Annotated in this window: 94 protein-coding genes; 47 read left to right on the forward strand and 47 right to left on the reverse strand. The window is 59.9% G+C overall.

Annotated features, from left to right (window positions below; genetic code table 11):
* The 4 genes from H096_RS05505 to H096_RS05520 form a co-directional block, all read right to left on the reverse strand.
* Window positions 1-1,113 (reverse strand): YHS domain-containing protein (locus tag H096_RS05505; RefSeq protein ID WP_033897205.1); only part of this gene is annotated, 1,113 nt, incomplete at its 3' end.
* 2 nt (window positions 1,114-1,115) lie between these two features.
* Complete coding sequence (locus H096_RS05510; RefSeq protein WP_050587200.1) at window positions 1,116-1,361, reverse strand: DUF2933 domain-containing protein; 246 nt, start codon at window positions 1,359-1,361, stop codon at window positions 1,116-1,118.
* Window positions 1,362-1,456: 95 nt separating this feature from the next.
* Window positions 1,457-1,993, reverse strand: coding sequence for a plastocyanin/azurin family copper-binding protein (locus H096_RS05515; protein WP_033897206.1), 537 nt, complete (start codon window positions 1,991-1,993; stop codon window positions 1,457-1,459).
* 163 nt (window positions 1,994-2,156) lie between these two features.
* The gene (locus H096_RS05520; RefSeq protein ID WP_019334912.1) at window positions 2,157-2,510 is read right to left on the reverse strand and encodes a co-regulatory protein PtrA N-terminal domain-containing protein; all 354 of its coding nucleotides are present in this window, start codon (window positions 2,508-2,510) and stop codon (window positions 2,157-2,159) included.
* A gap of 206 nt (window positions 2,511-2,716) precedes the next feature.
* On the opposite strand from H096_RS05520, the gene H096_RS05525 reads away from it, so the two are divergent.
* The 12 genes from H096_RS05525 (at window position 2,717) to H096_RS05570 (ending at window position 17,875) form a co-directional block, all read left to right on the forward strand.
* A complete protein-coding gene (locus H096_RS05525) occupies window positions 2,717-3,412 on the forward strand; it encodes a heavy metal response regulator transcription factor (RefSeq protein ID WP_032856637.1) in 696 nt (231 codons plus the stop codon).
* Entirely contained in the window at window positions 3,409-4,797 is a 1,389-nt protein-coding gene (gene copS, locus H096_RS05530) for a copper resistance membrane spanning protein CopS (protein ID WP_032856638.1), read from the forward strand. The genes H096_RS05525 and copS overlap by 4 nt, the downstream gene beginning before the upstream one ends.
* Before the next feature lie 339 nt (window positions 4,798-5,136).
* Window positions 5,137-5,520: a copper homeostasis periplasmic binding protein CopC gene (copC, locus tag H096_RS32925; RefSeq protein ID WP_017341635.1), complete on the forward strand. Its 384-nt coding sequence runs from the start codon at window positions 5,137-5,139 to the stop codon at window positions 5,518-5,520.
* 3 nt (window positions 5,521-5,523) lie between these two features.
* Complete coding sequence (gene copD / locus H096_RS05535; RefSeq protein WP_019334915.1) at window positions 5,524-6,462, forward strand: copper homeostasis membrane protein CopD; 939 nt, start codon at window positions 5,524-5,526, stop codon at window positions 6,460-6,462.
* A gap of 74 nt (window positions 6,463-6,536) precedes the next feature.
* A complete protein-coding gene (locus tag H096_RS34475; protein ID WP_080761980.1) occupies window positions 6,537-6,878 on the forward strand; it encodes a hypothetical protein in 342 nt (113 codons plus the stop codon).
* A 99-nt stretch (window positions 6,879-6,977) separates the two neighbouring features.
* Entirely contained in the window at window positions 6,978-8,234 is a 1,257-nt protein-coding gene (locus tag H096_RS05540; protein ID WP_032856639.1) for a TolC family protein, read from the forward strand.
* A complete protein-coding gene (locus H096_RS05545) occupies window positions 8,231-9,715 on the forward strand; it encodes an efflux RND transporter periplasmic adaptor subunit (RefSeq protein WP_032856640.1) in 1,485 nt (494 codons plus the stop codon). The genes H096_RS05540 and H096_RS05545 overlap by 4 nt, the downstream gene beginning before the upstream one ends.
* On the forward strand, window positions 9,712-12,855 hold the full coding sequence (locus H096_RS05550) for an efflux RND transporter permease subunit (RefSeq protein WP_033897207.1): 3,144 nt from the start codon (window positions 9,712-9,714) through the stop codon (window positions 12,853-12,855). The genes H096_RS05545 and H096_RS05550 overlap by 4 nt, the downstream gene beginning before the upstream one ends.
* Before the next feature lie 355 nt (window positions 12,856-13,210).
* Window positions 13,211-14,377 carry an SAVED domain-containing protein gene (locus tag H096_RS05555; protein WP_033897208.1) on the forward strand — a complete coding sequence of 389 codons (1,167 nt, stop codon included), beginning with the start codon at window positions 13,211-13,213 and terminating at the stop codon, window positions 14,375-14,377.
* Window positions 14,378-15,628 carry a nucleotidyltransferase gene (locus H096_RS05560; protein ID WP_033897209.1) on the forward strand — a complete coding sequence of 417 codons (1,251 nt, stop codon included), beginning with the start codon at window positions 14,378-14,380 and terminating at the stop codon, window positions 15,626-15,628. It begins immediately after the preceding gene.
* Complete coding sequence (locus tag H096_RS05565) at window positions 15,612-17,396, forward strand: ThiF family adenylyltransferase (protein WP_033897210.1); 1,785 nt, start codon at window positions 15,612-15,614, stop codon at window positions 17,394-17,396. Before H096_RS05560 ends, H096_RS05565 begins: the two co-directional genes overlap by 17 nt.
* Entirely contained in the window at window positions 17,393-17,875 is a 483-nt protein-coding gene (locus H096_RS05570) for a Mov34/MPN/PAD-1 family protein (RefSeq protein WP_019334922.1), read from the forward strand. Before H096_RS05565 ends, H096_RS05570 begins: the two co-directional genes overlap by 4 nt.
* 28 nt (window positions 17,876-17,903) lie before the next feature.
* Here H096_RS05570 and H096_RS05575 read toward each other — a convergent pair whose 3' ends face one another.
* Window positions 17,904-18,452 carry a 3'-5' exonuclease gene (locus H096_RS05575; RefSeq protein ID WP_033897211.1) on the reverse strand — a complete coding sequence of 183 codons (549 nt, stop codon included), beginning with the start codon at window positions 18,450-18,452 and terminating at the stop codon, window positions 17,904-17,906.
* Between the two features lie 227 nt (window positions 18,453-18,679).
* Between H096_RS05575 and H096_RS05580 the strand changes: the two genes are divergently transcribed.
* The 5 genes from H096_RS05580 (at window position 18,680) to H096_RS05595 (ending at window position 22,558) form a co-directional block, all read left to right on the forward strand.
* Window positions 18,680-19,318, forward strand: a complete 639-nt coding sequence (locus H096_RS05580; RefSeq protein WP_224793261.1) for an antitoxin Xre/MbcA/ParS toxin-binding domain-containing protein — start codon at window positions 18,680-18,682, stop codon at window positions 19,316-19,318.
* Between the two features lie 321 nt (window positions 19,319-19,639).
* Window positions 19,640-20,080: a hypothetical protein gene (locus tag H096_RS33830; RefSeq protein ID WP_150793904.1), complete on the forward strand. Its 441-nt coding sequence runs from the start codon at window positions 19,640-19,642 to the stop codon at window positions 20,078-20,080.
* Between the two features lie 267 nt (window positions 20,081-20,347).
* Window positions 20,348-20,713, forward strand: coding sequence for a hypothetical protein (locus H096_RS05585; protein ID WP_033897212.1), 366 nt, complete (start codon window positions 20,348-20,350; stop codon window positions 20,711-20,713).
* 100 nt (window positions 20,714-20,813) lie between these two features.
* Window positions 20,814-21,395 carry a LemA family protein gene (locus H096_RS05590; RefSeq protein ID WP_033897213.1) on the forward strand — a complete coding sequence of 194 codons (582 nt, stop codon included), beginning with the start codon at window positions 20,814-20,816 and terminating at the stop codon, window positions 21,393-21,395.
* The gene (locus H096_RS05595) at window positions 21,392-22,558 is read left to right on the forward strand and encodes a hypothetical protein (protein ID WP_033897214.1); all 1,167 of its coding nucleotides are present in this window, start codon (window positions 21,392-21,394) and stop codon (window positions 22,556-22,558) included. Before H096_RS05590 ends, H096_RS05595 begins: the two co-directional genes overlap by 4 nt.
* On the opposite strand, the gene pbpC is transcribed toward H096_RS05595, so the two are convergent.
* From pbpC to H096_RS05610, 3 genes are all read right to left on the reverse strand, one after another.
* Window positions 22,559-24,859 carry a penicillin-binding protein 1C gene (gene pbpC / locus H096_RS05600; RefSeq protein ID WP_033897215.1) on the reverse strand — a complete coding sequence of 767 codons (2,301 nt, stop codon included), beginning with the start codon at window positions 24,857-24,859 and terminating at the stop codon, window positions 22,559-22,561.
* Window positions 24,840-30,638, reverse strand: coding sequence for an alpha-2-macroglobulin (locus tag H096_RS05605; protein ID WP_033897216.1), 5,799 nt, complete (start codon window positions 30,636-30,638; stop codon window positions 24,840-24,842). Before H096_RS05605 ends, pbpC begins: the two co-directional genes overlap by 20 nt.
* A gap of 77 nt (window positions 30,639-30,715) precedes the next feature.
* Window positions 30,716-31,345, reverse strand: coding sequence for a LysE family translocator (locus H096_RS05610; protein ID WP_033897217.1), 630 nt, complete (start codon window positions 31,343-31,345; stop codon window positions 30,716-30,718).
* Between the two features lie 136 nt (window positions 31,346-31,481).
* Between H096_RS05610 and H096_RS05615 the strand changes: the two genes are divergently transcribed.
* Window positions 31,482-31,955: an Lrp/AsnC family transcriptional regulator gene (locus H096_RS05615; RefSeq protein ID WP_025854407.1), complete on the forward strand. Its 474-nt coding sequence runs from the start codon at window positions 31,482-31,484 to the stop codon at window positions 31,953-31,955.
* Between the two features lie 211 nt (window positions 31,956-32,166).
* Here the strand turns inward: H096_RS05615 and H096_RS05620 are convergent, their stop codons facing one another.
* The 8 genes from H096_RS05620 to H096_RS05655 all read right to left on the reverse strand — a co-directional run bounded on the left by H096_RS05620 (window position 32,167) and on the right by H096_RS05655 (window position 39,054).
* On the reverse strand, window positions 32,167-32,754 hold the full coding sequence (locus tag H096_RS05620; RefSeq protein WP_033897218.1) for a mobile mystery protein B: 588 nt from the start codon (window positions 32,752-32,754) through the stop codon (window positions 32,167-32,169).
* Window positions 32,745-33,209 (reverse strand): helix-turn-helix domain-containing protein, encoded by a 465-nt coding sequence (locus H096_RS05625; protein ID WP_033897219.1) that lies wholly within the window; start codon window positions 33,207-33,209, stop codon window positions 32,745-32,747. The genes H096_RS05620 and H096_RS05625 overlap by 10 nt, the downstream gene beginning before the upstream one ends.
* Window positions 33,210-33,372: 163 nt before the next feature.
* Window positions 33,373-34,305 (reverse strand): phosphatidate cytidylyltransferase, encoded by a 933-nt coding sequence (locus H096_RS05630; RefSeq protein ID WP_033897220.1) that lies wholly within the window; start codon window positions 34,303-34,305, stop codon window positions 33,373-33,375.
* A gap of 1 nt (window position 34,306) precedes the next feature.
* Entirely contained in the window at window positions 34,307-34,927 is a 621-nt protein-coding gene (locus H096_RS05635; RefSeq protein ID WP_033897221.1) for a lysophospholipid acyltransferase family protein, read from the reverse strand.
* Between the two features lie 9 nt (window positions 34,928-34,936).
* Window positions 34,937-35,380: a hypothetical protein gene (locus H096_RS05640; protein WP_033897222.1), complete on the reverse strand. Its 444-nt coding sequence runs from the start codon at window positions 35,378-35,380 to the stop codon at window positions 34,937-34,939.
* Window positions 35,370-36,668: a phosphatase PAP2/dual specificity phosphatase family protein gene (locus H096_RS05645; protein WP_033897223.1), complete on the reverse strand. Its 1,299-nt coding sequence runs from the start codon at window positions 36,666-36,668 to the stop codon at window positions 35,370-35,372. The genes H096_RS05640 and H096_RS05645 overlap by 11 nt, the downstream gene beginning before the upstream one ends.
* Before the next feature lie 2 nt (window positions 36,669-36,670).
* Complete coding sequence (locus H096_RS05650; protein WP_033897224.1) at window positions 36,671-38,419, reverse strand: bifunctional alpha/beta hydrolase/class I SAM-dependent methyltransferase; 1,749 nt, start codon at window positions 38,417-38,419, stop codon at window positions 36,671-36,673.
* Between the two features lie 11 nt (window positions 38,420-38,430).
* Complete coding sequence (locus H096_RS05655; RefSeq protein ID WP_033897225.1) at window positions 38,431-39,054, reverse strand: CDP-alcohol phosphatidyltransferase family protein; 624 nt, start codon at window positions 39,052-39,054, stop codon at window positions 38,431-38,433.
* Between the two features lie 186 nt (window positions 39,055-39,240).
* Between H096_RS05655 and H096_RS05660 the strand changes: the two genes are divergently transcribed.
* From H096_RS05660 to cfaB, 8 genes are all read left to right on the forward strand, one after another.
* Window positions 39,241-41,145, forward strand: a complete 1,905-nt coding sequence (locus H096_RS05660) for a protease modulator HflK (RefSeq protein WP_033897226.1) — start codon at window positions 39,241-39,243, stop codon at window positions 41,143-41,145.
* 12 nt (window positions 41,146-41,157) lie between these two features.
* Window positions 41,158-42,147, forward strand: coding sequence for a protease modulator HflC (locus tag H096_RS05665; protein ID WP_033897227.1), 990 nt, complete (start codon window positions 41,158-41,160; stop codon window positions 42,145-42,147).
* The gene (locus tag H096_RS05670; RefSeq protein ID WP_033897228.1) at window positions 42,144-43,178 is read left to right on the forward strand and encodes a protease modulator HflK; all 1,035 of its coding nucleotides are present in this window, start codon (window positions 42,144-42,146) and stop codon (window positions 43,176-43,178) included. The genes H096_RS05665 and H096_RS05670 overlap by 4 nt, the downstream gene beginning before the upstream one ends.
* Window positions 43,175-45,061: a cation-translocating P-type ATPase gene (locus H096_RS05675; RefSeq protein WP_033897229.1), complete on the forward strand. Its 1,887-nt coding sequence runs from the start codon at window positions 43,175-43,177 to the stop codon at window positions 45,059-45,061. The genes H096_RS05670 and H096_RS05675 overlap by 4 nt, the downstream gene beginning before the upstream one ends.
* Before the next feature lie 116 nt (window positions 45,062-45,177).
* Window positions 45,178-45,432, forward strand: a complete 255-nt coding sequence (locus H096_RS05680; RefSeq protein ID WP_016978693.1) for a membrane protein — start codon at window positions 45,178-45,180, stop codon at window positions 45,430-45,432.
* 65 nt (window positions 45,433-45,497) lie between these two features.
* Entirely contained in the window at window positions 45,498-46,343 is an 846-nt protein-coding gene (locus tag H096_RS05685) for a DUF692 domain-containing protein (RefSeq protein WP_033897230.1), read from the forward strand.
* Window positions 46,334-47,122 carry a DNA-binding domain-containing protein gene (locus H096_RS05690; protein WP_033897231.1) on the forward strand — a complete coding sequence of 263 codons (789 nt, stop codon included), beginning with the start codon at window positions 46,334-46,336 and terminating at the stop codon, window positions 47,120-47,122. Before H096_RS05685 ends, H096_RS05690 begins: the two co-directional genes overlap by 10 nt.
* Before the next feature lie 87 nt (window positions 47,123-47,209).
* Window positions 47,210-48,394, forward strand: a complete 1,185-nt coding sequence (gene cfaB / locus H096_RS05695; protein ID WP_033897232.1) for a C17 cyclopropane fatty acid synthase CfaB — start codon at window positions 47,210-47,212, stop codon at window positions 48,392-48,394.
* 5 nt (window positions 48,395-48,399) lie between these two features.
* On the opposite strand, the gene cls is transcribed toward cfaB, so the two are convergent.
* Window positions 48,400-49,839 (reverse strand): cardiolipin synthase, encoded by a 1,440-nt coding sequence (cls, locus tag H096_RS05700; RefSeq protein ID WP_033897233.1) that lies wholly within the window; start codon window positions 49,837-49,839, stop codon window positions 48,400-48,402.
* Window positions 49,840-49,969: 130 nt separating this feature from the next.
* On the opposite strand from cls, the gene H096_RS05705 reads away from it, so the two are divergent.
* The gene (locus tag H096_RS05705; protein ID WP_016978689.1) at window positions 49,970-50,491 is read left to right on the forward strand and encodes a DUF3617 domain-containing protein; all 522 of its coding nucleotides are present in this window, start codon (window positions 49,970-49,972) and stop codon (window positions 50,489-50,491) included.
* On the opposite strand, the gene H096_RS05710 is transcribed toward H096_RS05705, so the two are convergent.
* Genes H096_RS05710 through folE2 form a run of 8 tightly spaced genes read right to left on the reverse strand, consistent with a single transcriptional unit; the run spans window position 50,475 to window position 56,924 of the window.
* A complete protein-coding gene (locus H096_RS05710) occupies window positions 50,475-51,293 on the reverse strand; it encodes a His/Gly/Thr/Pro-type tRNA ligase C-terminal domain-containing protein (RefSeq protein WP_033897234.1) in 819 nt (272 codons plus the stop codon). The two genes, H096_RS05705 and H096_RS05710, sit on opposite strands and share 17 nt — an antisense overlap.
* An 11-nt stretch (window positions 51,294-51,304) precedes the next feature.
* Window positions 51,305-52,642, reverse strand: coding sequence for a dihydroorotase (locus tag H096_RS05715; RefSeq protein ID WP_033897235.1), 1,338 nt, complete (start codon window positions 52,640-52,642; stop codon window positions 51,305-51,307).
* Between the two features lie 3 nt (window positions 52,643-52,645).
* Complete coding sequence (locus H096_RS05720; RefSeq protein ID WP_028618554.1) at window positions 52,646-53,206, reverse strand: DapH/DapD/GlmU-related protein; 561 nt, start codon at window positions 53,204-53,206, stop codon at window positions 52,646-52,648.
* Window positions 53,203-53,616, reverse strand: coding sequence for a phosphoribosyl-AMP cyclohydrolase (gene hisI, locus H096_RS05725; RefSeq protein ID WP_033897236.1), 414 nt, complete (start codon window positions 53,614-53,616; stop codon window positions 53,203-53,205). The genes H096_RS05720 and hisI overlap by 4 nt, the downstream gene beginning before the upstream one ends.
* Complete coding sequence (locus tag H096_RS05730; protein WP_033897237.1) at window positions 53,613-54,491, reverse strand: metal ABC transporter substrate-binding protein; 879 nt, start codon at window positions 54,489-54,491, stop codon at window positions 53,613-53,615. Before H096_RS05730 ends, hisI begins: the two co-directional genes overlap by 4 nt.
* 11 nt (window positions 54,492-54,502) lie before the next feature.
* Window positions 54,503-55,369 carry a metal ABC transporter permease gene (locus H096_RS05735; protein ID WP_016978683.1) on the reverse strand — a complete coding sequence of 289 codons (867 nt, stop codon included), beginning with the start codon at window positions 55,367-55,369 and terminating at the stop codon, window positions 54,503-54,505.
* Window positions 55,369-56,037: an ATP-binding cassette domain-containing protein gene (locus H096_RS05740; protein ID WP_033897238.1), complete on the reverse strand. Its 669-nt coding sequence runs from the start codon at window positions 56,035-56,037 to the stop codon at window positions 55,369-55,371. Before H096_RS05740 ends, H096_RS05735 begins: the two co-directional genes overlap by 1 nt.
* The gene (gene folE2 / locus H096_RS05745; protein WP_033897239.1) at window positions 56,034-56,924 is read right to left on the reverse strand and encodes a GTP cyclohydrolase FolE2; all 891 of its coding nucleotides are present in this window, start codon (window positions 56,922-56,924) and stop codon (window positions 56,034-56,036) included. Before folE2 ends, H096_RS05740 begins: the two co-directional genes overlap by 4 nt.
* Window positions 56,925-57,052: 128 nt before the next feature.
* Between folE2 and H096_RS05750 the strand changes: the two genes are divergently transcribed.
* A complete protein-coding gene (locus H096_RS05750; protein ID WP_033897240.1) occupies window positions 57,053-58,255 on the forward strand; it encodes an N-acetylmuramoyl-L-alanine amidase in 1,203 nt (400 codons plus the stop codon).
* Here the strand turns inward: H096_RS05750 and H096_RS05755 are convergent.
* Entirely contained in the window at window positions 58,252-58,620 is a 369-nt protein-coding gene (locus H096_RS05755; protein ID WP_016978679.1) for a hypothetical protein, read from the reverse strand. The genes H096_RS05750 and H096_RS05755 overlap by 4 nt on opposite strands.
* A 126-nt stretch (window positions 58,621-58,746) precedes the next feature.
* Here H096_RS05755 and dksA point away from each other — a divergent pair, with 126 nt between their 5' ends.
* From dksA to H096_RS05775, 4 genes are read left to right on the forward strand one after another with little or no spacing between them, the layout of a single operon-like run.
* A complete protein-coding gene (dksA, locus tag H096_RS05760; RefSeq protein ID WP_033897241.1) occupies window positions 58,747-59,151 on the forward strand; it encodes an RNA polymerase-binding protein DksA in 405 nt (134 codons plus the stop codon).
* A gap of 27 nt (window positions 59,152-59,178) precedes the next feature.
* Window positions 59,179-60,387, forward strand: a complete 1,209-nt coding sequence (gene zigA, locus H096_RS05765) for a zinc metallochaperone GTPase ZigA (RefSeq protein ID WP_033897242.1) — start codon at window positions 59,179-59,181, stop codon at window positions 60,385-60,387.
* Complete coding sequence (locus tag H096_RS05770) at window positions 60,387-61,031, forward strand: DUF1826 domain-containing protein (RefSeq protein ID WP_033897243.1); 645 nt, start codon at window positions 60,387-60,389, stop codon at window positions 61,029-61,031. Before zigA ends, H096_RS05770 begins: the two co-directional genes overlap by 1 nt.
* Before the next feature lie 44 nt (window positions 61,032-61,075).
* A complete protein-coding gene (locus H096_RS05775; protein ID WP_033897244.1) occupies window positions 61,076-62,038 on the forward strand; it encodes a CobW-like GTP-binding protein in 963 nt (320 codons plus the stop codon).
* Here the strand turns inward: H096_RS05775 and H096_RS05780 are convergent.
* Window positions 62,032-62,424: a DUF3301 domain-containing protein gene (locus H096_RS05780; RefSeq protein ID WP_016978674.1), complete on the reverse strand. Its 393-nt coding sequence runs from the start codon at window positions 62,422-62,424 to the stop codon at window positions 62,032-62,034. The two genes, H096_RS05775 and H096_RS05780, sit on opposite strands and share 7 nt — an antisense overlap.
* Before the next feature lie 117 nt (window positions 62,425-62,541).
* Between H096_RS05780 and pdxY the strand changes: the two genes are divergently transcribed.
* Window positions 62,542-63,414, forward strand: coding sequence for a pyridoxal kinase PdxY (gene pdxY / locus H096_RS05785; RefSeq protein ID WP_033897245.1), 873 nt, complete (start codon window positions 62,542-62,544; stop codon window positions 63,412-63,414).
* Between the two features lie 81 nt (window positions 63,415-63,495).
* Window positions 63,496-64,524 (forward strand): hypothetical protein, encoded by a 1,029-nt coding sequence (locus tag H096_RS05790; protein ID WP_033897246.1) that lies wholly within the window; start codon window positions 63,496-63,498, stop codon window positions 64,522-64,524.
* A 3-nt stretch (window positions 64,525-64,527) separates the two neighbouring features.
* Here H096_RS05790 and H096_RS05795 read toward each other — a convergent pair whose 3' ends face one another.
* On the reverse strand, window positions 64,528-65,013 hold the full coding sequence (locus H096_RS05795) for an acyl-CoA thioesterase (protein WP_033897247.1): 486 nt from the start codon (window positions 65,011-65,013) through the stop codon (window positions 64,528-64,530).
* Window positions 65,014-65,304: 291 nt separating this feature from the next.
* Here H096_RS05795 and H096_RS05800 point away from each other — a divergent pair, with 291 nt between their 5' ends.
* Window positions 65,305-67,068, forward strand: a complete 1,764-nt coding sequence (locus H096_RS05800; protein ID WP_033897248.1) for a cation:proton antiporter — start codon at window positions 65,305-65,307, stop codon at window positions 67,066-67,068.
* Window positions 67,069-67,084: 16 nt separating this feature from the next.
* On the opposite strand, the gene H096_RS05805 is transcribed toward H096_RS05800, so the two are convergent.
* The 3 genes from H096_RS05805 to uvrD all read right to left on the reverse strand — a co-directional run bounded on the left by H096_RS05805 (window position 67,085) and on the right by uvrD (window position 70,873).
* Window positions 67,085-67,492, reverse strand: coding sequence for an SMI1/KNR4 family protein (locus H096_RS05805; protein ID WP_017739032.1), 408 nt, complete (start codon window positions 67,490-67,492; stop codon window positions 67,085-67,087).
* A gap of 135 nt (window positions 67,493-67,627) precedes the next feature.
* Window positions 67,628-68,500 carry a Tim44 domain-containing protein gene (locus tag H096_RS05810; RefSeq protein ID WP_033897249.1) on the reverse strand — a complete coding sequence of 291 codons (873 nt, stop codon included), beginning with the start codon at window positions 68,498-68,500 and terminating at the stop codon, window positions 67,628-67,630.
* A 189-nt stretch (window positions 68,501-68,689) separates the two neighbouring features.
* Window positions 68,690-70,873: a DNA helicase II gene (gene uvrD / locus H096_RS05815; protein WP_033897250.1), complete on the reverse strand. Its 2,184-nt coding sequence runs from the start codon at window positions 70,871-70,873 to the stop codon at window positions 68,690-68,692.
* Between the two features lie 247 nt (window positions 70,874-71,120).
* On the opposite strand from uvrD, the gene H096_RS05820 reads away from it, so the two are divergent.
* From H096_RS05820 to H096_RS34480, 3 genes are all read left to right on the forward strand, one after another.
* Window positions 71,121-73,994 (forward strand): GGDEF domain-containing phosphodiesterase, encoded by a 2,874-nt coding sequence (locus H096_RS05820; protein WP_033897251.1) that lies wholly within the window; start codon window positions 71,121-71,123, stop codon window positions 73,992-73,994.
* A 161-nt stretch (window positions 73,995-74,155) separates the two neighbouring features.
* On the forward strand, window positions 74,156-75,022 hold the full coding sequence (hexR, locus tag H096_RS05825) for a transcriptional regulator HexR (RefSeq protein ID WP_003177007.1): 867 nt from the start codon (window positions 74,156-74,158) through the stop codon (window positions 75,020-75,022).
* Between the two features lie 93 nt (window positions 75,023-75,115).
* Window positions 75,116-75,313, forward strand: coding sequence for a hypothetical protein (locus H096_RS34480; RefSeq protein WP_073860054.1), 198 nt, complete (start codon window positions 75,116-75,118; stop codon window positions 75,311-75,313).
* Here the strand turns inward: H096_RS34480 and H096_RS05830 are convergent.
* Complete coding sequence (locus H096_RS05830) at window positions 75,243-76,217, reverse strand: LysR family transcriptional regulator (RefSeq protein ID WP_033897252.1); 975 nt, start codon at window positions 76,215-76,217, stop codon at window positions 75,243-75,245. The genes H096_RS34480 and H096_RS05830 overlap by 71 nt on opposite strands.
* Window positions 76,218-76,413: 196 nt before the next feature.
* Between H096_RS05830 and H096_RS05835 the strand changes: the two genes are divergently transcribed.
* Together H096_RS05835 and oadA are read left to right on the forward strand one after the other, a co-directional pair.
* Window positions 76,414-77,829 carry an acetyl-CoA carboxylase biotin carboxylase subunit gene (locus H096_RS05835; RefSeq protein ID WP_016978663.1) on the forward strand — a complete coding sequence of 472 codons (1,416 nt, stop codon included), beginning with the start codon at window positions 76,414-76,416 and terminating at the stop codon, window positions 77,827-77,829.
* An 11-nt stretch (window positions 77,830-77,840) separates the two neighbouring features.
* Window positions 77,841-79,649 (forward strand): sodium-extruding oxaloacetate decarboxylase subunit alpha, encoded by a 1,809-nt coding sequence (oadA, locus tag H096_RS05840; RefSeq protein ID WP_016978661.1) that lies wholly within the window; start codon window positions 77,841-77,843, stop codon window positions 79,647-79,649.
* 71 nt (window positions 79,650-79,720) lie between these two features.
* Here the strand turns inward: oadA and H096_RS05845 are convergent, their stop codons facing one another.
* The 5 genes from H096_RS05845 to H096_RS05865 form a co-directional block, all read right to left on the reverse strand.
* Entirely contained in the window at window positions 79,721-81,004 is a 1,284-nt protein-coding gene (locus H096_RS05845; protein WP_033897253.1) for an autotransporter outer membrane beta-barrel domain-containing protein, read from the reverse strand.
* Between the two features lie 234 nt (window positions 81,005-81,238).
* Window positions 81,239-85,729 carry a DUF6543 domain-containing protein gene (locus H096_RS05850; RefSeq protein WP_033897254.1) on the reverse strand — a complete coding sequence of 1,497 codons (4,491 nt, stop codon included), beginning with the start codon at window positions 85,727-85,729 and terminating at the stop codon, window positions 81,239-81,241.
* Window positions 85,730-85,809: 80 nt separating this feature from the next.
* Entirely contained in the window at window positions 85,810-86,490 is a 681-nt protein-coding gene (locus tag H096_RS05855; protein WP_033897255.1) for a GNAT family protein, read from the reverse strand.
* 10 nt (window positions 86,491-86,500) lie between these two features.
* Entirely contained in the window at window positions 86,501-86,947 is a 447-nt protein-coding gene (locus H096_RS05860; RefSeq protein ID WP_033897256.1) for a GNAT family N-acetyltransferase, read from the reverse strand.
* The gene (locus H096_RS05865) at window positions 86,944-87,582 is read right to left on the reverse strand and encodes an FMN-binding negative transcriptional regulator (RefSeq protein ID WP_033897257.1); all 639 of its coding nucleotides are present in this window, start codon (window positions 87,580-87,582) and stop codon (window positions 86,944-86,946) included. The genes H096_RS05860 and H096_RS05865 overlap by 4 nt, the downstream gene beginning before the upstream one ends.
* 87 nt (window positions 87,583-87,669) lie before the next feature.
* Between H096_RS05865 and H096_RS05870 the strand changes: the two genes are divergently transcribed.
* Both H096_RS05870 and H096_RS05875 read left to right on the forward strand, forming a co-directional pair.
* Complete coding sequence (locus H096_RS05870) at window positions 87,670-89,214, forward strand: PLP-dependent aminotransferase family protein (protein ID WP_033897258.1); 1,545 nt, start codon at window positions 87,670-87,672, stop codon at window positions 89,212-89,214.
* A gap of 129 nt (window positions 89,215-89,343) precedes the next feature.
* Window positions 89,344-91,611 (forward strand): hypothetical protein, encoded by a 2,268-nt coding sequence (locus H096_RS05875; RefSeq protein ID WP_162240108.1) that lies wholly within the window; start codon window positions 89,344-89,346, stop codon window positions 91,609-91,611.
* On the opposite strand, the gene H096_RS05880 is transcribed toward H096_RS05875, so the two are convergent.
* The 7 genes from H096_RS05880 to aspA all read right to left on the reverse strand — a co-directional run bounded on the left by H096_RS05880 (window position 91,595) and on the right by aspA (window position 103,935).
* Entirely contained in the window at window positions 91,595-92,686 is a 1,092-nt protein-coding gene (locus H096_RS05880; protein WP_033897260.1) for a polyamine ABC transporter substrate-binding protein, read from the reverse strand. The genes H096_RS05875 and H096_RS05880 overlap by 17 nt on opposite strands.
* Entirely contained in the window at window positions 92,683-93,723 is a 1,041-nt protein-coding gene (locus H096_RS05885) for a histone deacetylase family protein (RefSeq protein WP_033897261.1), read from the reverse strand. The genes H096_RS05880 and H096_RS05885 overlap by 4 nt, the downstream gene beginning before the upstream one ends.
* Window positions 93,724-93,844: 121 nt before the next feature.
* The gene (locus H096_RS05890; protein WP_033897262.1) at window positions 93,845-94,837 is read right to left on the reverse strand and encodes an AraC family transcriptional regulator; all 993 of its coding nucleotides are present in this window, start codon (window positions 94,835-94,837) and stop codon (window positions 93,845-93,847) included.
* A gap of 62 nt (window positions 94,838-94,899) precedes the next feature.
* Window positions 94,900-99,519, reverse strand: coding sequence for a DUF6543 domain-containing protein (locus tag H096_RS05895; RefSeq protein WP_033897263.1), 4,620 nt, complete (start codon window positions 99,517-99,519; stop codon window positions 94,900-94,902).
* A gap of 110 nt (window positions 99,520-99,629) precedes the next feature.
* On the reverse strand, window positions 99,630-100,607 hold the full coding sequence (locus H096_RS05900) for an asparaginase (RefSeq protein ID WP_033897264.1): 978 nt from the start codon (window positions 100,605-100,607) through the stop codon (window positions 99,630-99,632).
* Between the two features lie 77 nt (window positions 100,608-100,684).
* A complete protein-coding gene (locus H096_RS05905) occupies window positions 100,685-102,130 on the reverse strand; it encodes an alanine/glycine:cation symporter family protein (protein ID WP_033897265.1) in 1,446 nt (481 codons plus the stop codon).
* A gap of 380 nt (window positions 102,131-102,510) precedes the next feature.
* Window positions 102,511-103,935 (reverse strand): aspartate ammonia-lyase, encoded by a 1,425-nt coding sequence (gene aspA, locus H096_RS05910; RefSeq protein WP_028618519.1) that lies wholly within the window; start codon window positions 103,933-103,935, stop codon window positions 102,511-102,513.
* Between the two features lie 182 nt (window positions 103,936-104,117).
* Here aspA and H096_RS05915 point away from each other — a divergent pair, with 182 nt between their 5' ends.
* From H096_RS05915 to H096_RS05935, 5 genes are all read left to right on the forward strand, one after another.
* Window positions 104,118-105,038 carry a LysR substrate-binding domain-containing protein gene (locus H096_RS05915; protein WP_033897266.1) on the forward strand — a complete coding sequence of 307 codons (921 nt, stop codon included), beginning with the start codon at window positions 104,118-104,120 and terminating at the stop codon, window positions 105,036-105,038.
* A 203-nt stretch (window positions 105,039-105,241) separates the two neighbouring features.
* Complete coding sequence (gene purE / locus H096_RS05920) at window positions 105,242-105,733, forward strand: 5-(carboxyamino)imidazole ribonucleotide mutase (RefSeq protein WP_003176980.1); 492 nt, start codon at window positions 105,242-105,244, stop codon at window positions 105,731-105,733.
* Between the two features lie 11 nt (window positions 105,734-105,744).
* Window positions 105,745-106,830, forward strand: a complete 1,086-nt coding sequence (locus H096_RS05925) for a 5-(carboxyamino)imidazole ribonucleotide synthase (RefSeq protein ID WP_028618517.1) — start codon at window positions 105,745-105,747, stop codon at window positions 106,828-106,830.
* 104 nt (window positions 106,831-106,934) lie between these two features.
* Entirely contained in the window at window positions 106,935-107,180 is a 246-nt protein-coding gene (locus H096_RS05930) for a GlsB/YeaQ/YmgE family stress response membrane protein (protein ID WP_016978642.1), read from the forward strand.
* A gap of 77 nt (window positions 107,181-107,257) precedes the next feature.
* Entirely contained in the window at window positions 107,258-107,794 is a 537-nt protein-coding gene (locus tag H096_RS05935; protein WP_033897267.1) for a DUF3299 domain-containing protein, read from the forward strand.
* On the opposite strand, the gene H096_RS05940 is transcribed toward H096_RS05935, so the two are convergent.
* The 3 genes from H096_RS05940 to H096_RS05950 all read right to left on the reverse strand — a co-directional run bounded on the left by H096_RS05940 (window position 107,791) and on the right by H096_RS05950 (window position 114,922).
* Window positions 107,791-113,415 carry a hypothetical protein gene (locus H096_RS05940; RefSeq protein WP_156717470.1) on the reverse strand — a complete coding sequence of 1,875 codons (5,625 nt, stop codon included), beginning with the start codon at window positions 113,413-113,415 and terminating at the stop codon, window positions 107,791-107,793. The genes H096_RS05935 and H096_RS05940 overlap by 4 nt on opposite strands.
* Before the next feature lie 144 nt (window positions 113,416-113,559).
* Window positions 113,560-114,459, reverse strand: coding sequence for a D-hexose-6-phosphate mutarotase (locus H096_RS05945; protein WP_033897269.1), 900 nt, complete (start codon window positions 114,457-114,459; stop codon window positions 113,560-113,562).
* Window positions 114,460-114,517: 58 nt separating this feature from the next.
* Complete coding sequence (locus H096_RS05950) at window positions 114,518-114,922, reverse strand: acyl-CoA thioesterase (protein ID WP_003176975.1); 405 nt, start codon at window positions 114,920-114,922, stop codon at window positions 114,518-114,520.
* Window positions 114,923-115,343: the final 421 nt, after the last annotated feature.

Below are 115,343 nucleotides of genomic sequence, written 5' to 3' on the forward strand. Positions count from 1 at the left end.
TAGAGCAACCATTTGCACTATCTGCGATAGCATGGTGTCGGCGCCGACCTTTTGCGCCTCCATCACCAAGCTCCCGTGAGTATTAAGCGTGGCGCCGATCAAACTATCCCCTGGTCTTTTCATTACCGGCACAGGTTCACCAGTGAGCATGGACTCATCCACCGCACTTTCTCCCTCGAGCACAGAGCCATCAACTGGCACCTTTTCACCAGGTCTGACCCGCAAATGGTCGCCCAAGTGAACATGGGTAAGAGGAATGTCTTCCTCCTGACCATCGGCGTTGATCTTGCGTGCAGTTTTGGGAGATAGGCCTAGAAGGGACTTAATGGCGGCGGAGGTTTGTGACCGTGCTTTTAGCTCAAGAATCTGCCCAAGCAAGGTGAGCGAGATGATGACTGCAGCGGCTTCGAAGTAAACGCCGATGCGTCCATCTTGCATGAAGGTGGTGGGAAAACTTTGGGGAAAGAGGGTTGCTGCGACGCTGTAAAGATAAGCTGCGGAAGTACCCAAACCTATCAGAGTCCACATATTTGGACTGCGATTTCTAACAGATGCTATGCCCCTTACAAAAAAGGGCCACCCTGCCCATAAGGTGACCGGTGTCGCAAGAGCAAACTCGATCCAGTTTTGAACCGAGCCATGGAAGAGTTGTAATGAATGGCCCGCCATGGCTAGAACGGTCACTATCACGGTTAAAGGCAGAGACCACCAAAAGCGGCGCGCGAAATCACGGAGCTCGGTTTTGTCATCGTCATCTAGCGCCGGAATGACAGGTTCTAATGTCATGCCACATTTTGGGCAATTGCCGGGCCCTGGCTGTTTTATTTCCGGGTGCATCGGGCAGGTAAATTCAGTGGCTACTTGGAGCGCGGGCTCTGTAGCCGCGATGCTGGGTTCAGTGCTGGGATGAATACCGCTGTAGTGCTCTGGAGCTGCCCGAAATTTCTCTTGGCATTTCTGGCTGCAAAACTGATAAATCTGTCCCTGATAAGACTCGCCAAATTTACTTGGAGGCGTAATCGTCATGCCGCACACCGGGTCACGTAGATCAGCGTCAGGGGGCGAGGCTGCGTGGGTAGGACCGTGATCGTGGTGGCTCGGTTTATTGGGCATAGCTATTTCTCTTCCTTGTTGGCTTGCGCCTGATTGCCATGGTCATGTGCGCCATGTCCATGCCCAAAAAAATGCATCAATGGACAGATCAACAGAATGAGATAGGGCAAGTATGGATAGACGTGGCTGAAATGCTCCCGCACCACGTAGAAGGCGCCGATCACAATGAACATAATCAGCACAACGCCTGTTTTGCGCGTCCAAAATGGGGTGGTGATGCTTCCAGCCGGATGCTGATGGTTATTCATGATCTAGACCCCAGCGTGTGAGCGAATTGCTCTGATGTCTGCCTCAGAGCGTAGCCAACTCTTGAGGAGACGCGGGTTTAGCGGTCAGTTCAGGCTCACTTCAGGTCAAATTGACCGACCATCCCCGACTGGTAATGACCTGGCACGTTGCAGGCAAATTGAAGTCCAGTTGTATTGTTGAAGGTCCAGATCAATTCCTTTGTTGCTCCTGGCTCGATCAGCATGCTGTTCGGGTCGTTGTGTTCCATTCCAACCATCTTCATCCCTCCCATGCTGTGACCCATGCTGCCCGTCATTTTCCCTGACCCGGTGGGTGTAAGCGTTCCATTCTGGAACATGCTCGCCATTTCTTTTTGGTGCGCCGCATGAGCGGCGGCTTGGCCGATATTGAATTCGTGCAGCAGTGCGCCCTTATTACGAAGGACAAAACGAATAGTCTCACCAGGCTTTACGTCGACGCTTTTAGTTTTGAAGAAAATATCACCCATCTCCACATCTACCGTACGGGTCACCGCAGAAGCGACGCCAGGCTGGCCGATGTCCTCTTTGCCATGACCTACGTCTGCCATGGCCGTCGCACCGAAGAATAAGGTGATCGCCGCAATAACTGGGGTAACGAGCTTAGCTTTCATGATGACCTCAAGAGCAAATGGAAAACACTAGCTATGCTAAACGGATAGAGCTGCCAGCTAACTGACGTGAACACTACATTTCTGTCAGTTTCCAAGAGTAGTACGGCGCGCATATGACGCCGTACCAACCGAGCGGATCAAACAGCCCATCGGAGGTACCCGGTTACTGATGGTTCTCAGAAAGCATCAGTTTGTGTTCGCGCTGCATTTGGTTCAAAACGTCATCAACCATAGCGTCGTGCTTTTCCATCCAGGAAAGATGTTCCTGAGGCGACATTGATGCTTTTGGGTGATCCTGATGGAGTTGGTTCATGATTTCGCCCAGCAGTTTCATATGCTCGGCCATGTGTACATGGCGCTCTCCCTCTGGGGCTTTTTCAGCTTGCACCAAGGTCGCTTCTGCTTTGTCGCGTAGGCTTTCCATACGCTCCGCAATCCGATCTGCGCCACCTTCAGCCAAAGCAGACGCTGAGATGAGTATCGAACCCACAAAGAAAAGGATTTTTAGATGATTCATGAGGAAGCTCCTTTTTGATCTGTTTTCCGGCTCCCCCAAGGTTTCATGCGGAGGCGTCGGTCGAGTACTAGGGAGTACCCATGCTCGAACCCTAGACAGCACTCGCTGACATCTACCTGAAGCCAATATTACTTTTCTGTCAGTTGCTGGTTGGCAGAAGCATTTCCTTGCAGACTCATCATCACAATCATTCGAGAGCCACCCCCATGAGACTTCTGGTTGCGGAAGACGAACCCAAAATAGGCATTTATTTGCAGCAAGGTCTTGCTGAGGCAGGGTTCAATGTTGATCGCTTTACCAATGGTAAGGAGGCGCTTCAACACGCGTTGAGCGAGGCTTATGACCTGCTGATTCTCGATGTGATGATGCCTGGGCTGGACGGATGGGAAGTACTTCAGAAGGTGCGGGCATCCGGAAAAAATGTCCCCGTGCTTTTTCTCACGGCGCGAGACCGCGTCGAGGATCGCGTCAAAGGACTTGAGCTGGGGGCAGACGATTACCTCATAAAACCCTTCGCTTTTTCTGAATTGCTTGCCCGCGTCAGAACGCTGCTGCGAAGAGGGAGTACAGCCCCCTCCCAAACTCATATGAAATTGGCTGATCTTGAGGTTGACCTGCTCAAGCGCAGGGTTGTCCGTGGAGGCAAACGTATATATCTCACGGCCAAAGAGTTTGCGTTACTCGAATTGCTGCTCCGTCGTCGAGGTGAGGTGCTGCCTAAGTCGCTTATCGCTTCCCAGGTGTGGGACATGAACTTCGACAGCGATACGAACGTCATCGAGGTCGCCGTAAGGCGGCTCAGAGCAAAGATTGATGATGATTTTGAGGTCAAGCTTATCCACACCTCCCGAGGCATGGGCTACATGCTAGATGCGCCGGATTCTGGGACGGGGCTGGAATGAAGCGAATGTCTCTGACTACCCGCATGAGCCTGATGTTCATGCTAGCTGTAACGGCGGTGCTCACCGTCGCTGGACTCAGTTTTAACAGCCTTAGCCGGCATCATTTCAAAATGCTAGATCAGCAGGCGCTAAACGAGAAGCTACACTCGACCCAAAGAATTTTGACGGGATTGAGTAGCATTGACCAGTTCAGTGATGTTAAGCCTGAGTTGGAGGCGCTGCTGGGTGCTCACCGAGATTTGATAGCCCTGATCTTCGATGGTCACGGCAAGACCCTTTTTGCTGATCCAGGTCCAATCGATATTCCTGAAGACTTTCGCACGACCTCAAACAACAACGTTTGGGAGTGGCGTGATGATGAGCAAACGTTCCGGGGAATAACGGCGCAGGCGATTGTGACTGGACAAGAAAAACCGCTGACCGTTATGTTGATCTTTGACGTTACGCAACATATGGCGTTCTTTGAGACGCTTGAACGCTGGTTTTTGATAGGGTTGTTTATAAGCGCGCTGGTCAGTGCGGCGCTGGGCTGGATGGTCGCGAGCAGTGGACTAAGACCTATTCGCCAGGTTACTCAAGTCGCTGCGTCAATGTCTGCTAAATCGCTCAAAGAACGGATTCCTTTAGCGGCCGTGCCTAAAGAGCTTCAGCAGATGGTGCTTTCTTTCAATGCAATGTTATCTAGACTTGACGATGCATTTGTTCGCTTATCAAACTTCTCTGCGGACATTGCTCACGAACTACGAACACCAGTCAGCAATTTGATGACACACACCGAAGTGGTGCTTTCTCGAAAAAGGAATATTGAAGATTACGAAGACAACTTGTATTCGAATCTTGATGACCTGAAGCGTATGGGGCGGATGATCGATGACATGCTTTTTCTAGCGAAATCAGATAATGGTCTGATTACTCATGAAAACAAACCGATAGACTTGGTAGCGCTAGTAGAAAAATTACTCGAGTACTACCGCTTGTTGGCTGATGAGCAAGGCATCGACCTTAAGGTGACAGGGAGGGGCAGCGTCCGAGGTGACGTTCTTATGCTCGACAGGGCTATCTCTAATCTGCTCTCGAATGCCCTCCGGTACACCCCCGCAGGGAAATGTATCAGCGTCGATATAAGGCAGGAAGGGACGTCAATCTCTGTCTCCGTGGAAAACCCTGGAGAACCTATCGCTCCTGAGCACCTTGAAAAACTGTTTGATCGATTTTATCGAGTGGACCCCGCTCGTAGAGAAGGAAACCCAAGTAATGCGGGGCTAGGCTTATCAATCACTCGATCCATTATCGAGTCGCATGGCGGCAAGATATGGTGCACGTCGTCAGATGGAAAAACAGCCTTTCATATACAGCTCCCATGTGCGAGTGCAGAAAATGCCTAATCAACGACACCATATACACCCGAGCAGCTATGTGGTCTTGCGAACGGTTTTCACGGTGTGAACGTCGCAAAACGGAAGCCCGTTTTAACCATTTTTTCAAGAAATTCAGCGTCCCAAAGCAGGTCCAAGCTGACTGAAATGTAATCGAATAGTTTGCGTTCGTGTGGCATCGTGTACTTGCGCTGTGACGTTGGAATTCTTGTGATTATTCCTGTCCAGCCCGCCCTAGAACACGGAATTTGCTAGGTAGCTCGCCAGTGTTTTTAATAAGCGTAAAAGTAATAACTAGATACTCATCAAAAACCTAGAATCAACAGCTTTTGCTGTGAGGAGTCTTGCATGTCATTCCTTAAAACCACCACCGTAGCTGTAGCACTGACAGCGGGTTTGCTTTTGAGTGCAGTTGCTCAAGCACATCCAAAGCTGCTTTCTTCTACTCCAGCAGAAGGGTCGGATGTTGCTGCTCCTGCGAAAATTGAACTGCAATTTTCTGAGAATCTAACGACTCAGTTTTCCGGTGCTAAGCTGATCATGACCGATATGCCTGGCATGCCTAACTCCCCAATGGGCGTTAAAGCAGCCGTTGCAGGCGGTGGAGATCCTAAGACGATGGTTATTACGCCTGCATCGCCATTGACCACAGGTACTTATAAAGTTGAGTGGCGTGCCGTCTCGTCTGACACTCATCCAATCACCGGCAATTTTTCTTTCAAAGTGAAATGATTCATGAGCGACTCAATAAATATAGCTGTTCGCTTTGCTCTATATTTTGATCTGATGCTGTTATTTGGACTGGCAATATTTGGTCTTTATAGCCTGAGGGGAAAAGAGAGAGTATCGGGAGCGGTTTTAAATTTTGAGTCGCTTCTTTACAGTACATCTGTTTTAGGTGTAGCTCTGTCTCTAGCAGCCATGTTGTTGCTTGCGAAAGCTATGAGTGGTGTGTCGGGCTTCATGGAGCTACATCACCATATTTTTCAAATGGTTCTCATGGGGACTGACGTCGGTTTGACCTGGATGGTCCGGATAGTGGCGTTGCTGACGGCTGTTCTCGGCGTTGCTCTGAGCAAGCGCTTTCCGACACTCAGTCTTTGGATTGTCACTGTATGTGGCGCCATTGCGCTAGCGACGCTGGCATGGACAGGGCATGGTGCGATGGACGAAGGGAGCCGTCGTTACTGGCATTTTACTAGCGACATCTTCCATCTCTTGGCCGCAGGCGGTTGGTTGGGTGCGTTGGCAGCATTTGCACTGCTGCTGCGTTTAAAATCGCTGAAAGGTGATCAGGAAGTACGAGTTCTTGCTCGGGTACTGACAGGGTTTGAATCGGCCGGCGCGGTGATTGTAGTGATCATCAGTATAACGGGCGTGGTGAATTATCTATTTATCGTAGGACCGAGCCTCGATGAGGTGATGCTCAGCACTTATGGCCAGTTGCTATTTTTGAAAATCCTGCTATTTGCAGGGATGATCGTATTAGCCACGCTTAACCGTTTTCATCTAAGCCCCTTATTGGAGCGATCAGTTCGCAATGGCGAATACGCTGTCGCGGTGAATGCCTTGCGCCGTAGCATGAAACTTGAGTTTTCAATGGCGGTCATCATTATCTGTCTTGTCGCATGGTTAGGTACTTTAAGCCCTGTCATGGAAATGAGCGCAGCATAGACGTTGGTAACAGCCAATACAGGAGTCTTAAGGGTGAATTGTAAGGGCCATTTGCACCGTCTACACTTTAGCCCATGAAACGCTATGTGCGGTGTTGCCTGATTTTCCTAATTAGCTTGGCGCTTCCCCTTAGCGGGATGGCGGGTGTTCAGGCATCGACTGAACCATGCCCGATGAAAACCATGGGTATAGCGATGATGGATGGTATGGGTCAAGACTGCTGCCACGACATGAAAAGTACCGCTGAGCATGGCAAACCTTGTAAGTCGGGCCAGGAATGCAAAACGGGCGGCATGCTGCAAGTCTCGATCATCAAGCCTCCTATTACCTTGTCCAGTCCAATCGTTCTGCCCTTCTCCAGCCATTTCCCACTCGTACAAACCCCTTCTGGGTTATGGCGACCTCCCCGTACTTGATTCCTGTACCACACTGAGCCTCATTCCGCGTTAGCGGGATGGCATATCTGCGCGCATGTCTTATGAAGCGCGCGGTGGATCATCACAGGAATCGTGAACATGAACTCCAACTGCTTTTGCACAGGTTGGTCCCTCGTGGCCGGCCTGGCGGCAAGCGTACTGGCATTGCCGAGCCTTGCTGGTGCATTGACACTCGATGAAGCGCTGCGGCTGGCCGAAAACAATGCACCGTCGTTGACCGCACAAGACGCCAAAATTCAAGCAGCCACCAGTGCGGCCATTCCCGCCGGCGAACTACCCGATCCCAAGCTACTGCTGGGCTTGCAGAACTACCCCATTGGTGGTGCCGACAGATGGAGCATCGACCAGGACTTCATGACCATGCAAGTGGTCGGGATCAGACAGGAGATGCCCAACAGCGATAAGCGCAAAGCACGTATCGAGGTCGCGGATGCGGCTGTTGATCGAGCGTCCGCTGAGCGTCGAGTGGCGCGTCTGAACGTCCGACAGTCCACGGCATTGGCCTGGATCAGTAGCTACTCGGTTGAGCGTAAAGATGCGATGTTCCAGGACTTCTACAAAGAAAACCGTCTTCTGACCGATACCGTCAGATCTCAGATTGCGGGTGGCCGCGCCCAACCCGCCGATGCGGTGACACCTAAACAGGAAGCTGCCCAACTGGCGGAGCAGCAGGATGATTTAGTTCGCCAACGTGCACAGGCCCGGGCGGCCCTCAAGCGCTGGATTGGCCCAGCTGCCAATGACAAACCGGCGGGCAGCTTGCCTGATTGGCCCATTGAAACCTCTGGATACTCCCATAAGCTGCAACATCACCCTGAATTGGCGGCGTATGTGCCGATGACCCGTGAAGCACAAGCCAAGATCCGTGAAGCTGAGGCGGAAAAGCAATCTGACTGGAGCTGGGAATTCGACTATCAGCATCGAGGCAAACAATTCGGTGACATGGTTAGCGTCCAGTTTTCATGGGATCTCCCGCTGTTTCCTGACTCTCGGCAAAACCCCAAAATTGCGGCAAAGCACGCCGAACTCAACCAACTTGAAGCTGAGCGGGAAGCTCTGTCGCGCGAGCATACCCAGCAACTGGAGGATGAGTTGGCCGACTACGAGCGACTCAATCGTGCAGTCACCCGTAATCAGGAAAGCTTGTTGCCGCTGGCTAAAGAAAAGGTTGAACTCACCATGGCTAGCTACCGTTCCGGCAAAGGTGATTTGAACTCGGTTGTGGCCGCCCGACGCGAACTCATCGAAGCCCGTCTCAAGCAGATTGACGTTGAAGAGCAACGTGCTCTCACCAGCGCTCGCTTGTATTTCTCTTACGGGGAGCCCGCTCAATGAATTTCAAAGTATGGAAAGGGACTTTAGTTGTCGGCATCTCGATTGCCTTGGGTGTTGCCGGAGGTTACTGGTTAGCCCAACCGCGAATGAGCGAAGTAGCTGGTGTCGAGCCGGATCAGGAAGCCAAAGCCTCTCCCGATCGAAAGGTTCTGTATTGGTATGACCCCATGTACCCACAACAGAAATTCGATAAACCGGGTAAGTCACCCTTCATGGACATGCAGATGATCCCCCAATACGCAGATACCAAGGGGGACAGCGGCGGCATTCGAATTGATCCAAGCCTGACTCAGAACCTTGGTGTGCGACTGGCTAGTGTCAGTCGAGGGGTATTTGCCTCGACACTGAACGTGGTAGGTGTTCTGGCCTTCAACGAACGGGACGTTGCAGTCATTCAGGCCCGTACGGCGGGTTTTGTCGAGCGCGTGTACGCCCATGCACCTGGTGATGTGCTGAAAGTGAATGCAGCCTTGGCAGATATCTTGGTGCCGGATTGGGCAGCTGCTCAAGAGGAATTTCTCGCCCTCAAGCGTAGTGGCGATGCTGACTTGCTGACAGCGGCCCGCCAGCGATTGAGGCTCACCGGAATGCCAACTAAGTTAATTGCTCAAGTTGAGCGCAGTGGCAAAGTTCAACCGAACCTGACTCTGACCAGCCCTATTGGTGGTGTGCTTCAAGAGCTGAGTGTGCGTGAAGGTATGACGGTGGCCGCAGGCGAGACGCTCGCGCGTGTTAATGGTTTGAGCAGTGTCTGGCTGGCCGTGGCGGTACCAGAGTCGGAGGCTGGGTCAATCGTCGTAGGGCAAGCAGCCGAAGCGCGTTTGTCCGCGCTCCCTGGAGTTGTGCTCAAGGGCGTCGTCAGTGCGATTCTTCCGGAAACCAGTTCGGACAGTCGCACACTTCGCGTTCGAGTTGAGTTACCCAATCCGGATGGCCGACTCAGGCCAGGTTTGACCGCGCAGGTAAGTCTCAATCGTTCGACGGAGCAAAGTGTTTTGTGGGTGCCGAGCGAGGCCGTCATTCGTACCGGTCGACGTACGTTGGTCATGCTCTCTGAAGACGCTGGTCGATATCGCCCGGTGGAGGTGCAGTTAGGCCAAGATAACGATGGCAAAACGCTGATATTGAAAGGCTTGGAAGAGGGGCAAAAAGTGGTGACTTCTGGCCAGTTCCTTCTCGACTCGGAGGCCAGTCTCAAGGGCGTTGTCGCAAGCTCACTGGACGTTTCGCCATCTACTGTAACCGCAGGCGCTTTGCATGAGGCCGATGGTCAGATCGTTGAGATCAACGACAAAGAAGTCACGCTCGCCCACGGTCCCTTCAGAACATTGGGTATGTCAGGCATGACGATGACTTTCCCTCTCGCCGCTCCAGCTCTGATGAAGGGTCTTAAAACGGGCGACAAGGTTCGGATCGCTGTCAGCCAGACGGAAGATGGTCTGCGAGTTGAGCGTCTGGAACGCTTTGGGAGCCAGCCATGATCGCGGCCCTTATTCGCTGGTCGGTGGCTAACCGCTTTCTTGTGTTGCTGGCGACGCTGTTTGTCACGGCATGGGGGATCTGGGCGGTTCAAAGTACGCCCATTGACGCATTGCCAGACCTGTCGGATGTTCAGGTAATTATCCGTACACCATATCCAGGCCAAGCCCCACAGATCGTAGAAAACCAGGTCACCTATCCATTGGCAACCACTATGCTCTCTGTGCCTGGTGCCAAGACTGTGCGCGGTTATTCCTTCTTTGGCGACAGTTTCGTTTACGTACTATTCGAAGACGGAACTGACTTGTACTGGGCCCGCTCGCGCGTATTGGAATATCTGAGCCAGATACAAAGCCGGCTTCCGGCCAGTGCCAAGCCCGCATTAGGACCTGATGCCACTGGGGTTGGCTGGATTTTCCAGTACGCCCTGGTAGACCGAAGCGGCGGGCATGACTTGGCGCAGTTACGTGCCTTGCAGGACTGGTTCCTCAAATTCGAGCTTAAGACCCTACCGAACGTTGCGGAAGTGGCCACGGTGGGTGGCATGGTAAAGCAGTACCAGGTGCAGCTTGATCCGGTGAAGTTGGCCAGCTTGGGGATCACGCAGTCTGAAGTGACCGAGGCGATCGGCAAGGCCAATCAGGAAACCGGTGGAGCCGTGCTGGAAATGGCGGAGACAGAGTTCATCGTACGAGCTTCCGGCTACCTAAAGACCCTCAATGACTTTCGTGCTATCCCACTCAAACTGGGCACGGGTGGTGTGCCGGTCACTCTGGGCGATGTTGCCACGATTCAGATGGGGCCTGAGATGCGTCGAGGCATCACCGAACTCGATGGCGAAGGTGAGACCGTCGGCGGCGTGGTAATTCTGCGCAGCGGTAAGAATGCTCGAGAAACCATTGCGGCGGTCAAGACCAAACTCGACGAGCTGAAAAGCAGTCTGCCGGCGGGGGTAGAAATCGTCACCACCTACGACCGCAGCAAGTTGATTGATCGTGCCGTGGAAAACCTCAGCCACAAGCTGATCGAAGAGTTCATCGTCGTCGCGTTGGTCTGCGGAATCTTTCTCTGGCACCTGCGTTCATCTCTGGTGGCAATCATCTCCCTGCCGGTTGGGGTGCTGATCGCCTTCATCGTAATGCGCTATCAGGGTATCAACGCCAACATCATGTCCCTTGGCGGGATTGCCATCGCCATCGGCGCCATGGTCGACGCTGCCGTGGTGATGATTGAAAACGCCCACAAGAAGGTCGAGGCTTGGCACGTGGCTAATCCTGGGGAGGAACTGAAAGGTGAACGTCATTGGCACGTGATGACTGAAGCGGCTGCCGAGGTAGGACCCGCATTGTTCTTCTGTCTGCTGATCATCACCCTGTCGTTCATTCCGGTGTTCACGCTGGAGGCTCAGGAAGGACGTCTATTCGGTCCATTGGCGTTCACCAAAACCTACGCTATGGCCGCAGCGGCTGGACTGTCGGTAACTCTAGTTCCGGTGTTGATGGGGTATTGGATTCGCGGACGAATTCCTAATGAGCAACAGAATCCGCTAAATCGCTGGTTGATCCGGATCTACGAGCCCGCTCTGGACGCCGTATTACGTCGACCTAAAGTAACGCTGCTGGTTGCATTGCTAGTCTTTGTCAGCGCGTTGTGGCCGATCTCTCGTCTGGGTGGTGAGTTTCTTCCCCCGTTGGACGAAGGGGACCTGCTCTATATGCCGTCAGCTCTGCCTGGATTATCGGCGCAGAAGGCCGCGCAACTGCTTCAGCAGACTGACCGTCTAATAAAGACAGTTCCAGAGGTCGAACACGTTTTCGGAAAAGCCGGCCGCGCTGAAACCGCGACTGACCCGGCACCGTTGGAAATGTTCGAGACCACCATTCAATTCAAACCACGCGAGCAGTGGCGCCCAGGCATGACCCAGGAAAAGCTCGTTGAGGAGCTAGAACAAGTGGTGCGTGTCCCAGGATTAACCAACATCTGGATACCGCCTATTCGTAACCGTATCGACATGCTGGCCACCGGCATAAAAAGCCCGATTGGCGTGAAGGTTGCCGGTACCAACCTGACGGAGATCGATGCCGTCACCCAAGCCATCGAGCGTGTTGCCAAGGACGTCTCAGGTGTCAGTTCAGCGTTAGCCGAACGACTGACCGGTGGCCGCTATATTGATGTAGATATCGATCGCAAAGCCGCCGCCCGCTACGGACTGAATATCGCCGATGTGCAATCCATCGTGGCCGGTGCTATCGGCGGTGAGAACGTCGGGGAGACCATTGAAGGGCTCGCACGTTTCCCGATCAACGTGCGTTACCCTCGGGAGTGGCGTGACTCGCTCGGCGCCCTGGAGCAGTTGCCGATCTACACCCCGCTAGGGAGCCAGATCACCCTCGGCACTGTGGCGAAGGTCAAGGTCAGCGACGGCCCACCGATGCTCAAGAGCGAGAATGCACGGCCCTCCGGTTGGGTATACATCGACGTGCGTGGCCGGGACATTGCCTCGGTAGTCGCCGACCTGCGTCGGGTCGTCAGTGAACAGGTCAAGTTGCAGCCCGGCATGAGCCTGAGTTACTCAGGGCAGTTCGAGTTTCTCGAAAGGGCCAACGCACGACTCAAATTGGTGGTGCCTGCCACGCTGTTGATCATCTTCGTGCTGCTCTACCTGACTTTTGCCCGCTTCGATGAGGCCCTGCTGATCATGGCCACTCTGCCATTCGCCCTGACTGGCGGGGCATGGTTCCTCTATCTGTTGGGGTTCAACCTGTCGGTCGCCACCGGGGTCGGCTTCATCGCCTTGGCCGGTGTTTCTGCCGAATTTGGCGTGATCATGCTGCTCTACCTGAAAAATGCCTGGGCCGAGCGTCAAGACCTCGGTGACAACACAGAACGCGGGTTGATGGCCGCGATTCGTGAAGGCGCTGTGCAGCGCGTTCGACCCAAGGCCATGACCGTTGCGGTGGTTATCGCTGGTTTGTTACCAATACTTTTGGGAAGCGGTACCGGCAGCGAGGTGATGAGCCGCATTGCCGCCCCGATGATTGGAGGTATGGTTACGGCGCCCTTGCTATCGCTGTTTGTGATCCCGGCGGCCTATCACCTCATGCGTCGTCGACACTTGTCCGTTGAGTCTGGCAAGCACTGACGCGTAAAAATGCATACAAAAGGGGCTGCGCTTGCAGCCTCGTTTGAGCTGCACAGCCCGTTTTCATCGGTCCTACGCGCGGTATGTATCGAAATTAGCAAGTTTATGTCTTTTGCATAAACTCGCTAATTTCGATACATACGCTGTGGTCAGTGCCGTTACCCACCTGCACTTGCCAGAAAAACGAACGCTGCCGCCACTGCGTTTCGATGAGCCAAAAACAGCATCCTGCTCAAAGCCGACTCAGCATTCGTCACCCTCAGATCACTCTTGAAATCGAGGCGAATGACCTTAATATGATTTTATCTTGCCATCATCATTTTCAATCATGGATGTTTCTCTGGGGTCGGTCGGAATGGCAGAACAAGAAGACGCTAAACCCGCAAGCGGGCGTTTCAACACAAATGATGAGACGAAGCGGATCGTATGGACACAGACCGCTGGTCATTGTGAACTGTGCGGCACGGATCTGACGTTCGATTATCGTGCCGGCAAGCCAATGAAATGGGGCGAAGTGGCGCATATCCTGCCCGCCAGTCCCAAAGGCCCTCGGGGACGCGCGGATCATGATGCTGAGGCGCACACGAACGATACTGCTAACCTGATGCTCCTGTGCCCAGGCTGTCATGACAAAATTGATCGTGACGCAGACGGTTATCCTGAAAATGATTTGAGTGGTTTACACCAAGCATACCTAGAGCGCATCCGAATCGCCGCAACGACCCCTGATGGTGGCAGAGCGATTCCTCTCATTGTCCAGAGTCAGCATTTCCAGACGATCAACGATATTCCCGTTCGCGATCTGTTGACTGCGATGTCCGCCGAGGGATTAACCGCCTTCGATCAAGGCATCAAAATCACTTTCCCTGCGCCCGGACCACGCGGCCGCGACACTACCTATTGGCAGAACGTCAAAGACAGCATCCAGTATGAGCTGGAACAGCAACTCAAGCGTCGCGGCGGCACCTACGGCGATTCGCCTGCGCTGGCAGTAGTCGGCTTGGCCGACATCCCGGCTTTGATGATGCTGGGCCAGAGTATCGGCGACCGTTCCAAGCGCTTGATCTTCTCCTTTCACCGCGAACATCGTTTGCGCTGGCCCGATCAGTCCGCAGAGCCGCCCGCTTTTTTGTTTACACCTCCCCCCGAAGGCGACGGGCCACTGGCGCTGGTGCTGTCTATTTCTGCGCAAGTCCCAGTTCGCGACGTGACTGACGCTCTGCCCGGTGCACGTATTGCAGAGCTGGCGATCCCAGAACCAAGCTATGCGATGGTACAGAACCGTCGAGTGATTCATGCCTTTCGCGACACACTTCAAATACGACTGAGCCAGCTTGAAGCTCTGACTCCTGACCCTATCCACGTCTTCGCCGCTATTCCTGCGGCATTGGCCATCGAGTTTGGCGCGTTGCTCACAACGCAGCATCAACATACGTACCTGATCTTCGATCGGGACAAAGAAAACCATGATCGGTTTACGCAAACACTGCAATTGGGCTCGGTGGCCCAGGAGGCTAGGTAAATGCTATTGAGCAACGAACAGACCAAGCGCAGCAGTTGGGAATATTTTCTGCTTCGCGCCGCGCGGGAGATCTCGCTGTCGGAAGCGCAGTACGAAAAAATCAATGACCGCTACTCCCAACTGGAAAAAATCCTCTCGGCTTCCGACAACCCACTGCTCGCTGAGGCCCATATCTTCGTTCAAGGCTCGATGCGGCTGAAAACGACTATCAAGCCAATCCCCGGCGCGCCTGCGGATCTGGACACCATTGATGCGGACGCGATTATCTGGCTCCCTCACGCTCAAGGCGCTAGTGCGAAGGAAGTTCTAGAGGCGATTGAGCAGCGTTTTAGGGAAGGCTCCCGCGTTCAGGAAGAAGTTAAGCAGTTACGTCGGGGCATCCGCATCGTTTATGCCGACGAAAATCCAGGCTTCCACATCGATGTCACGCCTGCCCGCGCGATCAACGGAAATGGCGAAGCAAACGGCGAGGGAAAGCTGGAGGTTCCAGATCGGGTCACAGGGTGGAAAGCAAGCAGCCCTATCCCGTACTCGAATTGGTTACAGGTTGCCTCCGCCCAGGAAATCTCTCTGGAAAGCTTGGTAGTCGCCAAAAGCCAGCGAATGCTCGATGCCGCGACACAAGATCCTTTGCCGCATTATCAGGATTACATCGATCAAGATCCCCTGCGTGCGACCATAAAGCTGCTCAAGCGGCATCGCGATGAATGGGCCATCAACACAAGGAGCGCTGATACTCGCCCCATATCTGCGGTCATCACCACCCTGGCCACTCACGCATATCTGGATGTCGTGAAGGAATCGCAGTCGAAGCCTTTGGCTCCGCTCGATGCAATTTTGGAAATCGTCCGCAGAATGCCGCAGCACATCGCGCATAGAGGAAACGATTGCTTTGTCTGCAACCCTGCCGATAACGGCGAAAACTTTGCAGAAAAGTGGAATCGACCAGGCGAAGGGCAAGGCTATCGCCAAGCATTTGCCAAGTGGCATGCGGACGCCAGTGCATCCGTATCACTGGGTTTGGAAAGTTTTGAATCCAATGATTCCTTTGCCGAAGCAGTGAAAAAGAATTTCGGTATTGCACCGGCACTCATTACGGCAGTGAACAATGAGATCCCTGCGAATTGGACCATGCCCGGCCGACCGGATGGCACTACTCGAAACTCTGCTTCGATGGGTTCGCTCTTCGGAGGGGCCAGCGGTGGCGCAACCTCTCAGTCGAGCGTAAAGCCAGTTGGACGCCTTGGTTGATCCTATTACGACGCCATTGCAGCGCGGAATCGCCGCACTGCGAAATACCCTAGGTCAGGACGCTGCCGATGCATTGCTCCAGCCCGCACCCATGCGGGCTGACGAAGCGGCGTCCTTTTACTTTCCCTTGCCCATCGATTACACGGGGCAGGAGCGGCGACTGCGTATTGGTTTCCCCTCCAATTTTCCCCGTGGGCTTTTGCGGCTGAACGTCGAACCCTCTCCATGGCTGGTTTGGCCGCATGCCACCAGGTCGGGGCTTTGCCTTCATGGCTTTCAGGAACGCCCCATCATGGGCTCCCCGGAGGTTGTGGTAGAGGACAGCCTTGCTCGCTTGGCACAGATCGTTTCGTTGTCCAAGCTGGGATCAAGCCAGGCAACGCGCGATATCGAATTTCAGAATGAGATCACTACCTACTGGTCTTTTCAGCACGGTCAGTCATTCCAGAACCTCTTACTGTTGGATCGACCTCAGGCTGCCTCGCAGTTGTTTGCGCTCAGCGATCCGCGCCGAGCTGTGCCATCCGGTCAGGAAACGGTTTGGTTAGCATCGAATGTAGCTGCACTCAAAGGGCATTACCGACGGGTCGTCGGGCGCTCTGCTGTCATTCGTGCGGCCGAAACTCCCGGTTTTTACGTCAAGCTTCAGACTTATCCGGATATCCGCACCCCGGATCCAGAAGATTTATTGCTGTGGCTAAAGCCACACCTTCAACCAGACGATGCCGAGCAATTGCTGGCATGGTTTGAGCTGCATGGAACGTTGGCGAGTCGATGGATTGTTCTGGAGCTTCCAGGAGGCGCAGATGCTCCAACATATTGTCTCAATGTGCGTTCGCTCGGTGTACAGCAGGAGCGGGGGGCAAAGTTTGGCTTGCGTACAGCTCGCCGGCGGCCAGCTATCGCAAATGCTCATCCTCCGGCGCTCGTCCGAGCAACTGCCCTGGATGTGCTTGATCGAGCGTCTATCCTGTCCCGCGATATAAGCGGCACTGCACAGCACCTTGAAAATGCTCGAGTCGTTTGTGTTGGCGTTGGCTCATTAGGCAGTACGGTGGCAATACAATTGGCACGATCCGGTGTCGGCCACCTTACCCTCATCGATCCTGACACTTTGGTGTCAGCCAATCTGGGGAGGCACGTTCTGGGAGCGGATAGCCTAGGGAGGCTGAAAGCCTCAGCGTTGAGGGACAAGATTCTGTTAGATCTTCCGACGACAGAATGCACCGCTTATTCGACTTTTGCCGAAGTAGTAATGAGCAGCAAACCAGAAGTGTTCGATAACGCAGATCTGGTGGTGATCACGACAGCAGACTGGCAGTCGGAAGTCACTGTATGGCGAGTCAAATCCAGCGGTGCTCCTTGGGGGCTTGTACAAGCCTGGAGCGAACCGCATACCCAAGTAGGTCATGCGCTATTTGCACCAGCCGGCACCTTTGATGGCCGTCATCTATTCACGGACGTCGGCGATTTCGTGCATAGATTCACAGAATGGCCGGGAGGAGGTGTTGTTCCGCTGCCCGCGTGTGGCGAGAGCTTTATCCCAGGCGGCTCGCTGGGAATGACCAATATCGCCTCTATGGTGTCGCACACGGCCTTACGCGCATTGACCGGCAAGATCGCCACTGCATCTTGGGTCAGCAGCATTTATAGGCCTGAAGATGTGCTGAGCCTAGGAGGCCAATACCATGGGCCCAAACTGCCAGAGGGGACGCAGCAAATCCTACTCGAACGCGGATGGCCGGAAGATAAGGACGAAATGGTATGACGGATATCGCATGGCGCTGGCGATGGCCGGAGGTGGACTCCGAGCTATTGGTGTCCCAGGCGGTCGCGGACATCTTGGATAGTCATCGGCAGGGCCTTTTTGGCGTGGAGCGAGGTGGACAGTTATTCGTCAACCCTGTTGATCCGAAAGGTTTGCTGCTGGCCTTGGCCACGTTGCCTCATCGCGCCGATCGGTCAGGCTGGTCTTGGCTAGAGTTGGATGCGGCGCGGTGCCGTCAGGAGATCCAGGCTGCCAACGAACAAGGGTTACGCCTGGTGGGCTATTGGCATACGCATCCCCAATCCGTTCCGGTGATCTCTCCGGCAGACATCGGTAGTTTCTCCAAATTTGCTGCACGTTACACGCAGGATCTGCCGCACCCAATAGCCATTATTGTCGGCAAGTCCGAAAAACCAGAAGGTATCAAGGCGTGGTCGTTCAGGGACGGCAGATATGTTGAGGCAACCTGGGTCAGATGAACTTCAAGTCAGTGCGGTGGAAGGCAGGTCAGCGTTTATAGTTACCCGCTAGCATTAGGGCGAAGAGCTCTGCCTGAAAGCGGGCATCATCCAATGCGTTATGGTTCGGTTCGCTGAGTGGCTTCAGCGCAGCGGTCATTTTGGATGATTTTGTTTCCTTCCAGCTGCAACCTACAGCGCCCATAAAGTAGGCCTTCATGTCGATAGCGGTAAAACCAAAGGGGTTGGTTTCCAGGTATTTGTGGAAGTAGTAATTGACGAATGACCAGTCAAACGGTGCATTGAGTCCTACGAAAATGACCTTTTGCCCCGTTTGGCAGGACGATCTCAGCCACTGATCAAATGTCAGCATCGCCTGTTGCGGAGCGAGGCCATCGCGCTCCAGCTTCTCCAAACTCAGCCCCGATACTGCCAGCGCTTCGGGGTCGTGTTTCGGACTGTCAGGTCGTAGTTCAAGATAGATGGACGTTTCAGGTTGGGCTACAAGACAAGCTCCAATGGAAAGCAGACTGTATTCGCCTGGTATAGGTCCAGAAGTCTCGACGTCGACGGAAACATAAAGCTCATTAGGGTGCATGTCATATCCTTTCGTGTAGTTAACTGATCACGCTCAGGCTCTTAGCCATGTGAAGGTGGAAAGGCAGGTATATCCATTGCCCCATTTTTTGCTGTTTCACTCGCTATCCGGCGTTCGAGCAGCGGCAGTGCCTGTCTACCAGCGGATTGCGCGTTCCTTTGGTCAGCTCTGGGCCCAACCATGATGATGTGTGTCATTCTCTGATGGCGGATGAGGGCCGGACGATCATGAGTGAAACTGAGCGTTGGATAGTAAAATCCCAGAAAACTGAGGACGGAACTGGCGACATCATCATTGATCTGCCTCAAGAGTTGCTTGACCAAATGAGGTTAGGTGTTGGGGACGACTTGGAGCTAACGGTATTGAATGGCACATTAGTCCTGACGCCCGTCCGCAACGCAACATCAGTGCGGCCCATGTTTGCTGGCGTCCTGCGTCAGGATGCCAGTCATGCTTACCGCATGCGTCTGGAGACGCTTCTTCATATTTCTGTCAATGCTTCGGATCTGGACATTCACGACATGATAGTAGCTGGCTTCTCGGCCAGCCTGATCAAAATGCTTTGTGATGATGGAACCCTCAGCGACGAAGAACGCGACAGAATCATTCAACCCAAAACGCTCAAAACAAAACTGTCAGCCAATCAGCTTTTAACGTCGCATGAGAGCGATCGCCTGTTCCGTTTTGCACATATTACCGCTATGGCCGAGGTGGTCTTCGGTGACAAAGGGAAGGCCAAACATTGGCTTTCCAAACCCAAAGCCCGTTTTTTAGGAGAAAGCCCATTGGCGATGGTCACTACAACCTTTGGCACACATCTAGTCGAAGAAATGCTGATTCAAGTGTCTGAGGGCATGTCATTTTGATTCAGTCGCAGCCAAACGGACTCTACCGCTCCTTGAGTAACATGGATTTCATGCACCAATACCGGCGTCGCATAGCCGAATACGGCATGCACGGGCATCCATGAAGCACTAGGTTTCACCCGCATCGGCACCTACCGCTAGGTAGGGTTCACGCACGGCAATGGTATAGCTGTGTACTGGCGCAAACCACTTTATCCGGTGACAACTCGATAGAAATCATCCCGTTCAGTGAGATGAAGGGAGAAGACGGAACAGCCATGAGATCACCCTGCTGCTATCCGTCGGCATCGGAACCTGGTGATCCGCTGGGAGCTAAGCTGAATGATGCTTCTCGTTCGAATCGGTTTTTTGGATCGGCAGGAGGTACAAATGAATTTGGCAGATTATGTTTCAGTGCTTTCTGCAGGCGAGAAAATAGACGGATGCCAACTCGCCCCCTCAGATGCAGTGGCTTTCGCCAGTCTGCATTTTCCTTCCCGTGCCTATTGTCTTGTTGCTGATTGGGCAATATTGGATCTCGACATTACAACACGTCAGCGAAAAGCCATTACGGATAGACAGCTAATTCCTGCTCTCGTTTACGCTTTGACCGTTATCCAAGACAGTAAAGGCCGCTTCCCGCCTGGTGATTGGGTCCGATCAACGCTGGGTGTTTCCTTCACCAATGACTGCTTATTTCGAACAAAAAACACAGTGTATGTGCTGATGGGGACCGGTCGAAGGTTGCGCACGGATTTAGACATCGCACTGAGCCTGTGTTGAAAAAAGACTATTTCCGCACAGGTGATTGACCGGTCGCGCTCACATGGTGTTTCGGCATAAATGATTGCTCTCGCTGTTGTGTCAAACTATGTTGTTACCAATCGAGCCCCGTATTTGAAGTGCGACCCGTCTGTGTCAGTCTATGTTGCTGTTGTGTGGCCCCCGGATCATCCTACAGGCCCCGATTTACGAGAGGGGCTGTGTCAAACTATGTTGTTGGTAACCACCGCCCGGGTCTCCAGGCTCCCGCGAAAGGACGCGCCCTCGATGCAAACCCCCTCCCGGCTCCACCAGCGCTTGAACAACCGCCGCTTCATCGTCGCCAACAACGCCCAAGGGCTTTCCGGCTCGGGCACGGTGTTTCATTACCTTGTCGAGGGTGATGCCATCTCCGGCACTTACCAGGGCGGACGCATTCGCCTGGGCACGCAAGTGGGCCGAGTGACAGGCCCAGACACTATCGAATTGCTGTTTCAGTGCCTGACATTGGACGGTGAGCTGCTGTCGGGTTGGTCGTGTGGCAAAGTAGGCATTGATCACGCTGGTCGGACGACGCTGGCCTTCGAGTGGGGCTGGTTGTCGGGCGCCATGGGCGGTGGCGAGTCCAATTACGTGGAGTTACTCTCCCGTTAACCACCTCTTGTCGGTTCTGTGGGCCAGTACCCGGCGCGCCCTCTTGTTTTACCCCTAAAATGCGACCCTGTGGATAACTCAGCCAGGGAATGCCTTCACCATGAACATCGAACTCCTAATCGCCGGCATCGTCGTGCTGATCATTGTTGTCGGCCTCGTCGGCTGGATGGTGGGCGTCTACAACGGCCTGGTGATGCGGCGTAACGATGTGGACAAGGCTTTCGCCAATATCGATGTGCTGCTCAAGCAACGGGCGGATCAGATCCCGGATCTGATGCGTGTGGTGCAGACCGCGATGAACCATGAGCACGCGCTGTTTACCCGCCTCAGTGATGCGCGCCAGCAATACCTCAACGCCAGCAGCCTGAATGACAAGGTCGAGGCGTCCAACCAGTTGAATGCGGCGCTCAAGTCGGTGATTGCGGTGGCGGAGGGTTACCCGACGCTGATTTCCGGTCCCAACATGGTCGAGCTTCAGCAGGCGATCTCGGCTGTCGAAGAGCGCATCGCTGACCGTCGTGAATTCTTCAATGAGTCGGTCAATCTCTACAACATCGCTATCGCGGTGTTCCCCGACCTGTTTTTCGCGCGGATGCTCAGCTATCAACGCATTCCGCTGCTGGCCATCAGTGCCGAAGAAACCCGTTACGAAGGCGTGAAGCTTGAGGTGCCGGGGGCATGAAAACCACGCAGGCGGGCGAAGATAAAAAGAAGTCGCGTTGGAAAACCCTGTTGGCACTGTTGTGCCTGGCAGGGTTTGCCTGCTTGTTGGTCTACGCGCCGATGACCGTGGTGGCGATGTTTTTCCCGGTATTCGCCCTGGTGTGCCTGCTGGCCAGCTTCGGCCCCAACTTCTACAAGACTGAACAACGACTGGCCACCAGCCAGGTGCGTTCGCTGGCCATGGGACTGGTGGAAATCCGTGGCAAGGTGATTGTGGATAAATCGCTGGTGTCCCCGGTGCACGGCAAGCCCTGCGCGGGCTACGTGTGGATCATCGAAGACGGCGAAAAGGACGACGACGGGCGCTGGAGTTGGAGCCGGGCCAAGAGCGAGGCGCGCTGCAACGACTTCCGTGTACAGGACGCCACGGGAGAAATCCGCGTCATCGCCGAAGGCATCGACCTGTTCGGCAACAAATCACCGGACGACTATGAATCGATCGGCAGCTCGCGCCGCCAAGGCGAAATCCTGCTGGTCCAGGACTTGGACGTGATGCTGATCGGCGAAGCCTGCGAGCGCGATGGCCAGACCGTGATCGCCCAGGGCAAACAGTCCAAGGCTGTATTCGGCGTGGCACTGACCGAGGACGTGGAAAACCGCCGGGTACTGGCGCCGTTATGGCGTGTCGGTAGCTTCTACGGCGCGGTGGTGGCGATGCTCGGGGTTGGCGTGATGGCCATGACCCCTGCGCATTTTGCCCAATTGCAGTTGCCGGGCCCGGATACTTATCAACAGATGGAATCAGTTGGCCCTGTGTATAAGCTGCTGGCCTGGCTGTACCGCGAGGGCGGTTTTCCGATCCCCTTCATGGCCGCGTTCGGCTTCATGCTGACGATTTTCGTGGTGTTGATATGGACCCGGCTGTTGCTGCCCAAAGGCATGCGCCTGGCAGTAGGCCGTGTGCTCGGCGCTTGGATGGCGTTGGGCATGGTGATTGGTGGCGTGGTCACCCTGCTGCTGTTCGTCGCCCATGTGGATGCGTTGAAACAGTTTCTGGTGTGGATGCTGATCCTGCTGGGCACCCTGGTGTTCTCGTTGTTTGAGCAGCGCAAAATGGGGGTTGCGTACAGGCATTTTGCCAAACGGGTGAGCAAGGGTAGTTTCAGCGATGAAGATGCCTGATCAGGGCACAAACTCCACCTTCAACCCTCGACTCGTACTGCGCCCCTGATCATCACTGACCCGCAACCGATACTCCCCCGACTTGCCCGGTCGCCAGTTCAGCGTGCTTTGCGGCGGGCCCTGGCCGATCAAGGTTTGATCGGCAAACCAGTACAACGTCGCTGCGTCGCTAGCGGCGTTGGCATTCAGCGGGATGCTTTCCTGGGCCTGGGACAGGCGCAATTGATAGCTCACCTGGGTCAGCGGCGAGCGGATCTGCGGGGCTTCGCTCTGGTCACTGAGACGGTTGGGCTGGCAGTTTTTCATCACGTTGGGCGGCGTACGTCGCGGCAGACCGGCGGCGCGGTACAGGCGTTGCACGTCGCTGGGCCAGAATTCGAAGACCTCTTCACGGGTGTATTGCGCCTCGAATGGCGGGCAGGCGGCCTTGCCGGTGCGGGTGTCGATCAGCACCGGGCGGTGCAGGTTGGACACCCGAATCGGCGACACGCCGGGGATGTACCAGGTCTTGCGGGTTTGCGGGCACCAGCGATTGGGCAACTCGCCGGACGCGGCGCAGACATCGATGCGCACCAGCCCGGCGGGCGGTTTGTCGGCCTTGATAACCACGTTGGGCAACGCCAGGGGCAGGGCGTCTGCGATGCGAAAGAATAAGGGCGCGGCAGTCTTGGCACCGATAAATGCTGGGTTCGGCCGGCCATCGAAATTACCCACCCACACCACCAGCACGTAGGGGCCCACCAGTCCTGCACTCCAGGCATCATGAAACCCCCAGGAAGTGCCGGTTTTCCAGGCGGTACGCCAGTGGCGTCCAGGCAGACCATCCGGGCGAGGGTTTCGGCGCAGCATATCGCGCACCATGAACGCCGCCTGGGGCGTCAGCAGTGGGGCGCCGGTGGACTGGGGCTGTTCCTGCAAGTAGCGCAAAGGCCGCAGACGCCCATCGCCGGCCAGCATCACATACAGACGCGCCAATTCTTCCGGGGTCATTTCACCGCCACCGAGGGCCAGGGCCAGGCCGTAATGGCTTTCGTCACGCAGGCCTTTGATCCCGGCGCGTTGCAACAGCACATACAAAGAGGGCGACTTGACTTGGCTGGCGAGCCACACCGCCGGGATGTTGCGACTACGGATCAGGGCGTCCCGCGCGGTCAGTGGGCCGACAAAACTACCGTCGAAATTTTCCGGCTGGAAGTAGCCGAAGTTACTCGGCAGGTCCTTGAGGATGCTCATGGGGTGAATCACCCCCTGGTCCAGCGCCAGCCCGTACAGGAACGGCTTGAGTGTCGACCCTGGCGAGCGCCGCGACAGCACGCCATTGACCTGGCCGTGAAGGCTTGTGGATAAGTAATCCGCCGACCCGACCAGTGCCTTGACGCTCTGGTCGCGGCTGTCGATCAAGATCGCCGTGGCGTTTTCCACACCGGTGCTGCGCCGTTCGGCGATGAAGCCGGTGATCAGGCGTTCGAGCAATTGTTGCAGCGGCAGGTTGAGGGTGCTGTTCAGCTCATTGCCGGGCTGGGACGCCAGCAGTTGTTCACTCAAATGCGGCGCCAGGAACGGAATCTGCTGGCGGTTGCGTGCTTCCAGGGGCAAGTCCAACAAGCTGTCATTGCGCGGGTCTTGTGGATAAGTCTCGCGCCAGTCAGCCATCAAACGCTGCCGCGCCTGTTGCAGCGGCGGGCCGAAGCGCGCGCGTCGCCCCGGTTGCTGCGGAATCACCGCCAGCGCCAACGCCTCGGAAAGCGACAACTGCGTCGCCGACTTGCCGAAGTAGATACGGCTGGCCGCCTCGGCACCTTCGATATTGCCGCCCATCGGCGCCAGGTTCAGATAGGCCTCAAGGATGTCGTGCTTGCTGTAGCGCGCCTCCAGCCACAGCGCCAAGGCCATCTGCTGCAACTTGCCCGGCACTTGGCGGGTGTTCAAGTCCCATAGGCGCCGTGCCAATTGCATGCTCAAGGTCGAGCCACCCTGGCGCTGGCCACCGCTGTAGGTGGCCATGGCCGCGCGCAGTAATGCCGGGGGATTGATCCCCGGGTGCCAGTAGAAATTGCGGTCTTCCTTGAGCAGCAAGGCCTCGACCAATGAAGGAGAAATCCGCTCCAACGGTAGCCAAAGACGGTATTGCCCGTCATCCGCCAAGGTCATGCGCAGCAGCGAGCCATCATCGGCCAACACCACCCGCGATGAGGTCACCGTCTGTTCCAGCGGAGCATGGGGCCACAATCGCAGCCCCACCAGGACCACCGCCGCTGCGAACAGCGGCAGTGTCAGGCGCTTAAGGCTTGGTAATTTCAAGCTGGCCTACTTTGCCGCGCCCTTGCAGGGTGGTTTCGTACATGCCTTCGGCATAGGCCGGTGGCGTATTGAAAGTGCCCGCGTTGGTAGCGCGCACGCGGTAGACGAAAGTGCCTACATCACGCAGCGCGGTGCCGTACAACACCACTCGATCATCACGTACGTCCACGTACTCCGGCTGCCAGTTGCTCAGCTCGGTTTCGCCGATGGGGGCTTGCCAGCTTTCTTCTTCCTGGCTGTCCTCTTCCACGTACTCGGACTCTTCGCCTTCCTCGCTGCTGGCGGCTTCCGGCTCCGGCGGCAAGTTATACACAGGCTCGACGCCACCCGGCAGCAGGTCGACCACGGCCACTTGCTGCACCTGGTCACGGTCGGTCGCGCGCAGACGCAGGCGCACCAGGAACTCATCACCTACCGCGACCTTGCTCACCGGCTCGCCCTTGAGGTCGAGGTATTCGTGGATGATCTCCAGGCCATTGGTGATCGGCTTGAGCTTGGCGCCCTTGTCGAAACCGGCTTCGCTGAGCATGAAGAACGCCGCCGGGCCGTCGGATTTTTCCATCACCAGCTTCTGCGTTGCACCCGGCACGGCGGCGCGGGGTGGCTGACCGGCCATCTCCAGCAATTGCTGCTGCTTGTCCCCCAGCCAGGCCGTGGCCTTGAGGGTCATGTCGCTTTGCGCACGCTGGCCGTAGTTGTCCAGGGCGCGCAGCAGCAGGGCCGCCGACAGCGAGTTGTAACGCTGCTCGTTGAGGCGCTTACCGAGTTTATCCAGCAGCGCTGTAGGCACATCGTCCATCAGCTCTGGGAAATGTCGCGCCAACAGGTGCAGGTGTTCGGCGTCGTGCACCAGCGGGTCGTAGTACAAACCGTCGCTGTCCCACTTATCCACAAGCGAGCGCCAGGGGATTTTGCGGAACAGCGTGTCAGCCTGGCGATCCTGCTTGAGCAGCTTGTAGCTGGCCGCCAGGTAAGCGGCGCCCAGGTCGTTCTGCCAGCTGTCCTTGAAGTAGCCCTCGTAGCGCTCGCGGATATCGCTCAAGGCGCCACTTACCAGAATCCCCTGACGGCTTAGCAGGTAACTGGCGTAGGCACGGTTACGCAACTCCGACAGGCCCTCGCTAGGGCCATTGGCCAGGTCGGTCAGGTACGCATTCGAGCGCACCAACAGGTCTTCCGGCACCGGCAAGCCGCGCTCCTTGGCTTCGATCAGGAAGTCGGTGGCGTACAGGCTGGCGTACGGCGCTACGTCCGGGTTGGCCGCCCACAAACCAAAGCCGCCGGCCTGGTTCTGGCGCTGGCGCAGCATGCGCACCGCACTGCCGAAGGCTTGTTCGGCCTCAGGTGCGTTGCCGCCCCAGATCAACGCCGGCATGGCCTTGGACACCAGTTGCTCGGTGCAGGCGTAGCCGTAATCGTCCAGGTAATGCTTGAGGCCGTTGGCCCACACCAGTGGCGAGGCCGCCACGCCCAACTGTACGTCGCGCAGTTGGCTGAACAATTCGCGGGTAGGTTTGAGCTCTTTGCTGGCGCTCTCAAAGCGACCCAGGCTCAGGGCGACGCGATGTTCGCTCAGTGGGCGGATCGAAGTGGTTTCGGCCACCTGGTTGCGTTTGCCATCCGGCAGCACTGCGACAAATCGAAGGTCCGCCGAGCCGAGTGTTTCGCCAACCTTGATCTTGAACTCGGCGGTGCCTTCCTTGCGCGATTGCAGGGACAAGGTGCTGCCCTTGTCGCCCTGTACCTTCAGGCCATCGCTGGTCTGCAGTTCAAACTTCACCTCTGCCGCCGCGTCGAGGTTGCTGAACACCCCGGCGCTGACGTTGAACACATCCCCCGGCGCCACAAAGGCCGGCACGTTGGGCGTGATCACGATCGGGCCGCGCACGTCGGTATTGGTTTCGCTGACGCCGACACTGTCGCTGTCCACCGCCACCGCAAACAGGTGCAGCTTGCCGTTGAAGCTGTCCGGCACCTGGTAATGCAGTACGGTTTCGCCAGCGGGCAGGTCGACCAGTCCAGACCACCAAGCCACAGGCGGCTGGTGTTTACGCTTGAACGGGTTGAGGTGATTGGCCAGGGCGCCTTCCGTATCGCCACCGGGCGCTGCCCCACTGAGCAGACGGCTGAATTCCGGCAGGATCAGGTCAAGAATCTGACTGGTGCCGACCTCCAGCGCACGCTTCTGGAAGAAGAAGCCCAGCGGATCCGGCGTCTGGTAGCGCGCCACTTGCAGGATGCCTTCGTCCACCGCATAAACCACTGCTCGGCCTGGGCGGTCGGCGTTGACCTTGATGTCGAGCCTCTGCCCCGGCTCGATCTTCGCCGGGCCCTCAACCTTCAGCGTCATGCGCCGCGCATCCAGGTTGATGCTGAAGGGCACCACGCCATAGGACAGCGGGCTCATATACACCTCGGCCGAGCCCATGTCGCGCACAAACTGCACGTTGACGTAGGCATTGCCCTCAAGCCCTGCAGGCACGCGGATATGTTGCACACTGTTGGTGCTGTCGGCCTTGAACCATTGCTGGGTGTAGACCTTGTCCCGCTCGATGGTGATCAAGCCGGCACCGGTATACGGCGCACGGATGCTGATCGCAATTTCATCACCGGTGGCGTAGCTGCGTTTATCCAGGCGCAGTTGCAGCTCGGCATTGCGTTCCAGCGAGCGCGAGGTGTTGCCTCGTCCGGCCACGCTGTAGTCGATCTGGTTGAGCAGGTTGCCGTTGGCGTCTTTCAATTGCAGGGTGAAGTCACCCGGTGTGCCGGTGTTCAGGGCCTGCTTGGCGCCTTCCTGGGTCATCACCAGCGGTGAGGCCGGCTGGCTGATGTTCTTGATGCGCGACTCGTACTTGTAGGTGCCGTTGGATTGTTTCACCAGCACCGACACATACCGATGCTCGACCACTTCAGTGGTCAGGCCGTCCACCGCCAGGGGCGAAAGGTCCGGCGCGACGGCCAGCCATTGCACTTGGCGCGGCGCATCCTTGGCGACGTACGACAGCGAATCCTGACTTTTCACACCCACAAGGTAGGGCGCGGACGACACCAGCAAGGCACTTTGCGCCGCCACATTGCGACCGCCTTCCGCTTCGAACACCTGGCTCATCACCTGCAGGCGATAGGTGCTGTTGGCGAAGCGTTGCAGGTTGAGGTCGAGCACGGCCTGGCCGTTATCGTCGACGGTGGTTTCGGCCAGGTCTTCCGTGGTGGCGTCTTCCAGGGAGTCGTTGAGACGGAAACGGTAATCCGGGTAACGATCAAACGCCGCGAGCGTCGGGCTCAGGGACATTTTGGCTGTCACGCGACGGCCGGACGCCGGGGCGCCAAACAGATGCATCGCGGTGACCTTGGCCACCACTTGGTCCGGTGGAATCCAGCCTGGCACAGGCGTGTCGTGCAAACTCAGGCTGACCTTCATGCGGTCCGGTTCGAAGTCACGGACCTTGAAGCTCACGCTGCCCAGGTCGGTGCGGGTCTGCTTCTGGCCGATCAACTGCAAGGTCGCGGTGTATTCCCCGGCGGGGGCGACTTCACTGCTGGGGAAATCAAAGGTTTCAAAACCGCTGGCGGACAGCTTCAACGGCTGGCGAATCACTTCCAGGCCACGGGGGTCGGTGATTTGCAGCTCAACCGGCAGGCCCAGCAAGGCGCCTTTCCAGTTGCCGCTGCGCACGATCATGCCCAGGTGCGCGGTTTCGCCCGGACGGTACAGGCCGCGGTCGGTAAACAGGTAGGCGCTGAGGCGATCAATCGCACCGTCTTCTTCCAAACCGCCTACATCGAAGCGCGACAGATCCAGTTGCTGGGACTGACGGGCGATCGGCAAAAACGACTGGTCATTGCCGCGAGTGACCACATACATCAGCGGCGTTTTCTCACGGCGCAGTTCATCCAGTTTGGCGAAGTGTGCGTGGCCTTCGGCGTCGGTGCGGCCACTGCTCACCGGCAGGCCGTTACGCCCAATAATGTCGACTTGCGCGTCGGACACCGGCGAACCGTTGCCGATGGACTGCACATACACGTCATGGCTGCCATCGCTGGAGCGCTTGGCGATGATGCCCAGGTCTGTCACCACGATAAAACGCAGGTCGCTGGTGCTGCTGCGGTCGTACTCGAAAGTGCGTTGGGCCGGGTCATCCTGCGGGCTCAACTTGAGTACGAAAATCCCGCGACGGCCGCCATTGGCGGTGAGGTAGTGGCTGAGGTCCACGTTGTCGTAGACGGTTTTCGCCGGGTCATTGGATGACAGCGGGATATCCAGAGACTGACGCTCGACCATGCGATCGAAATATTCGTTGCCGAAGTTCGGCCGGGCAAAGCTGCCGCTGCTTTGGTCCACCAGGTGTTGCAACTGGTTGGGCAGCAGGCGGGCGATTTCCACATGGGCGCCAGGCACACCGCGAGCCATGAAGCCCAGGCGTTTTTCGCCATTAAGGCTGAGTAAGGCGCCGTCAGACAGGAACTGCAAGGTGCGTGGGTAAGCCGGCATGCTGATCAGCGACGCCGTAGGATTCTTCGCCAGGTAGCCGCCGATGGCTTCCAGGTTGGCGGGGACTCGCACATACACCGCGCGCCCGGCCGGGGCCTTGAATTTGAAGGCGTGCAGGGTATTCAGCGGTTCGACGCTGGGCACATGGGTCAGGTTGAGCTTGGTGCTGCGGGCGAGCAGGGCGTCGTCGATGTCGTTGCTGCTGTAGGGGCGCGTGTCGTCCTGGGCTTTTTCCGGCAACAACCAGGCCTGGACCTTACCGGCGATGGTCTCGTCGGCGACGGCGCTGGAACTGCTGAACATCAACACCGGCTCTGGTTCACCCCGTGCGTTGTCGACAAAACTCACTTCGGCGCCGGTAAAGGTCAGGCGATAGCGGCCGGGCACGGTGACCTCCGACACCAGCGGCGCGGTGCTGGCGTTGCCACCGTCGCGGGCCTTGATGCCTTCGTCGAGCTTGGCGCTGACGGGCGTGCTTTCCAGTGGTGTGGCCAGGGCGGCGGAGCGCACGTACGCGTTGAGTTTTTTCTCGTCGAAGGTGATTTCCGGGCGGTTGGGCAACTGGGCGTCGCGGTAGGCCAGGCCTTTACCTAGGGTTACCGTGACGCGCTTGCGTAGGTTGTCTTCATCCACCGGGTGGGAAAAATGGAAGGTCGCCACCAGCTGTTTCAGCGTCGGGTTGGACGGGTCCTGGTACAGCTCGTTTTGCGCCAGGGTGGCGCGGAACGGTTGGGTGGAAAACTGCGTGCTGTATTGGTCGAGCAACACGCCGTCGGCGAGCAGGTTTTTCTTCGCCATGTCCAGGGTGTAATGGGCGTCGATGGGCCAGTCTTTTTCCGGCACGAACAACAGGCTGCGGTCATCCGCCCAGCGCCAGGTGCCCGCCACCGTAGGTTTAAGGGTAATACCCTCGGTGACCGGTTTGCCGATGGCCGACAACGGAGCCACGGATTCGCCAAAGCGCACCTGCAAGTTATCCACAACCGGCGTTTGCTGGGTGTAGTCGGTAAGGTTGGGTTTGTGCAGCGAGTAGCTCGCGGTATGCGGCTGTGGCAGGTTGGAGTACCAATGCCAGCCGTAGAAACCGGCGGCGGCCAGCAATACCAGGCCCACTAAGCCAGCACCGGTTTGACGCGGATAAGCGCGCGCCTTGCTGCCCAGGTTCGCCAGCCCACGCCCGACTGCACGCAGCCAGAGCGGCGGATGCCATTGACCAAAGACGGCCCCCACCACAGTCAATAACGCACCGACAATACGGCGGCTGATCGCTTTGAACGAATCGAACATGGTGAGCATCCCTGGCTAAGTGCGGCGTATCTTACACGCGTCTTTGATACAAAAGATGACGCCGATACGCTGCACCGCTAGGCGTGTTGCACAAAAGTGAGACGCACCGCAAAACCGATCAAAAGACTGCCGAATAGCCATTGCTGCACACGCTGCGCCGAGCGATTGCGTGCCAGCCACTGGCCAATGCGCACGCCGGCCAGGGCATAACAACAGTCGAAGACGAAACCGACTGCGACCAGAATCACCCCCAGCAAGGCGAATTGCGACGCCACCGGTCCGGCTTGCGGGTTGATGAATTGCGGCAGCAGTACCGAACAGAACAGCAGTGCCTTGGGATTGAGCAGGTTGGTCAGCAAGCCACGTTGCAGCGCGGCACGCCAGGCACGCGTTGTCAGGGTGGCGTTGGCCGTATCGAGCGTCGGCAGCATATTTGCCCGCAGGCACTGTACCCCCAGCCACAACAGATAGGCCGCGCCGCCCAGGCGCACTACATCAAAGGTCCAGGGCGCCACCTTGAACAAGGTCGCCAAACCCATGCCCGCCAGCGCTACATGGCAGGCGCGGGCCAGTCCCAGGCCAATCGCCGTGGTCAGCGCCAGGGCCTTGCCCTGACGCGCGCCGGTCTGCAGCAGCAGGATCATGTCCGGCCCCGGCAGCAGGTACGCCACCGAAAGAGCCACCAGAAACAACCAGAGTTCCGCCATGTTCCACCCCCCTTGTGTGTCGGCCAATTCTAGGGCCGAAGGGCGGGGCAGGTGCTTGCGTAATCAGCCCGAAAAGCGTCTAGTCTTGGCGCTATCTGCCACTTATTGCCATGAAAGCCATCCACTTATGCCAAATCTGAAACTCGATGCTTTTGACCGCAAGATTCTCGAAGCCCTACAACGCGACGGCCGCCTGAGCAATGTACAACTGGCCGACGAGATCGGGCTGTCTGCCTCACCCTGCCTGCGGCGCGTGCGACTGCTGGAAGAAGCCGGCGTGATTCGCGGCTACCAGGCCACACTGGATCGCGATGAAGTGGGCCTGGGGATGATGGTGTTCGTGGGCGTGAAGGTGGAGCGGCATAACGACACCGAGGCCAACGCCTTTCGTGAGGCAGTCACGGCGCTGCCGGAAGTGATCTCGGCGTTCCTGGTGTCGGGGGAGTCGGACTTTCTGTTGCAGGTGGTGGTGCCGGATTTGCGCGGCTATGAGCGGTTCGTTACGGGTAGTTTGCTGAAGCTGCCGGGGGTGAGGGATATACGCAGCAACTTCGCGATCCAGACCGTGAAAACCCCAGGGGCGTTGCCGCTGGGGCATTTGCCGGGTTAGGCGGTTGTAATGGGCGAACACCGTACTTGTGGCGAGGGAGCTTGTCGAACCGTCGCACCGTCCCGTTGGACTGCGCGGCAGTCCTAATCAAAAGCTGGGGCCGCTTCGCGACCCAACGGGACGGTGCGACGGTTCGACAAGCTCCCTCGCCACAGGGGTACAGCGGATTCACGATTCACCCTAACGTTGCCCGTTATCCTCAAGCGGCGCGTCAACTGCGCACGAATGCCGACAGTAGCGTGTAATCATTGTTGTCGGCAGCGCGAAGCGCTTGGATGTAGCGTTGGCGTACTTCAGTAGCGGTCACCAGGTTACCGCGACCCCAGGAGAAGGGAGCAAGACCACATTGCCTCAGTAGGCAGTCGGTCATGAGGCGAGCATGTCTACCGTTGCCATTCGGAAAGGCGTGTAGCCAAACAAGTCGGTGGTGAAAGCGCACGGCAACCTCTTCTGGCGGGAAGACATTGTGTTCCAGCCAGTAAGCCATGTTGTCGAGCAACTGTCGTAAGTTGACCGCGATCTGCGTCCAATCACAGCCGATATTCTTATCGGATTTGCGGAAGGTGCCGGCCCATTTCCAAGTGTCGTCGAACATTTTCACGTGAAGCTCACGGCAGAAATGGTCGTTCAGTACATCCAGCTTTTTTTGCCGCGCTATCCAACGTGAGGCTTTGAGGATGTTCTGCGCTTCCCATTCATCCAATTCGCCCTGGTTGGCGATATGCCTCGGTTTCAGGCCAGCGACTTCGTCGGGATCGAGAGGCGTTTGGCCTGGTTTCAGTTCCAGTTCTATTGCCATAGGCGGGCCCACGAACCGTCGAGTAGTTCTCTGCGGCGTTCATCAATCTGACGTTCGATGAACGCATCAGAGGGGCGTTGGTCTTCGAGGCTCATGGAGTGTGCAACGCCTAGGATTTCTTGCTTCGCCATGAATTCGGCGCGGTCTTGGATGACTTCGTGCAGGGGCTTCTTGGGGACCAGGCCGTAGACGAGTTCACAGTCCAGTGCTGCTGCTAGCTTTCTTAGCTGTGCGAGTGATATCCGATCTTCAGCCTCTGAGCGCTCGGACTTGGTCAACGTCCCTGAGGATACGCCGGCAATTTCGGCCTGCGTTTTTAATGAGCGGCCTAATGATTCTCGGATAGCCCGCAGCCAACCGCCTGGCGGAACAGCCGCATTTTTAATGGTATTAAACGGCTCAATGGCACGTTCTACTTGAGAAAGGCGCAGTTTGTAGAGCTTGGAAGCACTCATGGTAAATGATCCTTTGTAAGCCTATAGGCTATCAATTTCTTTATTAATATTAGCCTATAGGCATACAAATAAATAAAAAAATAAGCCTATAGGCTAACAAAATACATAATTTTGTTTGCCTATAGGCTTAAAAATTCGTTCAAGTTGTTAATGGCAACGAAATTTACGTCCACCAATACCGCACAAGATGAAAGAAAATCGGCGCCGCAAAGCACACCGAATCCAACCGATCCAGCATCCCGCCGTGCCCTTCGATCATATGGCCCCAATCCTTCACGCCGCGATCGCGTTTGATCGCCGACATGACGATGCCGCCGGCAAACCCGAGCAGGTTGATCAGCAGTGCAATCAAGAACGACTGCCACGGGTTGAACGGCGTGGTCCACCACAGTGCCGCGCCGATCAGCGACGAGAGCAGGATGCCGCCGACAAAGCCTTCCACGGTTTTCGACGGTGACAGGTTCGGCGCGATCTTGTGCTTGCCGAACAATTTCCCACACACGTACTGCAAGACGTCCGACAGTTGCACCACGATCACCAGGTAGGCAATCAGTAGCAGGTTGCGGCCTTCATAGCCAGGGATGTCGAGGGTGAGCAGGGCGGGCACGAAGGATACGCAGAACACTGCGATCATCAGGCCCCACTGCACTTTCGACGCGCGTTCCAGGAAGTGCGTGCTGTCGCCACCCAGGGAGGCGAGGATCGGCAGCAGCAGGAACACGTATACCGGGATGAAGATCGAGAACAGCCCGTACCAGTCCGAGTAGATCAGCAGGTATTGCAGCGGCAGCGCCAGGTAGAACGCGGCGACCAGCGCCGGGTAGTCGCTGCGGCGGGTGGGGGTGAGGGTGAGGAATTCGCGCAGGGCGTAGAACGACACTGCGTAGAACAGCAGGATCACCGCGCCGGTGCCGAGCCAGAAGGCGATGCCGATGACCACCACCATCACCCACCAGGCGTTGATGCGCGCATTGAGGTTGTCGATGACGGCATTGGGGCTGCCACGGGTGCGCAGCTTGAGGATCAGGCCGATCAGCGAAGCGAGCACCATGATGGCGCCGATGCCGCCGAACAACATCAGGGTTTGGCTATCCATGTCAGACAGGCTCCGGGGCAAGGGCGAGCAGGGCGTCGCGGGTGCGGGCGAGGAACGCGGCTTTGTCTTCGCCGTCTTCCAGTTGCAGCGGCGCGCCGAAGCTGGTGGTGCACAGCAAGGGCAGCGGCAGGACGCGGCCCTTGGGCATGACCCGGTTGAGATTGGCGATCCACACCGGCACCAATTCGGCCTGTGGATAACTTTTCGCCAGGTGATACAAACCGCTTTTGAACGGCAACAGGCCGTCTTCGAGGTTGCGCGTGCCTTCGGGGAAGATGATCAGCGAATCGCCGCCTTCCAGAGCGTTGAGCATGGGTTGCAAAGGGTTATTCACAGGGTCCTTGCGTTCGCGGTCGATCAGCACGCCGTTGAACACGCGGTTGATGATGTAGCGGCGCAGGGCACTTTTATTCCAGTAATCGCTGCCGGCGACCGGGCGCGTGAATTTGCGCAGGTTCTGCGGCAGCGAGGCCCACAGCAACACGAAGTCGCCGTGGCTGCTGTGGTTGGCGAAGTAGATGCGTTGCACTGGCACCGGCGCGCAACCGAGCCACAGGCTGCGGGCGCCGGTGACGGTGCGGGCCATGGAGGTAATCAGCGTGGCGACCACGGGTTCGAACATGGGGATTCCTTATCCGGCGAAAGGCAGCCAAGGGCTGGCGAGGATCACGCCCAGGGTCAGCAGCGCTTGCGCGCCCAGCAGCCAGGCTTGTTTGCGCAACAGTTTGAGCGCGCCTCGACGGCGCTCGGTCCAGGGCCGGCCAATGCGCTTGGCCGATTGCAGGCCAAGGGTTTGCAAGGCCTGGTCGAGGTCCGGGGTGCGGTCGATGTCGCGGGCCAGCAGCGCGAACAGGTCGGCGTCGAAGGCCACGCGCAGCGCCCAGTACTTTTGTAGCAGCCCGAGGATAATCATCCACAGGCTCAGCAGCAGGCAGATCGGCGCAATACTGGCCATCAGCAGTTGGGCCAGGCCGAACAGTACGCCGACCAGGGTCAGGCCTGTGGATAACTGATCCAGCGAGCGACCTCGACGCAACAAGCTGGCGACAACCTGCAGTTCCATATCAGCGGGCATGGGGTAAACCCTCCAAAGCTTCACGGTGTGCGGGGTGCAGGACCACATCGGCCCGCGCTGTACGAATGATAGTCAGCGCATCCTCTATCGTCGCGGCGCGCCCGGTGTGCAGTAGCCAGGCCGCGACGGCGGTGGCGCTGCGCGAATAGCCGAGGGCGCAGCACACCAGCAAGGGGCCGCTAGTGCGCAAGCGTTCGATGGCTTGCGCGGCTTGCAGGCATTCGTCGGGGCTCGGGGCAATCAGGTCCAGCACGGGAATCGATTGGTAAGCGCGGCCCTGTGGATTAATCGGTAATTCGGCACAGAGATCGACGATGGCCTTGAAGGGTTCTTGCTCACTCGCTGTAGGAATACGCCCGAGCCAGACGTTATCCACAATCAGGTCCGGTTGTGGATGCTTGCGTGTCCACAGGCGCGAGTTGATCCAGGCCGCGGCCAGATAGGGCGCATACAGCCAGCGCGCAGCAGATGTCAGTTGGCCGTCGGCGCGTTTCTGGAACCCCGCAGCGCCCAGCACGAAGTAATTGGCCTTGATCAAGGCGAGGGAAACCGCAGGCCAAAGTATCCACAAACCGCCGCCGCCCAGTACAAACGCAAGAATTGCCAACAGCAAGGCGCCAAGGCCATAGCGCACACCTAACCGCCAGCGCTTGGGATCCCGCGTCAGCCGTGCATTCAATAACGGGCTCGGATGTTTCACCGGCCACAACCACACACACAGCCACCCGGCGAGGGCGCCTGTGGGTAAGTCGATAAAGTGATGTTGATAAGTGGTCAGCACTGAAATGCCGATCAACGCGAACCAGCCATGCACCAGCCAACGCCAGAATCCCTGAGTATGGCGTTGGTACATGACCCACAGGATTACCAGCAACGCGATATGCAGGGACGGCGCCTGGTTGAACGGCTTGTCGAACCCCGCCAGCACCGCAAACAGCCAGCCGAACACGCCGTCCAGCTCCGGCCGTTCGAAGGTGAAGCGCAGCGGCCAGATCAGGAAGCAGCTCACGGCGATCACCTGGGCACTCAGCAAACGCAGCGCATGTTGCTTCAGTTCATGCCGGGTGTTGGGCAGCAGCAGGGAAAACCCGTAGAGCAGGTCGATGGACCAGTAGGGCACGATGGTCCAGGCCCAGAACGGCATATGGGTTTCCCAATCGAACACCAGCGTGCCGACGTCGCTGCGCTGGCTGGTGACCCAGGTGGCAAAGCCGTAGGTGCTGAAAAACAGCGGCGCCAACAGCAGCAGCCACAGGAACGCGGGTTTCAATAAGCCGGGTTCGCGCATGCTCAGATCTTCTGTGCCAGGGACACGGTGAAAATGCCCCACTCATCCACTCGCTGGGTGATCTTGCGGAAACCGGCGGCTTCCACTAGTTGGTCCATTTCCGCCTGGCTGCGGCGGCGCATCACCCAGGCCTGGCCCTGGCGGTGGCTGGTCAGTGCACGGGCGATCAGCTCCAGCTGCGGGTGCCACGGTTGGCCGGTGTAGACCAGATAGCCACCGGGTTCCACCGCTTCAGCGAGGCCCGCCAGCGAACCGCCGACCATGCCGTTATCGGCAAACAGCTCATACAGCCCGGACACCACCGCGAGCGTTGGCTTGGGTTCCAGCGCGGCGAGATCCAGGCGGTCGAATGCATCACCTTTGACGAACTGCGCAATGTCCCCCAGGCCTTTCTCGCTAATCAGCGCGCCACCGTCGCGCACGTTGATGTCGCTGTAGTCGCGCAGCAGGATCGATTCCGGCAGCGGCGACACACCCTGCAAGGCTTCGAGGATGTAGCGGCCATGACCGGCGGCGATATCCACGATACGCACTTCGCGATCTTCCCCGCGCAACTTGGCCATCGCCAGGCGCAACAGTTCTTCTACATTCAACTTGCGCTGGCGAATACCGCGCCAGCCGATGGAGTTGAGGTAGTTGGTGTCGATCATCCGTCCCAGCCCGCCCTTGCCGGTGGGCGTGTTGCGGTACACGTAGTCGAGGGTGCTACCGGAGTCGAAACCGGTGTCGAAGCCCAGCTTCACACCGTCCGAGAGGTTCTTGCCCAGGCCCATGCTGGCGCGGGTCATGCGCCAGTACAGGTCGCGCAAAGAGTTGCGCGGTAGCGGCGCGGCCAGGGCTTCGGACTCGGCGCAAGTAGCGCCCAGCTTGTCGGCATCCAGCAGCGAGGCGCGGTCCAGCGGGTGTTCGAAGTTCTGCAGGATGAAACGCCGGGCGCTGCTCACCGCAGTTGCGCGGTCGCGTTCGCCCAGGGTGTCGTGGAAGAAACCGGGGAGAATGTGCAGCTCTTTTTTCAGGCTGCCGAGGCGGTCGAAAAATTGCTGCTGGGGTTTGCGGTGCACCACAAAGTCCGAACCCGAGATCAGCAGCTGCGTCGGCACCTGGATCGCCTGGGCATCGGCGACAACCCGGTCGGCCGCTTCGTACAGGCCGAGCAGCACATTCACCGAGATCGCCTTGGTGATCAGCGGATCGCTGTCGTAGGAGGCGACGCGCTCCGGGTCATGGCTCAGGAACTTGGCCTTGACGTAACTGTTGACGAAAAAGTTGCCACGCAACTTGCGCATCAGCGCCAGGCCCGGCCGCGCAAAGGGCACGTAGAGCTTGACCTTGAACGCCGGGGACGCGAGCACCAGCGCGCGAATCTTCGGCGCGTAGTCGTGCACCCAGGTCGCGGCAATCACCGCGCCGACGCTTTGCGCAATGACGGCGAAGTTCTCCTCCTCGATGCCATAGGTGGCGCCGATGTGGTCGCAGAAGGTCTGCACATCACGGGCGCTGGTGGCGAAGCTGGGGCTGTCACCGCGCTCGCCGGGGGATTGGCCGTGGCCACGGGCGTCCCAGGCGAAGAAATCAAACTGCGGCAGGTTCAGCTCATCCACCAGGTGGGCGATACGTCCCGAATGCTCATGGCCGCGATGGAACAACACGATTGCCTTGCGCGGCCCGGTAGTTTCCGTGGCCGGCCAGTGCCGGTAGAAAAGCTCGACGCCGTCGTGGGTACTGAAGGTGTGCTGTTGCTGTTCGCGCATCGCAAAAATCCTTATGCAATCGGTGAGGTTTCTTGTTGTTCTTTGAGGCCCTGACGCACGCGGTTGACCAAGGTGTAGGCGAGCAGGGCGGCCATCAGCCACATCACCGCGTCGACCCAACCCGCGCCCAGCCAGCCCAGCGCCACGCCGGTGGCCAGTACTCCGAGTACGAACGCGCGATCGCTTTTGCCCATCGGCCCGTCATAGCGCCGCGATGAGCCCACCATCGGCCCCAGTACGCCGGCGTATTCGCTGAACACCGCCAGCAACGCCACCAGCAGCACCGGCGCCAGGCTCACGCCGGGGATCAGCGCAAACGGCAGGATCAGCGCGCTGTCGGCGATCACATCGCACAGTTCATTCAGGTAGGCGCCCAGGCGCGACTGTTGGCCGAATTCACGGGCAAGCATGCCGTCGATAGCGTTGAGCGCCATGCGCAGGATCATCCACAGCGGGATCAGCGCAAACAGCCACAGGTGTTGGGCGAAGCTGGCAATCAGCAGGCCGACCAGCAAGGAAATCACGCCGGCCAGCACGGTGATCTGGTTGGCGGTGGTGCCATTGTCATAGAGGCGCTGCACAAGAGGGCGCAGCAGGTTTTGAAAACGCGGCTTGAGCTGATAGATCGAAATCATGGGGAGTGACGCTTCCTTGTCCGTGGACCCGCGAAAAACTGTTCTGGAGTGTGCCCGATTCTTCGTGGCCTGCACCAGTGATGGCGCGTGTTTCTGGGGGTTTAGTCACGGTCTGCTTCTAAGCAAACAAAAATTTCACGCTCCGTGTTATATCGTAACGAATTGTGTGCATGTGGACATAAGTGGATGCAAGTGGATCTGGAAGCTGACGGCGCTTCGGTGGAAGGCCTTCCGCGTTTTCAACAGGGGCTGTTCCATGCCCGACGATTGCGCCAGGCCGGTATCAGCCTGACGGTGTTGGCCGTTGCCGGCTGGGTGCTGGCGCTGTTTGTCGCGTTGTTTGCGCCGCTGTCGATCTGGCCGGTGGTGTTGATCAACTGTGCGTCGGCGTTGCTGTTATTGGTAGCTGGCTTGCAATCGGCGTGGTGGGTGGCGGATTGGCGTGCGCAGGCGTTGGAAGAACCGTCGGTTGATGTGCCGGTTGAGGACGCAAGCCGCTACGCGCGTCTTATGGAGCGCTTTGGCAAGCAGATCGGTACGCCAGTGTTGTGGCTCGGCGGCTGGTCGTTGCTGGCGTTGGTCAGCATTGTCGAGTTCTGGAACCTGGCGCTGCCCGCCGCAGCGATCGGTCAATCGGCAAGCATCGGCGCCGCGCTGGCGTTGGGGTTGGCGTTTGGCGTGCTGGTGTTTGAACGCCGTCTGGCCCAGGAGACCACCGCGCAATGGCCGGAAGCCTCGCAACTGGCGCAGTTGAGCCGGGTGGCGATTATTTGCCTGGTGGTCAGTGCGGTGTGCCTGCTGTTTGCCGGGGCCAACGCCGTTTGGCCCCTGAGGTTGGCCGTATTAATCGGCTTGCTGCCGGCGCTCGTCTCGCTGGAGTTTCTATTAAGAGCTGTGTTGTCCCTGTTCAGCCCACGTCAGCCCCGCGTCGAGCCGCGCTTGATGGCGCAAAGCTTTATCGCCGGATTGTTACGCTGGCCGCCGCAGCCCTTACTCGCGCTGCAACATGAATTGCACAACCGCTTTGGTATCGACCTGCGCCAGATCTGGGCATTTACCTACATGCGCCGGGCGTTCCTGCCGGTGTTGCTGGTGGTGCTGGCGGTAGGCTGGGCGCTTACTGGCGTGCACGAAGTGCCCCTGCAAGGTCGTGGGATCTATGAACGTTTCGGCAAGCCGGTGCAGGTGTTCGGCCCTGGCTTGCATGCGGGATTGCCATGGCCATTGGGCCGCGTGATCAGTGTGGAAAACGGCGTGGTGCATGAACTGGCCACCAGCGTCAGCGAAGCCGCCACGCCAGAACTGGCCCCCGCCGAAGGCCCGGCGCCGCTGATCGCCAACCGTTTGTGGGACGCCAGCCATGTGAATGACAAGTCCCAGGTGATCGCCAGCAGCAGCGGCGACAAACAGAGCTTCCAGATCGTCAATATGGATGTGCGGTTCGTCTACCGCATCGGCCTCACCGATCAGGCCGCGCTCGCCGCCACCTATAACAGCGCGGACGTGCCGACCCTGATCCGCAGCACCGCCAGCCGCATCCTCGTACATGACTTTGCCTCACGCACCCTCGACGAATTGCTTGGCGAACAACGCACGAGCCTGGCCGACGAAATCGGCCGCGCCGTGCAGGCCGACCTGCAAACACTCGACAGCGGCGTAGAAATTCTCGCCACGGTGGTGGAGGCGATCCACCCACCGGCCGGCGCCGCCAACGCTTACCACGGTGTGCAAGCTGCGCAGATCGGCGCCCAGGCCCTGATTTCCCGCGAACGCGGCGCGGCTAGTGAGCAAACCAACCAGGCGTTGCTGCAAGCCAGCACCGCCCGCGATCAGGCCACAGCCACCGCCCGCGAAGTGAACGCGGGCGCCCAGGCGGCCAACCTGCGTTTTGCCGCCGAACAAAAGGCCTACGCCACGGCCGGCCAGGCGTTCGTTTTGGAACAGTACCTCGGCCAACTCAGCCAGGGCCTGGCCCACGCCAAGCTGCTGATTCTGGATCATCGCCTGGGTGCCGACGGCGCGCCGACGATCGATCTGCGTTCTTTTACCTTGCCGGCCGATCCTTCGGTGCCGCGTAAAGCCGTTCAATAAGGAGTCTGTCAGTTGAGCGCTCATTCTCACGATCACGGTCATCATCACGGCCATCACCACCACCATCATCACGGTGACGAACAAGCGGCCGGCCCGTTCCCCTGGCGGCGTATGGCCTGGGCGCTGTTGCTGGTGCTGTTTGCGGTTGCCGCCGCCAGCCTGGTGCAGGTGCGTTCCGGCGAGGCCACGGTGATAACCCGTTTCGGTAATCCGTCGCGGGTGTTGTTGGAGCCGGGCCTGGGCTGGCGTTGGCCGGCGCCGTTCGAAGCGGCGATCCCGGTGGATTTGCGCCTGCGCACCACCTCCAGCGGGTTGCAGGATGTGGGTACCCGCGACGGCCTGCGCATCATCGTGCAGGCGTACGTGGCGTGGCAGGTGCAGGGCGACGCAGACAACGTGCAGCGCTTCATGCGCGCCGTGCAGAACCAACCGGATGAAGCGGCGCGGCAGATTCGTACCTTCGTGGGCTCGGCGTTGGAAACCACGGCGGCGAGCTTCGACCTGTCCAGCCTGATCAACACCGACGCCAGCCAAGTGCGCATCGCTGATTTCGAAGCGCAGTTGCGCCAGCAGATTGATCAACAATTGCTCACCACCTACGGCGTGCGTGTCGCCCAGGTCGGCATCGAACGCCTGACTTTGCCGTCGGTCACGCTCACCGCTACGGTCGACCGCATGCGTGCCGAGCGTGAAACCATCGCCACCGAACGCACCGCCGTGGGCAAGCGCGAGGCCGCGCAGATCCGCTCCGCCGCCGAGCGTGATGCGCGCATCGTGCAGGCCGATGCCACCGTGAAAGCCGCCGATATCGAAGCGCAATCGCGGGTCGAAGCGGCGCAGATTTATGGTCGCGCCTACGCGGGTAATCCACAGCTGTACAACCTGCTGCGCTCTCTGGATACCTTAGGCACTGTGGTCACACCAGGCACCAAGATCATCCTGCGCACCGACGCAGCGCCGTTCCGCGCCTTGGTGGACGGGCCCAAGGACGTCCAGCCATGACGATGCGTGACAGCCCGGACAGCCCCTGGATCCAGGCCGGGCGCCTGACCTTCCTGGCGTTGTACGCGGTGACGGTATTGGCGGCGTTGGCCTGGGCGTTTTCCAATGTGCGCCAGATCGACCCGCAGAACCGTGCGGTGGTCCTGCATTTTGGCGCCCTCGACCGTATCCAGAATGCCGGGCTGTTGCTGGCTTGGCCGCAGCCGTTCGAGCAGGTGGTGTTGCTACCGGCGGCTGACCGCGTGATCGAACGCCGGGTGGAGAACCTGCTGCGCTCCGACGCGGCGATCCAGGCCGACCGTGTGGCCAGCTTCGCCACGCCCTTGAGTGATGCGCTGGCGGGTTCCGGTTACCTGCTGACTGGCGATGCCGGCGTGGTGCAACTGGATGTGCGGGTGTTCTACAAAGTCACCGAACCCTATGCCTTTGTGTTGCAGGGCGATCATGTGCTGCCGGCCCTGGATCGACTGGTGACGCGCAGCGCCGTGGCCCTCACCGCGGCGCGGGACCTGGACACGATTCTGGTGGCGCGACCTGAACTGATCGGCACCGACAACGGCGCCGCCGAGCGCCGTGAGCGGTTGCGTGGCGACTTGGTGCAAGGCATCAATAAACGCCTCACGCAATTGGCTTCTACGGGATTGGGATTGGGCATCGAAGTCACCCGTGTCGATGTGCAATCGAGCCTGCCGGGCCCGGCAGTCAATGCGTTCAACGCCGTGCTGACGGCCAGCCAGCAAGCCGACAAGGCCGTGGCCAACGCCCGCACCGACGCGGAAAAACTCACCCAGACCGCCACCCAACAGGCCGACCGCCTGGTGCAAGTCGCCCACGCCCAGGCCAGCGAACGCCTGGCCAATGCCCAGGCGCAAACCGCAACCGTCGCCAGCCTGGCCCAGGTGAAAGACCCGGGTTTGCTGCTGCGCCTGTACCGCGAGCGCGTGCCGAAAATTCTCGGCCAGGCCGGTTCTGTGACCACGGTCGATCCGAAAGACGACTCCCGCTTGATCATCCAGGGAGCCGAACAATGAGCGCACCCATGCTGACCTCCGCCGAACAGCGCAGCGCTGCCCGGCAATTGACCCTGGCCATGCTGGCCTTGGGGTTGCTGGTGCTGGGCCTGGTATGGCGCTGGCTCGCGCCCGACCAGACCGGCGTGAGCCAACTGCTGCTGGGCGTCGCATCCTTGCTGGTGGCCGTGCCGGTGATGCGTTCGGCCTGGTACAGCCTGCGGTTTCCGAGTTTGCATGGCATCACCGATCAACTGATCGCCCTGGCCATGCTCGGTGCCTGGGCCACAGGGGATCTGCTGACGGCGGCGTTGCTGCCGATCATCATGATCTTCGGCCATGTGCTGGAAGAGCGTAGCGTGATCGGCTCCCAGGAAGCGATCCATGCTCTGGGCAAGCTGACGCGCAGCCACGCGCGCTTGGTGCATGCCGACGGCAGCATTGTCGAAGTGGACAACGGCACGCTGAATACCGGCGATGTGGTCGAGGTGCGCGCCGGTGACCGGGTGCCGGCTGATGGCGTGGTGCTGTCGGGCCAGGCGAGCCTGGACACGGCGCCGATTACCGGTGAGTCGGTGCCGTTGGAAGCCAGTGTGGGCGTGCAGGTGTTTGGCGGGGCGATCAACCTGGATGGCTTGCTGCGCCTGCAAGTGACGCGCACGGGCAATGAATCCACCTTGGGCAAAGTCATCGCGCTGATGCAGAACGCCGAGCGCGCCAAGCCGCCGATCACACGCCTGCTGGAACGTTATGCCGGCAGCTATATGGTGCTGGTGTTGTTGCTGGCGGCGGTGACCTGGTTTGTGACCAACGATGCCCAGGCGATGCTCGCTGTGCTGGTGGCGGCGTGCCCGTGTGCGTTGGTGCTGTCGGCGCCGGCCACGGCGATTGCGGGCATTGCAGTCGCGGCGCGGCATGGGATTCTGATTCGCAGCTCGGCGTTTCTGGAGGAGCTGGCGGACCTGACCTCGTTGGTGGTCGACAAGACCGGGACGCTGACCTTCGGCACCCTGCGCCTGCAATCCATCGAAACCACCGCGCCGGATCGGCAGGTGCTGCTCAATCTCGCGGCCAGCCTGGGCTCCGCGAGCAGCCATCCGGTCAGCCGGGCGTTGGCGGGTTTGGCAACGCAGGAACAGCTGCTGGCGTTGACGGATATTCGCGAACGCCAGGGGCTGGGTGTCGTGGCGCAAACCGATCAGGGCGAAGCGGCCTTGGGTCGGCCGGAATTGTTCGAGCAACTGGGCATCGTCACCACCGCTGTGCCGAACCACGATGGCCCCATCGCCGGGCTGGCGCTGAATGGGCAGTTTCTCGCGTGGTTGCTGCTGGCCGACAGCGTCAAGCCGGAGGCACGCCAGGCCCTGCAAGAACTGCGTGATCTCGGCCTGGGTCGCCAACTGCTGCTTACCGGCGATCGCCAAAGCGTGGCCAACAGCCTGGCGCTGGAGGTCGGCATCAGCGATGTCGAAGCCCAGGCCCTACCGGAAGACAAGCTCAACCGCGTGTTGGGTGAAATCGGCAGCGGCTTTCGCCCGATGGTGGTGGGGGATGGCATCAACGATTCCCTGGCACTCAAGGCCGGCGTAGTCGGTGTGGCCATGGGCGCGGGCGGGGCGGATATTGCCCTGGCGTCGGCGGACGTGGTGCTGATCGGCAGCGACCTGCGGCGCCTGGGCACCTGTGTGCGCTTGAGCCGCCAGTGCCGGCAGACCTTGCAGGTCAACGTGATCATCGGCCTGGGTTGGACCTTGGCCATTGTCGTATTCGCCGCGTTTGGCTGGTTGGGGGCGGCGGGCGCCATGATTGCAGCGGTGCTGCATAACCTCAGTACTTTGCTGGTACTGGGGAATGCCGGGCGTTTGCTACGCTTCCAGGAGCCCCTTTTGAAGCTCGAAGAATAATTTTCAGAAATATTTGCACGCGGCTGTAACGCGGCTGAGGGGCCTCACTCTAGTGGTGTGTCGAGACTGAACAATCCGTTCAGACCGACACCCCTACGATCATGAGGAATACAACAATGAACATCAAATCCGCTGCTGCTGGTGCCGCTCTCGCAATGGCCGCTGCCACTATGTTTGCCGGTGTTGTCACTCAAGCTCAAGCCGCTGACACCGCCGTTCACTGCTACGGCATCAACGCGTGCAAAGGCCAGAACGACTGCAAAACCAAGGACCACGCCTGCAAAGGCCAGGGTTCTTGCAAAGGTCAGGGTTTCAAGGCAATGGCCAGTGCCGATGCCTGCACCAAGGCTGGCGGCAAAGTCGGCGAATAACCGACCGCCAAGTGCACCCGCAGCGGTCGCCCCCACCGCTGCGGACACTTTCCCAGGAGTGTCTTATGCCTACCTCTCTTCCGAGCCTCGGTTACGGCCTGGGTTTACGCAGTGAGTACTACCAACAGATCCTTGAACAATCGCCGGCGGTGGATTGGTTCGAAGTGATCTCCGAGAATTACCTGGTCCAGGGCGGTAAAGCCTTGTATTACCTGGATGCGATAGCCGAGCGTTATCCCCTGGTGATGCACGGGGTGTCCTTGTCCATCGGTGGGCCCCATGCCCTTGATACCGATTACCTGAAGCAGATCAAACAGCTCGCCGAGCGTATCCAGCCGGCGTGGGTGTCCGATCACCTGTGCTGGAGTCGCGGCAGCGCCCACCAGTTGCATGACCTGCTGCCGCTGCCTTACACCGAAGAAAGCCTCTACCACGTGGCCGCCCGTGTGCGCCAAGTGCAGGACGTGTTGCAACGCCCGTTGGTGCTGGAAAACGTCTCCAGTTATGTACGCTCGAAGGCGGACGAATTCACCGAGTGGGAATTTCTCAATGCCCTGGCTCACCTGTCGGGCTGCCAGCTGTTGCTGGACGTTAACAACGTGTACGTCAGCTCGCGCAATCATGGCTTTGACGCCTGGACGTTTATCCGTAACTTGCCGCCGGAAAGCATCCGCCAGCTGCATCTGGCGGGGCATGTGGACTATGGCGATTACGTGGTCGACACCCATGACCATCCGGTGTGTGATCCGGTGTGGGCGCTTTATCAACAGACGCTCGAGCATCTAGGGCCCGTGTCGACGCTACTGGAACGGGATGACCATTTCCCACCCTTTGAAGAACTGCTCACCGAACTGAGCAAGGCCCGTGAACTGGGCGCGACCGCCCTGGCCAGGAGACAGCTATGCGCCTGACGGATTGGCAACTGGCCTTCGAGCAGCACCTGTTATCCGAAACGCCAGTGGCCAACAGTGGTTTCGCCGCCACGTTGCTGGGCGGGCCGACGCTGGATGTGGACACGGGCCTGGCGATTTACCACAACGCCTACCTCTCACGGTTGCAGGAAGTCTTGCGGCATGACTTCAGCGCCATCCTTTATTGGCTGGGCGATGACGAGTTTGCCGCGCTGACCGAAGCCTACCTGCGCCGCAACCCCTCGGCCCATTACAGCCTGCGCTGGCTGGGCGAGCGTTTCCCGGTGTTTATCCTTGAGCATCTGGTGGCGGAGCAGAGTGCGCCATTGGCGGAGTTGGCGCGGTTGGAGTGGGCATTCACCCTGGCATTTGATGCGCCGCAGGGCGAACCGCTGACGCTGGGCGACATGGCGTCGTTGCCGCCAGAGGCGTGGCCGGTGTTGCAGGTTTCCCTGGCGCCGACGGTGCAAGCGCTGCTGTGCCAGTTCAACAGTGTCGCGATCTGGCGCGCCAGCAAGGACGAATCCGACTTCCCCGACAGTCACGCACTCGCCCCGTCGCAGACGTGCCTGGTGTGGCGCCATCAGAATGTTTGCCATTACCGCAGCCTGGAACCCGCCGAGGCCTCTGCCCTGACGGGAATGGCGACCACCGGTTGGAGCTTTGCCGAACTGTGCGCCGAGTTGGCAGTCACTCATGCAGAGGGTGCGCCACTGCAGGCCGTTACTTGGCTGAAGCAGTGGGTCCAGGACGGGTTGCTCGAGCGCCGGGCCCCATAGAAGAGCGCTATCAAATCGATAGCCTCCTACTTTGTCTTCGGATGGTCTAACCTCTCAGCAGACGTCTGAAACAAGGGGGGACTACTCATGCTCGCGCAACTTCCACCGGCCTTACAGAATCTTCAGCTACCGCTGCGTCTTCGACTCTGGGACGGCCATGAATTCAACTTGGGCCCCGAGCCCAGTGTGACCATCGTGGTGAAGGACCCCACGGTCGTGACCAAGCTGACCCATCCAACGCTCGATTCACTGGGCGAAGCCTTTGTCGAGGGTAAATTGGAGCTGGAAGGCTCCATTTCCGAGGTCATCCGGGTGTGTGACGAATTGAGTCACGCCCTGATCGAAGACGACGAGGGGAGTCGTCCGGTGCGCTCGATCCACGACAAGGCCACTGACGCAGCGGCCATTTCCTACCATTACGACCTGTCCAACGAGTTCTACCAGCTGTGGCTGGACCAGGACATGGCGTACTCCTGCGGGTATTTCGAAACCGGCAGCGAATCCATCGACCAGGCCCAACAAGACAAATTTCGCCACCTGTGCCGCAAGTTGCGGCTGCAGCCGGGCGAGTATTTGCTGGATGTCGGCTGTGGTTGGGGTGGGCTGGCGCGGTTTGCCGCGCGGGAGTTCGGGGTTAAGGTGTTTGGCATCACCTTGAGCAAGGAGCAGTTGGCGCTGGCCCGGGAACGGGTGAAAGCCGAAGGCCTGGAAGACCAGGTGGACCTGCAACTGCTCGACTACCGTGACCTGCCGCAAGACGGGCGTTTCGACAAAGTGGTCAGCGTGGGCATGTTCGAGCACGTCGGCCACGCCAACCTGGCGGAATACTGTAAGACCCTGTTCGGCGCAGTGCGCGAAGGCGGCCTGGTGATGAACCACGGTATTACCGCCAAGCACACCGATGGTCGCCCTGTGGGGCGCGGCGCGGGTGAGTTCATCGAGCGTTACGTGTTCCCCAACGGCGAACTGCCGCATTTGGCGATGATGACGGCCGAAATCAGCGAAGTCGGGCTGGAGGTGGTCGACGTCGAAAGTCTGCGTCTGCACTACGCGCGCACCCTGGACCATTGGAGCGAGCGCCTGGAAGACAACCTGGAAGCAGCGGCGAAGATGGTGCCGGAGCAGGCGTTGCGTATCTGGCGGCTGTACCTGGCCGGTTGTGCCTATGCGTTTGCGCGGGGCTGGATCAACCTGCACCAGATTCTGGCGGTGAAACCCCATGCCGATGGCAGCCATGACTTGCCGTGGACGCGGGAAGATATCTACCGCTGAGCCCGTTACAAGATCGGTGAAATAAGCCGCGCAACCCGCATGCCCAGTTGCTGAAGGCGACGGGTTTCGCGGCTTTCTTCCTGGCTGACTTCATGGGCCAGGGCGAAGTCGTCCAGCAGCATGTGCTCAACTTCCTTGGCGAAGGCCTCGTCGACCGTCAGCAACATCACTTCAAAATTCAGCCGGAACGAACGGTTGTCCATGTTCGCACTGCCGATGGCGGCGATTTCGTCGTCTACCAACACCACCTTCTGATGCAGGAAGCCTGGCGTATAGCGGAATACCCGCACGCCGGCGCGCACGGCTTCGATCGCGTACAGGCTGGACGCGGCGTAGACGATGCGGTGATCGGGCCGTGAAGGCAGCAGCAGCCGCACATCGACACCGCGCAGCACGGCCAGGCGCAGGGCAGAGAACACCGCTTCGTCGGGGATGAAATAGGGGCTGGTGATCCAGACGCGCTCGGTCGCGGCGTGGATGGCTTCGACGAAGAACAGCGAGCAGGTTTCATAAGGGTCGGCCGGACCGCTGGCGAGCAATTGGCAGAGCACGCCGTCCTCGGGGTAGGCGTCCGGCAAGATCAGTGGCGGCAGTTCGCGTGCGGCCCAGAACCAGTCTTCGGCAAACGACTCTTGCAAGCATGCCACCACCGGGCCGGTCACCTGCACATGGGTATCGCGCCACGGCGCCAGCGGCGGCTTCTTGCCCAGGTATTCATCGCCGACGTTATGCCCGCCCACAAACCCGGTGATGCCGTCCACCACCACGATCTTGCGATGGTTGCGGAAGTTGACCTGAAAGCGATTGAGCCAGCCGCTGCGGGTGGCGAAGGCTTTGACGTTCACCCCGGCGTCGCGCAGCGATTGCACATAACGATGGGGCAGGGCGTGGCTGCCGATGCGGTCATACAGCACGTAGATGGCGACGCCTTCTGCGGCCTTTTCCTTCAACAGCGCGTGCAGTTGGCGGCCAAGTTCGTCGTCATGAATGATGAAGAACTGGAACAGCACCGCCGTCTTGGCATTGCGGATCGCCGCGAAGATTGCGCTGAAGGTGGCGTCGCCATTGATCAGCAAGCGCACTTCATTGTTGGCCAGGCACGGCATGCGGCCCAGCTTGGGCATGGCGCGCAGCGAGGCGTAGGCGCTGGAGTTGCGTGCCGCCAGGGCCTCTTCGACCCACGGGCGCCAGTTCAGCTCGGTGATCGCGGTGTGCATTTCCTGGTTGGCCTGGCGACGGGCCTGGATGTACGCGTCGAAGGTGCTGCGGCCGAAGATCAGGTAGGGGATCAGCGTGAGGTAGGGCATGAACATCAGCGACAAGGCCCAGGCGATCGAGCCTTGGGCGGTCCTGACGGTCAGCACCGCGTGGATCGCGGCGAGGGTCCCGAGAAAATGCAGCGTGGCGATGAAGTAGGCGAGCAGGTGCGGGCCAAAGAAATCCATGAACGACGTTACTCCAGGCAATCCAGTGCCTAACAGACCATGTCTGGTCAGGAATGTCGCTATTTTATTTGCCGTGCAACCCTGGCACCTTTGCGGCGTCTAACGCCCAACATTACCCAGGAGTTACCCGATGAATGCTCGTCTGCTGTCTTTGGCCATGATGATTGGTGTGTCGCTGCCGGTGGCGGCGCAGGCGCAGATGCTGGCGCCGGGCTTGTGGGAACTGACCACCAGCAATATGAAAGTCGATAACCAGGACTTGCCCGACCTGTCGCTGATCCTCGGTCAGCTCAAGCAACAGATGACCCCGGAACAGCGTGCCATGCTCGAAAAACAGGGCATCACCATGGCCGGCAAAGGCGTGCAGGTGTGCCTCACCCCGGCGCAGGTTGCCTCCGATTCGATCCCGCTGACCGACCCGCAATCGGGCTGCAAGCAGGAAGTGACCGACAAGACCGGCAACCAGTGGAAATTCCGCTTCAGTTGCCCGAAAGCCCAAGGCACGGGTGTAGCCACTTTCCAGAGCCAGAAAGAATTCACTACCACCGTCAACGGCACCTTCAATGCCACCGGCATTCAGCAGAAGGGCAGCCTGGACAGCCATGCCCAGTGGCTGGGCAACGATTGCGGGACGGTCAAGCCTCGCGCTTGAGCCTTTCGCACAGGGCTTCGACACTCATCTGACCGAGGTCTTCCCCCAGGCGGCTACGCAGGCTGACGTAGCCGCCGGCTTTTTCCCGCTCGCCAACAATCACCAGATACGGCACTTGGTGCAGGCTGTGCTCGCGCATCTTGTAGCTGACCTTCTCGTTGCGTCGGTCCACCACCGCCCGTATGCCCACACGTTTCAATGCTTCACAGACCTGCTGGCCGAAGTCGGCCTGGCTTTCACTCAGGGTGAGCACCGCAGCCTGTTGGCTGGCCCAACAGGTGCCGTAAATGCGTTGTTGCGATGCGTTGAGGGTGACCTTGGTCAGCTTGAAGGCTCGGATCACACCGGTGCTGGGCACATGAAGACCGTGGCACAGGGCTTCAAAATCGCCCAGGCGCCGTACCGAATGATTGGTGTTCGCCAAGTGGCGCATGCGTGCTTCGATCTGTTCAAGGTCGAGCGCTGTGAAGGTGCGTTCGCAGGCTAAGTCGTAGAAAAAACCATCGTCGGTGGGCGACCCGGCTTTCAACTGAGCGATAGGAAACAGTTGCTGAGTGGCCATCGCCAACAGACTTGCGCAGGAGCGACGCAGAATCTCCAGCCCCTCGGGATCCTGGGTGGTGATGATCTGGAGTCGGGCGTCCTGTTCCAGCAGGTGTTCACAACCCACTAGCACACCGTCAACGCGACCGGCGACCGAGGTTTTGGCCAGCCCCAAGCCGATGCTGGCGGCTACCTCGTAAACCGACAGTGCCTCGTCGTACTCGCGTTGGGTGCCGTCTGGCAGGGTGATCCGGATCATCGCCGTCGTCTCTAGCGCTGGAAATGCAAAGGTAATCCTTGGCAGCTGTCGATTACCTGACCGTTATGAAAGGCCAAGTGACCGGAAACCAGGGTGGTGCTGACGCTGTGACGAAAGCTGCGTTCGGCGAAGGGCGTCCAGCCGCAGCGGGCCAGGATGGGTTGGCTGCTGACCGGCTTGCCCTCGGGCTCAGGTTTGATCAGCACTAGGTCGGCCCAATAACCTTCACGCAGGTAGCCACGATCGGGGATGGCGAACAGGTCGGCCACACGGTGACTGGTTTTTGCGACCAGCGTGGTCAACGGCAGCAGCCCATCGGCCACTAGTTCCAGCAGCGCGGGCAGGGCGTGCTGCACCAGGGGCAATCCCGAAGGCGCCTCGCGATAACCCAACTGTTTTTGCGCCCAGGTATGCGGCGCGTGATCGCTGCCGATGACATCCAGGCGGTCGCTTAACAAGGCCAGGCGCAAGGCGTCGCGGTCGGCGCGGGTCTTGATGGCCGGGTTGCATTTGATCTGGTGGCCGAGGCGGTGATAGTCGCGGTCATCGAACAGCAGGTGGTGCAGGCAGACCTCGGCGGTGATGCGTTTTTCGCTCAAGGGTTTGTCTTCGAGCAGCGCCAGTTCGCGGGCGCTGGTCAGGTGCAGCACATGCAGGCGGGTGCCATGGCGCTTGGCCAATTCCACGGCAAAGGATGACGAGCGATAGCACGCCTCGGCATCGCGGATCAGCGGGTGCGCGACGGCGGGGATGTGCTCGCCGAAGCGTTCGCGCAGGCGCTGTTCGTTGGCCTGGATGCTTGGCGTGTGTTCACAGTGGGCCAGCAAAATCGTGGGCACTTCGGCGAACAGGCGCTCCAGGATCCGAGGATCGTCCACCAGCATATTGCCGGTCGAAGCCCCCATGAACACTTTGACCCCGGCCACCTCACGTGGGTCGAGGGCTGCGACGGTGTCGAGGTTGTCGTTGCTCACGCCGAAGTGGAAGCCATAGTTGGCCACCGAGTGCAGGGCGGCGCGGCGCTTTTTGTCGGCCAGGGCGTCCAGGTCGAGGGTGGCCGGGTGGGTGTTGGGCATGTCCATGAAGCTGGTGATACCACCGGCTACCGCCGCGCGGGATTCGCTGTAGAAGCTGCCTTTGTCCGGCGCGCCGGGTTCGCGAAAGTGCACTTGGTCATCGATCATGCCGGGCAGCAGCCAGTGACCTTGGGCGTCGATGGCGACAGTCGCGTTGCTGTCCTGGATGCTGCTGGCGATCTTTTCGATACGACCGTTGGCAACCAACACATCGGCGTCGAATTCCTGGCCTTCGTTCACCAGGCGGGCGTTGCGGATCAGCAGGCGGCTCATGGTTCAGAACTCGTTTTGCAGGGCTTTATAGCCGCGCACCAGGTCAACGTTGGTGCGGGCCACGTCTTCGGAAAACTCCGAGGCGCTCACGCTCACCGGCGGGAATTGCGAGAGGTCGGTGTTCGGTCCGATGCGGGTGGTGGAGGGCACGTAGAACGCGGCGGGCAAGTCGCGGCCGTCGACCACCGAGTTGTGGCGCACCACGCAGCCATCGCCCACGGCGCAGTTGAACAGCACGCTGTTGAAGCCGATGAACACGCGGTCGCCGACGGTGCAGGGGCCATGGACGATGGAGCGGTGCGCAATCGAGGTGAACTCTCCGATGGTCACCGCCGCGCCGGATTTGGAGTGGATGACCACGCCGTCCTGGATGTTGGAGTTGGCGCCGATGATGATCGGGTCCATGCCGCCGCTGGCGTCGACTTCGTCGGCGCGGATCACGGCGTAGGGGCCGACGAACACGTTTTCGCCAATGATGACTTTGCCGCAGATGATGGCGGTCTTGTCGACGTAGGCCGATTCGGCAATCACAGGCAGATCGCCGGACGGGTTTTTGCGGATCATGCTAAGGGCTCCGTAATGATGTGGACGTAGTCGCCGTCGATGGCGTTGTAGAAGCAGGTCGGCCTTCCGGTGTGGCAGGCCGGGCCCTGCTGGTCGACGATCAGCAGGACCGCGTCGCCGTCGCAATCCAGGCGTGCCTCCACCAGCTGTTGCCAGTGACCGGAGCTTTCGCCCTTGCGCCACAACTGCTGGCGTGAGCGCGACCAGTAGCAGACCTGCCCGGTGCCCAGGGTTTCCTTGAGGGCCTGGCGGTTCATCCAGGCCAGCATCAACACCTCGCCGCTGCCGTGTTGCTGGGCGATGGCGGCGATCAGGCCATCGCTGTTCCACGGCAGGGCATCGAGCACGGGTTCGAGGGGAAAGCTGCTGCCGACGGCAGCCCCTTCCAGGTCGAGCATGCTCAAGGTCATGGCTTGCCCAGAGCCGCGCACAGCGTGTTGAGGTTGTATTCGAACAGTCCGGTGAAGGTGCTGGCCGGGCCTTCAGCGGCGAGGGCGTCGGAGTACAGCGTGCCGCCGATCTGCGCACCGCTTTCGTCAGCGATCTGCTTGAGCAGGCGCGAATCCTTGATGTTTTCCATGAACACGGCTTTGACTTTGTCTTTGCGGATCTGAGTGATCAGCGCAGCCACTTCGGCGGCGGACGGCTCGCGTTCGGTAGACAAGCCCTGTGGCGCGAGGAAATCGATGCCATAAGCCTGGCCCAGGTAGCCGAAGGCGTCGTGGGAGGTGACGATGCGACGGTTACCGGCGGGTAGAGCGCCGAACTTGGTCTTGGCTTCGGCCAGCAGGCGATAGATTTCTTTCAGGTAGGTTTGGCTATTGTGCTGGTAGTCGGCTTTGTTGGCCGGGTCGGCAGCGATCAGCGCCTTGGTGATGTTGTTCACATAGATTTCGGCGTTGGCCAGGTTGTGCCAGGCGTGCGGGTCGGGGATGGTTTCGCCGTCCTCTTCCATGGTGTGGGAGATCACGCCTTTGCTGGCGGTCACCACCGTGGCTTTGGTTTCGGTGCTGGTCACCAGGCGGTCCAGCCAGGGTTCGAAGCCCAGGCCGTTCTTGATGATCACCTTGGCCTTGAGCAGTGCCTTGGCATCGTCCGGGGTAGGCTCGTAGGTGTGGGCGTCGGCGTCGGGGCCGACCATGTTGCTGATCTGGATGTGATCACCACCAATCTGGTGAGTGATGTCATCGAGGATGCTGAAGCTGGTAACCACCTGAAGCTTGTCGGCGGCCTGGGCCGTCGACAACGACAGGACGAGACTGAACAGCACGAGTAGAGCGCGCATCGGGAAACACCTCATTGGGATGACAGCAAAGGCGGGCGGCGCAGCAAGCCGTGCACCGGACCGAAGACCACGGACAGCAGATACCCGGCGCCCGCCACCAGCACGATGGCCGGGCCGCTGGGCAACGAGTAGTAGAACGACAGCAACAAACCCAGCCACACCGACAGGCATCCCAGCACTGCCGATACCGCGATCAACACCGGCAGGCGCCGGCTCCAGAAACGTGAAGCGATGGCCGGCAACATCATCAGGCCTACCACCATCAAGGCGCCGATGGCCTGGAAGCCAATGACCAGGTTCAGCACCACCAAGGTCAGGAACAAACCATGGGCCAGTGGGCCGAGGCGGCTGACGGTTTGCAGGAACAATGGGTCGAGGGTGTCCAGCAGCAGCGGTTTGTAGATCGCGGCCATGGCGATCAGGCTGAAGCTGGAAACCCACAGCATGCCGGTGAGGGTGGTTTCATCCACCGCCAGGGCGGAGCCAAACAGCAGGTGCAGCAGATCGAGGCGTTTGCCGGCGATGCCGAGGATCAGCACGCCCGCGGCCAGGGAGATGGGGTAGATGGCGGCGAGGCTGGCGTCTTCACGCAGGCCGGTGCGGCGAGTGATCCAAGCGGACAGGCCAGCCATGCTCAGGCCCGCGCCGAGGCCGCCGATGGTCAGGGCGGGCAGGCTGAGGCCGGCGAACCAGAAGCCGAGGGCTGCGCCGGGCAGGATGCCGTGGGCGACAGCGTCACCGATCAGGCTCATGCGCCGCAGGATCAGGAACACGCCCAGCGGCGCGGTACTGCAGGCGAGTACCAACCCGCCGATGAGAGCGCGGCGCATAAAGACGAAGTCGACGAAGGGCATCCACAGGTGGGCGGCGAAATGCATCAGGCCACCTGCATCTGTGGCTGCGGGCGGATCAGCTCTTTGCTCGGGCCGAACACGCAGCCGGTGCTTTTGATCTGCACCACTTGCTGGGTGTGGTGGCGCACGGAGGCGAGGTCATGGCAGACCACGATCAGCGTGCGGCCTTGCTCATGCCAGGCGTGGATGTGTTTCCAGCACAGCGCCTGGCCCTCTTCATCAAGGGCGGCGTGAGGCTCGTCGAGCAGCAGAACGGGCGCTTCGGCCAGGCTCATGCGAGCAAGGAGGGCGCGTTGCAGCTCGCCACCGGACAGTGCCATCAACGGGCGATGCTCAAGGCCGCTGAGGCACCAGTCTTCCAGTACTGCTTCAAGCCGCTGATTGCGCTGTTGCGGGGACAGTTGCGTGCCCCAGAAACCGGCGGCGACCAGCTCTTGCAGGCTGATGGGAAACTGACGGTCCAGGTATTGCTGCTGGGGCAGGAACGACAGGCCGCCACGGCGTGGAACCTCCAACGTGACCTTGCCCGCCAGCGGCTTTTGCAGGCCGGCGATGACTTTAAGCAGGCTGCTTTTACCGGTGCCGTTGGCGCCGATGATGCCAGTGAGGCTGCCTTTTTCCAGGGTAAGGTCGATGGCGGGCGTCAGCGGCTGGCCGGGTGCGCCCCAGCGTAAAGCGGTGCAGGTGATCATGCAGGGTGTCTCGTCCAGCGGCTTTCAGCCACGGCATCGTGCGCGTGCAGGCTTTCGGCGTGGATCACTTTCAGTTGGAAGGCTTTGACGGCATCCGAGCGTTTCAAGGCGAGGTTCAGGCGGCGGGCGGCGTCTTCGCAGAACATCAGGTTCTGCCCGTTGGCCAGGGCGAAGGCTTGTTCGTCCGCACGTTTTACGGCGGTTTGTACGGCGGTGCCGAGGGCGGCTTCGACGGTGTCGATTAAGTCTGTCAGTGGCAGTTGCTCGCCTTGCAGCTCGACATGCAATTGCGCACTGCTGCGCTGGCTGTGAGGCGTGGCGACGATGCCGTTGGCGCTGCCGAGCCAGGTCAATACGTCTTCATGCTGCAACGGTGTGTTGGCGAAGTCGTCGAGAAATTGTTGCTGAATCAACTGCCTGGCGAGGGCAGCGGAGCATGGACAGGTCGAGGAGTAAGTAACGTCAATTTTTAGTTCCACGTGGAACATCTGGTTTTCCAGACGCGCTTCGATGCTCACCGGGTAGCCTTTCCAACCGGCCAAAGGACTGACCAGTGCCGGGCGTTTGAGCAGCAAATCGGTGTGGATACGCAGGTAGGCGTTATTAGATAAACCTTCATGACTGTCGAGAAAACGCTGCAGTACATTACGCAGAAGTGCGGGCGTAAGCGGTTGCTGGTCGAGCATCTCCAGTGCCAGGTACAGGCGTGACATATGAATGCCACGGGCGGCGCCATCGTCCAGGCTCACGCCGGCATCAGCGGTGGCGGTCAGGCGCTGGCCGTCGATGAGGATGGGTAGGGCGATGCCGCACATGCCCACCCAGTCGAGTGGCAAGGCTTGGCGTGAAGCCTGCGCGGCGATATCCGGCAGAGTCAGCGCATTCATGAGCAGGTCCATCGTTGGAAATAAAAAGACATGTTATATTATAACTATTGAGTCGACGATGATTTTTCTGCTCCAGCCTTTTTTCAGTCATGTCGAGTAGGGACGCTCCTTTATTTGCGGTATTTTTCATGCACAGACGTCAGCTCCTAAACCTGCTTCTGGCCAGCCCGCTGTTCACCTTGCCGTTTGCCGCCCACGCCACGCAGATCAGCAACGCCCGCCTGTGGCGCTCGGACGACAAGCTGCGCCTGGTGTTCGACCTCAGCGGTCCGGTGCAATACAAGACCTTCACGTTGAGCGCGCCGGAGCGCTTGATCATCGATTTGAGCGGCGCCGGGCTCAGTGGTGATTTCTCTCAGTTGGCGCTGAAGAACAGCGGGATCACCTCGATTCGTTCCGGGCATTTCGGCAAAGGCGACACGCGCATCGTGCTGGACCTGGCCGCACCGATGCAGCTCAACAGCTTTCTATTGCCGCCTCAGGATGGCCAAGGCCATCGACTGGTCCTGGACCTGACCAGCGCCACCCAGGCGCCTCGCCAGATTGCGGCCGAGCCCAAGCCTTTGGTGGATAAAGCGCATCCCAAACGCGACATCATTGTGGTAGTCGATCCCGGCCACGGCGGCAAGGACCCAGGCGCCGTCGGTTCCAAAGGCCAGCGCGAAAAAGACGTGGTGCTGTCCATCGCCCAACTGCTGGCTAAACGCTTGAAACGTGAGAAAGGCTTCGACGTGAAGTTGGTGCGCAACGACGATTTCTTCGTGCCGTTGCGCAAGCGCGTGGAAATCGCCCACAAGCACAATGCCGACATGTTTATCTCGGTGCATGCGGACGCGGCGCCACGCATCACCGCTTCGGGCGCGTCGGTGTATGCCCTGTCCGAAGGCGGCGCCACTTCCGCCACGGCGCGGTTCATGGCGCAACGGGAAAACGGCGCCGATCTGCTCGGTGCCACCAGCCTGCTCAATCTGAAAGACAAGGACCCGATGCTCGCCGGGGTGATCCTGGATATGTCGATGAACGCCACCATCGCGTCCAGCCTGCAACTGGGCAGTTCGATCCTGGGCAGCCTGGAAGGCATCACCAGCCTGCATCAGAAGCGTGTGGAACAAGCCGGGTTTGCGGTGCTCAAGTCACCGGACGTGCCGTCGATCCTGGTGGAAACCGGGTTTATTTCCAATGCGCGGGACAGTGCACGGCTGGTCACTGCGCGTCATCAACAGGCGGTTGCCGACGGCCTGTTCGAAGGCCTGAAAAAATACTTCCAGAAGAATCCTCCGATGAACAGCTACATGGCATGGGTGCAGGAACAGAAGAACGGTCAGGTCTAACAGCCGGTTATACGGCTACAGGTGAATTTGGCGCTGGCGCCACCCGAACTGGAAAACCGGTTGAGGGTGGTCCAGCCCACGCGCCGCGTGTAGCCGACCCACGCCTCACCGTCCGACGCCAACCCGGTAAAGAACGTCAGTTGCCCGTAGCGGCTGTTGGTCTGTGCCCAATAGCGTTTGCCGATCACCTCGTACCCGCGTAAATACGTGGTGCTGCCGACCGTCGCCACGCTGTAGGCGTTGCCTGAAGGGTCAACGCAAGCGAGCAGATTGGCGCTGCGCGTGCAGTTGGCCAGCAGGCTTGGCGCCTGGGCACACGCAGGTCCCACGGCAACCAATAACAGGGCGCACACCAGGTATCTCATCGGGTTTCTCAGGCTGGGGAGTGTTCAAGCATTGCGCCCTTCGTCGTGGTGAGCAAGAGGGGATTGGCTTATTTGTATTGTTATACTATAACATTAAAACACAGCCTGACCCGTGAACCGCTCCCCATGACCGAACAAGACCTCCTGGCCCAGCCTTGCGCCGACTACATGAATGAAGCCCAGCAAGGGTTCTTCCGTGAGTTGCTGCTGGCCCAGCGCAATGAGCTGCAAGCCCGCATCGACGCCGAGTTCCTGGTGCTGCGCGAGCAGGAAACCAACAGCGACCCTGCCGATGTCGGCAGCGCCGAAGAACAGCGCCAATGGCAACTGCGCCTGCTGGAGCGGGAAAAGAAGCTGTTGGACAAGATCGACGATGCCCTCGACTTGCTGGCGCGCGGCGAATACGGCTGGTGCCGCGAAACCGGCGAGCCCATCGGCCTACAGCGCTTGTTGCTGCGTCCTACCGCCACCCTGTGTATCGAAGCCAAAGAACGTGAAGAGCTGCGCGAACGCCATAAACGGGCGATTTGACCGGCCAACCCTGATGAGGAATACCTGATGCCCAATCGTCTCCCCGTTACTGTGTTGTCCGGCTTTCTCGGCGCCGGTAAAAGCACGCTGCTCAACTACGTCCTGCGCAACCGCGAAAACCTGCGGGTGGCGGTGATCGTCAACGACATGAGCGAAATCAACATCGACGGCAGCGAAGTCCAGCGCGACGTCACGCTCAACCGCTCTGAAGAAAAACTGGTGGAGATGAGTAACGGCTGCATCTGCTGCACCCTGCGGGAAGACTTGCTGGAAGAAGTGGGAAAACTCGCCAAGGAAGGTCGTTTCGATTACCTGCTGATCGAGTCCACCGGCATCTCCGAACCCTTGCCTGTGGCCGAAACCTTCACCTTCCGCGACGAAAACGAGCAAAGCCTGGCCGACATCGCGCGCCTGGACACCATGGTCACCGTGGTCGACGGCATGAACTTCCTGCTCGACTACCAGGCGGCCGAAAGCCTGGCGTCGCGGGGTGAAACCCTCGGTGAAGAAGACGAGCGTTCCATCACCGACCTGCTGATTGAGCAGATCGAATTCGCCGACGTGATCCTCATCAGCAAGATCGACCTGATCAGCAGCCGCGAACGCGAAGAGTTGATGGCGATCCTTGAGCGCCTCAATGCCCAGGCGGAAATCATCCCAATGGTCATGGGCGAAGTGCCGCTGAACAAGATCCTCAACACCGGCCGTTTCGACTTTGAACGTGCCGCCCAAGCCCCAGGCTGGCTGCAGGAACTGCGCGGTGAACATGTGCCGGAAACCGAGGAATACGGTATTGCTTCCACCGCTTACCGTGCGCGCCGTCCCTTCCATCCACAGCGTTTCTTCGACTTCATCGACCGCCCGTGGGTCAACGGCAAACTGCTGCGCTCCAAAGGTTTTTTCTGGCTGGCCAGCAAGCACCAGGATGCGGGCAGTTGGTCCCAGGCCGGCGGTTTGATGCGCCATGGTTTTGCCGGGCGCTGGTGGCGCTTTGTGCCAAAAAGCCAGTGGCCTCAGGACGAAGAAAACATCGCGGCGATCATGGGCAACTGGCAACTGAGCACCGGTGATTGCCGCCAGGAACTGGTGTTTATCGGGCAGAACATCGACTTCACTCTACTGCGTGCCGAGTTGGACGCGTGCCTGCTCAACGATGAAGAAATGGCCCAGGGCGTCGACGGTTGGCGCCTGCTGGCCGATCCCTTTGGCCCTTGGTATGAGGAGGCAGCCGCCTGATGCTGGCCCCGGTGATTCCCCTGCGTCCTGTGATTCGCCAGACCCGTGGCGAAACCCCGTTGGCGCTGTCCGACATACTGGAAGATGGCGTCAACCTGGCCGTGTGGGAGCGGCAGTTGCCGTTGCACATCGCCGAGTTCGGCGCCTTGCTGGTGGCGCTCAACGAGCCGTTGGCCGATTCCATGGTGATCGAGCTCAACAACGAAGACGCCGAGCCGAACTTGCAGGGATTGGCGTCCAGCTGCCGAGATCTGGAAGGCTACGAAGGCTTTATCGCCGATGTGTCGTGGCTGGTCAGCGCATTCGCCTGCCTGCTGGGCGCCAAGCGTATTGGCGTGCGTTTGCGGTTGCTGGATAAGGCGATGTGCCCACGTTTTCACGTCGACCATGTGCCGGTGCGACTGATCACCACCTATGCGGGGGTCGGCAGCCAGTGGTTGCGCGAAGGCGTGATGGACCGGCGCAGGCTGAGCCAGCCGGAGGCAGAGCCCACCGAGCGCATCGAACAGATTCGCTGCGGCGAAGTCGCCCTGCTCAAGGGCACCAAATGGCACGGTAATGAGAATCACGGTTTGATCCACCGGTCACCGGCGCTCAAGGCCGATGAGCGCCGATTGATCCTGACACTGGATTGGCTCGCATAACCGCGTAGGATCAAACGCTCTACACGGTCCGAACGATGCCCCTCATGCTGCAGAACATTCCCACCCACGTGATTGCCGGGCCCTTGGGCGCCGGCAAGACCAGCCTTATCAAGCACCTGCTCGCCCAGCGCCCGGCCAACGAGCGCTGGGCGGTGCTGATCAACGAGTTCGGGCAGATCGGCCTGGACGCCGCCTTGCTCACCCAGGATGACGACGGCATTGCCCTGGGCGAAGTCGCCGGAGGCTGCCTGTGCTGCGTGAATGGTGCACCGTTCCAGGTAGGACTGGGTCGTCTGTTGCGTAAGGCCAAGCCCGACCGGCTGTTTATCGAACCGTCGGGCCTGGGCCATCCGGCGCAGTTGCTCAAGCAGTTGCGGCAGGCACCGTGGCAGGGCGTGCTGGCCGTCCAGCCCTGTGTGCTGGTGCTGGATGCCCAGGCGCTGGCAGCACGAAAACCATTGCCGCCAGCGCAGCAAGAGGCTCTGACAAGTGCCGGGTTGCTGGTGTTGAACAAAGATGAAGGGTTGGACGCCGGGCAGCGCCGAGCGATCGAACGGCAGTTGCCCGAATGCCCGCTCTACTGGACCCGCCAGGCGCAATTGCCCCTGCAACAATTACCCGGCCTGAACGCGCAGGCTTCAGCCGCTGTGGATAACATCGAAGTGCCCGAAGGCCAGGCGCAAATGCCGGCGGTGTGGAGCGATCCGACTCAACCGATCTGCCTGAGTCAGACTCAAGAAGGTGGTTGGAGCGTCGGATGGCGCTGGCACCCGAGCCAGCCATTCGATACCCGCCGCCTCGACCAGTGGCTGACAAGCCTTGAATGGCGCCGCGCCAAACTGGTTATCCACAGCGCCGAAGGGTGGGTTTCGACCAACGCGGTGGATAACAGCGAGTTGACTTGGCAGGCCAGCGAATGGCGCCGTGATTCACGTATTGAGTTGATTTTCAGCGAGCCACAGGACCTGGCCGCCTTGCAGGCCGCACTAAAGGCCTGCCGTTACTGACGGTTCTTGGCGTGGTCCTGGCGCCACTGGCTCAGCTCGATCACTTCGGCGCTGGGCAGCGGCGTCTTGATCTCGAACGGGTAGGGCGCCAGTTCGATCTGCGCGCTGTGGGCGCCGAATTGAGTGATGGTCCCCGGATGGCGGGTTTCGCCGGTCACGGTGAATTCAAAGTTGTAGATACGCGCCAGGCGCCGCCGCCCATTGGCATCCTTCACAAACCCGATACGCTTGAGCGCCACCGCGCCGTCCAGCAGTTCGATGTCGAGCTTGGCACAATGCTGCTTGACCCGCTCCAGCGCCCGCTCACGCAGGCCGTGGTTGTGCCACACCCAGGCGGCACCGGTCGCCAGCAGCATCAACACGAAGATGTTTCCCAGGGTCAGCATGCGAAAGACTCCAACAAAGTGAGAGCAGCTTAACTGTGTCGCCGGTCTGTCGTACAGGCTGCGTTTAGTCGCATACTGCGCGGCCAGAATTTCAATGGCTTTACGGAAATCCCGCGCATGAAACGCACACCTCATCTGCTTGCGATCCAGTCTCATGTGGTCTTTGGCCACGCCGGAAACAGCGCTGCCGTATTCCCCATGCAGCGTGTCGGGGTGAACGTCTGGCCGTTGAACACGGTGCAGTTCTCCAACCACACCCAGTATGGCCAATGGGCGGGCGAAGTGTTGGCGCCGCAGCAAATTCCGGCGCTGGTGGAAGGCATTGCGGCGATCGGCGAGCTGGGCAACTGCGACGCCGTGCTGTCCGGCTACCTGGGCAGTGCGGACCAGGGGCGTGCGATTCTCAGCGGCGTGGCGCGCATCAAGGCCATCAACCCCAAGGCCCTGTATTTGTGCGACCCGGTGATGGGCCATCCGGAGAAGGGCTGCATCGTGCCCCAGGAAGTCAGCGATTTCCTGCTGGACGAAGCCGCGGCCATGGCCGATTTCCTGTGCCCTAACCAGCTGGAATTGGACAGTTTTGCCGGGCGTAAGCCGCAATCGCTGTTCGATTGCCTGGCCATGGCCAAGGCGCTGCTGGCACGCGGGCCGAAGGCGGTATTGGTTAAGCACTTGGACTACCCCGGCAAGCTGCCGGACGGTTTCGAGATGCTGCTGGTGACCGCCGAGGGCAGCTGGCACCTGCGCCGGCCATTGCTGGCGTTTCCGCGTCAGCCTGTGGGCGTGGGCGACCTGACCTCGGGGCTGTTCCTGGCGCGGGTACTATTGGGCGACAGCCTGTTGGCAGCGTTCGAGTTCACCGCCGCAGCCGTGCATGAAGTGCTGCTGGAAACCCAGGCCTGCGCCAGTTATGAACTGGAACTGGTGCGCGCCCAGGACCGTATCGCCCATCCTCGCGTGCGGTTCGAAGCGACGCCGATCGAGCTGTAGGAACATTCCTGATTGAGCCAGGCAAAGGGCGTCCGGTACTATCGGCGCCTCTTTGTCCCCTGTGCTTTTCAAGGAAGAACCATGTCATATTTCCTACGGGCTTTTTCCACGCTAAGCCTGGTTTCGCTGCTCAGCGCTTGCAGCATCAACGGTAGCTACCCGGACGCCACCGAACCCGATGCCGCCAAGCTGCGGTTCATCTCCAACACCCAGAACTCCACCCTCGACTTCTTCGACGCCCAGCACTGCGCAGGCCGTACTACCGGCATGCTCAACAACTCCTTGATGACCGACACCCAGCGTCGGGTGGGCATGATCGTGCCGCCGCCGGAAAAAGCCCGTGGTTTGCTGGAGGTCAAGCTGGCGCCTGGCAAGCCGGTGTTCATGCGCATCAACACCAATGGCAGCGGCTACGTGTGCGCCAAGGCGATCAGCTTTACGCCTGAGGCGGGCAAGGAATATGAAGTGACGTTCGACGTGGCCGAGGGCAGTTGCATCACCACCTTCCAACGTCTGCAGCGCTTCAACGGTAAAGACGAGCGTATTCCGCAGCCGATGATCGAAAGCCCGCTGCAAGCGTGCGCCGGCAGCACGCCGATGTTCCCCAAGCAGATTCCAGAAACGCCCAAGCGCGCTGCGTTGATCGGTTCCATCGTTGACACCAACCTGCAGTTGTTCAAGATGATGAACCCGCAAACACCTGTCGAACCGCCGTCGACACCCAAGTCGCTTGAAGATCAGATTGCCAAGCGCAAGGCGGCAATGGGTTCGTTCACGTTGCCGGAGGCCTACTGGACCCAATATCGCCAGAACTTCACCCTGCTCAATGAAGATGCGGCGGCGCAAGAGGCGCGCACGATGGGGCTCTACAACGAAGTGCTGCGCTACCGATTGAGCGTCACCGAAGACGCCGTGTTGGAGCAATGGCTGAATCCGACGGACACCACCACGCGTGATCGTGTGGCAGAGAACGACAAAGTGATGGCCGCCTATTACATCAACACGCGCAAGTCAGTGATGGTTGAAGTGCTCAACCATCACCTGGCGCGCATGGGCCAACTGGATCAGCGCTTTGAGGTGTGCGCGCATTTCGACAAGTGCTGGCACTGATGTCTACAGCGCGTCGGCCTTGATTTCCTGATAGCGCTTTTCCAGCTCCTGGCGGATCTGCCGGCGCTGCTGTGCCTGAACGAACCGGCGTTTGTCTTCGCTGTTCTGCGGTTGCAGCGGCGGCACGGCGGCTGGTTTGCGCTGGTCGTCCACGGCCACCATGGTGAAGAAGCAGCTGTTGGTGTGGCGCACCGAGCGTTCGCGGATGTTTTCGGTCACCACCTTGATGCCTACCTCCATCGAGGTATTGCCGGTGTAGTTGACTGACGCGAGGAAGGTCACCAGCTCGCCGACATGAATCGGCTCGCGGAAAATCACCTGGTCCACCGACAACGTCACGACATAACGGCCGGCATAACGGCTCGCGCAGGCGTAGGCCACTTCGTCGAGGTACTTGAGCAGGGTGCCGCCGTGGACATTGCCTGAGAAGTTGGCCATATCAGGGGTCATCAATACCGTCATCGACAGCTGGGCGTTTCCGGGTTCCATAGCACACTCACGGGTTGTAGGCATTGGTTGGGGGGCACCTCTGCGGGTGCTGGAATCTTTGCTGCGCCTTCCTTAACGGGACGCCGGTGGTCGGCTTGCCGTCACGCGTGTACCGATCTGTTTCCATATATTGCACCGGCTTTCTGTCGGAAGTCGCGGTGTTAACCTTCAAAAGCCCATCTCAGGGCATTTCTTACGATCAAGGCAGACTTTTCCTTTCGCCCTTTGCGACATTTCAAAGGCGCGGGCGGAAGTGGGAAAAGCGCCAGTACCCTCAAGGAGCCCCTCGCCATGCACGCCATCAGCTTTATCCAGGACCTGGCCGTGATCATGCTGGTGGCAGGGGTTGTCACCATCCTGTTTCACCGCCTCAAGCAGCCGGTGGTGCTGGGCTACATCGTCGCCGGGTTCATCATCGGCCCACACACCCCGCCGTTCGGCCTGATCCACGACGAAGACACCATCAAGACCCTCGCCGAGCTGGGGGTGATCTTCCTGATGTTCTGCCTGGGCCTGGAGTTCAGCCTGCGCAAGCTGTTCAAGGTCGGCGCCACAGCCTTCATCGCGGCTTTCCTGGAAATCATCCTGATGATCTGGATCGGCTACGAAATCGGCCGCTGGTTCGACTGGAACACCATGGACTCGCTGTTCCTCGGCGCGATTCTGGCGATTTCCTCCACCACTATCATCGTCAAGGCACTCAATGACCTGAAGATGAAAAACCAGCGCTTCGCCCAGCTGATTTTCGGCGTGCTGATCGTCGAGGACATCCTCGGCATCGGCATCATCGCCTTGCTGTCGAGCATTGCCGTCAGCGGCACGGTCAGCTCCGGCGAAGTGTTTTCCACGGTCGGCAAGCTGTCGCTGTTCATGATCGTCGCGCTGGTCATCGGCATTTTGCTGGTGCCACGTTTGCTGGCCTACGTGGCCAAGTTCGAAAGCAACGAGATGCTGCTGATCACCGTACTGGGCCTGTGTTTCGGTTTCTGCCTGCTGGTGGTCAAGCTGGAGTACAGCATGGTGCTGGGCGCGTTCCTGATCGGCGCGATCATGGCCGAATCCCGTCAGTTGATTAAGATCGAGCGCCTGATCGAGCCGGTTCGCGACATGTTCAGCGCCATCTTCTTCGTGGCCATCGGCTTGATGATCGACCCTCAGATCCTGCTGCAATACGCCTGGCCGATTGCGGTGATCACCGTGGCGGTGGTGCTGGGCAAGATGTTGTCCTGTGGCCTGGGGGCGTTTATCGCCGGCAATGACGGCCGTACCTCACTGCGCGTGGGCATGGGGCTGTCACAGATTGGCGAGTTTTCCTTCATCATCGCGGCGTTGGGGATGACGTTGCAGGTGACCAGTGACTTCCTCTACCCCGTCGCCGTGGCGGTTTCAGCCATTACCACACTGCTCACGCCGTACCTGATTCGCGGTGCCGACCCACTGTCCTTGAAGATCGCGGCGATCATGCCGCAGCGAATGAGCCGGGTGTTCGGCATGTACGGCGAATGGCTGCGCAGTATCCAGCCTCAAGGTGAAGGCGCAATGCTGGCGTCGATGATCCGCAAGATCATCCTGCAAGTCGGGGTGAACCTGGCGCTGGTGGTGGCGATCTTCTTCGCCGGCAGCTTTTTCGCGGCGCGTATTGGTGGGTATCTGGAAGGCTGGATCAGCGATCCGAGCTGGCAGAAGGCATTGATCTGGGGCGGGGCGTTGTTGTTGTCGCTGCCCTTCCTGATTGCGGCGTATCGCAAACTCAAGGCGCTGTCGATGCTGTTGGCGGAGATGAGCGTGAAGCCCGAAATGGCCGGGCGGCATACCCAGCGCGTACGGCGGGTGATTGCAGAGCTGATCCCGATCCTGTCGCTGTTGGTGATCTTCCTGCTATTGGCAGCCTTGTCGGCCAGTATTCTGCCGACCAACAAGTTGCTGGTGCTGATTGCCGTGGTCACGGCGGCGGTGGCGGCCGTGCTCTGGCGGTGGTTCATCCGCGTGCATACGCGGATGCAGGTCGCCTTGCTGGAGACGCTGGATAACCACAAGGATACGCCCGAGCACTAAGCGCCTGGGTGTGGGCTCAGCTTTCCAGCCAGACGTCCCGCGCCCAGTGCCACACCGATTCCCAGGTTTCTTCGGTAACGAGTTCTTCTTCGCCGGACCACAGCACCACGGTGCCGTCTTCTTCAACGCAGTAGTAGTCGTCACCGTCCTGGCAGATCGGGATCATGCTGCGATCAACACCCGCATCCCAGGCATTGGCAGCCACGTCGGGCAAGTAGGTATGGGATTGCGGGTCGGTAACGGTCACCGGTTCCAGGCTGCCGTACACCACATCGCTGACGGTCAGCAGAAATTCACGGAAGACAAACGGGATATCGATGAACAGTTGTTCCTCGATTTCCACCAGTTGGTCTTCGTCAGGCAGCTCCAGCGGAACCGGGACCGGTTCGTTGGCTTCACGCAATTGTTCGATGATTTCTTCCACGGCCGGGATCCTCTTGCTAGATGGCGCGGTTTATAGGGGCGTTTTATACAGTAGCTCGCTATAAGTGCAACCGTGAAATAGAAAACCCCGGACAGGTCCGGGGTTTTTTGTATCTGCGTGCTAAGCGTGAAGGGATCAGCCGTTCTGGCGGATACCGGCGACCAGCCAAGGCTGGTTATCGCCTTGTGGGCGTTCCATGTTCCAGCTTTCGCTGAACACTTCGCCCTGGTCGAAACGCGAGGTCTTCGACACACCGCTGAAGGTCAGGGTGGCGATGGTCTTGTCGGCGCGATCATCCACACCGTCCAACTGCACGCGCAGGTCGTCGATGTAAGTCGACTGGAATGCATCGCCAATCTCAGCGCGTTCGCGCTTGAGGAACTCCAGCAGTTGCGGGGTCACGAACTCGGCAATTTTGTCCATTTCGTTGGCGTCCCAGTGCTGCTGCAGGGACTGGAAGTGGCTGCGGGCCGCTTCGACGAAACGCTCTTCGTTGAACCAGGCCGGCGCGTTGATCACCGGGCGGGCTGCAGCAGGGGCTGCCGAACCGCCGAAGATCGAGCCCATGGCTGGTTTTTGCTCGAACACTTCACGCTGCATCGGCGCGCCGGCTGGAGCCAGGTGCTCCTGCTGCTTGCGGCGACGGGCGGCGATAAAGCGGAAGATCACAAAGGCGATGACCGCCAGGATCAGCATGTCGAAGATCTGCATGCCCTGGAAGCCGCCGCCCATGAACATGGAAGCAAGCAGGCCACCGGCAGCGATACCGGCCAGAGGGCCCAACCAGCGCGAAGCACCGCCGGCCTTGGCAGCGGCGCCAGCAGCACCGGCTGCGCCTGCGGTCGCGGCTGCACCGCCCATGCCGCCGGCGGATGGAGCCATTTGGCTGGTCTGGTGAGTCGGGGCTGCGCCCGAGCTTTTGCCGCCACCGAAGCGTTTGGCGTTGGCGTCGATGCTCATCGTCAGGCCGATGCACAACGCCATGGCGATGCTAAGAAAACGTTTCATAAAGGGAATTCCCATTTGTGGATTGCACGCGCGCCATGTTGCACAGGTGGAGTGACAGTGGCTAGCGACATAATGTTTCGGGCTTTTGCGTAGGACCGATTCAGAATGGTCTGTAGGACTTATTACTGATATTGGCCCGCGCCTGTTAAAAACAAGGGCGGGCCAATAAGCTTCATGTTGGGAAATGTTTCAGACGGCTTCGAGCTTCGCGTAGCCCATCATCAGCCACTTGCTGCCTTCAGCGAAGTTCACCTGCACCCGGGCCTGTGCACCAGCGCCTTCGAAGTTGAGGATCACGCCTTCGCCGAACACCGAATGCCTGACCTGCTGGCCAAGGCTGAACTGGGTTTCCGGAATCTCGGAACCCGCGAACATACTGCTGGAGTTCTGCTGCTGCCCGCCGCCGAACGGGCGGCTGACGCTGTTGGACAGGCGCACTTCCTGGATCAGACCCTTCGGTACTTCACGTACGAAGCGCGACACCTTGTTGTAAGTCTCGCTGCCGTACAGGCGTCGGGTCTCGGCGTAGGTCATCACCAGGTTCTGCATGGCGCGGGTGATACCCACGTACGCCAGGCGGCGTTCTTCCTCAAGACGGCCGGGCTCTTCCAGGCTCATCTTGTGCGGGAACAGGCCTTCTTCCATGCCCACCAGGAACACGTACGGGAATTCCAGGCCCTTGGCGCTGTGCAAGGTCATCAGCTGGATGCTGTCTTCATGCTCATCCGCCTGGGTATCGCCGGCTTCCAGCGACGCATGGCCGAGGAAAGCAGCCAGCGGCGTCAGCTCTTCATCTTCCTCGGTGTTTTCGAAGGCACGGGCAGCGCTTACCAGTTCCTCAAGGTTTTCTACCCGGGCCTGGCCTTTCTCGCCTTTTTCCGCCTCGTGGTAGGCGATCAGCCCGGACTGTTCGATCACCGTCTGGGTCATCAGGTGCAACGGCATTTCCGCGCACTTGGCTGCCAGGTTCTCGATCAGTTCGACAAACACACCCAAAGCGCCGGCTGCGCGGCCGGTCAGGCCTTTATTGACGATGAGCAAGCGCATGGCTTCCCACATCGACACATCGGCATGGCGCGCGTGGTCGCGAATCGCCTCGACGGTTTTCTCGCCGATGCCGCGCGCCGGGATGTTGATCACCCGTTCCAGCGCCGCATCGTTGCCGCGACCTTCCAGCAAACGCAGGTAGGCCATGGCGTTCTTGATTTCGGCACGCTCGAAGAAGCGCTGGCCACCATAGATGCGGTACGGGATGCGTTCGCGCAGCAAGGCTTCTTCCAATACCCGCGATTGGGCGTTGGAACGGTACAGAATCGCGATGTCACTGCGCGCCAGGCCGGTTTTCAGCGCGCTTTCGATGGTTTCCACCACGTAGCGTGCTTCATCGTGCTCATTGAAGGCGGCGTACAGGTTGATCGCCTCGCCTTCGCCGCCGTCGGTCCACAGCTCTTTGCCCAGGCGCCCGGTGTTGTTGGCGATCAAGGCGTTGGCGGCCTTGAGGATCCCGGCGGTGGAGCGGTAGTTCTGTTCCAGACGGATGGTCACCGCGTCCGGGAAGTCTTCGGAGTACTGGTAGATGTTCTCGATTTTCGCGCCACGCCAGCCGTAGATCGACTGGTCGTCGTCGCCCACTACCATCAGGCTGTCGCCGCCCTTGGCCAGCAGGCGCAACCAGGCGTACTGCACGGCGTTGGTGTCCTGGAACTCGTCCACCAGGATGTGGCGGAAGCGTTTCTGGTAATGGGCCAACAGGCCTGGGTTGTCGCGCCACAGGTCGAGGGCGCGCAGCAGCAGCTCGGAGAAGTCGATGACCCCGGCGCGTGCACAGGCGGCCTCGTAGGCTTCATAGATGCTGCGCATGGTCGCCAGGAACAAATCGCCGCTGGCCTGGATATGTTGCGGGCGCAGGCCTTCGTCTTTCTGGCCGTTGATAAACCACTGTGCCTGACGCGCTGGCCAACGCTGTTCGTCGAGGCCCAGCTCGCGTATCACGCGCTTGACCAGGCGTTGCTGGTCATCGCTGTCGAGGATCTGGAAGGTCTGGGCCAGGCCCGCCTCCTGCCAGTGCGCCCGCAGCAGGCGGTGCGCCAGGCCGTGGAAGGTGCCGACCCACATGCCGGCCGGGCTGATGCCCATCAACTGCTCGATGCGGTGGCGCATCTCGGCAGCGGCCTTGTTGGTGAAGGTCACCGACAGGATGGAATGCGGGGACGCGTTTTCGACCTGGATCAACCAGGCGATACGGTGCACCAGCACTCGGGTTTTACCGGAGCCAGCACCGGCCAGGACCAACTGACGGCCAACGGGGGCCGCTACGGCCTGGCGTTGGGCATCGTTGAGGGAGTTCAGCAAAAGGGAGAGATCATCGCGCATCGGCGCATTCTAGGGTGCCCGGGGGAGTGGGGCAAATACCAATGCCGGGTGGTCGACGGAAAACCGCCAGGGTGATGACCGGTCGGTCAATGGCCACAGCCCGCGCCGCGTCTCGCTCAAGCCGTCTGGCCCGGAAGTTTGCGCTGTACGACCGTGCAGTTTTTATGACGCAGAGCAGTTTGGCCCAGGCGCTTGCTTGTGTATGCTCCGTCGACGTTTCGGGCTCACCATTATAAGAACACTGCCTATGACCCTCAGCACCGACCTGCTCGGCCCCTCGACGGCACCCGCGCAGGTTCTTCGCAAACACTACGCCACGGAGATGGCGGTCGAGCGTACGCGCCTGCTGTATCAGGGCTCGCTGCTGCCGACCCTGTTGATGCTGGTCAATGGCCTGGTCTGCGCCTGGCTATTGTGGAACCCCCAGCAATACTTGCTGGACAGCATCTGGCTGGTCTGGCTGCTGGCCCTGGTGGCGATGCGCGTGATCCAGGTGGCGGCGTTCGACTCGGCCATGCCCAGTCGCCAGGCCCAGCCGGTGTGGCGGCGGATGTTCATGCTCGGCTCGGCCGTCAGCGGCCTGACCCTGGCCACGGCTGCCATTGCGCTGGTGCCGGTCGACAGCTTCATGCAACAAGCCTGGGTGTTCGGCCTGATCGGCGCGGCTACGCTGTCGGCCAGCGTGGCCTATGCCGTGAGCCTGCCAGCGTTTTTGTCGTTTGCCTTGCCGTGCCTGGTGCCGGCCATCCTCTACCTGTTCTGGACCGGCGACCCGCAGCAGCGCGGTTGGGGCGTGCTTGGCCTGATCCTGCTGGCGTCCTTGAGCCTGGTGGCGTGGCAGGTCAATCGCCTGATCCAACGCGGGCTGCTGCGCCGTTTTCAGAACCAGGCGTTGATTGAGCATCTGCAGCAGGCGCAACAGCGCAGCGAGCAACTCAATCAGGAACTGGTGCGCGAAGTGGAACAGCGCCGCCAGGTCGAGCAAGAGCTGCGCGAAGCCCAGATCGGTCTGCAAGACCGCGTGGACCAACGCAGCCAGGAACTGGACGCCGCCAGCCTGGCCCTGAATAAAAGCGAAGCGCGCCTGGCCATGGCGCTGCAAGCCAGTGAGTTGGGCCTGTGGGACTGGAACCTGCAAACCGACGAAGTCCATCACACCCAGCTCAAGGAACTGTTCGGCCTGGAGCCGGAATATGTCACGGCGATGCTCAGCCATCTCAAGCCACGCCTGCATCCCGAAGATCTGCCGCTGCTCAAGCGTGCCTTGGTGGAACACCTCAAGGGCCGCAGCGAGGACTACCTGGTGGAGTACCGCGTGCGTCATGGCGATGGGCACTGGGTGTGGATCGAAGACCGTGGCCGCGCCGTGGAGCGCGCGCCCAGTGGACGGGTCACGCGCATGCTCGGCACGCGGCGGGATATCAGCGCCGGCAAGGCCCTGGAAGAACAGCAGCGCTTGGCCTCGACCGTATTCGAGGCCGCCAGCGAAGGCATCGTGATCCTCGATCCAGACTACAAGCTGATTGCCGTCAACCAGGCGTTCAGCCGTGTCACTGGCTTTGAAACCGACGACATGATTGGCCGCAATGTGGTCGAACTGCCTAGCAGCCGCGATGCCCGCCGCCACTTCCCGGTGATCCGCCAGGCATTGCTCAGCCACGGCACCTGGCAGGGTGAGCTGGTGGAAACGCGCAAGAACGGCGAGCTGTACCCGCAGTGGCTGCAATTGAATGTTGTGCGTGATATCCGGGGAAAAGTCAGCCATATCGTGGGCTTCTTCGCCGATCTCTCGGCGCGGCGTGAATCTGAAGAGCGCATGCGCTACCTCACCCATTACGACGAGCTGACCGGCCTGGCCAACCGCTCGCTGTTCCGCGAACGGCTGCGCGAGGCCCATCAGCGGGTACGCCAGGGCGGTCGCAGCCTGGCGTTACTGCACATCAACCTCGACCGTTTCAAATTGCTCAATGACAGCCTTGGCCATGAAGTCGCCGACCAACTGCTGCAAAAAATGGCGCGCCGCCTGATCAACGCGTTACCTGAGGCTGACACCATCGCGCGTCTGTCCGGCGACGAATTCGCCGTGCTGTTCGACGCCTACGGCAACCTGTCGAGCCTGGCGCGGGTCGCCACGCGGTTGCTGGCCAAACTGCGGGTGCCGGTGACGGTGGACGGGCATGAGCTGGTGGTGAGTGCCTCGATGGGCGTCAGCCTGTTGCCGGACAATGCGCGGGAAATTTCTGCATTGGTCAGCCAATCCAACATGGCCATGCAACATGCCAAGCACCTGGGCGGCAACAATTTCCAGTTCTACACCGACAGCCTGCAAGCCAGCACCCTGGAGCGTTTGCAGCTGGAAAACCATCTGCGCAAGGCCATCGAAGAGCGCCAGCTCACGGTGTTCTACCAACCCAAGCTGTGCCTGGCCACCGGCAAGCTGAATGCCGCCGAAGCGTTGATCCGCTGGGACCATCCGCAGTGGGGCATGGTGCCGCCGGGGGACTTTATTGGCCTGGCCGAAGAGACCGGCCTGATCGTGCCATTGGGCGAATTCGTGTTGCGCGAGGCCTGCTGGCAGGCGTGTGAATGGCAGCGCCAGGGGCTGGCGCCGATCCGGGTATCGGTGAACCTTTCGGTGCATCAACTGCGCCAGGGCAAGCTGGTCAGCCTGGTGCGCCAGGTGCTCGAAGAAACTGGCCTGGACCCGCAATACCTGGAGCTGGAGCTGACCGAAAGCCAATTGCTCGACAGCGTCGAACACATCATCGCCACGTTCCAGCAACTGCGGGACCTGGGCGTGAAGCTGGCGATCGACGATTTCGGCACGGGTTATTCGTCCCTGAGCTACCTCAAGCGCATTCCCGTGGACTACGTGAAGATCGACCAGACTTTCATCCGTGGGCTGGGCCAGGGGCGTGAAGACGCCGCTATCACCCGCGCCATTATCGCTATGGCCCACGGCCTTGCGCTCAAGGTGGTGGCCGAAGGCGTGGAAGATCAGCAGCAGTTGGACTTCCTGCGCGGTGAGCGTTGTGATGAGGTACAGGGCTACTTGATCAGTCGGCCGATGCAGGCCGAAGGGCTGGCAGATTTGTTACGGAAAAATGCAGATTTTCCCTAGTGATGCCTGGGGCGCCCCTGTGGCTACAACTTGGCCGCCCTTAGATTCAAAGGGGAGCAGGGCGATTTAGTGATGCGTCGGACGGGCAAAACGACAATTCTTGTAGTATAACTACAAGCTTGCTACATCCCTGGCCCTGCCCATAACAAGAGTCCTGCCCTTTGAACCTGTTGCAACATATCGCCCAGTCGCGCCACCTGTTACGCAAATCGGAACTCAAGGTTGCCGATCACGTGCTGCTTGACCCTGCGGCTGTGATGCACAGTTCCATGGCCGACCTGGCGCACAGCGTGGGCATCAGCGAACCGACCATCGTGCGCTTCTGCCGCGCCATCGGTTGCTCTGGGTTCCAGGACTTGAAACTCAAGTTGGCGCAAAGCCTGGCCGCCGGTGCCAGCTTCGGCCAATTCGCGATCCATGAAGACGACTCCGTCGCCGACTACAGCCTGAAGATCTTCGACACCACCCTGCATACCCTGATGGAAGTGCGCGAGAAGCTCGACCCGGTGGAGTTGCAAAAGGCCGTGACCGCCATGTCCCAGGCCCAGCGTGTCGAGTTCTATGGCTTTGGTGCTTCGGGCGCGGTGGCCGCCGATGCCCAGCACAAATTCTTCCGTTTGCTGCTCACTGCCGCGGCCTACAGCGACCCGCACATGCAAGCCATGTCGGCGGTGACCTTGAAGCCTACGGATGTGGCGATCTGCATTTCCCAGTCGGGCCGCTCCAAAGATTTGCTGATTACCGCCAACCTGGTGCGTGAAAGCGGCGCTTCGCTGATTACCCTGTGCCCGAGCCAGACGCCGTTGGCGGAACTGTCCACGGTCAACCTGGCAATCGATGTGCACGAAGACACCGAGATCTACACGCCGCTGACTTCGCGCATCGCCCACCTGGTGGTGATCGACGTGCTGGCGATGGGCGTGGCCATGGCGCGCGGGCCGAGCCTGGTCAACCACCTCAAGAGCGTGAAGCGCAGCTTGCGCAGCCTGCGGTTGTCGCCCAAGTCCGTCAAAGCATTGGATGATTGATCAAAGTTTCATCAGTTTGTAACCCCCGCGCCGCCAAACCGTCATCGCCCAGGGCCATCCTGAACTCCCCGTACTCGCATTGGGAGACTCCAAATGGCCCGGCCCTACGAAGACAGCAACAGCTCCGTCAAAACCCGTCGTCAGCAGGAAGACCAGCGCCGCATGGCGTTCCGTCGCGCAATCGAAGACCGTTGCGAGGAGCGTCAGCTGCTCCAGAGCATTAGTGACTACCCGGAACTCCACTGGCAGGCACCCGCGGCTGCCCAGCGAAACGCTCAGCCAGCGCGCTGATCTGCACCCGCTCGCTGCGGATAAAGCCCAGGAACGCGTGGGCCACCGGTGACAGGCGCTTGGCCTTGGCTTGCACCAGGCACCAACTGCGGTACAGCGGCAGCTCTTCCACCGGCAGCTCCTTGAGCCCGCCGGTGGCCAGCTCCATGTTGACCGCATGACGCGTCAGTAGCGCCACGCCCAACCCCGCGCAAACACACTCGCGCTGCGCCTCGGCCGAGGCCACTTCCACCGTCTGGGTGAAGTGCACGCGTTTCTCCTTGAAATACTCCTCGCACGCCAGTCGCGTACCGGAACCCGGTTCGCGCAGCAGCAGCGTGTAGGGTTCCAGGTCCTGCAGGCGCAGCGGCCCTTGCAGGCTCAACGGATGGTCGGGTGGCGCCACCGCGACGATCGGATTGTTGAGGAATGGCAGGAATTCCAGGCCCATGTCCTGAGGCACCATGGACATGATCACCAGGTCATCGCGATTGTCCGAAAGCCGGCGAATCACCTGGGCGCGGTTCACCACCGTGAGGTGTAACTGCACCTCGGGATGTTGGCGCTTGAAGGCAGCAAACAGGTGCGGCACGAAGTACTTGGCGCTGGATTCAATCGCCAGCTTCAACTGGCCTTGCAGCGAACCCTGCATGTCCGACAGCTGCATATCGAGGTTTTCCAGGCGCCCGAAAATATCCCGGCTGGCTCGCTGCAAGGCTTCAGCGGCCTCGGTCATGTAGAGCTTTTTGCCGACATAATCGAACAGCGGCTGCCCGATCAGCTCTTCCAGCTGGCGAATTTGTAGGCTAACGGCCGGTTGTGTGAGGGACATTTCCTCGGCGGCGCGGCTGTAGGAGCGCAAATCGCACACTTCATTGAAGATCTGCAATTGACGCAATGTCATACGCATCAATGACTTACGCATTTTTAGCACGTTCCTGCTGAATCTAATGAGTTCAACTATAAGTCTTTACTTATGCACGACCCAATAATTATTGATTTTTGTTAATCCCTCGGCGGGCTTAGTGTGTGTCTCGCGACTGTCATGAAACATTTGGTCACGCGCCGACCCGGATCCAGCGGGTCGAAGAACGCAGCAATCGGCTCAAGGGAATTTCCAAGTGATAAAAAAGATCCTGATCGCCAACCGTGGTGAAATTGCCGTACGCATCGTGCGTGCCTGCGCCGAGATGGGCATTCGCTCGGTCGCGGTCTACTCCGACGCCGACCGTCACGCGTTGCACGTCAAGCGTGCCGACGAAGCCCACAGCATTGGCGCCGAGCCCCTGGCCGGTTACCTGAACCCGCGCAAGCTGGTGAACCTGGCGGTGGAAACCGGTTGTGACGCGCTGCATCCTGGCTACGGCTTCCTGTCGGAAAACGCCGAACTGGCGGATATCTGCGCCGAACGTGGTATCAAGTTCATCGGCCCGTCGGCGGAAGTGATCCGCCGCATGGGCGACAAGACCGAAGCGCGCCGCAGCATGATCAAGGCCGGTGTGCCGGTCACGCCGGGCACCGAAGGCAACGTCGCGGATATCCATGAGGCCCTCACCGAAGGCGACCGCATCGGTTACCCAGTGATGCTCAAGGCCACTTCCGGTGGCGGCGGCCGTGGTATCCGTCGTTGCAACAGCCGCGAAGAACTTGAACAAGCCTTCCCCCGTGTTATCTCCGAAGCCACTAAGGCCTTCGGTTCGGCGGAAGTGTTCCTGGAAAAATGCATCGTCAATCCCAAGCACATCGAGGCGCAGATCCTCGGTGACAGCTTCGGCAACGTGGTGCATCTGTTCGAGCGCGATTGCTCGATCCAGCGTCGTAACCAGAAGCTCATCGAAATCGCTCCAAGCCCGCAACTGACCCCAGAACAGCGCGCCTACATCGGCGACCTGTCGGTACGCGCCGCCAAGGCGGTGGGTTACGAGAACGCCGGCACCGTGGAGTTCCTGCTCGCCGAGGGCGAGGTGTACTTCATGGAGATGAACACCCGCGTGCAGGTGGAACACACCATCACCGAAGAAATCACCGGGATCGACATCGTCCGCGAGCAGATTCGCATCGCTTCCGGCCTGCCGTTGTCGGTGAAACAGGAAGACATCCAGCACCGTGGTTTCGCGTTGCAGTTCCGCATCAACGCCGAAGACCCGAAAAACAACTTCCTCCCAAGCTTCGGCAAGATCACCCGTTACTACGCACCCGGCGGCCCCGGCGTGCGCACCGACACGGCGATCTACACCGGTTACACCATCCCGCCGTTCTACGACTCCATGTGCCTGAAACTGGTGGTGTGGGCGTTGACCTGGGAAGAAGCCATGGATCGTGGCCTGCGCGCCCTGGACGACATGCGCCTGCAAGGCGTGAAGACCACCGCCGCTTACTACCAGGAAATCCTGCGCAACCCGGAATTCCGCAGCGGCCAGTTCAACACCAGCTTCGTTGAAGCCCACCCTGAACTGACCAACTACTCGATCAAGCGCAAACCCGAAGAGCTGGCCTTGGCCATCGCCGCCGCCATCGCCGCCCACGCAGGCCTGTGAGGAATACAACAATGTCCAAGAAAATCTTTGTCACCGACACCATCCTGCGCGACGCCCACCAATCGTTGCTCGCGACCCGCATGCGCACCGACGACATGCTGCCGATCTGCGACAAGCTCGACAAAGTCGGCTACTGGTCCCTGGAAGTCTGGGGCGGCGCGACCTTCGACGCCTGCGTACGCTTCCTGAAAGAAGATCCGTGGGAGCGCCTGCGCAAACTGCGCGCCGCGTTGCCTAACACTCGCCTGCAAATGCTGCTGCGCGGCCAGAACCTGCTGGGCTACCGCCACTACAGCGACGACGTGGTCAAGGCGTTTGTGGCCAAGGCTGCCGTCAACGGTATCGACGTATTCCGCATTTTCGACGCGATGAACGACGTGCGTAACCTGCGCGTGGCGATCGAAGCGGTAAAAGCAGCCGGCAAACATGCCCAAGGCACCATCGCCTATACCACCAGCCCGGTGCATACCGTCGAAGCGTTCGTGGCCCAGGCCAAGCAACTGGAAGCCATGGGTTGCGACTCGATCGCGATCAAGGACATGGCCGGCCTGCTGACGCCGTACGCCACTGGCGAACTGGTCAAGGCGCTGAAGGCCGAGCAGACCCTGCCGATCTTCATCCACTCCCATGACACCGCTGGTTTGGCCGCGATGTGCCAACTCAAGGCCATCGAAAACGGTGCCGACCACATCGACACCGCCATTTCCAGCTTCGCCTGGGGCACCAGCCACCCAGGGACCGAGTCGATGGTCGCCGCTCTTAAAGGCAGCGAGTTCGACACCGGTCTGAGCCTGGAACTGCTGCAGGAAATCGGCCTGTACTTCTACGCTGTGCGTAAGAAATACCACCAGTTCGAAAGCGAATTCACCGCCGTCGACACCCGTGTGCAAGTCAATCAGGTGCCGGGCGGGATGATTTCCAACCTGGCCAACCAGTTGAAAGAGCAGGGCGCCCTCAACCGCATGAGCGAAGTGCTGGCCGAAATCCCGCGCGTGCGTGAAGACCTCGGCTTCCCGCCGCTGGTGACCCCAACTTCGCAGATCGTCGGCACCCAGGCGTTCTTCAACGTGCTGGCCGGCGAGCGTTACAAGACCATCACCAACGAAGTGAAGCTCTACCTGCAAGGCGGCTACGGCAAGGCGCCGGGCACCGTGAACGAGAAGTTGCGTCGCCAAGCCATCGGCAGCGAAGAAGTGATCGACGTGCGCCCGGCTGATTTGCTCAAGCCGGAAATGACCAAGCTGCGCGGCGAAATCGGTGCGTTGGCCAAGTCCGAAGAAGACGTGCTGACCTACGCCATGTTCCCGGACATCGGGCGCAAGTTCCTCGAAGAGCGCGATGCCGGCACCCTGGCGCCGGAAGTGTTGCTGCCCATCCCAGAAGCCGGCGGCGTGGCCCGTGCCGGTGGCGAAGGCGTGCCGACCGAGTTCGTCATCGACGTGCACGGCGAAAGCTACCGCGTGGACATCACCGGTGTCGGCGTGAAGGCTGAAGGCAAGCGCCACTTCTACCTGTCCATCGATGGCATGCCGGAAGAAGTGGTATTCGAACCGCTCAACGAGTTTGTCAGCGGCGGCAGCAGCAACCGCAAGCACGCCACCGCGCCGGGTCATGTCAGCACTGCAATGCCGGGCAACATCGTCGACGTGCTGGTCAAGGAAGGCGACGTGGTCAAGGCCGGCCAGGCCGTGCTGATCACTGAAGCCATGAAGATGGAAACCGAAGTGCAGGCAGCCATTGCCGGCAAGGTGACCGCCGTTCATGTGGCCAAGGGCGACCGGGTCAACCCTGGCGAAATCCTGATTGAAATCGAAGGCTGATCCAGCCTTCGACACTACCGTTTAATCCTCGGGGGGGCAGGTGCTCCCCTTTTTTTTCGCCTGCAATTAGGTCAGAACTGCATCCGCCACTGGCCTATCAAGCCCTGGTTGCTGCTGTTGGAGCCGTTTTCTGCGCTGTAGGCCAGGCCGACGGTGTGGTTTGTCGACAATGCCAGATCGAGTCCGGCCTGCAGGCCCAGGCTATTGCGGTCGAGGGATGCGCCCTGAACAGTGAAGCCGTCAATGCCACGCTGGCGAAAGGACTGGCGCACTTGGCTGTCGACGTCGCCATAAAGGTGTTTCCAGCTTGTACTCAAGTGGGGCGTCAGGCTCATCTGGTTATCGAAGCGGTACACCGTAGCCAGGCGCAGGCCAAGGGTGCTGCTCAGGTTCTGTTGGGTTTGCGCGTCGACGTTCAGCGCGGCGGGGCCGCCTTGTTCCTTGAAGCTGTCACGGCTGTAGCGCTGGTAGCCGAGGCCGGCAAATGGTTCGACGCTGAAGCTGTCATTGCCCAGTTGGTAGCCCGCTTCGCCGAAGACATTCTGACTGTTGGCGTTGTAGCGGCCCTTGAGCGTGTCTTTGTAATCCAGGATCTCGATACCGCGCAGGTTCTTCCCGGCATGGCTGCTGTAGATCGCCCCTAGGCGCAGTGCCACTGGGCCGTCCTGGCGCACCGCGTAAGTGCCCAAATGCCAGCTGTCCAAGTCTGCGCTGAAGCGCCGCGTGTCGAAACGGCTAGTGGATTTTGCCCCCAGTACGCCGACGCGCCAGGCGTGGTCGACCGACCAATCTGCACCCATCAATACGCCCTGGTTGGCGGTATTCAGGCCGGCAGTACCGCGTTGGCTATTGAGGCCACCTTCGCTGCCGAGGTTTTTCACCCAGAAGTGGCTGTCAGTGTTGGTGGGCAATTCACGCAGGGTCGAGAGCACTCGGTTGCTCAATTGCTGGGTGGTGCTTTGGGTGGCCGCCGCCAGGTTGGCGTTCTGGCTGCCGGCCAGTTGCTCAAGCGCCGCGCCGAATGCGCCGGGTTTCTGCGCGAGTTCGGCGTTGAGTTTTTCCAGGGCTTTGATCTGCTCAGAACTCAGCTCCCCTGACTCCAGCAGGTGAGTCAGCGCGGGCTCCAGCACCTTTGCCACCTGCAAGCCGTTGTAGGAGGTGGCTTGCCGAGTGAAATGGCCATCGATGGGCACGCCTTGAGTTTCGGGTGAATAGGACCATTCATCATCGAGCGCGTCGTAGGGTTGATACCAATACGGCATGTACTCGATGTCGCCTCTTGCTTGGGCTAATGGGAGGCTGGTGGCAACGGCAAGGCTGATATAGAGCGCGATTCTGCGGGGTGCTATGGGCATGACTTCCCGACCTCTTATGGATGAGGCCGGGAATTTATCGAGCTGGCGGGGGGATAACTGTCAGGTCATTGGCCCGTGATTTGCGGGAGTGGTCCTTGTTGGAGGAAGAAATAAAGCTCAGCTAAAAATACGGATATGCATTTTATTGCGTTTATACGTCAGCCTTAAACGCGGAGTTGCGTCCTTTCGGCTTGCAGATGGGGGTGGTCAAGGTGCGCCGAAATTGACTGACTCTCATCGGCGCCGCTCTTCAAACCGTAAAAATGCAGCCAGCGCGACCGGATCGCTGAGCTTGCGCAGAAGATTATCCAGCGCGGTTCGGGTATTGAGCGTTGACTGTTGATCGGCTGACAGTTGCCTCAGGTAGGTTTCGTCGATTTTAAGATGGGCCGCCGTGAACAGATTGGCCGGTGTCTTGAGGGTGGGGTAGTGAAAGTGCGCCAGCCATAACGGCTGGTCGCTGTTGGCTGAATCAAGAATGAAGTACTCCTGGAAGTAGTCGTTGAACTGTGTGGTCTTGATTCTGCCCGCTTGATTGCGCGTGACCCGGACCTGATCGTTCTCCAGCAGCCACAGAAAGTAGCCTTGTTGGGGTTTGCGCAGCTTGAGCAGCGTGGCTCTGATGTGGATGCCCTCTCGGCGCAATCGGGCTGCGCCGTCACGCAGCTCTCCACTCAAGCTGGCGACCGGAAGGGCGTTGCCTGCCTGCTTGGCCAACGCGTGCAGCGGTTCGAATGTCTGGAGCGTCTGCTCTATCTTCAATGCTTGCTGATCGAAGATGTCCTGCATGTCTGCCGGTATCCGAAACGGCTTCAGAGCGCTCCTTTTCGTGTCGCTGATAAAACCGTCCAGCTCCCCGGTCAGTTGGAGCCCTTGGCTGGTGATGTCGATATAGTCGTTCGTGGGTTTTGGTGCCTGTTTCTTCAACGGCGGGATCAGTGTCAAAGGCGCCTGTTTGGGCACATCCTGCGGTTCTTTGGGCTGATCCCGCGGGCGCTTTTTGATGACCCTGGTTTTGATGTGCGGCCTGGACGTCGAGGGCTTGGCAGGTGCGCGCGCTGAAGGGGCGGCCTGCTGAAGCCGGGTGCCGATATTGCTCTGGGCCAATAGAAGAAATTCGTTGACGACGCTTTTCAGGTCCGCAAGGGCATGGAGGTCGATGCGTTCTGGAAACTCGCCGGGTAGTTCCTCTATTCGATTGCGCACACTCTGGAATGCCTCGACCATTGCACTCAGAGTTTCCAACTGAGCCTCTTGGGGGTCGTCCTTTAACAGTTGCGTCATGTTTCTACTGGCCGCTGTAGCGCGCTCCACCACCGCGTAGACGGCATTGCGCGCCTGGGCCATGTCTTGAGCGGCTTGCTCACGTATACACAGTTCGGCGGCGCTGGCGATTTCGTTGGTTTTCAGTTCCCAGCGGGTGTGAAATCGCTCCGAAATTCCGATTTGCCGGGCGTCCATGGCACCGGCCGAGCCCATGCCGGACAGTGCGTGTTTGGCGCCCGCAAGAGCGTTGAGTTTGGTGTCTATTTCCCGGCCCATTTCCACCGCCAGGTGGATGTCTGCCGGGAGTTGCTGGCGAGTGGTCACGTCTTCGGATTCGCGGTTTTTGAGGATGCGCTCAACGGCGGTGTTATAGGCGACATGTTTGAATGCGGTCCAGGTCATCAGGTAGGTGTTGAAGCTTTTGTACAGCCGGAGCAGCTTGTCTTCATACCCGAGGGTGCCGCCTGCACTCCTCCACTGATCGAGCAGCTTCAACGACGCCTCGCGATTGTCGATCAGCTCCTGGGCCTTGGACAAACTCTGGTCCAACAGGGTCTGCGTGGTGGGGGACTTGAGCAGCATATGCATCTCGCCTTTCAGGACTTTTTCATGTTGCTCCAGCGCTTCCCGTTGTTGCTCCAGTGGCAGGAGTTTTTGCGCCCTTAGCATCCGCGAGGCCTTCAACTTGCTTTTCAAGCTCTCGTTGCTGTGCAGCAGGCGCAGGTCGGTATTGATGCGCCAGGTTCCCGTCGACGTCTTGGCCAGGCAGGGACCAGTAAGCGCAGAGTTGTGCGGGTCGAGAATGTGAATATTGGCATCTTCATCACCCACCACCTGGAACCAGCGCTGATCCACTGGGGCATAGGTGTTTTGCCCCACGTCGTAGAGCGGCGGGCGTTCTTGGGGCTGGGCATAGTCGCGCAGGTCGGGGGCCTCGACCTTGAACTCGTCCAGGTAAGTCCCCCACTGCGTCGGCGTGCGGCGCGGCACGGTGCCTTCGACAGCCAATATCGAGAACTGGCGGTGGGGCAACGCGCGGCTGTCTGAGGCAAGGGCACGTAGCTGCGGCGGCGCAGGCAAGGGTGGTCTGGAACCTCGAACGTCTGCAGATTTGGCTTTGCCCCTGCGCAGTGGCCCGGCCTTGTGGGTGATGACGATGGCCAATGCCATCAGCACGTCGCCCAGGCGCTGCCATTTGATCAAGCCATAGCTTTGCGCCGGCGTATCGAGCACTTGCTGGAGTTGATTGAAGATTTGCCAGACCCACACCGCCGTGGCGACGTAGCCGTTCAGGAAGCTGGATGCGGCATTGAAGATGGCCCACGCGCTGTCTTCCAGCAATGCCCAGCGCCGTTCTGCGTTGGACAGCGACTCACGATCCGCCAGCTGCGCCATGGCCTTCGCGTTGGCCGCAAACAACGCGGCAAAAATATCCCCGGTCAGCTCGGTTTTGGAAAACACAGGGGTGCCGCCCCATTCGAATAGCTTCGACGGTGTATTCGCCAGTTGTGAAATCAGGAAGGCTGAGGTCAGACCGGTTGGGAACACGTAATGGGCGTAGTTGAAGCTCAAACTCCGGTTCGGCAGCCACGCCAGGATGGAGTCTCTGATCTCGCCGGGCTGATGCAGCTCATACTTGAGGTTTTGCAGCGAAGGGAACTGTATCAACGGGTTTTCGAGCAACGGGCGATACAACAGGCAGGGGCCGTGTTGTAGCGAGCGCGGGCCGATGATGAAGATGTTGAGGACCTCATCGAAGGTCTGGCTGATACGAAGGCTGGGGCGTATCGACAAAGGGCAGATAACCACAGGGTCTGGCGTGTTGGGCGTCGGATTGACCAGCTCATTGATGAAGCGACAGCCCTGCTCGTCGACATTGCCGGTGTGGGTGAGTTTGCATTCCAACGCCAGCAGCGGCAGCAGCGATCGCAACTGCTGCATGTAAAAGCGCTGTTGCCGGGGAGCTTCGAGTGGGTCGTCAATCAGCTTGTCTTGGATCAGTTTTGGGTACACCTGGCCGATGTCGACCTGCTCTGAAAGGTGCGTCAGGTAGCTGTCCGTGAGCCAGTCAGGCACGGTTTGCCCGCCCTTGAAAGTCACGGTTGCCTGGTAGGGCGGCGTGTTACTGAGCGCATATTCGCCCAGGGTCTGCGGGTAGCTTTCCAGTGGATTGGCCAGGTTGAAAGGCCCCACCGCGAGGCTTTCCGTGCGGATGATCTGTATCTCATCGAGTGGCAGTGTGTCGGCGCCAGGGTGGTTATCTGCAAGGATGGCGTTGCGCATTTTCTCTTGGGCGAAGGCATTGATGGGTTGCAGCTGGAACAGGTCGGCGGGCACGTCGTTGTACAGCGTGCTCAGGTCCAGCATGTGCTGGCTGTAGTCGTTCAAATCGTGCGGTGAGGCATTGAGCAGCCAGTGGGGGATCGCCCCGTCGAGCATGTTCAGACGTGTTGTATCCGGGTCGAGCTCCAAAGGCTCTGTGGCGGTGGAGGGTGGCTGCGGTTGAGGCGCAGTGGTCTCCAGGCTGCTGAAACCCTCGGTTTCGATCGCGCTGAGCTGGGTGGCGATGAGGGCCCAGGCCATGTGATCGAAAAAATGACCCTCAGGTTCTACCAGTCGCATGGCCAAGGGGAGCGAGCTCATTGAGTCGCTGAGCCTGGACTGCGCGGCGGTCGCCAAGTCCTGCAAAGAGGGGAAGGTTTCGTACCCGTATTCGAGGGTATACATCATCAGGACGTCGGTTTGTTTGAATGTGCCTTGTACGATGGCGGTGCCGGCCAGCATGAGATGTTTCAGGTTTTTATCGTTGGGGCTGTCAATGTCGAGCAAACACACTTGGATGTTTGCCAGGTCGGGCCGGTGTCTAAATCGTTGCTGCTTGTCGGGGTACATCGAGATCCCCCGCGCAATGTCGCAGTGATCGGCATTCCAGCCCTCGACCTCCTGGATATTCAGCGCGGCGGCGAGCCCGTCAGCCAGTTCTTGCCAGCGTGGCAGGCCAGCCCCTGTGGCGTTCCAGAACGCCAATTGCTGCTCTTTGAAGGCGACAAAAAACACCGACGCCAACTCATTGAGCAGTGTGGCGATCTGCTCGATGTCCACCGGCAATTGAATCGGCTCGGGCGCTGAGGGCTGTTGAGTGAGGAAGTGCTCGCCCTGTAAATAGTTGGCCTGGGTGTTTTCCAGGGCCAACCGCACCAGGGCGTGGGTCAGGGGCGTGTAATGGATATCGACACAGGTCAGTTCGTTGTCGACGAATGTCCAGATGGGGGTGCCCACCACGGTTCGGTCGAGGTCTGGGTTGAGGTCGGGGTAGAGGATACTCAGTTCGCTGCGCAGCAGGAGGGAGGCCACTTCATTGCTGGTCGGCCCATCCTCGGTCAGGCGGGTGAGCAGGGCTTTTTCCAACAGCGGTTTTGGGCTTGGCAGCGGCGGCGCTACAGAGGTTTTGGCATTCATGCGTTTCTCCATGGGCAGGACGGTGCGAGGCACCGTTGCATGGAGAACCTAAGGCAAAGCCTGTGTAGGGCCGGTGGTAGTTAGATAGGCGCGGTGCGACACTCCAGCAGCGTCTTCAGCTGGCGATCGCCGTTCAGGTTGCCTGGCGACAACCATGCCTCAAACCCCGCCCCAACCGCCGGCCATTCCGCGTCGATGATCGAATACCACGCCGTGTCCCGGTTCTTGCCCTTCACCACCGTGTGCTGGCGGAACACGCCCTCGAAACTGAACCCCAGCCGTTCAGCCGCGTACTTGGAGCGACCATTGGCGTTGTTGCACTTCCACTCCAGCCGACGATAACCCTGCTCGAACGCATGCTTGGCCAGCAGGTACACCGCCTCGGTGCTTTTCGGCGAGCGCTGCATCGGCGCGCCAAAGGTCACGTGGCCGATTTCGATGCGGCCTTGCTCGGGGACGATGGACATCAGGCTGAGGATGCCTTGTACCTGGCCGGTGGCACGGTCGATCACGCTGAAAAAGTACGGGTCACGGTTGGCTGCGTGGTTGTTCAGCCAGTCATTGAACGCGCTGCGCTCGGGGAAGGGGCCGTAAGGTAAATAGTCCCACAGCTTGGGGTCGGCGCCGGGGCCCTGGAGGGCCTGGAACAGATCATCACCATGGCGCGCCGGGTCGAGTTTTTCCAGGCGGATAAAGCGCCCTTCAAGCAGTTGCACGGTGGGCGCCGGGACGCCTTTCCAGTCGGCGAGGGAAGTGGACATGCTGCGCTCCTTAAAGACCTTTGCGAAATTGGATGAAACCTGGGCGTTCGGCGATGCGTTCGTACAGCTGGATCGCGGTGGCGTTGGTCTCGTGGGTCAGCCAGTGGACCTTGCAGCAACCGTCGGCCTTGGCGGTGGCGTAGACGAATTCGATCAGCTTGCGGCCCACGCCGGTGCCGCGTTGGCTCGGGTCTACCAGCAGATCCTGCAGGTAGCAGGAGTTCTCGATGCTCCAGTTGGAGCGGTGATAGATGAAGTTGACCATGCCCACTGCCTTGCCGTCCTGCCACGCCAGCGCCGAGTGGGTCGGCTCATGGGCGTCGATCAGGCGCTGCCAGGTGCTTTGGCTGACCGCGTTCGGCAGCTCGGTGTTGTAGAACTTAAGGTACGCCTGCCACAGCGGCAACCACGCGGCGTGGTCGTCGGCGGTGACCTGGCGGATATCGATCGGGCTCATTCTGCAACTCCTTGGGGAATAAAGAGGGCGAGGGTCTGGTCGCGGACATCCTGGCTGGCGGCGAGGCCTTCGCGCACACCGGCGATGTCGGCCGGGCTGCGGTTCTGGCTGAGTTTGCGTTTGCCGATCAGGCGCTCGATCGGCAGGGCAAAGCCGACAATGGCCTTGAGCATGCCGTCAATGTAGTCGGCCGGCGCGTCGCTGACTTTCCAAGGCTGGTCACGCCCGCCTTCATGGCGGTCGGTCAGAGCGGTGACCACGCCGAGCAGACGCTCGGCATCGCTGAACACCTCGGCCTTGCCGTAGGCATGCACGGCGATGTAGTTCCAGGTGGGCACGACTTTGCCGTGTTCGGCCTTGGCCGGGTAAAACGCCGGGCTGATGTAGGCCTCGGCGCCGGCAAAGATCACCAGGGCTTCGCTGCCGTTTTGCAGGTCCTTCCACTGCGGGTTGGCCTTGGCCAGGTGCCCGTAGAGGGTGCCGTGGGGGCCTTCATCGGGGTTGAGCAGCAGCGGCAAGTGGCTGGCTAGCAGGCCTTGCTCACCCACCGTCACCAGCTGCGCCAGGCGGGTGTGCTGGATCAGTTGCTGTAATTCGGGCAAATCTTCAAGGGCAAAGGCGCGAGGTGTGTACATGGAAATATTCCTTGGCGAATGCCTGCATCCTAGGCAGGCTAATGGTCTGTTGTAAGAGCCATCTAATGCCAATTTCATAGGTCCAATATGTCGCCCATCACGCCGCCGTTGTCGTTCAACCCCGCCGGTATCGAGCTGGATCGTCGTCAGGGGCTGACGCGTCAGCTGTATGAAGCATTGCGCCAGCGTGTACTGGATGGGCGATTGGTCAGTGGGACGCGTTTGCCCGCCAGCCGCGACTTGGCGGCGGCCCTGTCGATCTCGCGTAACAGTGTGGTGCGTGCCTATGATCAGTTGTACGCGGAAGGGTTTATCGAGAGCCGGGTAGGGGACGGTACTTATGTCGCTCAGCTACCCACCGCCAAAAAACTATCCACAAAAGTATCCACAGGGTTTTCAACAGGGTTATCCCCAGCCTTATCCACAAAACTGGCAAATTTGCCTGAAGATTTGGACGAAGAAGTTGTCCACAGGGCCGGTTTGGCGCGGATAAAAACCAACCACCTGTCGCTGCCTCCCTCGGGGCCTCCAAGGGCCTTCCGGGTGGGCGTACCCGCGTTCGATCTGTTTCCCTTTGAAGTCTGGGCCAAGCTGAACGGGGCTTTCTGGCGTAAGCCGGACCTGGAGCAACTGTGCTACGGCGACCCGGCGGGTGACAACCGCCTACGCGGATTAATCGCCGCTTACCTGCGCAGCTCGCGGGGTATGCAGTGCACCGCTGAACAAATAGTGATCACCAGTGGCGCGCAGCAGGCAATCAGCCTTTGTGCACAGCTGCTGGTGGAGCCCGGCGATGGCGTGGCGGTGGAAAACCCCGGCTACCGCGCCGCAGGACATGCCTTTGCTTTGGCTGGCGGGCAATTGCACGGGGTACCGGTGGACGGCGAGGGCATTGATTGCCAGGTGCTCAACCGCTTGCAGGATTGTCGCGTGGCGTACGTCACGCCTTCGCACCAGTATCCGATGGGTGTGGTGATGAGCCTGGCGCGGCGCCTGGAATTGCTGGCCTGGGCCGAACGCACGGAGGGCTGGATCATCGAGGACGATTACGACGGCGAGTACCGCTATACCGGCGCGCCGCTGTCGCCGCTGGCGGCCTTGGATCGCAGCGGTCGTGTGCTGTATGTCGGCACCTTCGGCAAGGTGGCGTTTCCGGCATTGCGCCTGGGTTACCTGGTGTTGCCGCCGGGCCTGGTCGATGCCTTCGCCCGGCGTCGCGCGGTGGACATGCGCCACTCCGAGGTCAGCACCCAGGCGGTGATGGCCGAGTTCATGGCTGCCGGGCATTTCCAACGCCACATCCGGCGCATGCGTCGGGCTGCCCTGAGTCGGCGCAATGCGTTGTTGGCCGGTTGGCCAAGCGGGCTGGAGGGTGTTGGCGAACTACCCAATATAGCGGCTGGGCTGCATGTGACCGTCCGCGTAGACAGCCTGGCCCGCGAGCAGCAATTGCTCACCCAGGCCCATGCGGCGGATGTCGAGATCAATGGCTTGAGCGGCTACTGGCTGTCGCAATCCACCACGCCGATGGACCAGCACGCCGGCCTGGTACTGGGCTTTGCCGCTGTGCCCGAAACCGATATCGCCGCAGCGCTGGCGCGGTTGCGCCGGGCCTGGAAGGGCGTCAACTAAGTACCCACACAGGCGAGCGTGGACCTCTACCGTGAACCGGGATAGCCGGCAGCATCGTGCTGCGGGCGCTTATCCAGGTCAGTAATGATGTTTGATTCTTTCAGGTTGCACGTCTGCCAGCAGTTTGCATTGCGCCCCACCCTTCAGTCACTGGGGATTAGCCAAACCCAAGTCGACCAGCAATATCAGGACGTGCTCGAACACTATGCAGAGCAATTGATCAGGTTTTTCGCGGGCCCCCCCGCCCACCGAGGCGGCCCATGGCGTCAACTGGCGCAAAGTCTCGCGCAGCGCCTGCGCGTCGCCCGTCGGTCATTGGCCCAAGCCTCGTTGCGCGCGATGGTCGATACCGTGCTGGACTACCCCGACAGCGGCGCACGTGACAAGCGATTAGGAGAACGCTCACCTCAGGTCTACGTCACTACGCGGTACGGTTGCCTAGCGCTGGTGATCAGCCGTGACGGCGACACCCCTCTGGTGTTCACTGTGTCACACGGCCTCGAAGCATTCGACGACGTCCCTGCGTTGGCCGACGCCGAGCGATTGGAACATAACGTGTTCGAGGGGTGGGCATTGGCTGCATTGGATCAGGCGCTGCTACGGGTTGCGCGGGTGGACCCGTCCCGGTTTCCAGTCCTGGATGACTTGGACCGACAGCTGATGTGGGCCTCACAATTGTCAGGTTTTGTACAGACCGGGCGCCCGCAAGACAACCTGCGTCAGGAGTTGGAGCAGCAGTTGCCTTCCTGGCTCAAGGGCGCTTCACCGGCGTGGCGATTGGCCTATAGCCAGTGGCTGGAGACGATGGCTCGGTTCCATGAAAAGTCCGAAGGTGTTGGCACGCGCGGCCCCGAACTGGATGTCGAAACGGAGGCGGGTGCGGCCGCGCAGGTCATCTTTGCGCGCCAATTGGCCTTGAATCTGCGTCGCCTGACCTTGGAGTGCTGCCTGCAAGGCCGATGCAATGTCACCTATGAAGGGTATCGAGTGATGCGCGCGGCGGTAAAAGTCTACAAGAATCAGCGGCGCTTGCGAGGTGTCGCGATGACGTTTCGGCCCTTGGCTCAGGGCAGCGGTTATCTGGTGGGCTCGTCGACAGGCACGCCGGGCCCCTGGTTGGTCGTACGGCCAGAAGCAAGCGAGGTGATAGAGCAGGTGGAAACCGCACCGCAGGTACGTGCTTCGTTGATCGATCCTTTCATGACGTTCTACCGTGCGGGCATCACGCGCTGGCTACCGCTGCTCGAACACCCTCTGCACACCCTCGCGCGTCTCAAGCAGGTCGGCGGTAACCTTGAGGGTGACTGTGAGGCGACCCCCACTTGGAAATGTGAGACACACCTTCTCCATAACCTGGCGTTGTTGCTGGTGTGCACCGGTGCCGAGTCGCCCGTCGATGCGTTGGATACGCTCCCGCGGGTCAAGCGCATGGACAGTGATTGGGCCGGCGCCTCCGGGGACTTATCGGTGGTGCAGGACCGCCGCCTGCAGGCATTGCGCCGCCCATCAAGCGCGCTGGGTCAGTTGATCCAGTCCGGCGTTCACAAGGGACTACATCTGCTCGACGATGCAGTGGTCTACAACAAGGATGAAAACCACTTCAACGTCCTTTCGAATAATCGGGTTTCCCTCAACATAAACATTATTGAACACCAACTGGTCGATACGGCTCAACAGCCTACTCAATTCGGCCCTCACGTCGCCCCCGATGCCCGCGACCATTGGCAGTTGCAACGAACACCCAGGGTGCGGCGTGACCTGGCGCGCTTGAATTCGGCGGTGCGCGCAGGCAACACACTGAGTGCCACGGCGCCTGCCTTGTTGCGTGACGCCAGCCGACAGGCGCAGACGCCTGGGGCATTACCGGTTGACGTTGAAGAGAGGCTTGAACGCAGCGCTCGCAGTTTTGAGGCGGCTGCGCTGAATATTCGAGCGTCAGGCGGCAATGACCCGCAGGTCGACGTGTTGTACAGCCAGGCCCGACAGCTACGCGACTATGGCAGTGCCCTGCGCATGGATATGACCCGGCACACTGCCAGGCCGACAGTAGGAGACATGGTGTATCTGTTGGAGCAGAACGCCATCCGTATCCGCCGGCTCAATGGGCGTGTGAAGGAGACTATCGATGGTCGGGAGGATTATTTGCAGGAATACGAAGTCCAGGACCTTACTGACGCGAGCAAGCCGTTGTGGTATGCCCACTTCCACTACCCGACGCTCCAAATGGCCGACGATCAACCCACCAAGGCCCATTTGAAGACGGCGGCCCAGCGCAGGCTGGGCCGTGTCTTCGAACAGAGTGAGCGCGCGGCAGGGCGTAGCACCCAGGTCTATCGTGGGCCGATCACTAATGCGGCCGGGCGGGAGCTATTCGTCAAGGTTAAGTCCCCGACTTGATCTTGGTCCAGGCACGTGTCCTGGCCCGCTCGGCATCACGCCCCAAAGGCTTCAACGTATACAGCGTGGCCATCGCCGCTTCGGTCGGGTACAGGTTGGGGTTGTTGCGAATCGACGGGTCGACCTGCTCGGTCGCATCCTTGTTTGGGTTCGGATAACCGACAAAATCGCTGATGGGCGCAATCACCTGGGGTTGCAGCAGGTAGTTGATAAAGGTGTAGGCGTCTTGCGGGTTTTGCGCGCCCTTTGGGATGGCGAGCATGTCGAACCAGATCGGCGCGCCTTCCTTGGGCAGGCGCATGTCGACGTTCACGCCGTTCTTGGCGTCCTTGGCGCGGTTGGCTGCCTGGGAAAAGCTGCCGGAATACCCCACGGCCACGCAGATGTCGCCGTTGGCGATATCGGCCATGTATTTGGAGGAGTGGAAGTAAGTGATGTAGGGGCGGATCTTCATCAGCAGGGCTTCAGCCTTGACGTAGTCCTTGGGGTTGCTGCTGTTGGGGTCCAGGCCCAGGTGCTGCAGGGCCAGCGGCAGGATCTCCGACGGCGAATCGAGCAAGGCCACGCCACATTGCTTGAGCTTGCTGATGTTCTCTTCCTTGAAGATCAGGTCCCAGCTGTCCACCGGCGCGTTTGGCCCTAGCACGGCCTTGACCTTGTCGGGGTTGAAACCGATCAGGATGGTGCCGTACATGTAGGGCACGGCGAATTTGTTGCCGGGGTCGTTGGCCTCGATCAGCTTCATCAGCTTGGGATCGAGGTGGTTCCAGTTGGGTAACTGGCTGCGGTCCAAAGGCTGGAACACGCCGGCTTCGATCTGCTTGGCGAGGAACACGTTGGACGGCACCACCACGTCGTAGCCGGAGTTGCCGGTGAGCAGCTTGGCTTCCAGGGCTTCGTTGGTGTCGAAGATGTCGTAGACCAGTTTGATCTGCGGGTTCTGCGCCTTGAAATCTTCTAGCGCCTTGGGGGTGATGTAGTCGAACCAGTTATAGACCTTGAGGGTTTTTTCTTCAGCCTGGGCCGCGCCGCTCAGGACGGCGGCGCACAGGGCGAGGGTGGTGAGCAGCTTCATCGGGTCGCTCCTTGTTGTTCGAAACCTTCGAGCACATTGACGGCGTTGATGCCGATTTCTTCGACAGCGTAGCCGCCTTCCATCACGAACAGCGTCGGTTTGCCCAGGCGGGCGAGGCGTTGGCCCATGGCCAGGTAATCCGGGCTGTCGAGCTTGAACTGTGAAATGGGATCGTCCTTGAAGGTGTCCACGCCCAGGGACACCACAATGATGTCGGCGTCGTAGCGTTCGGTCTCTTGGCAGGCTTCTTCGAGGGCTGCACTCCACTGCTCCCAACCGGAGCCTGCGGGCAAAGGATAGTTGAAGTTGAACCCTGCCCCGGCGCCTTCGCCCAACTCGTCGGCATAGCCGAGGAAGAACGGGAACTCCGCCTCCGGGTGACCGTGGATCGACGTGAACAGCACGTCGCTGCGTTCATAGAAGATCGATTGGGTACCGTTGCCGTGGTGGTAGTCCACGTCGATGATTGCGACCTTTTTGTGGCCCTGGTCGAGAAACGCCTGAGCTGCGATGGCTGCGTTGTTGAGGTAGCAATAGCCGCCCATCAAGTCGCTGGCGGCGTGATGTCCCGGCGGGCGGCATAACGCGAAGGCACTGCGGGCGCCTTGTTGGATCGCCTGCTGTGCGGTCAGTGCCACTTGCGCCGCGCTGTATGCCGCTTGCCAGGTGCCGGCGGTGATCGGCGCGCCGCCGTCGAAGCTGTAGTAACCGAGTTGGCCGTGAAGGCTGGTGGGCAAGACGCGGCGCAGGGTGCGGGCGGGCCAGGTGTAGGGCAACAGGTCGCCGTCCTGGCCGTATTCCGTCCAGCGATCCCATGCACCTTTGAAAAAGTCGAGGTAGTCGCGGCTATGGATGCGTTGCAGCGGCGCCAGGCCGAAGTCCTGCGGCGCCTGCACCGGGCCGAGGTCGCGGTCCTTGACCCGTTGCAGCACATGGTCGGCGCGGGACGGCATTTCGAAGCAGGGCATCAACTGCCCGTCCATCAGTTCGCAGCGTCCGTGGTGCAGGTGGTGATCGTCGGAGTAGATCGTCAGCATGGGTGCTCCCCGCAGGCTCGTTGTTGTGCTTGCAGTGTTGCGTCACACCGCGATCATGAGAACGGCAGGAGCGGCCAGAAGGGGATAAATATGGCCATTGGCTTTGACCGTAAATCGCCCGTTAATGGCGCATAAGGCTGGGCGCCACACCACTCCAACGCACAAATGCGTGGCGAAAACTGGCGGTTTCGCTAAAGCCCAGTTGTTCGGCGATCTTGTGAATCGGCATCTGGTCTTGTGCCAGCCATTGCTTGGCTTGCTCAAAGCGCAACTCGTCAAGTAATTGCTGATAGCTGCAACCCAAGGCCTGTAAGTGCCGACGCAATGTACGCGCCGAACAGTTCATCTGCGCCGCCAGGCCATCCAGGCCTGGCGCGGCGTGCAGTTGGTCGGCCAGCAATTGGCGTACGCGATTGAGCCAGGCCTGACGTCCGGTGAACTCGGAGTTTTGTTTGCGGCAGCGTTCGGCCATGGCCCGATGGGTGATGGCGTCGGCCAGGGGCAGGGGGCGTGCAAGCCACTCCTGATCGAAGGCAAAGCCATTGGCCGGGGCGTCGAAACGCAACGGACAGTCGAAGCGCTCGGCGTAACGGGCTTGGTAAACCGGCGCCCGGTAGTCGAAGCGTGCCTCATGCAGGGGTAACGCGCAGCCGAGCAAGTCATCGCAGATCACCTTCAGCGACACCAGGCAAAACTCCACATTGAACGCCGCCAGCGCAGGGTCTTCCCGATAGTCACCAGCGGTCAGCCAGACCTGCTGGCCATCTTCCACCAGGCTCAGTGCGAAAAGTGTTCCCAACAGCGCCGGGTAGCGCAACGCCAGGCGCAAAGCGTCACCTAAGGTGGCACTGGTGAGCAGCGCGTAGCCGAGCAGACCGTAGCTCGACACATGCATGCGCTGGCCCAGATCCAGGCCAATGTCCTGGCGCAAGGCTACGGCATTGGCGCACACACGCATCTCCTGGCAGGTGGTGATACGTGTGTCGGCATGGCGCAGGTCGGCCAGGCTAATGCCGCTGCCGGCCAGCAAGACATTGCTCGCCAGGCCCTGGTCCTGGAAGGTAGTCAGGACCAGGGACACGGCGTTGAGGGTGGTCAGGTGTGAATGCAGCATAGAGAGACCGGCGCCAAGAGGTACCGGTTGGGCAGCAAGTTACATGCCGGCCCATGCTGCGATCAGGTACTTGACGTGGATTTTGGCCGATCGAAAAACAACTCACGGGCTTTTTCCAGGCTGATTTCGCTGCGGTAGAACGCGATGGCTTGCTTGCGGTCCAGACCTTTCGTCGAATCGGCGGCAGCGCCGAGAGCGTGCTCCGCCGGGGTTTTCAGCCGGGCAGACAGGTAGGCTTTGTCCGGCGTCCAATCGGTGCTGTAGTGAAAATGCGCGTACCAAAGCACCTTGTCATTGCCGCGGTCGATGATGGTGTACTCATCCAGATAATCCGGCTTGGCGCCTTTGATTCGGCGGCGAGCCTGGGTCTTTTTGATCGTGATCACGTTGTGATGTTTGAGCCATTCAAGACCTGACACGGTGGGCGGGTAGGCTTTGAGCGTTCTCTGCACCAGCTGATTGCTCTGTTGGTTGAGGTCGATCAGGGCTGCATCGAGGGCTTTGGTCACGCCGCTGGCAGAGGTCGATAAGACATCGATTTCGGTGATGTTGTGCTGTGTCAGAGCCTGTTCGATGGTACTGATGGCCTGCTCCAGTTGCCGGGCATGCTGGTGATACAGGTACTCAATGCCGAAAGGTGCACGGTCGGCCTGATTGGCGTGGATTTTGGCCCGTGCCAGAAAAGTCGGTAACCCGTCCAGCAATGCCTGGCCCTGGTTGATACTGAGCTGTATGTCCAATACCACCGGCTCTCTGGATGGAGGCGGGGTTCGCTCGCGCACCACCCAAACCCCTTTGCTTTTCTCATGGTAAGTGGACAGGATCTGATTGGTCAGCGGTGAGCGAATATCCACCAGACCGGTTTCCAGGCCGACACTGCTCAGGCGCGGTTCGCCGATCAGCAGGCCATGGTAACGCGTATGGATAAATTGTTTCGCCGGGCGCGGTGGGGTCGACGGCGGGGTGGGGCGGCTTCTGAACAAACTTCTTTGCGTACTCAGTACCCCTAGGGTTTTGACGGCGCGCCGCTGGAGGTAAGTCAATTCTCCCCGCACTTCGAGCAGCTGATCGGTGATGGCGTTCTCGGAGAACTCCACGGGAAAGTCTTGCAAGCGCTCGTCAATCAACTGGAATTGCTCGATCAGGTTGCTCAAGGTGTCAATGCGCTCGTCCAGCCGGCGGTCACTGCTCTCCTTCAGTGTGTCATGCAAGCATTGAACGGCGATGTCTGCGGTGTCGATGATCCGATCGATTTCCACCCAGGCGGCGGGCTCGGTGGTAAACGTGTACCGGGGTAGACACAGGTTGCGGTTGAGCGTCACGCGGATTGCCCTGAGGTCATCAGGTGTATACACCGGCATTGTGCTTTTCAGGGTGCTCAAGAGCAGCGCGCCGTCTTTGCCCAGGCTTTTGAGCTCTGTGAAGCGGCCGTGCATGTACTCCAACTGAATCAGCAGCCTTCCGGTCAGGTCGCGCATTTCGCGGAAGTCTTCAACCGGACGCGCTTGGGCGGTTTTGGCCTGGTGTTGCAGTTGTTCGTACACGGTGCGCCATTTGGGCGTGAAGTTGACGAGGATTTCGGCCATCGCTGCCTGGGTCATTTTGGTCTGGACCTTGATGTAGCTGAGGGCCTTTGGCGCGTATTCGGCGCTGGGCTCGTGAATGTGCATCTCCTTGAGCATTTGCAGGGCTGACTCGTATTCCGTGCGCTGGGTCTCCAGGGTCCGGATGTAGGTGCGCCGGAGGGTATCGACCGATGTGGAGGGACCTTCGTCCAATTCACTGCGGGCCCGTTGCAACTCGCCCTGTGCGGTTTTCTTGCGGTTTTCGAAGGCCTTGAGTTTCTCGCGCAGTTCATCGGCCTTTTTCTTGGCCAGGTCCCGGGCCTTCTGGGTCATGAGCTTGGGGCCTCCACCGCGTAGGCGCAGGCGCGTATCGACAAACCATTGGCCCTGGCTGTTGTGGATCAAGGGCGGGCCGGTGCGTTCGGGGCGGGTGGGGTCGGCAATCAAGACGGTGTCGTTCTCATCCACCAGCACCTGGAACCAGCGTGTACCCACGGGGGCATACCAGTGTTGGCCGCCGCGATACAGATGTTGATGGGCCCCTGCCTTGTCGTTGACGGCGCCGAGCGTGTCGGGTTTGGTCACTTTGAAACTGTCCAGCACGGTGGCCAGTCGCGTCGGTGTGCGGTTGACCGCGCCACTGATATACAGGGGACGGTCGTGTGGCCCCAGGGTGTCGGAACTGATCGTCGCGAGTTTGCGGACAATTTCCGGTTTTAGCCGGGTTGGCGGTTGAGGACGTGCTATCGGCAAGGGTTTTTCTTTGTTTGCCAGGCCCGGCGAGCGATGGGTAACGCAGTGCAGGGTGATGGCCATGCCGATGTTCAGCAGCAGGTCGGCGAGGGCGGCCCAGGGCGACGCCTGCTCGGGGTGTGCCTTGGCGTCGACCACGTCTTGCAGTTGCTCCATGATCTGCCAGATCCAGGCCGCCGTGCCCGTGATGCGCCCGAGAAACGGCAGGGCGGCGTTGAAGATTGCCCAGCCTATGCGCTTGAACGTGGCCCAGCGTGCCTCGGTATCGGACACCGATTGCCGGTCAGCCAGGGTTACCAGGGCGTTGGCATTGGCGTTGTACAGGGTGGCAAATAGATCGCCGATCACGACGTTCTGACTCAGTTTTACCGGCCCACTCATTGCCAAGGCCTTGAGCGGGTCCAGCACGAACGTGGCGACCGCCCAAGGCGAGGGCAGGTTGTTGGGGAACACGAATTGGGCGTAGTCATCGCGGGTGCGGTCGGGCAGCCAGGCCAGTACCGATTCGCGCAGGCTTATCGATTGCTGCAGGGCGTAGAGCAGATTGTCCGGTGACGGAAATTGCGACAGCGGTTTGTCGAGCAGCGGCCGATAGAGCAAGCAAGGACCGGCGCTCATGTCCTGGGGGCCGATCACGAACATGTTGGCGACCACGTCCGGGGTGGTGTCTAGCCGTCGGGTCGGTACAAAGCCCAGCGGGCGGATGACAATAGTCTGGCCATCCACCTCGCGATCGGCGGGGGCGGCCTGCATCAGGGCGCAGATGTAGCGATAGCCCTGCTCATTGATCCCACCTTCGTCGCGGATCTTGCATTGCAGGGCCAGCAGCGGCAGTTGAATGCGCAAATGCTGGGTGTAGAGCAACTGCCGGCGCGCAGATTCCAGGGGATCGTCTAACAGTACTGTCTTGACCTGGGCCGGGTAGGTGTTGCCGATGTCGACACGGCTGATCAGGCTTTCCAGGTAATCGAGGGTCAGCCAGTCAGGCAGTGTCTGCGGGTTACGCTGGCGCAGGGTTTTGACGCCCTGGGGCAATGCGATCAGGTTCTGCAAGGCCAACTCGGTCAGGCTGAATTGGGTGGTGTCGAACTGTCCGGGCACCGGGAACAAGCCCCAGATCACGGGGCTGCGCACCACGATATCAAGGTTATCCAGCCACTGCGTCGAGGCTTCGGGGTGGTCCTTGAGCATCTCGGCGTTGAGTTGGTCCAGGGTGTATTGCTGGATCGGGCTCAGGTCGTCTTGATAGCGCTTTCCCCGATTCAAGCTGTGTAGGGTTGCGAGGTCCTTGAGATGGCGTGAGAAGGCGTCCTGGTCCGAGGCGGAGGCCTCGGTCAGCCAGTCGGGCAGGGCATCCACATACGGCTGCAAGTCGGACTCACTGAGCGTGGCTTGAGGCGTTGGCGCTTGTGTCAGGCTTTGCTGGGAAGCGCCCGGCTCACGCAGGTCAGAAAAGCTGATACTGCCAATGGCCATGATCTGAAGGCTGATGAAGGCACAGGCCAGGTAGTCGAAAAAATCGCCGCCGGGTTCCACCAGGCGCCACTGCACTTTCATCCCCCCCAATGCGCTGCTCAATAGTTGTGGCAGGTCCTGGCCCAGTTGCTCAAGGTTGGTGTATTTCTTGAAACTCCCGAGCAGTGAATGGGTGAGGATCACCTCATGGCCGTTTCGCTCGCTGATCAAGACGCTGATCAGATGCTCATCCAGGTGAGTGACCTTGCCGTCGTCGTCGATCCGGTCGATATCAATCACATAGGCCTTCACGGCCTGTGGGTCGTTGAGGCTGCGTTGTGCGTAGTCCGGCGTGCGGTATAACTGGCGTGCCATTTCGCATTCGTCGTCACTCAAACCGCCGGCCTGCTGTACATTCCAGAAATCACGCAGCGTTGTGGACAACGCGTGCCAGCGCGGCCCGCTATCGGCCTCCGAAGCGTTCCAGTACTCCATCTGCGCCTGTTGATAAGCGCGCAACATCACCGGTGCCAGCATGTTGATGAGGCCAGCGATGTCGAGGATGCGCACTGGTAAGTGCACCGCCGGCTCAATGATCGGCAGTTGGGTCAGGAAGTGTTCACCTTCGATATACAGCGCGGGCACTGCCAGCACCGCCTGGGCCGCGAGGATATCGGTAAGCGCCTGGTAGTGGCGGTCGACGGGTACGACGTGGCCATCGTCAATGCCCCAGAGCGGGGCGCCCACCATGGTCACGTTCGGGTCGATGTCGAGGGTGGGGTACAAGTCCTTCAATTGCTCGCGCAGCAGCGTGGCGGCCACTTCGCGAAACGCCGGTCCGGTGGACATTTGCGTGACGAGCGTATCGGTGAGGGTTTGGTGGGAATAGGTTGACGAGGGTGTGGTCATGGCGCGTCCTGACAGGCGAAAGAATGGCAACAGCCCCAGGAGAGGTCTGGGGTGTTGCCATGCTAGAAAGCCCTATGCCAGGCGCGGTGGTGCTTATGTAGGCCGGCTATTCAGCGCAGTTCTCCGCACAGGTCCAGTTCCACCAGGCGGCGCACTTCCTGGCTGTCGAGCCCGGCGCCGAGCAGTGCGTTGAGCTTGCCGAATGCCGCTTCACGGGTCATGCCGCCACCGGACAACACACCGACGCCACGCAGGCGGCTACCGGCCTCGTAGACATCCAACTCAACGCCGCCTTCATGGCACTGGGTGATGGCCACCACCACGATCCCGTTGTCCTGCGCGTGTTGCAGGCTGGCGAGGAACTGCGGGTTGTCGCTCGGCCCGGTGCCGCTGCCGAAGCATTCGAGGATCAGCGCCTGGATGCCGCTGCCGATCACTGCGTCCAGTTGGGCCGCGCCGATGCCCGGCACCAACGGCAGCACGCCGACGTAAGCCAGAGCTTTGGGCTGACGGTAATTCAGGGCGTGTGGAATGGCATCGACAGGGTCAGCGCCGCCCTGGCGGTTCAACGCCGCGAACGGGTTGCGGCCGAAGCTGCGGATTTTCGCGCAGCGGGTGGGCGCCATCATTGCGCCGTGGAAGTACAGGTGCACACCCGGCGCCAGGCCTACGCCCAACGCCTGCAACGCGCCACTGACGTTTTCCCAGGCATCGCTGTCGGGCACGCCGGCTGGCAGCATGGAGCCGGTGAACACCACCGGCGCCGGCAGGCCCAGCAGCTGGAAGCTCATGGCCGCCGCGCTGTAGGCCAGGGTGTCGGTGCCGTGCAGGATCAGTACGCCATCGCAGCCCTTATCAACGGCCTCGACCACGGCGGTGCGCAGGCGCTGCCAGTAGGCGGGAGTCATGTTGGCGCTGTCGATCAGCGGGGCCATTTCCTGGAAGCGCCAGGCGGGTAGCGCTTGATTGCCGAGCTGCTCACGCATACGCGCTTCGAAACCGGAGGCCGGGGCCAGGCCATTGGCGCTGGCCTGCATGCCAATGGTGCCGCCGGTGTAGAGCACCATGACGTTGCTAGATGGGGACATCGAATTTTCTCCTGAACGAAAAACGCCGCACGGCCCCGAGCATGCCCAAGGTCGTGCGGCGTGTCATCTACCTACACTCAGCGCTGGGCTTGAGCGTTCAGTTCAGCGGATGGCGCTGCATCCGGTTTTGCCGGATTGGCCGGCCAGGCCTTGCGGTCCAGGTCCAGGTCAGGGAACTGGCTGGAGTCGAACACCGGCGTCTTGATGCCTGCCGCGCGCTGGTTGTCGTAGTCGTTCAGGATGCGCATGGCGATCTTGAACAGGAACGCCAGGGCGAACAGGTTGACGAACGCGAGCAGGGTCATGGTGATGTCGGCGAAGGCGAACACGGTGCTCAGGTTCTCGATGGAACCCCAGAAAATCAGCACCAGCACCAGCGCGCGGTAGCCCATCAGCACCTTGCGGTTGTTGCCCACCAGGAAGCGCAGGTTGCTCTCGCCGAGGTAGTAGTTGTACATGATCGAGGTGAACACGAACAACGCCAGGGCCACGGAGATGAACATGCGGCCCCAGTCACCGACTACAGCGGCCAGGGAGTTCTGGGTCAGGGCAATGCCGTCGCCTTCAAAGCCTGGGGTGTAGAAACCGGAGAGCAGGATCAGCAGCGCGGTACAGGTGCAGATCACGAAGGTGTCGAGGAACACGCTGAACGCCTGGACCACGCCCTGGGCAATCGGGTGCTCTACAGAAGCCACCGCCGCCACGTTAGGCGCACTGCCCAGACCAGCTTCGTTGGCGAACACGCCGCGCTTCACGCCCATGATGATCGCACTGCCCACCAGGCCACCGAAGGCTTGGTCGAGGCCGAAGGCGCTCTTGACGATGGTCGCGAGCATGGCCGGCACGTGGTCGAATTGCAGCACGATCACGTACAGGGTCACGGCGATGTAGACCAGGGTCTTGACTGGTACCAGCAGGTCGGCAATCGACGCAATACGCTTGATCCCGCCGATGAACACCAGGCCCAACAGCACAGCCAGCGCGAGGCCGGTGTAGGTGGTGTCCAGGCCGAAAGCGTTGTTCAGCGAGTGGGTCACGGCGTGGGCTTGCAGGCCGTTGAAGGCAAAACCGAAGGTCACCAGCAACAGGAAGGCCATGACCATACCCAGCCAGCGCTTCTGCAAGCCGTGCTGAATGTAATACGCCGGACCACCACGGTAGGTGCCTTCTGCGTCAGTGCGCTTGTACAACTGGCCGAGGGAGCACTCGATGAAGCTCGACGACATGCCTACCAGCGCGGTGACCCACATCCAGAACACGGCACCGGGGCCACCCAGGGTCACGGCAATGCCGACGCCGGCGATGTTACCGGCACCCACGCGGCCAGCCAGGCTGAGCATCAGCGCCTGGAACGAGCTGAGTTGGTCGGAGCTGCTCTTCAGGCTGTCTTTGAACACCGAGAACATGTGGAAAAAGTGACGCAGTTGAACGAAACGCGAGCGAATCGTGAAATAACCGCCGAGCCCGACAATGAGCACGATCAGTACTTTCCCTGAGAGGAAGTCGTTGATGACTTCGAGCATGGAGTGTTCCTCGCTGATTTTTCTAATGGCAAACGCAGGACGGTCCGACCACGCCGCATGGCACCAGGCAGTGCGCGGCAGTTCGACCCCAATCCTTTTGCGGGTTGTTATTCATGCGGTTTCGCGCTGTATCCGGGCCTCGTTACCGACGGCCGCAGACGCGAAGAGGGGCGGCACTATACCTAGGAGCGCGTGATCCGTCTGCACGGGGCGATTAAAGGTTTCAGCACTGAGGTGGGCATGCAGGGCGATATTGGATTTTTTATGGGCGTCATTTCACAACCTTGAGGCAAAAAAAAGGGCCTGAAGAACGAGCCTTCAGGCCCTCAAAAGGTGAGAGGTGTCTAGTCCCTCAACCTGGTGAGCGGTGCAACAAACGCTTAGGCCTTCAGGGGAACCAAGCGTGGGGCAATCATGTTTTCGGGACGCAGGATGTCGTCGAGCATGGCGTCGTCGAGCAAGCCTTCTTCACGCACCAATTCCAGCACGCCACGGCCGCTTTCAAGAGCGATACGGGCGATGCGGGTGGCGTTCTCATAGCCGATGTACGGGTTCAGTGCAGTGACCAGGCCGATGGAGTGCTCGACCAGTTCGCGGCAGCGCGCTTCGTTGGCGGTGATGCCGACGATGCAGTGCTCGCGCAGCATGTCCATGGCGCGTTGCAGCAGGCGGATCGAATCGAAGATCTTGAAGGCGATCAGCGGCTCCATCACGTTCAGTTGCAGTTGGCCGCCTTCGGCTGCCATGGTCAGGGCCAGGTCGTTGCCGATCACTTGGAATGCCACCTGGTTCACGGCTTCCGGGATCACTGGGTTGACCTTGCCGGGCATGATCGAGCTGCCTGGCTGACGGGCCGGCAGGTTGATCTCGTTGATCCCGGTACGTGGGCCGCTGGACAGCAGGCGCAGGTCGTTGCAGATCTTCGACAGCTTTACGGCGGTACGCTTGAGCATGCCGGAGAACAGCACGAAGGCGCCCATGTCGGAGGTAGCTTCGATCAGGTCGGCGGCCGGCACCAGCGGCTGTCCGCTGATAGTGGCCAGGCGTTGCACGGCCAGTGCCTGATAGCGCGGGTCGGCGTTGATGCCGGTGCCGATGGCGGTGCCGCCCAGGTTCACTTCGGTCAACAGCTCTGGCGCCAGGGTTTTCAGGCGGGCCAGGTCTTCGCTCAGGGTGGTGGCGAAGGCGCGGAATTCCTGGCCGAGGGTCATCGGCACGGCGTCTTGCAATTGGGTGCGGCCCATTTTCAGCACGTGGCCGAATTCGACGCCTTTGGCGGCGAAGGCCTGGATCAGGCTGTCGAGGCTGGCCAGCAGCGCGTCATGGCCCAGCAGCAGACCCAGGCGGATCGCGGTCGGGTAGGCGTCGTTGGTCGACTGCGCCATGTTCACGTCGTTGTTCGGGTGCAGGTACTGGTACTCGCCCTTGTTGTGGCCCATGGCCTCCAACGCGATGTTGGCGATGACTTCGTTGGCATTCATGTTGGTTGAAGTGCCGGCGCCGCCTTGAATCATGTCCACCACGAACTCTTCGTGGAAATCGCCGCGGATCAGACGGGCACAGGCTTCGCTGATGGCAGCGTGCTTGGCTTCGCTGAGCTGACCCAGCTCGCGGTTGGCGTCAGCCGCCGCTTGCTTGACCATTGCCAGACCGACCACCAATTTCGGGTAATGCGAAATCGGAACGCCCGAGAGACGGAAGTTGTTCACCGCTCGCAGGGTCTGGATGCCGTAATACGCTTGAGCCGGTACTTCGAGTACGCCAAGCAGGTCTTTTTCGGTACGGAATGATGCAGCAGAGGACATGACGGAAATCATCTCGATAGGGACCCGGAACTGGCCGGAACGCTGCGAATGCTAGGCTTGTGGAAGTTTTTGGGCCAATGCTGTTAAACACTGGCCTATGCGCAAACGGCATAATGCAGGTGTGACCCGGCTATGATGACGGGCGTGTGTGCCAAAATGGTGCGTACCCGTGGGAGGAAGTGATGAACCTTGAGAGCAAATGGCTGGAAGACTTCAGCGCGCTGGCGGCCACCCGCAGCTTTTCCCAGGCGGCGGAGCGACGTTTTGTCACCCAGCCGGCGTTCAGCCGACGGATCCGCAGCCTGGAAGCGGCGTTGGGGCTGACCCTGGTCAACCGCTCGCGCACACCGGTGGAACTCACGGCGGCGGGGCAGTTGTTCCTGGTGACTGCGCGCACGGTGGTCGAACAGCTCGGTGAAGTGCTGCGCCATTTGCATCACCTGGAAGGCGGGCAGGGCGAAGTCATGCAAGTCGCGGCGGCGCACTCCCTGGCGCTGGGCTTCTTCCCGCGCTGGATCGCACAGTTGCGCAACGAAGGCCTGAACATCGCCACGCGGCTGGTCGCCACCAACGTCGGCGACGCGGTGCATGCCCTGCGCGAGGGCGGTTGCGACTTGATGCTGGCATTCTACGACCCGGATGCGGCGATGCAGATGGACTCGGAAATCTTCCCCTCCCTGCACTTGGGCAACACCGAAATGCTCCCGGTGTGTGCGGCGGATGCCGATGGCAAGCCGTTGTTTGACCTGGAAGGCGAGGGCAGCGTGCCGCTTTTGGCCTACAGCGCGGGTGCTTTTCTCGGCCGCTCCGTGCACTTGCTGTTGCGTCAACGTGCACTGCGCTTTACCACGGTGTATGAAACCGCCATGGCTGACAGCCTCAAGAGCATGGCTCTGGAAGGCTTGGGTATCGCCTGGGTGCCGCAACTGAGCGTGCGGGCGGAGTTGGCCCGAGGTGAGTTGGTGGTGTGCGGCGGGCCGCAATGGCATGTGCCGCTGGAAATCCGCCTGTATCGCTGTGCCTTGGTCCGTAAGGCGAATGTGCGGTTGCTGTGGCGAAAACTGGAAGGTGGAGCAGCGCAGAATCCGGCGGGGGATCGCTGACCTCAGAGTCAATAAAACCGCCGGTTTGCACCGCTAGACAGATGGTCATCCAAGGGGCTGTTTATCTCGATTATTACGGTATACTGCGCGGCCTTCGGCCGGTCCAACCGGCCTTAATTCGTACAACAAGCCACGCCGGATTTCCCGCGTGGCTTGTTGTTTTTTGACGCGCCTGCGGGCGCCCAGAGAGAAGAGGCACGACGATGAGTGCATTGGTTGGCGTGATCATGGGCTCCAAGTCCGATTGGTCCACCCTTAGCCACACCGCCGATATGCTGGAAAAACTCGGCATTCCGTATGAAGTGAAAGTGGTCTCTGCCCACCGCACCCCGGATTTGCTGTTCCAGTATGCCGATGAAGCAGAATCCCGTGGCATCGAGGTGATCATCGCCGGTGCCGGCGGTGCAGCGCACCTGCCAGGCATGTGTGCGGCCAAGACCCACCTGCCGGTTCTCGGCGTGCCGGTGCAATCGGCGATGCTCTCGGGCGTGGATTCGCTGTTGTCCATCGTGCAGATGCCGGCCGGCATTCCGGTGGCGACCCTGGCGATCGGCAAGGCCGGCGCGATCAACGCCGCCCTGCTGTCCGCCAGTATCCTGGGCGCCAAGCACCCGCAGTTCCACGCGGTGCTGAAAAAATTCCGTGCTGAGCAGACAGACAGCGTGCTGGACAATCCAGACCCACGCATCGCCTGAGGTTGTTGACGATGAAAATCGGTGTAATCGGTGGCGGCCAATTGGGCCGCATGCTGGCCTTGGCGGGAACCCCGCTGGGGATGAACTTCGCTTTCCTGGATCCGGCGCCGGACGCTTGCGCAGCTGCGTTGGGTGAACACCTGCGGGCTGACTACAGCGACCCGGACCACCTGCGCCAACTGGCTGACGAAGTTGACCTGGTGACCTTCGAGTTCGAAAGCGTGCCGGCTGAAACCGTGGCCTTCCTCTCGCAGTTCGTGCCGGTGTACCCGAGCGCCGAAGCCTTGCGCATCGCCCGCGACCGCTGGTTCGAGAAAAGCATGTTCAAGGACCTGGGCATTCCAACCCCGGCCTTCGCCGACATCCAGTCCCAGGCGGACCTGGATGCTGCCGTCGCCAGCATCGGCCTGCCGGCCGTGCTGAAAACCCGCACCCTGGGTTACGACGGCAAGGGCCAGAAAGTCCTGCGCACCGCCGCTGATGTGGTCGGCACCTTTGCCGAACTGGGCAGCGTCGCCTGCTTGCTGGAAGGCTTCGTGCCGTTCACCGGCGAAGTCTCGCTGATCGCCGTGCGTGCCCGTGATGGCGAAACCCGCTTCTACCCGTTGGTGCACAACACCCACGACAGCGGCATCCTCAAGCTGTCCGTCGCCAGTACCGACCACCCGTTGCAGGCCCTGGCGGAAGATTATTCCAGCCGTGTGCTCAAGCAACTGGATTACGTCGGCGTGATGGCGTTCGAGTTCTTTGAAGTCGACGGTGGCCTCAAGGCCAACGAAATTGCTCCGCGCGTGCACAACTCCGGGCACTGGACCACCGAAGGCGCCGAGTGCAGCCAGTTCGAAAACCACCTGCGGGCGGTCGCGGGCTTGCCGCTGGGCTCCACGGCCAAGGTTGGCGAGAGCGCGATGCTCAACTTCATCGGCACGGTGCCGGCGGTGGAAAAAGTCATCGCCATCGATGACTGCCACCTGCATCACTATGGCAAGGCCTTCAAGGCTGGGCGCAAGGTCGGCCACGCCAACCTGCGCTGCAAGGACCGCGCGACATTGGAAGCGCAGATCCTCAAGGTTGAAGCGCTGATCGCCGAGCAATAAGGCAAGTCCGACGGGAACCATTGGTGACCGTCGTCTCTCTGATTGCAGGATGCCAAAGCCTGACTAGGCTTTGGCATAGCTCACTTCAATCAGAGGGAAATGCCATGGGTATCATCGGAACCATCTTTATCGGCTTGATCGTCGGCCTGCTGGCGCGTTTCCTGAAACCAGGCGACGACAGCATGGGTTGGATCATGACCATCCTGCTGGGTATCGCCGGCTCCCTGGCCGCGACCTACGGTGGTCAGGCGCTGGGTATCTACCAGGCAGGCCAAGGTGCAGGCTTCATCGGTGCCCTGGTTGGCGCGATCATCCTGCTGGTGATCTACGGCCTGATCAAAAAGAAGTAATCTGCCGACAAAGTCCTCTGCGCTGCGCAGGCGCAGGGGGCTAGAATGCTCGGCACCTGTACTTGCCGAGCTTCTCCATGCGCCGTCTTTTGTTGATGTTCCTTTTGCTGAGCCCTGGCCTGGCGCACGCCGGTGAACCGCCGGAAACCGACTGGCTCGACCTGATGCCGCTTTCCGACCAGAAAGCCCTCGAAGCCATGCCCGAGATCGACCACAACTCCCCCGAAGCCCAGGGCACCTTTACCGATAAAGGTGGCTTGAAGCAGAGCAAGGGGTTGCCGGCGGTGATGTATTCGACCAAGACCGTCGCAGCCATGAATGACAAGAACATCCGTATCGGCGGTTACCCGGTGCCGTTGGAAACCGACGCCAAGGGTCGCAGCACCTTGTTCTTCCTCGTGCCGTACCCAGGCGCGTGCATCCACGTGCCGCCGCCACCGCCCAATCAGCTGGTGCTGGTGCGCTACCCCAAGGGCTTGAAGCTGGATGATATCTACACGCCGTTGTGGGTGACCGGCACCCTCAAGGTCGAAAAGGTCAACAACGACCTGGCGGACGCCGCCTACGCGTTGGATGCCGGCAAGGTACGGGTGGTCAAGGAGTCGGATCTTTAACGCCCTGGATCGGGATAAAACACCCGCTTGGCTTGTGGCCAATAGATCTCTGCGCGATGAATATCCAATCGTCGGCCCTGGCGAGCGGCCTCGACTTGGGCGGTTGCCCCTAACGCCCGCTGTGCCGGCGTCTTGAGATGGGATTTGGCAGGGACGCTATGGGACGCCTGCTCATAGTGCAGGTGCGCGTAGGCCCACAACTTGCCTTTGGCATGGATCTCGAACTCATCCAGAAAGTCCGGAACCTTGATCCATTTTTCGGTACCAGGTTTTTTTGATTGTCGGGTGCCGGCGACCCGGTCAAGGGTTTTGCGGGTGCTTAGAACCCCGGGCTGGCTGTGCAAGAACTCCAAGGCATTGGCATCGGGCGCTTGCTTGATAACGAGGTCCAGACGCAGCAGTTTGGCCATTGTGTTCAAGCGGGTCGCGTGTTCCCTAAAATGCCGTACTTGCGCCAGTAGACCCTGTCGAGCTGTCTCATTGATGACGGAGATGCAGGCTGCCTCAAGGTCATCGGCGCCTTGATTGAGCTTGGCTGCGCCCAGCCTGATACGGTCTTCGACACCCGCGGGTTCGGCCGATGCTTTGTTCCTGTAAAACACGATGAGGTCATCCTGTTCCTCTAGCACGTCCTGCATTTTCTTGGTGGCGGCGTTCAGCTCCTGAGTCAGGTTCGTCTGGCTGGAAGAGGCTGGTGCACTGGGCTCTTTAACCTGAATGGTCGATTTGATCCACAGCTTGTCCTCGCCAGACTTGATATAGGTGGCGATGCGCTGATCCTCGCTGTCTAGGATGTCGGCAACGTCGCTGTTCTCGGTCCTGGGTTTGGCAAGCACGGTTTTAGTGGTGCGGGGCTGGTCGCCGGCGATCAGTATGGGAATACGATTTTTCGGCGTAGGTTGGGTGGACAGTTTCGACGTGCCAGGCGCAGGCGGGGTGACGGGCGATGGTCCGGCTTTCGGCGCTGGGAGTTTTTCCAGGGTGTCCAGCATCCGTTCCAGTTCGGCGTCCAGTAAAGACTTCAACGCCTTGGTCTGTTCAATAATGGTGTTAACGGCGCTGCGTTTAGCGTCGAGAAAGTCGTTGAGCGGTTTAAGGATGAGTGTGTCTTGCCCCTGGAATGCGCCAGTCTCTTTCACCCGCTGAAGGCTTTTTTGCTGAGCCTCCAGATAGCCCTCCAGATCATCAACGACTGCCGAATAACGCGGGCTGAGGTTGTTTGCCACATCAATGGCATCGCTCAACCGTGATCTGCCAAAGTCCGGTGTCGTGGCGAAATCCTTGGGGTCGAAGATTCGCAACTCGGTGTGCCTTGCGTGTACCAGGCCCAGTTCCTGGACGGCTTCCTGGTGTAGGAACGATTTGTCGAACAGCAGGTTTATCGTATTGAATTCGGTCGATTGGGTGGCCTGATCCAGCAGGTGTGTCGCGGTGTCCATTGTCTCGTATGCTTGTTGATAGTGCGCATCCCGTTCAGCTTTGGCTTTTTTAAGCTCCTCCAGCCTTTTCCCCCCGGCATGCCCACTTTCGCCGACCGGCGTCCACACTCCGTCCTTGTTGACGATGCGGTGCGCAGGACGTGTCTTGTTGTGCGGGTGAACGATATAGAACTTCGTGTCGCCTGCGAGGCCGTGGCGCGTTTCGACCCCATACCATTGGCCGCGGGAACGGACATAACTCTGCTGATTCTTGCCATCGTAGACACCGTTGGCCCGGCGGCTGAATTCCACGCTCTGTTCATACGGAACGTGCGCGATGTAGCCGTCGAGGTCCGGGATACGTTGCAGCCCCTCTTCGCCAAACGGGATGTACCGCGGCCCGAACGCTTGGTTGGTCAGCGGATCAATCAGGCGGTACTCCGGCAACAGATCGGTGCCGACGCTGCGCATAGGCACGTGGTCGATGCCTGCCACGGTAAACAGACTGTCCTGCGTCTCAAGGGGTTTCCAGGTTTGCGGGTCGACCGGCTGTAGCGTTCGGCCAGAGGGCATGAACAATGGTTTGACGAGGGTCTTCCTGAACAACGCCAGGCCTGCGTCCACCTGGCGTGCGGCTGCAACGCTGAGCCGCAGCGCACTCAAGCCGCCGATCTTGAGCAAGGACGGTACGGCTTCCAGCGGGTTGAGTTCTTTGAGGGAAGCGAGCAAAAACGTTTTGGTGAGGGTCGCGAATCTCGGCAGCGCCGCCTGAAAACTGATCCTCCCGGCTTGTGCAACCAGGCGCGCCGAACCGCCAACGTATTTACCGATGGGGGCGGCGAAGGAGAGCACGTCGGTGAAGAGCGACAACGCGCCGCTTTCCACGCGTTGTGGGTCGCCCGAGGCGATGTCCTCTATCCCGCCCCAGAAAGGCACCAGCATCTTGGCGTAGAAGCTGAAGTCGTTAATGGTTTCGTGTGCCGCCTCAAGCGCTGAGGTGTTGCGTTGGGCGGACAATTTGAGTTGGGACTCGTCCGTGTGAAACAACGCATCGGCAACGATGGCGGCCAGTTGTCGACTGCGCGCCGAAGTCAATGTTTGTGCGGCCCGCAGGTACTCCGAAGGGACTGGCGCAGTGGCTGGCAACACCTGACCGATGGGCTCGGCAATCAACAGGCTGGACACCGTTTCGCGCGGGCGCTGGCCCTGTTGATACGCGGCCCAATCGAAGGGCATAGACGTTGCGCGGCGAAAGGCTGCCTTGCCCGAGTGGCTTGAGCCGCCGGTGGATTCCACGGAAACCTTGCCATTGACCGTCAGTGTTTGAATGTCTGGACGCGCACGGATCACTGCCGCGCGAGGGAACACCTCATAGTAAGTGGTGCGGTGCTTATCCCGGGCCTGGATGATAAAGCCGTGACGTCCCCGTGCGGCCGCGATGTTCTGTGGGGTTTCGCGCTCAACCGTCACGTGTTGCAGTTCCTGGCGCAGGGCGTACAGCGTGACCTCGCCGTTTTCGATCGCGCTGCGGTCAGGCAGTGGCAGGTTGGGCAGCAACGCTCGGATAAAGGTTTGGTAAGCCGATTTGGCGCCGCTCAGGTAATCACTGAATCCCCGCTCGAACGCTTCGTCTGAGGTGAAGCGCCAGCGGCCAGGGGGCGCTTGGGAAATGGTTGTCGTTGCCTGGATTATCTCTTGTTCGTGCTCCTCCAAGGCTTCTACAGCCAGTTGGGCTTGTTCAGGCGTGTGTTCATGGCTTTCGCTCGTCAGTACGCCGTTGGCCTTGGCCCATTCCAGCGTGGGTCCCAGCCGGGCCAGCGCGATCACCAGTGTTTGCTCGGGCGTCGTGTTGTCGCTTGTCGTAGCCAGTAAGCCGAGCAGTTGTGGGAAGGTCATGTGTTGAGCTGAGCCGGGTGTAATGGCGTGTGCAAGCGCCACGGCTGCCTTGAAATTCACCCAGGCGATGGAGCTGGCGTAATGCAGGTCGTCAGGAATGTCCCTTACCCAAACCTCCGAGGCGGAAGCCTTTTGCAGCAGGCGCTTGGCCAATTGGATACCGCCAGGAGTGAGCTGGCAGTTGTGGCTCAGGGACTGCTCAAGTTGTCGATGAATGTAGCTGTAGTTGTAGCCCCAGTGCAGGGGGGTGGCTATTTCTTCTCCGGCGACGGTCGTGCGAGCTTTGCCTTTTGGGCGTTCAAAATTCAGCCAAAGCGTGCGCCAGACCAGGTTGCGCAGCACTTTCTCCGGTGGGTTCTCACCCTCGGCGGTGTACCAGTCCAATGTTTTGACCAATTGATTGCCGAACTCAAGGCATTGGCGCGTCTTGAACCATTGTTCGAGCACAACTGTGGGGGTCTTCAGCGCCTGGGCTTCGCGTTGGGGTGTCAGAAAGTGCAGGGTCAACTGCTTGAACATCGAACCGTTGCCAGTGATGAGTTGCTGGTTGATCCGTCGTTGCAGGTTGGCATCGTCTTGTTCATCCATGAGCTGATCAAAAGGCAGTTCGCCTGCACCCAGGTCCAGCGACAGAGAGGCGGCGTGTTCCTGAAGTCGCTCAATCATCTGTTGCAGCGGATTATCCGCTGCGATGGGAACTGCATAGAACTTGAGTGCAAGATCAAGCCGAACGGTGCCGTCTGCGCGAATGCCGTCACCGACGTCCCGTCGCGCCGCTATCAAGACGTTGACATCGTTGCGCCAATAGATCGGCACCGTGCTCAGGGGCAGCAGCACGCCCTGAACGGTAAAGCGGGTCAGCAGCGAGTCCGCCAGCGCTGGCTGGTTATTGACGAGCTTTTCCAATACCCGCAGGGGCGACCAGTCGATCTCGGCTGGGCTGGACCGTTGGCGCATCCAGTCTGCAAAGTCGCTGTCATCCTCGAGTTTATTCAACACCTCCACAGCCCGCGTGCATGCCTTGAACAGCGGTGATTGGCGATGAGGCGTAAAGAACGCATCTGCCAGTGGTTGCTGCGTAGCCCCCGCCTGGAGGCTGTTCAACTGGGCCAGAAGGCCAGGGAAGTCAATCAGTCGGTCGGCCTGTGTTTGCATCAACTGCTGCTGGGCCGTAACCGCCGCCCCCCTTTGTTGTGCGCGGGTGATCAAGAGCGGCCGGGCATGCTGCGTGATGGACCGGCTGAAATCCAGCAGTGCAAACAGGCTGGCCGCCTGGTCGATTTTTTTCACCACGCCCTCCGGGGCGTCGCGATGAACGGCCCAGTGGTACTCGATATCCTGACGTTGCTTGCTGAGCAACAGGCCAACTTGATGCTGGAAAAAATGCTTCACGCCAGTGACCGGCACCAGATTGACCCGCGCATCTTTGTTGGCCCGTGGCGCCAGGCTTGTAAACGCCGGGTGGTGGCGATGAGCAAGGCTGACCAGCAGCTGTTCACGCCCAGGCTCTGTTTTAAACAACCGGGTGATATGTGTCTTCAGCGCCGTGGGGCTGGTGAACCCGATCAGGCCTTGCCTCGGCAGGTAGAGCACCGTGGGGTTGGAGGTTCGGCGTTCATCCAGTGGCCAGGTGCACAGGGCGAACGCACCGACCAGCGCCAGTTCATCGGGTCCTGTGGTGTCTTGCAGGTTGAGGTGAAAGAGGTTCAGGGTGCCGGGCAGGGCGGCTGTGCCCAGTTGCCGGACCAACGCGACACTGGCGGGGTCAAGGGACGCCGTTTCGAATCGCAATGACGCCTCGCACTGGATCAGAAACGCGAGGGCTTGAGCGATATAGGTACTACGGGGTTGTTGGGTTGCACTGTGATTGGAACGCCAGAACTGGTTGAGGTCATTGAGGTAGTACTCAACCCCCAGCAACTGATTCATCAGGGTTCTGATTGCTATCTGGCCCGCGTCACCCAGTCGCAGAAATGCGCCGTTTTTATAGAGATAGAAGTCACTGCGCTGGTGGTAATACGCCGGAATCCGACATTGATGGAGCGCGTCCTGCGCCAGGGTTTGCAGCGTCCTGTCGTTTGCGCTGGGCGAATCAATCAGGGAGTCCTCAGGATTTTTCAGGTAGAGGTGTTCGGTGGGGTGCTTATCAAGGGATTTGGCGAGCGCCTCCAGGACGAGCTGATTGGCGCAAAAGGTCAGTGAAGGTTGGGCGCGGAGGATCTCTGTTACTGCGTCGTTCCACTTGACCATGAGTTGGGCGGCGTGAGCGGGAGGCTGTTGCGTTACTTCCAGGAGAGAAGGAGTCATCGAAGGGGCCTTTGTCAGATGCGTTTTTTGCACCATAACGAGGCTGCTTAGACTTGAGGCTCTACATAAATGATGCAGCGATCCGCCGCACCAAAGGGCAGTGCGCCGGACCTGCATCCATCAACGGGGTGCCCGCGAGGAAGATTACAACGAGGCTGCAGTGATACTGACCGCCAGCGTGTGGCTTTGCCCCGGTGCCAGCACCACCACATCATCCAGCACATTCGCCGTCTCGATGCACAGCATGCCTGGCCAGCCATCATCGGCCATGTCGTCAAACGCCTTGGCGCGTTCGGTCCAGGGGTTCCAGATCACCGTCGACTTCGAACCCTCGGCAGTGAGCTGAATGCGGCGCTGCCAGTCCTTGTCGACGATGTTCAACTGTGACGGCGTGTCGAGGTAGATGCGATCAGTCTCGGCGGTGAAGTGCAGCGGGCCGGATTGTGTCTTCTCGGCCCAATTGTCTGCGGTATCGATATAGGCACGCCCGTCCAGCCCTTCGACCTGCACATTGCGTACATCGCTGACGGCGAAGTAGGTGTGCAGCGCCTGGCTGAGGGTTACGGTGTCGGTGCCACGGTTGTGGCTGGTGAGGTGGATGTGCAACTGGTCGTCCAGCAACAGGCTCAGTTTGAGGTCGACCTGATGGGGCCAGCCAGGAAAGCCGCCTGCCGGGACGGGTAGCACCAGATCCACCCGCAACGCTTCACCTTCAAGCTTGCTCGCGGCCAACGTCCACAGCGCTGTACGCACGAAACCATGGGCGCCGGCCGGCTGACCGCTCTGGCGCATCGCCTTCACGCTTTGCGGGTTGCGGTCGAATACGCCAAACCAAGGCCAGCACACCGGTACGCCGGTACGGATGCCCTTGCCCTTTTTGAACACCGCTTCAGGGTTCGGCCAGATCATCGGCTGCTCGCCGGCGCGCTGGTAACTGAAGATATGCGCGCCCTGTTGGGCCACCATCAGTTCGGCACCGTTGTGGCGGATGCGCCAGCAGTCCAGCTCGTCGATTTTCACGGTTTCAACGTGGGGCGTCGGCATAACAAAGCACTCTTGGTGGCAGGCAATGGGGCAATTGACCGTCAAAACCCGGCGAGGTTTAACGTGCGCGCGAAGGAACCGAGCGCGTGCGACCGCTGCCGTCGATGGCGACGAATACAAATACCGCCTCGGTCACCTTGCGCCATTCGCTGGACAGCGGGTCGTCGCTCCACACTTCGACCATCATCTGGATCGAGCTGCGGCCGATCTCCAGGGCCTGGGTATAAAAGGAGAGCTGCGCGCCCACCGCGACCGGCACCAGGAACGCCATGCGATCAATGGCCACCGTGGCGACACGCCCACCTGCAACCTTGCTGGCCATGGCGGTGCCGGCCAGGTCCATCTGTGCGACCAGCCAGCCGCCGAAGATGTCGCCAAAACCGTTGGTTTCACGCGGGAGCGCGGTGATTTGCAGGGCGAGATCGCCTTGCGGGATAGGATCTTCTTGTTCGAGTTCGATCATGCCGAGGGCCTCTGACCCGTAACGCTTAGTGGATAGCCGTCTTCGAAAAAACGTTTCAGCACCAACATACACCGCGTGATGCGTTTCTCGTAAGGCGTACTAAAGGGAAACTCTGCCAAATCGGCTGGATGGCACCCAACGGCGTTTTGGCACAGCAGCCCCTCAAGACTGCGGTTCTGGCGCTTGCAGGGGCCGAGTATATCGAGACCCTGGCGCCACGACGACCTCTGGGCGTTCATTTGGTCGGCATTTAGCGGCTGTATCGCGGCTTTTTCCGGCAACTGTGCTTCTGTGCGCAGTTAAAGGGGAATATTTAGCGTCTTTGAACTGTTATTCGCTCAACGCTGTGCTTTTTCTAGCGATTTGCTATCTTGCCAAGCCTGCCGCAAGTCCCGGGCTTGCCGTCCCGACTACTATAAGA

The organism is Pseudomonas sp. FH1 (assembly GCF_000510895.2).
Lineage (GTDB): Bacteria > Pseudomonadota > Gammaproteobacteria > Pseudomonadales > Pseudomonadaceae > Aquipseudomonas > Aquipseudomonas azotoformans_A.

What these genes read in the sequence shown, in the direction of transcription:
- H096_RS05510 (WP_050587200.1), bottom strand. Translation starts at nt 1,361, where the DNA reads ATGAATAACCATCAGCATCCGGCTGGAAGCATCACCACCCCATTTTGG.
- H096_RS05515 (WP_033897206.1), bottom strand. Translation starts at nt 1,993, where the DNA reads ATGAAAGCTAAGCTCGTTACCCCAGTTATTGCGGCGATCACCTTATTC.
- H096_RS05520 (WP_019334912.1), bottom strand. Translation starts at nt 2,510, where the DNA reads ATGAATCATCTAAAAATCCTTTTCTTTGTGGGTTCGATACTCATCTCA.
- H096_RS05525 (WP_032856637.1), top strand. Translation starts at nt 2,717, where the DNA reads ATGAGACTTCTGGTTGCGGAAGACGAACCCAAAATAGGCATTTATTTG.
- copS (WP_032856638.1), top strand. Translation starts at nt 3,409, where the DNA reads ATGAAGCGAATGTCTCTGACTACCCGCATGAGCCTGATGTTCATGCTA.
- copC (WP_017341635.1), top strand. Translation starts at nt 5,137, where the DNA reads ATGTCATTCCTTAAAACCACCACCGTAGCTGTAGCACTGACAGCGGGT.
- copD (WP_019334915.1), top strand. Translation starts at nt 5,524, where the DNA reads ATGAGCGACTCAATAAATATAGCTGTTCGCTTTGCTCTATATTTTGAT.
- H096_RS34475 (WP_080761980.1), top strand. Translation starts at nt 6,537, where the DNA reads ATGAAACGCTATGTGCGGTGTTGCCTGATTTTCCTAATTAGCTTGGCG.
- H096_RS05540 (WP_032856639.1), top strand. Translation starts at nt 6,978, where the DNA reads ATGAACTCCAACTGCTTTTGCACAGGTTGGTCCCTCGTGGCCGGCCTG.
- H096_RS05545 (WP_032856640.1), top strand. Translation starts at nt 8,231, where the DNA reads ATGAATTTCAAAGTATGGAAAGGGACTTTAGTTGTCGGCATCTCGATT.
- H096_RS05550 (WP_033897207.1), top strand. Translation starts at nt 9,712, where the DNA reads ATGATCGCGGCCCTTATTCGCTGGTCGGTGGCTAACCGCTTTCTTGTG.
- H096_RS05555 (WP_033897208.1), top strand. Translation starts at nt 13,211, where the DNA reads ATGGCAGAACAAGAAGACGCTAAACCCGCAAGCGGGCGTTTCAACACA.
- H096_RS05560 (WP_033897209.1), top strand. Translation starts at nt 14,378, where the DNA reads ATGCTATTGAGCAACGAACAGACCAAGCGCAGCAGTTGGGAATATTTT.
- H096_RS05570 (WP_019334922.1), top strand. Translation starts at nt 17,393, where the DNA reads ATGACGGATATCGCATGGCGCTGGCGATGGCCGGAGGTGGACTCCGAG.
- H096_RS05575 (WP_033897211.1), bottom strand. Translation starts at nt 18,452, where the DNA reads ATGCACCCTAATGAGCTTTATGTTTCCGTCGACGTCGAGACTTCTGGA.
- H096_RS05580 (WP_224793261.1), top strand. Translation starts at nt 18,680, where the DNA reads ATGAGTGAAACTGAGCGTTGGATAGTAAAATCCCAGAAAACTGAGGAC.
- H096_RS33830 (WP_150793904.1), top strand. Translation starts at nt 19,640, where the DNA reads ATGATGCTTCTCGTTCGAATCGGTTTTTTGGATCGGCAGGAGGTACAA.
- H096_RS05585 (WP_033897212.1), top strand. Translation starts at nt 20,348, where the DNA reads ATGCAAACCCCCTCCCGGCTCCACCAGCGCTTGAACAACCGCCGCTTC.
- H096_RS05590 (WP_033897213.1), top strand. Translation starts at nt 20,814, where the DNA reads ATGAACATCGAACTCCTAATCGCCGGCATCGTCGTGCTGATCATTGTT.
- H096_RS05595 (WP_033897214.1), top strand. Translation starts at nt 21,392, where the DNA reads ATGAAAACCACGCAGGCGGGCGAAGATAAAAAGAAGTCGCGTTGGAAA.
- H096_RS05605 (WP_033897216.1), bottom strand. Translation starts at nt 30,638, where the DNA reads ATGTTCGATTCGTTCAAAGCGATCAGCCGCCGTATTGTCGGTGCGTTA.
- H096_RS05610 (WP_033897217.1), bottom strand. Translation starts at nt 31,345, where the DNA reads ATGGCGGAACTCTGGTTGTTTCTGGTGGCTCTTTCGGTGGCGTACCTG.
- H096_RS05620 (WP_033897218.1), bottom strand. Translation starts at nt 32,754, where the DNA reads ATGGCAATAGAACTGGAACTGAAACCAGGCCAAACGCCTCTCGATCCC.
- H096_RS05625 (WP_033897219.1), bottom strand. Translation starts at nt 33,209, where the DNA reads ATGAGTGCTTCCAAGCTCTACAAACTGCGCCTTTCTCAAGTAGAACGT.
- H096_RS05630 (WP_033897220.1), bottom strand. Translation starts at nt 34,305, where the DNA reads ATGGATAGCCAAACCCTGATGTTGTTCGGCGGCATCGGCGCCATCATG.
- H096_RS05635 (WP_033897221.1), bottom strand. Translation starts at nt 34,927, where the DNA reads ATGTTCGAACCCGTGGTCGCCACGCTGATTACCTCCATGGCCCGCACC.
- H096_RS05640 (WP_033897222.1), bottom strand. Translation starts at nt 35,380, where the DNA reads ATGCCCGCTGATATGGAACTGCAGGTTGTCGCCAGCTTGTTGCGTCGA.
- H096_RS05645 (WP_033897223.1), bottom strand. Translation starts at nt 36,668, where the DNA reads ATGCGCGAACCCGGCTTATTGAAACCCGCGTTCCTGTGGCTGCTGCTG.
- H096_RS05650 (WP_033897224.1), bottom strand. Translation starts at nt 38,419, where the DNA reads ATGCGCGAACAGCAACAGCACACCTTCAGTACCCACGACGGCGTCGAG.
- H096_RS05655 (WP_033897225.1), bottom strand. Translation starts at nt 39,054, where the DNA reads ATGATTTCGATCTATCAGCTCAAGCCGCGTTTTCAAAACCTGCTGCGC.
- H096_RS05660 (WP_033897226.1), top strand. Translation starts at nt 39,241, where the DNA reads ATGCAAGTGGATCTGGAAGCTGACGGCGCTTCGGTGGAAGGCCTTCCG.
- H096_RS05670 (WP_033897228.1), top strand. Translation starts at nt 42,144, where the DNA reads ATGACGATGCGTGACAGCCCGGACAGCCCCTGGATCCAGGCCGGGCGC.
- H096_RS05675 (WP_033897229.1), top strand. Translation starts at nt 43,175, where the DNA reads ATGAGCGCACCCATGCTGACCTCCGCCGAACAGCGCAGCGCTGCCCGG.
- H096_RS05680 (WP_016978693.1), top strand. Translation starts at nt 45,178, where the DNA reads ATGAACATCAAATCCGCTGCTGCTGGTGCCGCTCTCGCAATGGCCGCT.
- H096_RS05685 (WP_033897230.1), top strand. Translation starts at nt 45,498, where the DNA reads ATGCCTACCTCTCTTCCGAGCCTCGGTTACGGCCTGGGTTTACGCAGT.
- H096_RS05690 (WP_033897231.1), top strand. Translation starts at nt 46,334, where the DNA reads ATGCGCCTGACGGATTGGCAACTGGCCTTCGAGCAGCACCTGTTATCC.
- cfaB (WP_033897232.1), top strand. Translation starts at nt 47,210, where the DNA reads ATGCTCGCGCAACTTCCACCGGCCTTACAGAATCTTCAGCTACCGCTG.
- cls (WP_033897233.1), bottom strand. Translation starts at nt 49,839, where the DNA reads ATGGATTTCTTTGGCCCGCACCTGCTCGCCTACTTCATCGCCACGCTG.
- H096_RS05705 (WP_016978689.1), top strand. Translation starts at nt 49,970, where the DNA reads ATGAATGCTCGTCTGCTGTCTTTGGCCATGATGATTGGTGTGTCGCTG.
- H096_RS05710 (WP_033897234.1), bottom strand. Translation starts at nt 51,293, where the DNA reads ATGATCCGGATCACCCTGCCAGACGGCACCCAACGCGAGTACGACGAG.
- H096_RS05715 (WP_033897235.1), bottom strand. Translation starts at nt 52,642, where the DNA reads ATGAGCCGCCTGCTGATCCGCAACGCCCGCCTGGTGAACGAAGGCCAG.
- H096_RS05720 (WP_028618554.1), bottom strand. Translation starts at nt 53,206, where the DNA reads ATGATCCGCAAAAACCCGTCCGGCGATCTGCCTGTGATTGCCGAATCG.
- hisI (WP_033897236.1), bottom strand. Translation starts at nt 53,616, where the DNA reads ATGACCTTGAGCATGCTCGACCTGGAAGGGGCTGCCGTCGGCAGCAGC.
- H096_RS05730 (WP_033897237.1), bottom strand. Translation starts at nt 54,491, where the DNA reads ATGCGCGCTCTACTCGTGCTGTTCAGTCTCGTCCTGTCGTTGTCGACG.
- H096_RS05735 (WP_016978683.1), bottom strand. Translation starts at nt 55,369, where the DNA reads ATGCATTTCGCCGCCCACCTGTGGATGCCCTTCGTCGACTTCGTCTTT.
- H096_RS05740 (WP_033897238.1), bottom strand. Translation starts at nt 56,037, where the DNA reads ATGATCACCTGCACCGCTTTACGCTGGGGCGCACCCGGCCAGCCGCTG.
- folE2 (WP_033897239.1), bottom strand. Translation starts at nt 56,924, where the DNA reads ATGAATGCGCTGACTCTGCCGGATATCGCCGCGCAGGCTTCACGCCAA.
- H096_RS05750 (WP_033897240.1), top strand. Translation starts at nt 57,053, where the DNA reads ATGCACAGACGTCAGCTCCTAAACCTGCTTCTGGCCAGCCCGCTGTTC.
- H096_RS05755 (WP_016978679.1), bottom strand. Translation starts at nt 58,620, where the DNA reads ATGAGATACCTGGTGTGCGCCCTGTTATTGGTTGCCGTGGGACCTGCG.
- dksA (WP_033897241.1), top strand. Translation starts at nt 58,747, where the DNA reads ATGACCGAACAAGACCTCCTGGCCCAGCCTTGCGCCGACTACATGAAT.
- zigA (WP_033897242.1), top strand. Translation starts at nt 59,179, where the DNA reads ATGCCCAATCGTCTCCCCGTTACTGTGTTGTCCGGCTTTCTCGGCGCC.
- H096_RS05770 (WP_033897243.1), top strand. Translation starts at nt 60,387, where the DNA reads ATGCTGGCCCCGGTGATTCCCCTGCGTCCTGTGATTCGCCAGACCCGT.
- H096_RS05775 (WP_033897244.1), top strand. Translation starts at nt 61,076, where the DNA reads ATGCTGCAGAACATTCCCACCCACGTGATTGCCGGGCCCTTGGGCGCC.
- H096_RS05780 (WP_016978674.1), bottom strand. Translation starts at nt 62,424, where the DNA reads ATGCTGACCCTGGGAAACATCTTCGTGTTGATGCTGCTGGCGACCGGT.
- pdxY (WP_033897245.1), top strand. Translation starts at nt 62,542, where the DNA reads ATGAAACGCACACCTCATCTGCTTGCGATCCAGTCTCATGTGGTCTTT.
- H096_RS05790 (WP_033897246.1), top strand. Translation starts at nt 63,496, where the DNA reads ATGTCATATTTCCTACGGGCTTTTTCCACGCTAAGCCTGGTTTCGCTG.
- H096_RS05795 (WP_033897247.1), bottom strand. Translation starts at nt 65,013, where the DNA reads ATGGAACCCGGAAACGCCCAGCTGTCGATGACGGTATTGATGACCCCT.
- H096_RS05800 (WP_033897248.1), top strand. Translation starts at nt 65,305, where the DNA reads ATGCACGCCATCAGCTTTATCCAGGACCTGGCCGTGATCATGCTGGTG.
- H096_RS05810 (WP_033897249.1), bottom strand. Translation starts at nt 68,500, where the DNA reads ATGAAACGTTTTCTTAGCATCGCCATGGCGTTGTGCATCGGCCTGACG.
- uvrD (WP_033897250.1), bottom strand. Translation starts at nt 70,873, where the DNA reads ATGCGCGATGATCTCTCCCTTTTGCTGAACTCCCTCAACGATGCCCAA.
- H096_RS05820 (WP_033897251.1), top strand. Translation starts at nt 71,121, where the DNA reads ATGACCCTCAGCACCGACCTGCTCGGCCCCTCGACGGCACCCGCGCAG.
- H096_RS34480 (WP_073860054.1), top strand. Translation starts at nt 75,116, where the DNA reads ATGGCCCGGCCCTACGAAGACAGCAACAGCTCCGTCAAAACCCGTCGT.
- H096_RS05830 (WP_033897252.1), bottom strand. Translation starts at nt 76,217, where the DNA reads ATGCGTAAGTCATTGATGCGTATGACATTGCGTCAATTGCAGATCTTC.
- oadA (WP_016978661.1), top strand. Translation starts at nt 77,841, where the DNA reads ATGTCCAAGAAAATCTTTGTCACCGACACCATCCTGCGCGACGCCCAC.
- H096_RS05845 (WP_033897253.1), bottom strand. Translation starts at nt 81,004, where the DNA reads ATGCCCATAGCACCCCGCAGAATCGCGCTCTATATCAGCCTTGCCGTT.
- H096_RS05850 (WP_033897254.1), bottom strand. Translation starts at nt 85,729, where the DNA reads ATGAATGCCAAAACCTCTGTAGCGCCGCCGCTGCCAAGCCCAAAACCG.
- H096_RS05855 (WP_033897255.1), bottom strand. Translation starts at nt 86,490, where the DNA reads ATGTCCACTTCCCTCGCCGACTGGAAAGGCGTCCCGGCGCCCACCGTG.
- H096_RS05860 (WP_033897256.1), bottom strand. Translation starts at nt 86,947, where the DNA reads ATGAGCCCGATCGATATCCGCCAGGTCACCGCCGACGACCACGCCGCG.
- H096_RS05865 (WP_033897257.1), bottom strand. Translation starts at nt 87,582, where the DNA reads ATGTACACACCTCGCGCCTTTGCCCTTGAAGATTTGCCCGAATTACAG.
- H096_RS05870 (WP_033897258.1), top strand. Translation starts at nt 87,670, where the DNA reads ATGTCGCCCATCACGCCGCCGTTGTCGTTCAACCCCGCCGGTATCGAG.
- H096_RS05880 (WP_033897260.1), bottom strand. Translation starts at nt 92,686, where the DNA reads ATGAAGCTGCTCACCACCCTCGCCCTGTGCGCCGCCGTCCTGAGCGGC.
- H096_RS05885 (WP_033897261.1), bottom strand. Translation starts at nt 93,723, where the DNA reads ATGCTGACGATCTACTCCGACGATCACCACCTGCACCACGGACGCTGC.
- H096_RS05890 (WP_033897262.1), bottom strand. Translation starts at nt 94,837, where the DNA reads ATGCTGCATTCACACCTGACCACCCTCAACGCCGTGTCCCTGGTCCTG.
- H096_RS05895 (WP_033897263.1), bottom strand. Translation starts at nt 99,519, where the DNA reads ATGACCACACCCTCGTCAACCTATTCCCACCAAACCCTCACCGATACG.
- H096_RS05900 (WP_033897264.1), bottom strand. Translation starts at nt 100,607, where the DNA reads ATGTCCCCATCTAGCAACGTCATGGTGCTCTACACCGGCGGCACCATT.
- H096_RS05905 (WP_033897265.1), bottom strand. Translation starts at nt 102,130, where the DNA reads ATGCTCGAAGTCATCAACGACTTCCTCTCAGGGAAAGTACTGATCGTG.
- aspA (WP_028618519.1), bottom strand. Translation starts at nt 103,935, where the DNA reads ATGTCCTCTGCTGCATCATTCCGTACCGAAAAAGACCTGCTTGGCGTA.
- H096_RS05915 (WP_033897266.1), top strand. Translation starts at nt 104,118, where the DNA reads ATGAACCTTGAGAGCAAATGGCTGGAAGACTTCAGCGCGCTGGCGGCC.
- purE (WP_003176980.1), top strand. Translation starts at nt 105,242, where the DNA reads ATGAGTGCATTGGTTGGCGTGATCATGGGCTCCAAGTCCGATTGGTCC.
- H096_RS05925 (WP_028618517.1), top strand. Translation starts at nt 105,745, where the DNA reads ATGAAAATCGGTGTAATCGGTGGCGGCCAATTGGGCCGCATGCTGGCC.
- H096_RS05930 (WP_016978642.1), top strand. Translation starts at nt 106,935, where the DNA reads ATGGGTATCATCGGAACCATCTTTATCGGCTTGATCGTCGGCCTGCTG.
- H096_RS05935 (WP_033897267.1), top strand. Translation starts at nt 107,258, where the DNA reads ATGCGCCGTCTTTTGTTGATGTTCCTTTTGCTGAGCCCTGGCCTGGCG.
- H096_RS05940 (WP_156717470.1), bottom strand. Translation starts at nt 113,415, where the DNA reads ATGACTCCTTCTCTCCTGGAAGTAACGCAACAGCCTCCCGCTCACGCC.
- H096_RS05945 (WP_033897269.1), bottom strand. Translation starts at nt 114,459, where the DNA reads ATGCCGACGCCCCACGTTGAAACCGTGAAAATCGACGAGCTGGACTGC.
- H096_RS05950 (WP_003176975.1), bottom strand. Translation starts at nt 114,922, where the DNA reads ATGATCGAACTCGAACAAGAAGATCCTATCCCGCAAGGCGATCTCGCC.